The sequence below is a fragment of the Thalassotalea euphylliae genome (genome assembly GCF_003390335.1).
Lineage (GTDB): Bacteria > Pseudomonadota > Gammaproteobacteria > Enterobacterales > Alteromonadaceae > Thalassotalea_F > Thalassotalea_F euphylliae_B.
Genome location: NZ_QUOU01000001.1, coordinates 1786959 through 1902301, shown reverse-complemented (window position 1 = coordinate 1902301; position 115343 = coordinate 1786959). Strand labels below are relative to the sequence as shown.

86 protein-coding genes, 5 tRNA genes, 1 pseudogene and 3 CRISPR repeat arrays (1 of these 95 only partly in view) are annotated in these 115343 nt (G+C 44.5%); of the genes and pseudogenes, 43 read left to right on the top strand and 49 right to left on the bottom strand.

Annotation, left to right across the window (positions count from 1 at the left end):
* The 8 genes from cheD to DXX93_RS08315 all read right to left on the bottom strand — a co-directional run.
* Nucleotides 1–191: the 5' portion of a chemoreceptor glutamine deamidase CheD gene (cheD, locus tag DXX93_RS08350; protein ID WP_116007701.1), read on the bottom strand. 472 nt of this gene lie to the left of the window's left edge; the window shows 191 of its 663 coding nt (coding positions 1–191); it begins with the start codon at nt 189–191; the stop codon falls past the left edge of the window.
* Between the two features lie 37 nt (nt 192–228).
* Entirely contained in the window at nt 229–1074 is an 846-nt protein-coding gene (locus DXX93_RS08345; protein ID WP_116007700.1) for a CheR family methyltransferase, read from the bottom strand.
* 9 nt (nt 1075–1083) lie between these two features.
* Entirely contained in the window at nt 1084–3927 is a 2844-nt protein-coding gene (locus DXX93_RS08340) for a methyl-accepting chemotaxis protein (protein ID WP_116009886.1), read from the bottom strand.
* Nucleotides 3928–4039: 112 nt separating this feature from the next.
* Entirely contained in the window at nt 4040–4522 is a 483-nt protein-coding gene (locus DXX93_RS08335; RefSeq protein ID WP_116007699.1) for a chemotaxis protein CheW, read from the bottom strand.
* A 48-nt stretch (nt 4523–4570) separates the two neighbouring features.
* Nucleotides 4571–5095 carry a chemotaxis protein CheW gene (locus DXX93_RS08330; protein ID WP_116007698.1) on the bottom strand — a complete coding sequence of 175 codons (525 nt, stop codon included), beginning with the start codon at nt 5093–5095 and terminating at the stop codon, nt 4571–4573.
* Nucleotides 5095–7332 (bottom strand): chemotaxis protein CheA, encoded by a 2238-nt coding sequence (locus tag DXX93_RS08325; RefSeq protein WP_116007697.1) that lies wholly within the window; start codon nt 7330–7332, stop codon nt 5095–5097. The genes DXX93_RS08330 and DXX93_RS08325 overlap by 1 nt, the downstream gene beginning before the upstream one ends.
* Nucleotides 7333–7338: 6 nt before the next feature.
* On the bottom strand, nt 7339–7701 hold the full coding sequence (locus tag DXX93_RS08320; RefSeq protein WP_116007696.1) for a response regulator: 363 nt from the start codon (nt 7699–7701) through the stop codon (nt 7339–7341).
* A gap of 32 nt (nt 7702–7733) precedes the next feature.
* Nucleotides 7734–8009, bottom strand: coding sequence for an STAS domain-containing protein (locus DXX93_RS08315; protein ID WP_116007695.1), 276 nt, complete (start codon nt 8007–8009; stop codon nt 7734–7736).
* A 609-nt stretch (nt 8010–8618) separates the two neighbouring features.
* On the opposite strand from DXX93_RS08315, the gene DXX93_RS08310 reads away from it, so the two are divergent.
* The 4 genes from DXX93_RS08310 to DXX93_RS08295 all read left to right on the top strand — a co-directional run bounded on the left by DXX93_RS08310 (nt 8619) and on the right by DXX93_RS08295 (nt 11041).
* Nucleotides 8619–9524 carry a sel1 repeat family protein gene (locus tag DXX93_RS08310; protein WP_116007694.1) on the top strand — a complete coding sequence of 302 codons (906 nt, stop codon included), beginning with the start codon at nt 8619–8621 and terminating at the stop codon, nt 9522–9524.
* 164 nt (nt 9525–9688) lie between these two features.
* Nucleotides 9689–10249, top strand: coding sequence for a septation protein A (locus DXX93_RS08305; protein WP_116007693.1), 561 nt, complete (start codon nt 9689–9691; stop codon nt 10247–10249).
* A 55-nt stretch (nt 10250–10304) separates the two neighbouring features.
* Nucleotides 10305–10607, top strand: a complete 303-nt coding sequence (locus tag DXX93_RS08300; RefSeq protein ID WP_116007692.1) for a YciI family protein — start codon at nt 10305–10307, stop codon at nt 10605–10607.
* A gap of 35 nt (nt 10608–10642) precedes the next feature.
* Nucleotides 10643–11041 carry a lysozyme inhibitor LprI family protein gene (locus DXX93_RS08295; protein WP_116007691.1) on the top strand — a complete coding sequence of 133 codons (399 nt, stop codon included), beginning with the start codon at nt 10643–10645 and terminating at the stop codon, nt 11039–11041.
* A gap of 154 nt (nt 11042–11195) precedes the next feature.
* Here DXX93_RS08295 and DXX93_RS08290 read toward each other — a convergent pair whose 3' ends face one another.
* Nucleotides 11196–12254: an AI-2E family transporter gene (locus tag DXX93_RS08290; RefSeq protein ID WP_116007690.1), complete on the bottom strand. Its 1059-nt coding sequence runs from the start codon at nt 12252–12254 to the stop codon at nt 11196–11198.
* A 133-nt stretch (nt 12255–12387) separates the two neighbouring features.
* On the opposite strand from DXX93_RS08290, the gene DXX93_RS08285 reads away from it, so the two are divergent.
* Nucleotides 12388–13275, top strand: coding sequence for a TIGR01777 family oxidoreductase (locus DXX93_RS08285; protein WP_116007689.1), 888 nt, complete (start codon nt 12388–12390; stop codon nt 13273–13275).
* A 116-nt stretch (nt 13276–13391) separates the two neighbouring features.
* On the opposite strand, the gene DXX93_RS08280 is transcribed toward DXX93_RS08285, so the two are convergent.
* Together DXX93_RS08280 and DXX93_RS08275 are read right to left on the bottom strand one after the other, a co-directional pair.
* Nucleotides 13392–15896: an ABC transporter permease gene (locus DXX93_RS08280; protein ID WP_258872627.1), complete on the bottom strand. Its 2505-nt coding sequence runs from the start codon at nt 15894–15896 to the stop codon at nt 13392–13394.
* Nucleotides 15889–16677, bottom strand: coding sequence for an ABC transporter ATP-binding protein (locus tag DXX93_RS08275; RefSeq protein ID WP_116007688.1), 789 nt, complete (start codon nt 16675–16677; stop codon nt 15889–15891). Before DXX93_RS08275 ends, DXX93_RS08280 begins: the two co-directional genes overlap by 8 nt.
* On the opposite strand from DXX93_RS08275, the gene DXX93_RS08270 reads away from it, so the two are divergent.
* Both DXX93_RS08270 and DXX93_RS08265 read left to right on the top strand, forming a co-directional pair.
* A complete protein-coding gene (locus tag DXX93_RS08270) occupies nt 16676–17329 on the top strand; it encodes an arylesterase (protein WP_116009884.1) in 654 nt (217 codons plus the stop codon). The two genes, DXX93_RS08275 and DXX93_RS08270, sit on opposite strands and share 2 nt — an antisense overlap.
* A complete protein-coding gene (locus DXX93_RS08265) occupies nt 17329–18897 on the top strand; it encodes a cation:proton antiporter family protein (RefSeq protein ID WP_116007687.1) in 1569 nt (522 codons plus the stop codon). Before DXX93_RS08270 ends, DXX93_RS08265 begins: the two co-directional genes overlap by 1 nt.
* A gap of 122 nt (nt 18898–19019) precedes the next feature.
* Here DXX93_RS08265 and DXX93_RS08260 read toward each other — a convergent pair whose 3' ends face one another.
* From DXX93_RS08260 to DXX93_RS08230, 6 genes are all read right to left on the bottom strand, one after another.
* The gene (locus tag DXX93_RS08260; protein ID WP_116007686.1) at nt 19020–20189 is read right to left on the bottom strand and encodes a hydroxymethylglutaryl-CoA reductase; all 1170 of its coding nucleotides are present in this window, start codon (nt 20187–20189) and stop codon (nt 19020–19022) included.
* A 631-nt stretch (nt 20190–20820) separates the two neighbouring features.
* Nucleotides 20821–20896, bottom strand: a tRNA-Glu gene (locus DXX93_RS08250).
* A gap of 222 nt (nt 20897–21118) precedes the next feature.
* Nucleotides 21119–21194 (bottom strand) — tRNA-Glu (locus tag DXX93_RS08245).
* A gap of 222 nt (nt 21195–21416) precedes the next feature.
* A tRNA-Glu gene (locus tag DXX93_RS08240) sits at nt 21417–21492 on the bottom strand.
* A 222-nt stretch (nt 21493–21714) separates the two neighbouring features.
* A tRNA-Glu gene (locus DXX93_RS08235) sits at nt 21715–21790 on the bottom strand.
* 61 nt (nt 21791–21851) lie between these two features.
* Nucleotides 21852–21927: transfer RNA gene (locus DXX93_RS08230), tRNA-Ala, on the bottom strand.
* A 340-nt stretch (nt 21928–22267) separates the two neighbouring features.
* On the opposite strand from DXX93_RS08230, the gene DXX93_RS08225 reads away from it, so the two are divergent.
* Nucleotides 22268–23188, top strand: a complete 921-nt coding sequence (locus DXX93_RS08225) for a gluconeogenesis factor YvcK family protein (protein WP_116007684.1) — start codon at nt 22268–22270, stop codon at nt 23186–23188.
* Between the two features lie 36 nt (nt 23189–23224).
* On the opposite strand, the gene dcd is transcribed toward DXX93_RS08225, so the two are convergent.
* Both dcd and apbC read right to left on the bottom strand, forming a co-directional pair.
* On the bottom strand, nt 23225–23821 hold the full coding sequence (gene dcd, locus DXX93_RS08220; protein WP_116007683.1) for a dCTP deaminase: 597 nt from the start codon (nt 23819–23821) through the stop codon (nt 23225–23227).
* Nucleotides 23822–23938: 117 nt separating this feature from the next.
* The gene (gene apbC / locus DXX93_RS08215) at nt 23939–24985 is read right to left on the bottom strand and encodes an iron-sulfur cluster carrier protein ApbC (RefSeq protein WP_374188942.1); all 1047 of its coding nucleotides are present in this window, start codon (nt 24983–24985) and stop codon (nt 23939–23941) included.
* A 204-nt stretch (nt 24986–25189) separates the two neighbouring features.
* On the opposite strand from apbC, the gene metG reads away from it, so the two are divergent.
* The 12 genes and pseudogenes from metG (at nt 25190) to DXX93_RS08160 (ending at nt 40457) form a co-directional block, all read left to right on the top strand.
* Nucleotides 25190–27256, top strand: coding sequence for a methionine--tRNA ligase (metG, locus tag DXX93_RS08210; protein WP_116007682.1), 2067 nt, complete (start codon nt 25190–25192; stop codon nt 27254–27256).
* Nucleotides 27257–27409: 153 nt separating this feature from the next.
* The gene (locus DXX93_RS08205) at nt 27410–31150 is read left to right on the top strand and encodes a contractile injection system protein, VgrG/Pvc8 family (protein WP_116007681.1); all 3741 of its coding nucleotides are present in this window, start codon (nt 27410–27412) and stop codon (nt 31148–31150) included.
* A gap of 2 nt (nt 31151–31152) precedes the next feature.
* Nucleotides 31153–31611 carry an SMI1/KNR4 family protein gene (locus DXX93_RS08200; RefSeq protein ID WP_116007680.1) on the top strand — a complete coding sequence of 153 codons (459 nt, stop codon included), beginning with the start codon at nt 31153–31155 and terminating at the stop codon, nt 31609–31611.
* Between the two features lie 293 nt (nt 31612–31904).
* Nucleotides 31905–32309: a hypothetical protein gene (locus DXX93_RS08195; RefSeq protein WP_116007679.1), complete on the top strand. Its 405-nt coding sequence runs from the start codon at nt 31905–31907 to the stop codon at nt 32307–32309.
* Nucleotides 32310–32369: 60 nt separating this feature from the next.
* A protein-coding gene (locus DXX93_RS08190; RefSeq protein WP_116007678.1) for an IS3 family transposase occupies nt 32370–33526 on the top strand; the annotation gives its coding sequence in 2 pieces (ribosomal slippage) (nt 32370–32613 and nt 32613–33526; 1158 coding nt in all).
* 154 nt (nt 33527–33680) lie between these two features.
* Nucleotides 33681–33812 carry a hypothetical protein gene (locus DXX93_RS20970; protein WP_258872625.1) on the top strand — a complete coding sequence of 44 codons (132 nt, stop codon included), beginning with the start codon at nt 33681–33683 and terminating at the stop codon, nt 33810–33812.
* Nucleotides 33813–33925: 113 nt separating this feature from the next.
* Nucleotides 33926–34852, top strand: a complete 927-nt coding sequence (locus DXX93_RS08185) for an Mbeg1-like protein (RefSeq protein WP_220347563.1) — start codon at nt 33926–33928, stop codon at nt 34850–34852.
* The gene (locus DXX93_RS08180; RefSeq protein WP_147302659.1) at nt 34845–35651 is read left to right on the top strand and encodes an ankyrin repeat domain-containing protein; all 807 of its coding nucleotides are present in this window, start codon (nt 34845–34847) and stop codon (nt 35649–35651) included. The genes DXX93_RS08185 and DXX93_RS08180 overlap by 8 nt, the downstream gene beginning before the upstream one ends.
* Before the next feature lie 310 nt (nt 35652–35961).
* Nucleotides 35962–36309 (top strand): hypothetical protein, encoded by a 348-nt coding sequence (locus tag DXX93_RS08175; RefSeq protein ID WP_116007675.1) that lies wholly within the window; start codon nt 35962–35964, stop codon nt 36307–36309.
* Between the two features lie 46 nt (nt 36310–36355).
* Nucleotides 36356–38359 carry a hypothetical protein gene (locus DXX93_RS08170; protein ID WP_116007674.1) on the top strand — a complete coding sequence of 668 codons (2004 nt, stop codon included), beginning with the start codon at nt 36356–36358 and terminating at the stop codon, nt 38357–38359.
* A gap of 79 nt (nt 38360–38438) precedes the next feature.
* Nucleotides 38439–39554: pseudogene (locus tag DXX93_RS08165) on the top strand (IS256 family transposase); the annotation flags it as partial.
* Nucleotides 39555–39827: 273 nt separating this feature from the next.
* The gene (locus DXX93_RS08160) at nt 39828–40457 is read left to right on the top strand and encodes an HAD-IB family phosphatase (protein ID WP_116007673.1); all 630 of its coding nucleotides are present in this window, start codon (nt 39828–39830) and stop codon (nt 40455–40457) included.
* Between the two features lie 33 nt (nt 40458–40490).
* Here the strand turns inward: DXX93_RS08160 and DXX93_RS08155 are convergent, their stop codons facing one another.
* The gene (locus DXX93_RS08155) at nt 40491–41474 is read right to left on the bottom strand and encodes a GlxA family transcriptional regulator (protein WP_116007672.1); all 984 of its coding nucleotides are present in this window, start codon (nt 41472–41474) and stop codon (nt 40491–40493) included.
* Nucleotides 41475–41664: 190 nt separating this feature from the next.
* Here DXX93_RS08155 and DXX93_RS08150 point away from each other — a divergent pair, with 190 nt between their 5' ends.
* The 5 genes from DXX93_RS08150 to DXX93_RS08130 all read left to right on the top strand — a co-directional run bounded on the left by DXX93_RS08150 (nt 41665) and on the right by DXX93_RS08130 (nt 47853).
* On the top strand, nt 41665–43788 hold the full coding sequence (locus DXX93_RS08150) for a molybdopterin-dependent oxidoreductase (protein WP_116007671.1): 2124 nt from the start codon (nt 41665–41667) through the stop codon (nt 43786–43788).
* A gap of 38 nt (nt 43789–43826) precedes the next feature.
* Nucleotides 43827–44783 (top strand): DUF1295 domain-containing protein, encoded by a 957-nt coding sequence (locus DXX93_RS08145; RefSeq protein WP_116007670.1) that lies wholly within the window; start codon nt 43827–43829, stop codon nt 44781–44783.
* A 59-nt stretch (nt 44784–44842) separates the two neighbouring features.
* On the top strand, nt 44843–45223 hold the full coding sequence (locus DXX93_RS08140; RefSeq protein WP_116007669.1) for a VOC family protein: 381 nt from the start codon (nt 44843–44845) through the stop codon (nt 45221–45223).
* 317 nt (nt 45224–45540) lie between these two features.
* Complete coding sequence (gene trhO / locus DXX93_RS08135) at nt 45541–46566, top strand: oxygen-dependent tRNA uridine(34) hydroxylase TrhO (RefSeq protein ID WP_220347562.1); 1026 nt, start codon at nt 45541–45543, stop codon at nt 46564–46566.
* Nucleotides 46567–46917: 351 nt separating this feature from the next.
* On the top strand, nt 46918–47853 hold the full coding sequence (locus DXX93_RS08130; protein WP_116007667.1) for an alpha/beta fold hydrolase: 936 nt from the start codon (nt 46918–46920) through the stop codon (nt 47851–47853).
* A 223-nt stretch (nt 47854–48076) separates the two neighbouring features.
* A CRISPR array of direct repeats spans nt 48077–49544; the repeat unit is 28 nt; unit sequence TTTCTAAGCTGCCTGTGCGGCAGTGAAC.
* A gap of 175 nt (nt 49545–49719) precedes the next feature.
* On the opposite strand, the gene cas6f is transcribed toward DXX93_RS08130, so the two are convergent.
* The 5 genes from cas6f to cas1f form a co-directional block, all read right to left on the bottom strand.
* Complete coding sequence (gene cas6f, locus DXX93_RS08125; protein WP_116007666.1) at nt 49720–50277, bottom strand: type I-F CRISPR-associated endoribonuclease Cas6/Csy4; 558 nt, start codon at nt 50275–50277, stop codon at nt 49720–49722.
* Nucleotides 50277–51293, bottom strand: coding sequence for a type I-Fv CRISPR-associated protein Cas5fv (cas5fv, locus tag DXX93_RS08120; protein ID WP_116007665.1), 1017 nt, complete (start codon nt 51291–51293; stop codon nt 50277–50279). Before cas5fv ends, cas6f begins: the two co-directional genes overlap by 1 nt.
* A 9-nt stretch (nt 51294–51302) precedes the next feature.
* Entirely contained in the window at nt 51303–52250 is a 948-nt protein-coding gene (cas7fv, locus tag DXX93_RS08115) for a type I-Fv CRISPR-associated protein Cas7fv (RefSeq protein WP_116007664.1), read from the bottom strand.
* A gap of 22 nt (nt 52251–52272) precedes the next feature.
* Complete coding sequence (locus DXX93_RS08110; protein ID WP_116007663.1) at nt 52273–55206, bottom strand: CRISPR-associated endonuclease Cas3''; 2934 nt, start codon at nt 55204–55206, stop codon at nt 52273–52275.
* A gap of 325 nt (nt 55207–55531) precedes the next feature.
* A complete protein-coding gene (cas1f, locus tag DXX93_RS08105) occupies nt 55532–56488 on the bottom strand; it encodes a type I-F CRISPR-associated endonuclease Cas1f (protein WP_116007662.1) in 957 nt (318 codons plus the stop codon).
* Between the two features lie 360 nt (nt 56489–56848).
* On the opposite strand from cas1f, the gene DXX93_RS08100 reads away from it, so the two are divergent.
* From DXX93_RS08100 to DXX93_RS08065, 8 genes are all read left to right on the top strand, one after another.
* A protein-coding gene (locus tag DXX93_RS08100; RefSeq protein WP_116007661.1) for an IS3 family transposase occupies nt 56849–58005 on the top strand; the annotation gives its coding sequence in 2 pieces (ribosomal slippage) (nt 56849–57092 and nt 57092–58005; 1158 coding nt in all).
* Nucleotides 58006–58067: 62 nt separating this feature from the next.
* Nucleotides 58068–58337, top strand: a complete 270-nt coding sequence (locus DXX93_RS08095; protein ID WP_116009882.1) for a type II toxin-antitoxin system TacA family antitoxin — start codon at nt 58068–58070, stop codon at nt 58335–58337.
* Nucleotides 58334–58867, top strand: coding sequence for a GNAT family N-acetyltransferase (locus DXX93_RS08090; protein ID WP_116007660.1), 534 nt, complete (start codon nt 58334–58336; stop codon nt 58865–58867). The genes DXX93_RS08095 and DXX93_RS08090 overlap by 4 nt, the downstream gene beginning before the upstream one ends.
* Before the next feature lie 493 nt (nt 58868–59360).
* Nucleotides 59361–61550: direct repeats of the CRISPR family, unit length 28 nt; unit sequence TTTCTAAGCTGCCTGTGCGGCAGTGAAC.
* A gap of 140 nt (nt 61551–61690) precedes the next feature.
* A CRISPR array of direct repeats spans nt 61691–63881; the repeat unit is 28 nt; unit sequence TTTCTAAGCTGCCTGTGCGGCAGTGAAC.
* A gap of 278 nt (nt 63882–64159) precedes the next feature.
* Nucleotides 64160–64546 carry a hypothetical protein gene (locus tag DXX93_RS08085; protein WP_116007659.1) on the top strand — a complete coding sequence of 129 codons (387 nt, stop codon included), beginning with the start codon at nt 64160–64162 and terminating at the stop codon, nt 64544–64546.
* A 102-nt stretch (nt 64547–64648) separates the two neighbouring features.
* Entirely contained in the window at nt 64649–64900 is a 252-nt protein-coding gene (locus DXX93_RS08080) for a hypothetical protein (RefSeq protein WP_116007658.1), read from the top strand.
* A gap of 139 nt (nt 64901–65039) precedes the next feature.
* Nucleotides 65040–65462, top strand: coding sequence for an Rcs stress response system protein RcsF (gene rcsF, locus DXX93_RS08075; protein ID WP_116007657.1), 423 nt, complete (start codon nt 65040–65042; stop codon nt 65460–65462).
* Nucleotides 65463–65474: 12 nt separating this feature from the next.
* Nucleotides 65475–66221 (top strand): tRNA (N6-threonylcarbamoyladenosine(37)-N6)-methyltransferase TrmO, encoded by a 747-nt coding sequence (gene tsaA, locus DXX93_RS08070; RefSeq protein ID WP_116007656.1) that lies wholly within the window; start codon nt 65475–65477, stop codon nt 66219–66221.
* Between the two features lie 42 nt (nt 66222–66263).
* Complete coding sequence (locus tag DXX93_RS08065; protein ID WP_116007655.1) at nt 66264–67139, top strand: DMT family transporter; 876 nt, start codon at nt 66264–66266, stop codon at nt 67137–67139.
* A 78-nt stretch (nt 67140–67217) separates the two neighbouring features.
* Here DXX93_RS08065 and DXX93_RS08060 read toward each other — a convergent pair whose 3' ends face one another.
* The 3 genes from DXX93_RS08060 to DXX93_RS08050 form a co-directional block, all read right to left on the bottom strand.
* Complete coding sequence (locus DXX93_RS08060) at nt 67218–68381, bottom strand: GNAT family N-acetyltransferase (RefSeq protein WP_116007654.1); 1164 nt, start codon at nt 68379–68381, stop codon at nt 67218–67220.
* A 130-nt stretch (nt 68382–68511) separates the two neighbouring features.
* Complete coding sequence (locus DXX93_RS08055) at nt 68512–69843, bottom strand: metal-dependent hydrolase family protein (RefSeq protein ID WP_116007653.1); 1332 nt, start codon at nt 69841–69843, stop codon at nt 68512–68514.
* Nucleotides 69844–70094: 251 nt separating this feature from the next.
* Entirely contained in the window at nt 70095–71177 is a 1083-nt protein-coding gene (locus tag DXX93_RS08050; protein WP_116007652.1) for a sensor domain-containing diguanylate cyclase, read from the bottom strand.
* 232 nt (nt 71178–71409) lie between these two features.
* Here DXX93_RS08050 and DXX93_RS08045 point away from each other — a divergent pair, with 232 nt between their 5' ends.
* On the top strand, nt 71410–71667 hold the full coding sequence (locus tag DXX93_RS08045) for a TIGR03643 family protein (protein ID WP_116009881.1): 258 nt from the start codon (nt 71410–71412) through the stop codon (nt 71665–71667).
* A gap of 201 nt (nt 71668–71868) precedes the next feature.
* On the opposite strand, the gene DXX93_RS08040 is transcribed toward DXX93_RS08045, so the two are convergent.
* From DXX93_RS08040 to sbcD, 4 genes are all read right to left on the bottom strand, one after another.
* Nucleotides 71869–72351 (bottom strand): FKBP-type peptidyl-prolyl cis-trans isomerase, encoded by a 483-nt coding sequence (locus DXX93_RS08040; protein WP_116007651.1) that lies wholly within the window; start codon nt 72349–72351, stop codon nt 71869–71871.
* Nucleotides 72352–72512: 161 nt separating this feature from the next.
* Nucleotides 72513–73400 (bottom strand): DMT family transporter, encoded by an 888-nt coding sequence (locus tag DXX93_RS08035; RefSeq protein WP_116007650.1) that lies wholly within the window; start codon nt 73398–73400, stop codon nt 72513–72515.
* 148 nt (nt 73401–73548) lie between these two features.
* Entirely contained in the window at nt 73549–77250 is a 3702-nt protein-coding gene (locus DXX93_RS08030; RefSeq protein WP_116007649.1) for an AAA family ATPase, read from the bottom strand.
* Nucleotides 77250–78530 carry an exonuclease subunit SbcD gene (gene sbcD, locus DXX93_RS08025; RefSeq protein ID WP_116007648.1) on the bottom strand — a complete coding sequence of 427 codons (1281 nt, stop codon included), beginning with the start codon at nt 78528–78530 and terminating at the stop codon, nt 77250–77252. The genes DXX93_RS08030 and sbcD overlap by 1 nt, the downstream gene beginning before the upstream one ends.
* 275 nt (nt 78531–78805) lie before the next feature.
* On the opposite strand from sbcD, the gene DXX93_RS08015 reads away from it, so the two are divergent.
* Nucleotides 78806–79261 carry a methylglyoxal synthase gene (locus DXX93_RS08015; RefSeq protein ID WP_116007646.1) on the top strand — a complete coding sequence of 152 codons (456 nt, stop codon included), beginning with the start codon at nt 78806–78808 and terminating at the stop codon, nt 79259–79261.
* 471 nt (nt 79262–79732) lie between these two features.
* Here DXX93_RS08015 and DXX93_RS08010 read toward each other — a convergent pair whose 3' ends face one another.
* Nucleotides 79733–80494, bottom strand: a complete 762-nt coding sequence (locus DXX93_RS08010) for a LytR/AlgR family response regulator transcription factor (protein ID WP_116007645.1) — start codon at nt 80492–80494, stop codon at nt 79733–79735.
* A complete protein-coding gene (locus DXX93_RS08005) occupies nt 80487–81584 on the bottom strand; it encodes a sensor histidine kinase (protein ID WP_258872622.1) in 1098 nt (365 codons plus the stop codon). The genes DXX93_RS08010 and DXX93_RS08005 overlap by 8 nt, the downstream gene beginning before the upstream one ends.
* 598 nt (nt 81585–82182) lie before the next feature.
* On the opposite strand from DXX93_RS08005, the gene DXX93_RS08000 reads away from it, so the two are divergent.
* The 7 genes from DXX93_RS08000 to DXX93_RS07970 all read left to right on the top strand — a co-directional run bounded on the left by DXX93_RS08000 (nt 82183) and on the right by DXX93_RS07970 (nt 93566).
* Nucleotides 82183–85158 (top strand): TonB-dependent receptor domain-containing protein, encoded by a 2976-nt coding sequence (locus DXX93_RS08000; protein ID WP_116007644.1) that lies wholly within the window; start codon nt 82183–82185, stop codon nt 85156–85158.
* A 436-nt stretch (nt 85159–85594) separates the two neighbouring features.
* On the top strand, nt 85595–86728 hold the full coding sequence (locus tag DXX93_RS07995; protein ID WP_116007643.1) for a porin: 1134 nt from the start codon (nt 85595–85597) through the stop codon (nt 86726–86728).
* Between the two features lie 895 nt (nt 86729–87623).
* On the top strand, nt 87624–89141 hold the full coding sequence (locus tag DXX93_RS07990; RefSeq protein WP_181902172.1) for a methyl-accepting chemotaxis protein: 1518 nt from the start codon (nt 87624–87626) through the stop codon (nt 89139–89141).
* 315 nt (nt 89142–89456) lie between these two features.
* Nucleotides 89457–90593, top strand: a complete 1137-nt coding sequence (locus tag DXX93_RS07985) for a porin (RefSeq protein WP_116007641.1) — start codon at nt 89457–89459, stop codon at nt 90591–90593.
* 16 nt (nt 90594–90609) lie between these two features.
* Nucleotides 90610–91032, top strand: a complete 423-nt coding sequence (locus DXX93_RS07980) for a substrate-binding domain-containing protein (RefSeq protein ID WP_220347561.1) — start codon at nt 90610–90612, stop codon at nt 91030–91032.
* Nucleotides 91033–91712: 680 nt separating this feature from the next.
* The gene (locus tag DXX93_RS07975; protein ID WP_116007640.1) at nt 91713–92129 is read left to right on the top strand and encodes a phosphate ABC transporter substrate-binding protein; all 417 of its coding nucleotides are present in this window, start codon (nt 91713–91715) and stop codon (nt 92127–92129) included.
* Nucleotides 92130–92429: 300 nt separating this feature from the next.
* Nucleotides 92430–93566, top strand: coding sequence for a porin (locus tag DXX93_RS07970; protein WP_116007639.1), 1137 nt, complete (start codon nt 92430–92432; stop codon nt 93564–93566).
* 178 nt (nt 93567–93744) lie between these two features.
* On the opposite strand, the gene DXX93_RS07965 is transcribed toward DXX93_RS07970, so the two are convergent.
* The 15 genes from DXX93_RS07965 to DXX93_RS07895 form a co-directional block, all read right to left on the bottom strand.
* Nucleotides 93745–94245: a glycine zipper 2TM domain-containing protein gene (locus DXX93_RS07965; RefSeq protein WP_258872621.1), complete on the bottom strand. Its 501-nt coding sequence runs from the start codon at nt 94243–94245 to the stop codon at nt 93745–93747.
* 127 nt (nt 94246–94372) lie between these two features.
* Complete coding sequence (gene lpoB, locus DXX93_RS07960; protein ID WP_116007638.1) at nt 94373–94972, bottom strand: penicillin-binding protein activator LpoB; 600 nt, start codon at nt 94970–94972, stop codon at nt 94373–94375.
* 45 nt (nt 94973–95017) lie between these two features.
* Nucleotides 95018–96490, bottom strand: a complete 1473-nt coding sequence (locus tag DXX93_RS07955) for a COG3014 family protein (protein ID WP_116007637.1) — start codon at nt 96488–96490, stop codon at nt 95018–95020.
* A gap of 275 nt (nt 96491–96765) precedes the next feature.
* Entirely contained in the window at nt 96766–97980 is a 1215-nt protein-coding gene (locus tag DXX93_RS07950; RefSeq protein WP_116007636.1) for an ABC transporter permease, read from the bottom strand.
* Between the two features lie 24 nt (nt 97981–98004).
* Complete coding sequence (locus tag DXX93_RS07945) at nt 98005–99321, bottom strand: ABC transporter permease (RefSeq protein WP_116007635.1); 1317 nt, start codon at nt 99319–99321, stop codon at nt 98005–98007.
* A 51-nt stretch (nt 99322–99372) separates the two neighbouring features.
* Nucleotides 99373–100116 carry an ABC transporter ATP-binding protein gene (locus DXX93_RS07940; protein WP_116007634.1) on the bottom strand — a complete coding sequence of 248 codons (744 nt, stop codon included), beginning with the start codon at nt 100114–100116 and terminating at the stop codon, nt 99373–99375.
* A 119-nt stretch (nt 100117–100235) separates the two neighbouring features.
* Complete coding sequence (locus DXX93_RS07935; RefSeq protein ID WP_116007633.1) at nt 100236–101519, bottom strand: efflux RND transporter periplasmic adaptor subunit; 1284 nt, start codon at nt 101517–101519, stop codon at nt 100236–100238.
* A gap of 258 nt (nt 101520–101777) precedes the next feature.
* Nucleotides 101778–103382, bottom strand: a complete 1605-nt coding sequence (locus tag DXX93_RS07930; protein ID WP_116007632.1) for a methyl-accepting chemotaxis protein — start codon at nt 103380–103382, stop codon at nt 101778–101780.
* Between the two features lie 9 nt (nt 103383–103391).
* Complete coding sequence (locus tag DXX93_RS07925; protein ID WP_220347560.1) at nt 103392–104393, bottom strand: cytochrome-c peroxidase; 1002 nt, start codon at nt 104391–104393, stop codon at nt 103392–103394.
* Nucleotides 104394–104598: 205 nt separating this feature from the next.
* Nucleotides 104599–104838 carry a hypothetical protein gene (locus DXX93_RS07920; RefSeq protein ID WP_116007631.1) on the bottom strand — a complete coding sequence of 80 codons (240 nt, stop codon included), beginning with the start codon at nt 104836–104838 and terminating at the stop codon, nt 104599–104601.
* Nucleotides 104839–106512 carry a PepSY-associated TM helix domain-containing protein gene (locus DXX93_RS07915; RefSeq protein WP_116007630.1) on the bottom strand — a complete coding sequence of 558 codons (1674 nt, stop codon included), beginning with the start codon at nt 106510–106512 and terminating at the stop codon, nt 104839–104841.
* Nucleotides 106513–106536: 24 nt separating this feature from the next.
* Entirely contained in the window at nt 106537–106836 is a 300-nt protein-coding gene (locus DXX93_RS07910; RefSeq protein WP_258872620.1) for a hypothetical protein, read from the bottom strand.
* A 262-nt stretch (nt 106837–107098) separates the two neighbouring features.
* Nucleotides 107099–109441, bottom strand: a complete 2343-nt coding sequence (locus DXX93_RS07905; protein ID WP_116007629.1) for a TonB-dependent receptor — start codon at nt 109439–109441, stop codon at nt 107099–107101.
* A 448-nt stretch (nt 109442–109889) separates the two neighbouring features.
* The gene (locus DXX93_RS07900) at nt 109890–111095 is read right to left on the bottom strand and encodes a PepSY-associated TM helix domain-containing protein (RefSeq protein ID WP_116007628.1); all 1206 of its coding nucleotides are present in this window, start codon (nt 111093–111095) and stop codon (nt 109890–109892) included.
* Between the two features lie 210 nt (nt 111096–111305).
* Nucleotides 111306–113597, bottom strand: a complete 2292-nt coding sequence (locus tag DXX93_RS07895; RefSeq protein WP_116007627.1) for a TonB-dependent receptor — start codon at nt 113595–113597, stop codon at nt 111306–111308.
* A 434-nt stretch (nt 113598–114031) separates the two neighbouring features.
* Between DXX93_RS07895 and DXX93_RS07890 the strand changes: the two genes are divergently transcribed.
* Nucleotides 114032–115270, top strand: a complete 1239-nt coding sequence (locus tag DXX93_RS07890; RefSeq protein WP_116007626.1) for an ABC1 kinase family protein — start codon at nt 114032–114034, stop codon at nt 115268–115270.
* Nucleotides 115271–115343 lie beyond the last annotated feature (73 nt).

The following is a 115343-nucleotide window of genomic DNA, read 5'->3' as shown; positions in this document are numbered from 1 at the left end:
CAAGCCGAAATACATGACCCAAGTGTTGTTGAAATGAGGATCGGATCGGATGTCATATAAAACTCGCCCGGTAAAATCTTCGCGACAACCGTGTCGCGTTGCTTATCCCAATAGTGGTTAACATGCTTAAAGTCAGGTGCACAGCGCGCTAAGGCTGACTTTACTGCAATTTGTTCCTGCCTAGTTACCATTCCTGTTTTATTAACTCTCTATACACTAATCGCCAAGCTATACTGGCTTTCTAAAAATTGTGCGCCCAACATTTTCAAAATAACGCTGGTACTCACCAAGGTTTTCGCTGTGACCAAGCATCAATAAGCCACCTGGGGCGAGCATATCGTAATAGCGGGCAAACAAATCTTGCTGCGTTGCCTTATCAAAGTAAATAATCACGTTACGACAGAAAATAACGTCAAACGGCCCACTCATCGGCCACTCGTGTAACAAATTAAGCTGCTTAAACGTGACGAGCGAACGAATGTCGTCAGTGACTTTGACTTTACTCGCGTTTGCCCCCGTGCCTTTTTTAAAATATCGCTGCTGAATCGACTGAGTCAGCCCCTCAATGCGGTTAGTGGTATACACCCCTTGATCTGCTGTCGCGAGCACATTGCTGTCGATATCTGTCGCAAGAATCTTGACATCCCAACGGTTTAACACATGTGAAAAGCTCTGATGCGTTGTAATCGCCAGACTGTAGGGCTCTTCTCCAGTTGAACTCGCGCTCGACCACAACCTTATACGTTTAGTATCACGGCGCTCATCAAGCAGCTTGGGAAATTCATGCTCCGTTAAATAGTCAAAATGATGTTGCTCTCGGTAAAAGCTGGTCAAGTTGGTGGTGATTGCATTGATAAAGTAGGTTTTCTCCTGCTCTGGCTGCGATCTTAATAGGTCGCAATAAGCATCAAAGTCCGCTAGCTTGCGCTCACGAATAACTCGCGTTAAGCGCCGATAAACCATTTCTCGCTTAGCTTCACCGAGCACGATTCCCGCGGCGTTATAAACATACTCACAAATAAACTTAAAATTTTTGCTGCTTAGCTGGTAAGCAGCTTCCCGTACCTCACTCATGCGCGCGCCCTAAAACTCTTCCCATTCATCATCGGCAAGTGTTCTTGGCCGAGCTTGATTGCGTGGTTTCGGCACGACGGCTCTTGGTGTGCGTGTAGCAAATCCTGCGCTACTGGGCGCCACAGCTGGCATGGTTTGCTGCGCTTGGCCATCATCGAAAAATGCAACCTGCTCAAGCAGCATTTGTGATTGTTCTTCCATTGACTTACTTGAAGCGGCAGCTTCTTCCACTAACGCCGCATTTTGCTGGGTCATTTCATCCATCTGACTAACAGCAGCACTAACTTCACTAATGCCTGCCGATTGCTCTTTGCCTGCATTATCAATATCGCTCAGCATAGCACCGACTTCTTCAATCGCCTTAATCAGTTGCTCAAAGGTTTGCCCGGTTTCGTCAACAAGCTTAGTGCCTAATCCAACCGCATCGACACTGTCGTTAATCAACCCTTTGATTTCTTTGGCTGCGCCCGCTGAACGTTGTGCCAAGTTTCTCACCTCAGCAGCGACAACGGCAAAGCCGCGGCCTTGTTCTCCAGCGCGAGCTGCCTCAACCGCAGCATTAAGCGCGAGTAAGTTCGTTTGAAACGCTATTTCATCAATTACGCCAATAATATCGGCAATCTTTTTGCTGGATTTATTGATATCGCTCATCGCTGTAATGGCATTACTGACCACTTCGCCACCGCTTTTCGCTTTATCGACAACCGACGCCGAGAGCTTACTTGCATTGGTGGCATTGTCGGCATTTTGCTGAACCGTACTGGTTAACTGCTCCATCGCTGACGCCGTTTCTTCCAAGCTTGATGCTTGAGACTCCGTGCGATGGCTAAGCTCATTATTGCCTGTCGCAAGTTCTCTCGCCGAATCGAATACTGTCGTCGAGGCTAGGTGAATTTCTTTAACCATGCCAGATAAATTACCAATCGATTCATTCATGGCATTGGCTAACGCGAGAAATTCGCCATCGTAATCACCGTTCATCGATTTGGTTAAATTACCTCGTGCGAGTGCTTCGGCAACGTTAATCGCTTCCTTGATAGGCTCAATAATGGTATCCATTAAGCCGTTAATGCTATCGCCCAAATTGCGCATAAACCCTTGGTAGTTGCCAGTTTCAATGCGCGTTTCAAGTCGCCCTTGAATTGCCGCATTAATTAACCCTTCAACTTGCCCTTGTGCATCTTTTTGCTCGGTTAAATCGAGCCACTGCACCGCATTGCCCACGTGGTTACCATGCTCGTCTTTTAACGCAATGGCAATTAGCTCAAACACTAACCCTGCAACTGAGATTTCCGTGGTGTATGGCATGTTTGCCACGTTGCCTAACAAGTTCTGTTGGTGAGCTGGGTTTTTGTGAAAAATATCGAAATTAGTGCCGACAATATTGTCGATACTAAATGATGGAAACACTTGTCGTAGCTCTTGCTCACGGCGAGCCAGCATTTTGATCACAGACGGGTTAGCATAAACGATATTGCCTTCTAAATCCGCCATCATTAGATTAGTCGTCATCCCCTCTACCGCGGAGCTCAAGCGACCGACTTCAAGCGCCTTATCGCGGGCTTGAGTCACGTCATGCCATTCAAGTGCATTGCCAATGTAGTTTCCGCTTGCATCATTGATCGCAGTGACATTCAATTCAAAGGTTAAGTGCTCGATGTGAATATCTGTTTTCCATGGCAAATTCGACGGGTCTTGCAGCAATTGACGCTGATGTTCAGGGTTGACGTGAAAGCCATCAATACACGCACCAATTAATGCCGACTCGTCAGCGCTAAAGCCCGGCCATTTTTTGGCAAATGTTGCCTCATGACGCTTGAGCAGGTCTAACGTTGCTCGGTTGGCATAGGTAATGTTGAAGTCGCGATCAATAAACATACTTGGCGTACTAGATTGGTCAACCGCGCCCTGCAATTGCACGGCTTTGTTTTCTTGTGCACGGGCATCAGTCACATCTTGCCACTCTAGTGAGTTACCTATGTACTCGCCGCTTGCGTCATTGATGGCAGTGACATTCAGCTCTATGGTCAAGTGCTCAATGTGAATATCGGTTTTCCATGGCAGATTGTTGGGATCAGACAACAACGCTCTTTGATGCGCTGGATCAACATGAAATATATCAATGCAGCTACCGACAATCTGTGTTTTTTCCGCAACAAATTCCGGCCATTTCCGCTGAAATACTTGCTCGTGTTTTTGTAATAACAACATTGTTGCTTCGTTAACATAAGTTACAACAAAGTCGCGATCAATCATCATAAATGCCGTTGAAGACTGATCTAATGCCCCCTGCAAACGCACAGCTAAATCGTTGCTTTGTTTGATTGGCTTATCCATAGATGCCTCTTTTTGCCCGTTTTTGTTTTGCCCAGTAATTTTTGTCGCCGCGTTATTTCCCGATAAATCAGAGTTAACACTGCTATTCGCCTTTTTGTGTTGGCTTTGGCGATTTGCCACTAATAACGTTACTAAAGACTTTGCAACCGCTTGCCAAGCGCGTTTTGCCGCCACAGTAAATGACTTTGCCAAACACGCTTCAATGCTGGTTAATACCAGCTGAGACAGTTGCTGATAATCCTCTTCATCATCTAGGTGGTAGAGTGGTTGACGCTCACTGTTCATCAAGGCGGCGATATACGAGGCTGCAGCCTCTGGTACCGCTAACTCAATGATCAGCCGATCAAAATGAGTAATTAAGGTTTTACCTTCGGCACCTTTACAAAGTGGTACCAACTTTTTGAGATTAGAATTTTCTGCCAAAAGCGTCGCAAAAGTCTCAAGGCCAACCGTGTCGGCTTTTGGCCTTGCTTTTGCCCAACTTTCTTGAACGCTTGCTATCTGCTTTGGTGTCATCGCTTTGCCCAAGTTACACCGAATTTACTGACAACTCATAATGCAAGTTGTCCCGATATCAAGATGTTAATAACGACGCCTTCACGTTGTTTGAAGGCTTATGAACGTTTTACTATGTGAGTGCTTTTGTCGGAGCATCCTGCCCGTCGACACTGAATAGCTCGTCTTCGTTGAGTAACGTTGCCGTATCTAACAAGATAATGAGCTTTTCCTCAATTGCGGCTAGCCCTTTTAAAAAGCTATTATCGAGCTTATTGCCGAGTGCTGGGGGTTTGCGCACATTGGCCAAATCAAATTTGTACACTTCTGAGACGGCATCAACAATAATGCCGACGACCATCGGCTTGGCCGGATCACGACTGCGCAAAATAATCGTCACCGTTTTATCGTCGTAGTCCAAAGGCTCCAAACCAAAGCGTTGCCGCAAATCAACAATCGGGATGATGACACCGCGCAGATTAATGACCCCCTTGAGGTAATCTGGTTTATCAGGTAATTCAGTGACCGTTGATAATACTCTGATTTCCTGCACGCAAAGGATATCGACACCAAACTCTTCGCCACTGAGCACAAAAGTTAAATATTCTTGTTCCATTAACTTATTACCAACTTTTTCTTGCCAATTTTCTTGATTTCATAACATTTAACCAATGCGATGCGCTTCGATACGTTGTAATTCAGCAACTGATAGCAGTGTAATTACCCCCTCACCAACATTGACTAAACCATCAACATAGTGATGTGGAATAACGCCGCCGAGTGTCGGCGCTGCTTTAATTTCATTTTCTTCCGCGTTTAACACATCTGAAACAGCATCAACCACAAAGCCGATGGTTCGGCTGTGTTCAGCTGATTCGTAGCTCAGTACAATAACAACCGTGGTTTCGGTATAGACAGGGCGACCAATGCCAAATTTCAGGCGCAAATCAATGATCGGCACAATCACGCCGCGCATATTGATCACACCTTTCACGTAGTCAGGTGAATTTGGAATACGCGTTGGTTTTTCCCAGCTTCTGATTTCTTCAACGCAAAGTATGTCAACGGCATACTCTTCTTGCGCTAATTGGAAGGTTAAGTATTGTTCGCCACTGGTAATAAAGTCTATACCCTCAAGCGAGTATTCGCCTTCAACAGGAATATCTTTAGCAAGAGCTTGAATATCCATTAACTGATTGCTCCTTCAAGCCCTTGAGAATAACGTGCGATACGCTCAGCTTGTTTGTCTGCGGCAATTTTTTGCGCCATGGTGATGATGCCCGGGATGTCCAGAATCATGGCAACTGAGCCGTCACCTAATATCGTCGCACCAGAGATACCTGAAACGTCTTGGTAGTTGTCTTTTAAGCTTTTAATCACCACTTGCTGTTGAGCAAGTAAATCATCGACCATTAACCCTACTTTCTGGCCATCTGCCTCAACCACAACCATCAATGCATTCTCAACTGCTTGATGTGCTGCTGGTAAGTTAAATAGTTCAAAAATAGGAATCACAGGAACATTGTCCTCACGTAAGCGATAAAGCACCATATCACCCGAGACGCGATTAATTTGTTCCTGCTTTATTTGCAGCGATTCGACAATGGTGATCAATGGGATGACAAAAACCTCATCGCCCACTTTGACTAATTGCCCGTCTAATATCGCCAGTGTCAGCGGTAAATACACTTTGAATGTACTGCCTTCACCAGGCACCGAGTCCACTTGTATACGGCCACCGAGCGCTTGAATGTTCTTCTTAACAACATCCATACCCACGCCGCGTCCTGAAATATCGCTAACCGCTTTCGCTGTTGAGAAGCCCGGCTCGAAAATAAGGTCGAAAACTTGTTGATCGCTCAGCGATGCATTCGCGTCAATCAAACCTTTTTCAAGCGCTTTGTTAAATACGGCTTCGCGGTTAATGCCACCGCCGTTATCTTTGATTTCGATAACGATACTGCCACCTTGATGGTAGGCATCTAACCAAATCGTACCTTGCTCAGATTTTCCCGCCGCTAAACGCTTCTCTGCGGGTTCAATACCATGGTCAACCGCATTGCGAACTAAATGAACAAGTGGATCGCCAATTTGCTCCATCACCGTTTTGTCTAGTTCAGTGTTTTCCCCGTTGATGATGAGCTCAATATCCTTGCCGGTTTTTTTCGCTAAATCGTGAATTAAACGCGGGAAGCGGTTAAATGCAAAACTAATTGGCAGCATACGAATGCGCATCACACTTTCTTGCAGCTCTTTCGTGTTTTGCAATAACTGTTCAAGGCCAGCGGTGAGTTTTTCCACTTTTGAAAGGTCAAAGTCGTTGCCTAATTCCGAGAGCATACTTTGTGTGATGACTAACTCACCGACCAAGTTAATCAAGCTATCAACTTTATCAACGCCAACGCGAATAGAGCCGGCATCACCTTTACCCTTCGCCGCTGGTTTAGCTGTAGCTTTGCTTTCAGCAGCTTTTGCTGGTTTTTCGTTAACAGTGGCAGGAGCAACTGTTGGCGCCGTTACTGGCGCCGTTACTGGCGCTGAAGCTTGCTCGCTAGCGGCGTTTGCTTGGTCTAGCTCATTATTCGTTGCAGCTTCAGCTTGCTCAGGGCTGTTTGTTTGCTCAAGGCTGTCTAGTTGTTCAGGACTGTTAGCTTGTTCAGGGCTTTCTATCTGTTCAGGACTGTCAGCTTGCTCTGGAGGAGTGCTAGGTGTGTCATCCGATAACAGATGAATATCCAACTGACATTCATCCTCTACCCACTCGAATACTTCGCGGATATCAGCTTCTGTCGCATCTTCCGACATCAACGTTAGCTGCCAATGAATGTATAGCTCTTCAACATCTATTTCGGTAAGCGAAGGCAGTTGCTCTGTTTTGGCGAGTACGATTAACTCGCCCAAATCTTCCAAGGCATTAAATAGCAATAAAGGATCATTACCGGTTTGCACTAAGTGATGCTCTGGAATAAAAGTAATTTGCCAAATTTTACCCAGTAACATAGGTTCATTATCCAAGGCACTACCTTGGCCAGAACCGTCGCTACTGCTGGCGAGTAAAAATGAAAGTCGCTCTGACGTTTCCTCAATTGAAGTCGGATCGTAGTCATCGTCGTTTTGAATGGCTTCAATCATTAAGCGCATACAATCAACTGATGCGAGCAGTACTTCAACTTCTTCGTTGTTTATTTCCCGTCGACCATCGCGCATTTCATCCAACAAAGTTTCAACTAAGTGAGTAAAATCCGTTACGTGACCAAAGCCGAAAGTACCAGCACCTCCCTTGATAGAGTGCGCGGCACGAAAAATAGAATTGATGGTTTCATCATCGCCTTGCTCTAAATTGAGCAAGCTTGATTCCATTAACTCTAAACCTTCAAAACTTTCCTCAAGAAAAGTTGGGATAAATTGCGAGAGATCTAAGCTCATAATAATTTACCGAATAACGCGTTTAATCGTAGCTAACAACTTTTCAGGATTAAAAGGTTTGACTAACCACCCAGTTGCACCCGCAGCTTTACCGCGCTGTTTCATATCAACAGAGCTTTCCGTTGTTAACATTAAAATCGGTGTAAATTTGAAGCTTGGTAATTTTCGTAATTCTTGGCATAGCGTAATGCCATCCATAATCGGCATGTTGACGTCGGTAATTACTAAATCAATGTTGGTCGACTGCCCTTTGGTCAAGCCTTCTTGACCGTTCGCCGCTTCCACGGTTTCGTATCCCGCAGCCTTTAACGTGAAACTCACCATGTCACGAATTGAATTAGAATCATCAACTACAAGCACTTTGGCCATGTTCTTATTTCCTTTTTAATTTGATCGTTGCATCAAGCATTGACGTACTGCAAAAGAATTGAGTCTTTAATGCCCAATTTCTCAACGCCCTCTTTGATAATTGGCGTTGAACATTGCCAGTCAATACTCTTATGAATTGAAGTTAAGTAGGTCACCATAGATAGAATAAGCTGAACGCCAATGGTATCGATCTTTTCCACAGCAGAATCATCAATTTCGATACTGTCATGATTCTCAGCATAGTCCATTAGCAGTTGTTTAAATTCTTCTGCTTTGGCTATGGTTATTTCAGCAGGTAATTTGAACATGTGTTTCCTTGATTAAGTAAATACTACAACTAGCGTTTATTTATCTTTCGACCATAAACCTTGTTTACTTGGTTTGCACTAAGCAACACAAATATTCGCGCTGCGCATGTTATATGCTTTTCAACAATAAATCAGCAAAAACAAAGGTAAATCTGCATCAAGTAAGCCATTGTTAGTACTCGTCTGACCAACAATTCATCAGCTACTAAAAATTTCTCAGCTAGAACACGCATTAATAAAGCTAAACCAAGAACGAAGCCCTATCTGTAACTATTTGTTAACCCAACCGATATTGACATAGCAGTAAAGGTTTCGCCTTCTCGTTAACACTATAGGCGATGTTGCCAGACACGCAAGGACACCAACACCTAACCTCAATTTTTGCTAGACAATTGGCAACCAATTAGCAACAAAGAACGCTTAACAAATGGTGGCCTGGCTATTATCCCATCAAAACCCAAGCGCTATTGGCAGTTAATATGCGCGAGTCGCACATAACGATGTCCACAATAGATGATCAAATCGCGTTATTTTAAGTAGGGAAATTGATTTCAAAAATACAAATCATTAAGGTAGCTATAACATCAATACATAACACCGAAATCATTTATGTCATCTGACAATTTTAAAGCGCCAAGCCAAGTGTTTCGTTGGTTTGAAAAAATGAAAGCCAACTACGAAAATACGGTAAATGCGGTACTGGAAAAGTTTGAAGCGCAAAGCGAAAAACAACAAGAGCGAATCGATCAAAGTCATCAAGCGCACCTTGCTAACCTAAAAAGTGCACATCAAGCACAGCAAGCGCAAAGCCAAGCAACCATAGCGCAATTACAGGCTGATATTAGCTACTTCAAGCAACAAATTTCCCAGCAACAACACACAATTGATCAATTAAATGCCCGCTACGATGCGGTGATGACAACCTTTTTAGCGCAGAAGAAACGCGATATTGATATCAAAGCTGTCTTTGATGACGAAATAGACGAAGCGCCATTGGGAGTCTCTTCTGAATTAGACAGTCATCTTAGTAGTCAAGTGTCTGAGGTAAAATTTGCAAGTGAAGACACCCATCAAGAATTAGCGCATACTCCACTGGCAGCAGCGGCCGATGAATCGACGACAAGCAACAATAGCTATGCCGATACCGAACAGATCACGCCCGTGCCAGCAACGCCAACAGCTTCAATTGATTCAAATGAGCCAAATGAACAAGATGAAGAACTTGCACTTAGATTGTACGACGAGGCCGTAAGTAGCCGTGAAAATGGTGAGCCAGAGCAAGCGATTGCCTTGTTCAAAGAAGCGGCTAAACTGGGATGTGTTAAGTCTAGAGGCGCGCTTGGCCGTGCCTATTTCCTTGCCGAAGGTGTCGAAGAAGATGAAGCGTTAGGACTTGCTTGGCTGATCAGTGCCGCAGAATTAGGGCTGCCACAAGCAATCAAACGCGTTGAGTATTTTAAAGAATCTGATGACGCACTTTATCAGCAAGCACTGATACTGAAAGATGCGATATAACACTCACAACATACAAATGATATGTAAAATCAATAACTAATATTTGCTTATACCGAAATACTAACGCAATAAACGAAAAATGATATTCGCCAGCAGAGAATTCATTGGCTATGAAAAAGGCTTTCGGTAAAATAGCAAGCAAACTAGATTAAAACCCAATATTTATGCAAGCTCTGTTCGAATACGTACCTCTCGTTCTTTTCTTCGTCGTTTATAAGTTCTACGACATTTACATGGCCACAGGTGTACTGATTGTTGGCTCTTTACTACATATTCTGTACTTCGTTGTCACCAAACAAAAAGTACCAACAAAAAACTGGGTGATTTTCGGCCTCATCGCTGGCTTTGGTGGCCTGACAATATTTCTGCAAGACGATACTTTCTTGAAATGGAAAGTGACCATAGTTAACGGTATTTTTGCTGTCGCATTGTTAGTCAGCAACTATGTGTTCAAGAAAAATTTAATCAAGCAGCTAATGTCAGAAGCGCTAGAGCTACCAGAGAAAATTTGGGACAAGCTTAATTTAAGCTGGGCAGGCTTTTTTGCTTTTTGCGGTGCACTAAATATTTATATCGCATTTAACTTCAGTCAAGAAATTTGGGTTAACTTCAAAGTGTTTGGTCTCATGGGACTGACCTTTGCGTTTACCATTGGCACAATTGTTTCCGTGCACAAGCACTTACCTCAAGAAGAAGTCACACCTAACACCAAAAATAAAGATTAACCGCGACTAAAAAGAAACCTAATTAAAAAAATCTAAACAAAGAGAAATCAAGATGATGTACTACATGATTTACAGTGAAGATGTAGCCAATAGCCTGCCACTGAGAATGACCGTTCGCGCCGACCATTTAGCGCGCTTAAAAGCGTTGCAAGACGAAGGACGCCTGTTAGTTGCGGGTCCTTGCCCTGCCATTGACAGCGAAGATCCGGGCGAAGCAGGTTTTACGGGGTCGCTCGTTGTCGCTAAATTCAATAACTTGACCGAAGCACAAGCCTGGGCAGATGCAGACCCGTATATCGACGCCGGTGTTTATGCCAAAGTGGTCGTTAAGCCATACAAGAAAGTGTTACCGGCATAACAAAAAACAAAGTTTTAGGTAAATCGGTTAACGTTATGAAGCAAACTTATTTGGCTCTTTTACTGATGGCACTTACCACCGCGGCCATGGACGGGCAAGCAAAGTCACTAAACCAGTGTGACAATATTAGCGATGACATCGCCCATTCTCGCTGTTTAGACGGTGTCAAAGAAGCGGTAGATCGCGAATTGCAAACTTGGATCAACAACCAAGTCTTTGTACTAGAAGAAAGAGCGATGAAAACAGGGCGTAAATCGGCACTTAATATGTTTAAGCGCGCCAACAGCGATTTTATCAAATATCGAGAAAACAATTGTCGCTGGCAATATTTAGCGATATCGCCGGCAAGTAGTGCCAGTACAGCCTATAAAACGTGCTATATCAACCTAAGTAAATCGCGTATAACCGAGCTTAGTAAGTTAAATAGCGAGTAACTGATATTTCTTTGTCCCTTAAATAATTAAAAGCGCGAAATATAATAATATTTCGCGCTTTTTTGTTTAGGCTTAGTTTAGGCGGAGACTTTAGCCAGTGACACTCAACCGTATTTAGTACTCAGCCTTCAATCACAAATGTTAAGCACTTATTCTATTTTGCGGTATTGTGAAACCGCTCGACATCTTCATCGCTAGACAATAACACCGCAAACCAACGGCCTTCTTCGGAGCTTTCCAGTCCAATTTTAATAATCATAGTCAACGGAACCGACAACAACATGCCAACCGTGCCAAACAACCAGCCCCAAAATATCAAGGATAAGAAAACCACTAAGGTTGATAAGCCCAAGCCACGCCCCATGTAGCGCGGTTCAATGACATTCCCCATGATGGTATTAATAACCATGTAGCCCAAACCGATACCACCAGCCGCCGCAGGGCCTATTTGCAGCACAGCGAGCGACATCGCTGGCACTGCCGCGATGATAGAGCCAATATTGGGAATATAATTCAACAAAAATGCTAACACGCCCCAGAGTAAAAAGAAGTCCAAACCGATGATCCAAAGCATCAGCGAGACCAGCACACCAGTACCAATACTGACCACAGTCTTGATAGCGAGATAATGGTTTACCGATTGTAAAAAGCGATCAATTTGGCTCAAGCGCATTTCTGGGTCATCAAGCGCATAGTGCAATTTTTTCGGTAGCGACGACGCTTCAAACAACATAAATATCACAGTAATGATAATCAGGAATAAATTCGCCATCACACCGCCAAGGCCACTCAGCATATCGGCTGCTAACCCCATTGCGGCGCCTGGGTCAAAATATTCAATTAACACAGCTGATGAAATCGCAATGTTGTATTCAGCGAGTTTATTCGTTACCCACGTAAACTCTTCGTTTAACTGCGCGCGATATTGCGGTAACTGTTGCGACAATTCATTAAGAGAATTTCCCACTAAACCAGCAATGGACAGGGCTACCCCTAAGAAAAGTGCAATCACAAGCGTTACTGATATCCCTTTGGGCACTCGATATTCACTTGCCTTGGCAACTAGCGGATTGCAAATCACCGCAATAAACACGGATAACAAAAAAGGCACCAGTATATTGGTCGCAGTTTTTAAGCCTGCCAGCACAACAAATACCGCAGCAATAACCACTAGCCCTTTTAATATCCCTGTCGAAGTTTCACTCAATCCCATATCAGTCTCAGCAATCTATATTTACTGGCGAACATATTGAAAGTTAGCTAGATAAAAAGCAATGATTTTATTTGTTTAGCTAAACTCCATCAAAGCGGCTATCGTAATAAAACAAAAAGCAGAAAGAGCACACATGAAAATATTCCTTACCGGCGGAACGGGCCTGATTGGTCAAGCATTTATCAAGCAATTTGCTGATAAACATAGCTTTGTTGTGTTGACCCGCAACATCGAAAAAGCACCGGCATTCAAGAACGTTACCTATATTGATTCACTAAAAGGTGTGGATAACCTAGACGAGTTTGATGCTGTGATTAACCTGCAAGGTGAACCGATTTTCGGCAAACGCTGGAATGCTTATCAAAAACAAAAACTTATCCAAAGTCGTGTAACGGTAACCCAACAATTAGTGGTATTGATTAACAACAGCACTAACCCTCCTAGCGTTTTGCTCTCAGGTTCAGCTATTGGCTATTACGGCCGCCAAACCGATGAGCACATTGACGAGGAATTTTCATCACCCTACCAAGAGTTTAGCCATCAATTGTGCAAGGAGTGGGAAAACGCCGCACGTAAAGTAACCACAGACACTCGTGTCTGCTTACTGAGAACGGGTATCGTATTAAGTGATAAAGGCGGCGCGCTCGCACAAATGGCACCGCCGTTTAAGTTCGGATTAGGAGCAGTTATCGCTGGAGGACAGCAGCAAATGTCTTGGATACACATTGATGATATGACGTCAGCGATGGATTTCCTGTTAACGACTGAGCAAATAAAAGGCGTCGTTAACTTTACCGCGCCAAATCCAGTGACTAACCGGGTCTTTAGTGATGCACTCGCAAAGGCTTATCGCAAACCAAGGCTAATGTGCATGCCAGCGTTTGTCGTCAATGCAATGTTTGGTGAAGTCGCCGAATTGCTGGTCTATGGTCAGCATGTTGTACCAGCGAGATTACTTAACGCAGGCTACCAATTTCACTACTCAGAGCTGCAGCCAGCACTAAAAAACTTGATTCCTTAGTACAGTACAGCATGCGACTCAATGAGGTTTAAGCTAGCGAAAAGAAGCTGTAGACTTCGCGGTAACTGGCTCGCTCTTACTTGATTTGTACAATCAAAAAAGAGCGAGCCTTGTCGCTACATCGTTCGGCGGATCAAGGTGACACTCGACATATTGAGTAATCGCCAGCAGCTAAGCATACCGACAGTGCCAACAAACGCAGCACCAGCAGCAATACCAACGCCCCAGTAACTAAAATGAAAGCTAGGTGACATATCAAATACTTGGGTTTGGATGACAAATACCGCCGCCTCCATGGCGATACCAGCCATTAGCCCCGCCACGATACCTAAGCAAACAAATTCTAAGAGTACGCTGTTGCGCAATAAACTACCTTTAGCACCTAAGGTTCTTAATATGGCGATTTCACGCTCTCGCTCTTCCATACTCGCTTGTACTTGGGCAATTAATACCAAAGAGCCTGCAATAACCACCATCACCAGAATAAACTCAACGGCAATGGATACTTGGTCTATCACCGTACGCAGCTGCTTGATCAAGGCACCGACATCAATCATTGAAATGGTCGGATAATCTGCCAAGAAGCGATTAAATATTTGCTCTTTTTCTGGCTCAACATAGTGCGACGAAATATAAGTCGCTGGGAAATCTTGCAACACATATTGGTTAAAGATCATAAAGAAGTTCGGCTGTAACGATTGCCAATCAACTTCGCGCACACTCGTCACCTTCGCTTTAAAGTCTTCGCTACCGAGCTGGAAAGTCAGCGTATCGCCGACTTTGACGTCGAGTCGCTCGGCAACACCTTGCTCAATCGACACTTGAGGGTTTTGATCGTCAGCGCTAAACCATTCACCATCAATTAACACATTGCTCGGTGGTAATTCATTGCGCCAAGTCAGGTTAAGCTCTCGGCCAACGCCGCGACGTTGTTGCTCTGCATCTGGGTCTTCTTCTTTAGTCACTTGCTTGGTGACCGAATCTTCATTGATGGCAATTAAACGACCGCGCACAACAGGATATAATCCACTGCCGGGGATTTGTTGCTCATCCATAAACTGATTAACGCGATCAACTTGTGTTTGGCTAATGTTAACCAAAAAGCGATTAGCGGTATCTTTCGGTAGCTGTGCTTGCCACTCATTGATTAGATCAGTGCGTACCACCACGATCAGCAATAACAGCTTAATAGCGATGGTAAAACTGACGAGCTGTACGCTATTCTCTTTCGCTCGGCGTTTAAGGTTAGCAAACGCCAAGTGCAGTGCTTTACCAGATTTACTGCCAGCACTGCGCCCTAAACTGACAAAGACTTGCCCCAGTACCAGTAGAATAATCGACACCAGCACCCCACCCGCAAGCAACACAATACTCATCAATGCGTTTTGGCTGAATAAATAAAGCAATAAGTACAAGGCAACAACAGCCGGAATGAGTTGCAGCCAATGGAAAGTATCATGTTTAAAGCCGCGAATAACCGCCAGTGGTTTCACGGAAACCAGCTGCATCAGCGGCGCAATGGCAAACGCAATGGCACAAAGTAAGCCTGTCGCTATCGCGATCAACAAAGGGCGCGCCATTGACACGGCAACTTCCACTTCCAAGTAGCCCTTCATGGCATTTAGGCCGATTTGCTGTAAACCATAGCCAATAACCAAACCTACGCCAATCGATAGCGCGCTTAATAACCCCCAATGCAGGCAATATAGCTTAGTAATGTGGCTTTGACTTGCTCCCATCGCCTTAAACACGGCGACCATAGGCTGATGACGTTGGCCATAGCGACGACTAGCAACCGCGACAGCAACTGCGGCGAGTACAATGCCTAACATACTCGCCAGCGATAAATATTGTTCAGCTCGGGTCAATGATGAGGCCAACGCAGATCTGCTCGATTTAATGCCATACCAGCGCATGGTTTCATTAACTTGCGGCTCAATCCACTCTTCGAAATCGTCGATTTGTGAGGGTGTACCAGCGAACAGTACCTTGTAAGTTAAGCGGCTGCCTGGCTGAATTAACTCAGTTTTTGCCATATCCGCAACGTTCATCAGCACGACCGGGCCTGAGGTAAAGACACTAAAAGATGCATCGGGTATTTGCGTGGCAACGCCAGCAATAATCAGCTCTGCCAAGCCAACTTCAATCGTATCGCCAATGCTCACACCGAGTACATTCAGCAACTTTTGCTCGGCCCATACTTCGCCTACCGCAGGCCCTTGCTGGGCAGTCACATGACCTTGCGCGTCTCTGACCAACAGCTCACCCTTTAGTGGGTAGGCTTCGCCAACGGCTTCTAATTGCGCTAATTGTAAGGTGTCATTGGCAAACACCATTGACCCCATTTCAAGCTTGAGTGCCGAGCGCAACCCAATCTCATTACTCTTTACAAAGACTTCTTCCGCAATCGGCCTTGGTGAGTCAAGCACGCGGTCAGCCGCAATAAAGGTGGAGCTTTTACTAAGAATGGCGGCCTGAATTTGGTGAGAAAACCCCGACAGTGAAAAGACCGTGGCAACAGCTAATACGATGGCTAAAAAAATGATGCTCAGTTCGCCACGTCTTAACTCGTGTTTAAGCAAACGCAGCGATTGGTTAATCCACATATTAGTGCTACTCATTAACGGTTCTCTTAATGGTATTTTCATCACTGCTGTTATTTGCCTGAGTCGTTAAATTATCGACGCTGGCAATCGCATCTTGTGCCGACTCGGTAGGCTTATCTGCAATAATACGGCCGCTATCAACGATCACCTTGCGGTGACAACGCTCAGCAAGCTTTTCATCGTGAGTGACGAGAATCAATGTCGTCCCGTTTTGTTTATTGAGATCAAAGAGTAGCTCAGTGATGTGTAAGCCCGTTTTACTGTCAAGATTACCAGTCGGTTCATCCGCGAACAAAATATCCGGCTGGGTAATAAAAGCACGAGCAATAGCGACACGTTGCTGTTCACCGCCTGACATTTGTGATGGAAAGTGATTGACGCGCTCCGCTAAGTCCACTTGTGCCAAGAGCGTTTTTGCGCGCTGCTCAGCATTGGGCATATTGGCAAGCTCGGCGGGTAGCATCACGTTTTCAAGCGCCGTTAGGCTATTCACCAATAAAAATTGTTGGAAAATAAAGCCTACATGTTTAGCTCTTACCGCACTGCGCGCCTCTTCGTCCATAGTGTGTAGGGTGTTACCCATTAGCTCAATACGGCCACTTGAAGGCAGGTCTAAACCTGCCAGTAAAGACAACAGCGTTGTTTTACCAGAGCCAGACGCACCAACAATGGCTAAGGTTTCCCCTGCGCTAACCGCTAGATTTATGTCGGATAATAAGTCTAAAATATGATTTTCCAATGTCACCGACTTAGCTAAGTCGCTGACCTTTAAAATAATGTCGGATTCTAACTTCATGTTTAAAAGCGCTTTTAAAGTATTAATGGTGTCACTGTTACTATCGCAAAGTTTCAGTGTGCTTGCTAATTCTCGTATTTTATTACTCGGTGATAGCCTCAGCGCAAGTTACGGAATGAAACAAGACGAAGGCTGGGTTTACCTGCTGAATCAACAACTAAAAACGAATAATGCAGGTTACCAGATCATCAATGCTAGCATAAGCGGTGAGACCACAGCAGGCGGTTTATCTCGTCTACCGGGAATTCTATCGAAAGAAAGTGTCGATTATTTACTGATCGAATTGGGCGGAAACGACGGCTTACGCGGCTTCCCTCCCAAGTTAATTAAGAATAATTTGTTACAAATTATCGACCTAGCCAAGCAAAAGAACATCAAGGTTTTTCTTATGAACGTGAGAATTCCGCCCAATTACGGCCCTCGCTACAACAAAATGTTTGGTCAAGTGTTTACTGACGTCTCAGCAAAAGCAGAAGTTGAACTACTGCCCTTTTTTCTGAATACCATCGCCATTCACCCAGAATTAATGCAAAACGATGGCATTCACCCCAATATTGAAGCGCAACCTAAAATTGTTGAAGTGATGGCAAAACAACTGGCCACTATTATCAAACCAGAATCAAACCTTAATCAAACCAAAGTGAGTAACTAATGGAATTTATCTGGGTATTATTTGCATTTTTCTGTGGCCTTGGCGCTAAATTAATCTCGCTCCCCCCTTCTATCGGCTACTTGGTGGCTGGCTTTGTCCTTCACTTTATGGGCTTTGAAGCTGATAGTTATTTAGAAACACTGGCAGATCTGGGTATTACCTTGATGCTGTTCACCATTGGCTTAAAACTCAACGTGAAGGATTTGATCAAGCCAGAAGTATGGGGCGGCGCAATGTCTCATACCGCGTTGTGGTTGGTTAGCACGGTTGTGATGATCAAACTCATTGCCCTTGCTGGTCTGTCTTATTTTGCTGTGCTAGAGCTTGAAGTTGCACTACTTATCGCCTTCGCGCTTAGCTTTAGCAGTACCGTGTGTATTGTCAAGTTACTGGAAGAACAGGGGGAAATGCGTACCCGCCACGGTAAACTGGCCGTTGGTATTCTAGTCATGCAAGACGTAGTAGCGGTCGCTTTTCTGGTGGTCGCAACAGGTAAAATGCCGAGTATTTGGGCGCTAGGCTTATTAGCGCTATTTATCATCAAGCCACTCGTTAACAAAATCATCACCTCTGTCGGCCATGGGGAATTAATTCCCTTAACCGGCTTCTTCCTCGCGTTAGGTAGTTATGAGTTATTTGAAGCCGTGAGCATTAAGGGTGATTTAGGCGCGTTAATTGTTGGTATGTTGTTGGCGAGTCACCCGAAAGCCAGTGAAATCAACAAAGCATTATTGAACTTTAAAGACTTATTCCTGATTGGCTTTTTCTTGCTTATCGGTTTTACCGCCCTGCCAACGTGGGAAATGCTGGGTATTGCCTTGCTGATCTGTTTAATGCTGCCAATTAAGTTTGGCCTGTTTTACGCGTTATTGAGCCTGTTAAAACTCAAAGCAAGACCCGCGTTTTTATCCGCTATGCTGCTCACTAATTTCAGTGAATTTGGTTTGATCGTTGCCGCACTGAGTGTTGAAAATTCATGGTTAGATAAGGAATGGCTGGTTATTCTCGCGCTCGCGGTTTCGCTGTCATTCGTACTAACGAATGTGGTCTATCGCTTCTCTGAACGACTATTCGCCAGATACAAGCCGACGTTAACTCAGTTAGAGCGAAGTCAACGTTTACCACAAGATATTTTTGACCAACCATGTGACTCGCCCGTCGTTGTCGTCGGTTTAGGTCGAGTTGGCATGGGTGCATACCAAGCGCTTGAGCAGCAAGTCGGCAATAAAGTTTGGGGGCTAGACGCCGATCAAAGTAAAGTTGCTTGGTTAAAATCGACAGGTGCACAAGCGTTTTACGGTGACGCCGAGTCTCGCGATTTTTGGGAAACATTAGATCTTGAGCGACTCAAACTTGTTATGATCGCTGTGCCTTCTGTGCAAGACGTTATTAACATTACAACACAGTTAAAAGCGGTAAATTACGCTGGACAAATTGCCGCGATAGCACGTTTTGACGATGAACGAGAGCAACTGCAAGCGTTGGGTATTGATAAAGTCTTTAACTTTTATAATGAAGCCGGTGTTGGTTTCGCCGAAGAAAGTTTAGCTATGCTGCAACCTGCCTAGAGGCTTAGGCTAGTAAAAAATAGATTACAAAACAGTAGTCACAAAAAAGCAGATAGTCGTTCACGCGGCTATCTGCTTTTTTAACGCTAATCAAAAGCTACAAGGTGTGTCACTATATCTGACTAACGGTTACGTCCTAACTGATCATGGCTACTTACCCAGTGACCCGAAATAACCGCTGATTTCAATGAAATGTCACCCGCTAATACAGTTGCTGCGACAATTTCAGCAAACTTGTTGGCTTTGTCTTTACCAACACAACCCAACATTTGCAGGCATTCGTTTTGAGTTGGTAACCCCGTACCACCACCAAACGTTGCGACGATCAATGAAGGCAGTGTGACTGAGAGGTATAGATCACCATTGTCTAACAACTGATGAGACAATAGACCTGCATGCGATTCAACAACGTTAGCCTCATCTTGGCCTGTGGCGATAAACAAAGAGGCAATACCATTGGCAGAATGTGGACCGTTATACGCGGCATTTGCCATCATAGCCCCCGTATTTGCCATCACACAGCCATCTGCAAATTGCTTAGTACTGACTTTCATCAACTTTTTTAGCACTTCGTCTTTAATTACAATCTCAGCAATAACACGTCGGCCACGTGAATGAAGCATATTTAAATGCGAGTGCTTTTTATCAGTATCCATATTACCTGATAACAAGTAGCGACACTCGAAAGGCGCATTGGCAATAATCCACTCACACGCTGCTAATGTCGCTTTACCTACCATGTTTTGGCCGGCGGCATCCCCTGTTGTAAAGTTAAAGCGCAAGTAGCGGAATCTTGAAATTGACCACTGTTGAATCTTCTCCAACTTACCAACAGAAGTCGTTGTTTCCGCCACTTCCTTAATGGTTTCGAAGTTTTCGTCAACCCACTCACCAAAAGCTCTGGCTTCACGCGCACTGTCAAAAATAAACGCTGGGGCGCGCTGCATAAAGCCTTCAACCACCGTAGTTTTGACACCGCCGCACTCATTTAACAAACGCATACCACGGCTATAACTTGCGACTAACGTACCCTCTGTTGTTGCTAACGGTATGTAAAACTCACCTTGCGCATATTCGCCATCTATTTGAACAGGCCCTGCGACACCGACAGGCATTTGTACAACACCGATAAAGTTCTCAATATTGCCTGGTAGCACATCTGTACCGATACTGTAATTGCCAGTATGCTCCAAAGTAGCACCGGTTTGCTGATGTATAAAATCGCGACGAACTTGTGCCATTTCATCTGTGTAATCATTTTCTGAACTACGAGGAATTTTCTTATCTACCATGTTACCTTCCGTTGCTTTACGTGTTGATTAACAGCATTAGGTTGCTGTGATTTTCTCCTCCATAGAGCCGCACTTATGCACTTCCTCTACGAAGCAAAATAGCCAGTGCCGAACAAGCACTTGAGTAAATACTCTATTCATTACCTTAGCGAGCTAAAATAACTCGTACAAGTGATTTTTTTTCGGCCAAAGTTATTCACTTGTTTGTTTACCCTACCAAAGATATAGAATAAAGTAAGTGAATTTTGTGACACCTATATGACCGTCTCAAATCGCTTAACCACTAGTGACTTTACTCGTCAACCAGTTAGATTTTGATAAATAAGGCTTTTATTGTCAGTAGGTAGATCTTGCAAGTGCTTTTTAAGACTGACCAATCTTCATTATAGATAAAGTAAATATAAGGGTTGTAATTGTCTTTACTGATAAGCATGTCATTATCAGCGCCTGAGCCTAAAAGAGAGATTTGATTGCACAGACAGAGGCCAATGGCTAGCAGGCGATGGTTTGCGAATAATAGATAGCGCACAATATCAGGTAGATATTGAGCAAAGAGAGCGACAACACTCGTTGAAGCCAAACGTAAATGGCAGACATAAAAAAACCGACTTGCGTCGGTTTTTTTAATTAGTGGCATCCCGTAGGGGATTCGAACCCCTGTTACCGCCGTGAAAGGGCGGTGTCCTAGGCCTCTAGACGAACGGGACACTGAAATCGCTTAACAAGTTGTGCTGATACACTTTGTTAATTCAGCGCTTGTTACTATTTACCTTTCAAGAAAAATAACCTTCTCTTTTAATAGCAACCGCTTAGAAATTTTTTAGTTAACACTACGCTAATTATCATTAGCCTAATGCTCACTTGGTCAACTGCCTGACCTAGAAGGCAGCCCCCTTTTCCCCTTGTCTTGAAACAAGCAGGAAAAAATGTGGCATCCCGTAGGGGATTCGAACCCCTGTTACCGCCGTGAAAGGGCGGTGTCCTAGGCCTCTAGACGAACGGGACACTGAAATCGTTTAACAAATTGTGCTAACACACTTTGTTAATTCAGCGCTTGTTACTATTTACCTTTCAAGAAAAGTACCCTTCTCTTTTAATAGCAACCGCTTAGAAACTTTTTAGTTAACACTACGCTAATTATCATTAGCCTAATGCTCACTTGGTCAACTGCCTGACCTAGAAGGCAGCTCCCTTTTCCCCTCGTCTTAAAACAAGCAGGAAATAATGTGGCATCCCGTAGGGGATTCGAACCCCTGTTACCGCCGTGAAAGGGCGGTGTCCTAGGCCTCTAGACGAACGGGACACTGAAATCGTTTAACAAATTGTGCTGATACATTTTGTTAATTCAGCGCTTGTTACTATTTACCTTTCAAGAAAAGTAACCTTCTCTTTTAATAGCAACCGCTTAGAAACTTTTTAGTTAACATTAAACCGATTTTCACTAGCCTAATGCTCACTTGGTCAACTGCCTGACCTAGAAGGCAGCTCCCTTTTCCCCTTATCTTAAAACAAGCAGGAAAGAATGTGGCATCCCGTAGGGGATTCGAACCCCTGTTACCGCCGTGAAAGGGCGGTGTCCTAGGCCTCTAGACGAACGGGACACTGTTCATGCTCGTAACCTTTATCTTAAAAGACACCTTTAGTTACCAACACTCTAGAAAATGGTGGAGCTATGCGGGTTCGAACCGCAGACCTCTTCGCTGCCAGCGAAGCGCTCTCCCAGCTGAGCTATAGCCCCAGTTTTAGCTAGGTGGTTAAACCTTACTTAAACCAGCCTTTAGACAAGCGACCTAGTACTCGTCGAAAGCGAGGCGCATTTTAGGCATGCCCCTGTTGAGTGTCAACACTTAATTTTAAAAAAACACGAAAATATCGTGACTTTTTGCTTAACCGTTCACAATAACAGCTAATTGTATATTTTTTGTTTATTCAAGCAGTTAGCTCAGCCTGTTTTCCTGTCATTTTGCTTAATTGTGCTAGTATTCGCGCCCTCTTTCGAAACGCTAAAGTGCCAAAACTTTATTTTTAAAGGCTTTAACGTTAAGGTTTAACTAATTGGTTAAGATATATACATACCTATGCAACTAAAAAAACTAAATATTGTTGCCATTGGTGGCGGGCACGGCTTAGGTCGTGTGCTTTCAACACTTTCATTTATGCAAGATCAGCTCACCGGCATTGTTACTACCACTGACAATGGCGGCTCAACGGGTCGACTAAGAAAAAGAAGCTCTTCTATTGCTTGGGGCGATTTACGTAACTGTTTAACCCAGCTAGTGGATGAAAATACCGTCGGTAGCCAGCTGTTCGATTTTCGCTTCGACGGTGAAGACGAGCTTGGTGGTCACAACTTAGGTAACCTAATTCTTTACGGTTTAGGCCAGATTCAATCAAGCCCGATTGACTCGATTAAGCTCGTGCGACGTTTATTGCGCGTTAAAACTCAAGTATTACCTATGTCTGAGTCCCCTACTGATTTAATGGCTTTTTATCCCGAAGGTCGTTGCCGAGTAGGCGAGCTGTCGGTTGATGATATGCCCATCATGCCCAAGAATTTGATGTTGGCACCTTTAGTGAAGTCGCCACAACAATGTGTTACGGCAATTAATAATGCAGATTTGATTATCTTAGGCCCGGGCAGCTTTCTAACCAGTGTCGTACCGCCATTATTGGTACGTGATATTACCAATGCGCTGCAACAGAGAAAGGGTCACTGCGTATTTGTCGAAAACATTGTTGCTGAAAATAGCCCAGCGGCAGCATTGAGCTTAGACGAAAAGCTCAACTGGATAGAAGAGAACATTGGTTGCTTGCCAATCGACAGCGCCATTTGCCATCACGATGACGTGGCTTCAACCAAAGTCAAAGTGATAAAACACGATATGGCGAGTGATGATATAAGACACCATCATGACAAAGCGAAGCTAATTGAAGCACTCAATAAGTGCATCGAAGATATTGAGCCAATCACGCCATTAAAAATAGCCAATGCTAACTAGCATTGGCTATTTTCTTTTATAACATCTAAATGTTTTTTAAACTTCAGAAGCATCATCTTCACTGATACGACTCGCTACCGCACCCGTTTGGCCTTTGTATTTTGCATCCACACGTTTGTTGTAGGGGCGATCAGCCTCGCCTGACATAGTTTCAAAGTTTAATGCCGCAATTTTCATGCCTGGGCGCAATGCCAATGGCAGCTTGCCACTATTATAGAATTCTAAAACAATCTGACCTGACCAACCTGGGTCAATACGGTGTGCCGTTACGTGCACCATTAACCCCAAGCGCGCTAAAGATGAACGGCCATCAAGCCAGCCGACAATATCCGCAGGTAGGGTTACCGACTCATACGTTACCGCAAGCGCAAGCTCACCCGGATGTAAAAAGAAGGCTTCACCGTCGGGTATAACAATCTCCTCACTCATTACCGCGTTCATTTGCGCTTGTACTTCTTCGCGTGGGCCACTTAAATCAATAAAAGGCGCAGTATTGTTTTTAAATACGCGAAACTCATTACCCAAACGAATATCAACACTAACACCAGAGATCATCGAGGCATCTGGCTGTGGCTCAATCACAATTTTGCCGTCAGCAATGCAGCGTTCAATATCTTTATCACATAATCTCATGGTGTTTCTTCTTATCTAATTTGTGTTGCTATAAAGGAAAAAGTGTTTTGGTTATTACCTACTCGCAGCCTCTTTAGCGACTCTCAACCAATCGCTAGTCAATAACTAGTTGAGTATCTACGAGTCGGTAAATTCTACGCTAGGCGTTGCAGGACTGCGCATATCCAGTAAATGGAACACTTTACTTGCTAAGTTACTGGCTATTCTACGGTATTGATCACAGATGTCACTAGCGCTCTCACTATTAAATAGGCTTTCCCCTAGATCAGCTTCTTGCCTGACTTGAATATTGAGCGGCAACTGGCCAAGTAAATCAACCTTGTTAATTTCAGCAATATCTTTGCCACCGTCAAGGCCGAATAAATGCGAATGATGACCGCAGTTTTCACAAATGTGATAACTCATGTTCTCGACTACACCAAGCACAGGGACTTTGACTTTATCAAACATGGCAATGCCCTTTTGCGCATCCGCTAACGCGATATCTTGCGGCGTGGTGACGATCACTGCGCCAGCCACGGGTACTTTTTGGGAAAGCGTGAGTTGAATGTCACCTGTCCCCGGCGGCATATCAATGAGCAAATAATCTAGCGCTGGCCACTGCGTTTCATTTAATAGCTGGCTAAACGCCGTGCTCGCCATGGGGCCCCGCCATACCGCAGCATCACTGTCTGGCACTAAATAGCCGATCGACATTGAATAAATACCATCAGCATCAATGGGGATCATAGTTTTACCATCAACTGAGCTCGGTTTATCGTCTTGACAACCCAGCATCGTCGGAATTGACGGGCCATAAATATCAGCATCTAAAATACCGACTCGCGCCCCTTGTTTTTGCAAGGCACGGGCGATATTAACGGTGGTTGTTGATTTTCCAACGCCACCTTTGCCAGAGGCAATAGCAATAATGTTTTTTACGCCTGCTATATTGTGTTGGCGAACCGCCTCAATATGGCTTGAGGTTGTAAACTCAACCGTTTTACTGAGTTCATCAGAAAGTGAGTGCGCAATACTTGTTAACTCATCGCCTGCACAAAAAGGCAGGTCTATTGCAATCAGCAGCTTGTCTTTTTGCTGCTCACTGGCTAACTCGTTGGCAACAGCTAATACACCATGTGGAAACGCATCAGAGCGATAGGCGTCAAGCACTGACTCAATCAGTGAAAGATCTTCGGGATTAATAGGTTTCTTCTTACTAAAAAATTGACTAAAGCGACTCAAATGGACACCTGTATAAATAACAGTAACTAGGGCGAGTTAATTGAAAATAGCCCTGAATTGTTAATGAAAATAGCTGCTAAATTCTGTACCATTGCGCCATTGATTTCCACCTTAAAGTGCTTAGCACGCTAGTATCTAAAGAAAATGTCAGAATCTACACCTCAAGCTAACGCGCAAACTGCTGCTGCAGACAAGCGTAAAATCTTAGTGACCTGTGCCCTACCTTACGCCAATGGCTCTATTCATTTAGGCCATTTACTAGAACATATCCAAACCGATATTTGGGTGCGTTTCCAACGTATGCGCGGCAATGAAACCTATTTTGTTTGTGCCGACGACGCCCACGGCACGCCGATTATGCTAAAAGCGCAAGAGCTTGGCATTACGCCAGAGCAAATGATTGATGGTGTGCGCGAAGAGCACATGGCAGATTTCAACGATTTCTTGATCAGCTTTGACAATTATCACTCAACCCACAGTGATGAAAACCGTGAGTTTGCCAGTGAGATTTACAACAAGCTAAACGCTGCGGGTCACATCAAAACACGCACTATTTCACAGCTTTACGATGAAGAAAAAGGCATGTTCTTGCCAGATCGTTTCGTCAAAGGCACTTGCCCTAAGTGTAAGAGTGAAGACGAAAACGGCGACAGCTGTGATAACTGTGGCGCAACATACTCGCCAACAGAAGTGATTAACCCGCGCTCAGTCGTATCAGGTTCAACGCCTGTACTACGAGATTCAGAGCACTACTTCTTTGACCTGCCAGCATTTGAACAAATGCTAAAAGACTGGACGACTGGTGGTTCATTACAAGAAGAAATGGCCAACAAGCTAAATGAATGGTTTGAATCTGGCCTACAACAGTGGGATATCAGCCGTGACGCGCCATACTTTGGTTTTGAAATCCCAGGTGCACCGGGCAAGTTCTTCTATGTATGGCTAGACGCACCAATCGGTTATATGGGCAGTTTCAAAAACCTATGTGATCGCGAAAACATTGATTTTGACAGCTACTGGAACGAGAACTCAGATGCCGAGCTTTACCACTTTATCGGTAAAGACATTATCTACTTCCACAGCTTATTCTGGCCTGCCATGTTAGAAGGCGCAGGTTACCGTAAGCCAACTTCTGTTTACGCGCACGGTTTTGTGACCGTCAATGGCGCGAAAATGTCTAAGTCAAAAGGTACCTTTATTAAAGGCCGTACTTACTTAGATCACCTAAATCCTGAGTACTTGCGTTATTACTATGCGGCGAAATTAACGAACCGAATCGACGATTTAGACTTAAATCTAGAAGACTTTGCGCAACGCGTAAACTCCGATCTAGTCGGTAAAGTTGTTAACATCGCCTCACGCTGTGCTAGCTTTATCACTAAGCGCTTTGACGGCATGTTATCAAGCAATGTTGAAAACCAAACATTGGCAGATGAAGTAACGGCCGCTGGCGACAAGCTAGCCGAGCTATACGAAGGCCGTGAGTTTGGTAAAGCGATGCGTGAAATCATGGCATTGGCTGACAAAGTGAACGAGTACATTGCCGTTAAAGAGCCATGGCAGCTGGTGAAAGACGAAACCAAGCAGCAAGAAGTGCAAGATATTTGTTCATTAGGCATTAACCTATTCCGTATCTTGATGATTTACTTAAAACCAGTGCTTCCTGCCCTAGCAGAGAAAACGCAAGGTTTCTTAAACGACGAATTAGTATGGGACGGTCACAAGGCCCTGCTTAAAGATCACCAAATCAACAAATTCAAAGCGTTAATGCAACGTATTGAAATGGATAAAGTAAACGACATGATTGAAGCCTCTAAAGAATCATTAGCAACGGAAAAAGCAGCACCTGCGCCAACTGGCCCATTAGCTGATGACCCGATTTCACCAGAAATTCAGTTTGACGATTTCGCAAAAATTGACCTACGCGTAGCGAAAATTGTAAAAGCGGAGCACGTTGAAAAAGCAGACAAACTGCTACGCCTTGAATTAGACCTAGGCGGCGAAACACGCCAAGTATTTGCTGGTATTAAATCAGCGTACCAGCCAGAAGACTTAGAAGGTAAGTTAACGGTTATGGTGGCTAACCTAGCGCCGCGCAAAATGCGTTTTGGTATGTCTGAAGGCATGGTGTTAGCTGCTGGCCCTGGCGGCAAAGACTTATGGATCCTTAATCCAGAAGAAGGCGCTCAGCCGGGTATGCGCGTTAAATAAACGCTAGCCCTGCATAAAAATATATAAGCCCATCACGTCGATGGGCTTTTTTATGGTTCTTACGTATTGCTTCCAGAAAATGCTTGCAAGCATCACAATATTCGTTAACAATCTGACACCACGAGGAATCGAATTTTCGTTAAGGACAACGACGTGGTACCTGCTCGCCCCGACACTCATCACAGCACCTCAAAAGCGCGCTTAATCATCACCTGTAACAGCGCCAACTACCTCGCCATTGGTTTAACTGGCACCGATAACCTCAGCGACGATGCGCGCTACACGGTAACCGTTGACACGTTCGACATTGAGCCGCTCAACCAGGGGTTAGGCCAGCCCGTTACCCTTGAATTTATCGCCGAAGACGGCTTTAGTCACACGGTATGTCATACCCTGCTTGCCATTGAAGACAAAGGCATAATGACGGCCAATCCCGAACAAGCTGCCCAGCAAGCGGCGCTGCTGACCAACGCCAAACGCCGTTATGAACTGACCGTTGGCAGCCGTTTATCCTTGCTGGATAACACCCAGCACTCACGGGTGTTTGTTGATACCTCGTTAGACGAAATCATCACCCACATTCTCGCAGGGGCTGGCTATCACCACGGGCAAATTCAGTTTTCGCTGGCCACGCCACTGCCGCAAGTATCGCAATGCGTGCAAGCGATGGAAAACAATCGCGCCTTTTTTAATCGCTTGCTCAGTCAATACGGCTTGTTTTACTTTTTCGATACCCGTGACAACCAATCCACTATAGTGATTACCGATACTAACCAAACCAGCCCATACCTTGGCCGTGGTTTGGTTCAGGTGCATGCGGGTGAAGGCTTTAATCGTCAAATAACGGATATTTATGCGCCTGCTGGGGAATCAGCGTTTGTCGGCTTTAGTGGCTGTCAGGTTGACCATCAAATGGCCACTGGGCTTGCCAGTATAATGAGCCATGATATGGTAACGGATGCTAGCGACAACCAAGCCGAACACCTTGCCGAGAACAATTTTGCACAGCCTGTAGCGAGCAATCACGGGCTAGCCAGCCACTTTGCCCAGCAGCAAAGCTTGGCGCTGAATAGCCTCAATCAGGTCATAACACTGGTGGGTAATGTGCCCGATATGTTTGCGGGTTGCTCGTTTTCACTGAGTGACAACAGTGGCTTAAATACAAGCGGTGATTATCTCTGTATTAGTGTTGAACATCATTGCCAGCAGCCCAGTGATGAAAGTACCCAAGATGGGCTTAGCCAATATGTTTGTGTGGTGAAAGCTATTCCCCGAGCAACACCCTTTAAGCTGCCATTAGCTGAGCCTGCACCGCTCCCCATGGTGTTTTCTGCTAAGGTAGAAGCCTTAGGTGGCGTGCCTACCCTGACCGAGCAAGGCGATTACTACACTAAGTTTGATGTTGATAAAACCGCGCAAGCCCCTCTTGGTAGCACACAGCCGCTACGTAAGCTGGTCAATTATGCTTGTGCCAATCAGCCACACGCCACTGGCTGGCATTTTCCGCTCACTCAAGATGCGCAAGTGTTACTGGGTTGTTTTAACAACGACCCCACCCAAGCGTACTTGATGGGTTTTGCCAGCAATGATGAACAGCCAAGCATCGTCAACAGTTTCAATCACACCCACAACAGAATGCTCAGCCGCGCAGGTCATGAGCTACGGTTTGATGATGACGGCAATGTCCCGACCGTGATACTGCAAACCTTAGGCGGTGAGCACTACCTAGAGCTCAACGCCAAGGCAGGCAATAATTACATTGAGTGGGCATCACGTCTGGGCAGTTTAAGCTTAGTGGCAGGTGACGATATTTTATTTACCTCAGATGAGCAAAGCATCAACCTTAATGCCAAGGCCAATCAGCAATTTGATATTAAAGGCGTGGCCAACCTCACCGCCGAGAAACAAAACGTGGCGATGCAAAGCGCCCTCGCCCATCAGCAAACCGCAAACAATATCACCTTTGAGGCTGAGCAAGACGCGACACTACTGACGGGGCGCAGTGTTAACGTGCGGGCCGATAGCGAGATTGCGTTACAAACCGAGCAAGGCAGCCTCACCGTTAACGTGCCCGAAGGCTCCACTATCATCAATGCTGAGGGGGATATTCGCATTGAAGGCACCGGCAGTGGTGATATCACCCTGTACAACCAAGGCGGTATGATAAAGCTCGATAGCGGCGGTAATGTGGAACTTATCGGCAGTGATGTACTAACCCTCAACGGCCAAATGATTACCTTTGATGGCGATGTCACCTACGAGATTACCTCGCCCAAGACGGCCAGTGAGCCAAGTGCAAACGCTGCGCCGAGTATTGCCCGCATCGCGGATATTAATAACGATGCGGCTACTGAGCAGGACATTGCCCCGCAAACCATTGATTTGGCTTACCACTACCAAGATGGTGAGCCTGTTAAGAACGCGCCTTACACACTTAAACTCGCCGATGGCACTGAAATTAAGGGTGCGCTCGATGATAGCGGCCAAGCCACGCTCGACAACATGCCCACGGGGCAATTTAGTGTGCAATACGGTGAAGATAGCCGCGACTATGCACCAGAGGATACCACCACCCCCAATCCCCTGTATGGCAAAATCACCCCAGCCAACGCAGTAGCGATGGTTGAATCTGGTGATACTTCACTACTTGATGAAGCAGGCAGCCTAGCGGCAAGCGCTGGCGATTGGCTGTGGGGCACCTTACAAGGGGATTTCAATGAAAACCCCTCAACCTCACAAGTTGTTGTTGGCTCGATTATTTCCATGATACCAGTCATTGACCAAATCATGGATTGCAGAGACGTTTGCGCCAATGTGATGGTACTGACCGATGACGATAAGGCCAACGACACTAACGGTTGGATTGCCTTAACCTTAACTGGCATTGGTTTTATCCCCGTTATCGGCTCAGCGGTAAAAGGGGTCGGTAAAGTCATTGTGAAAAACGCTGATAGTGCCATGTCCGTCGCTGCCGCCACCCTCAGAAAACTCGGCAAAGGCGACCCCATCGCTTATATCAAAAATATCGACTGGCAAGATTTGGGTAAGCAAGCCGCAGCGTTGATTAAAGAAAAAGTCCAAGCACTGCGCGAGGCGCTAACGGCCATTACCGCCAGCTACAAACTCAAGTGGCTGCTACCAGATGACATGCTCGCTAACCTTAAGCAAGTCAATGAAAGCCTCGCTACCATCATCCCTACAATTGAGCAAGGTATTGCCAGTGCAACGAACCTGATTGAGACCAAAGCCAAGCAAGCGATTAAGGCGTATGAGGGGGAATTGCCGCATAGGGGGCGCACGGGTGAGGTTAAGAAGGTTAAGACGGATGAGGTAAAAGCGCCGCTTGATAATGACTTAAAAGGAGTAGTCAAACCAAAAAGCGAAAACTTTATTGACCCAAGTAGCCTTAGTAAAATTGGAGATATTTCAAGAAAACCTAAACTCACAAATGATGGCAAAGTTATACCATTCGGAGGCCAACCATCAGATGCTATAACTATACGAAATAAAAAGAATTTAGATGAAAATGGATACTTGCATAGAAAAGGAAAAAAACTAAAATATGATTCTGATGGTTTCCCTATATTCGATAGTAAATTTGATACCCATATCGACGACATTCACGTCAACTCGGGAAAACCATTAGACCATTTTCGCCAAGCTAACCAGAACCTTGCAAAACAATTAAAAAACAACCCTAATTTAGCTAAAAAATTAGGCCTAACTGATGAACAAGTCGCTCACATTCTAAAAGTTCCGCCATCAAGTGATCCTGCTAAAGGATTAACTTGGCATCACCATCAAGATGTCGGAAGGATGCAACTTATAGATAGAGCTACACACGATACATTTAGGCACACTGGTGGTATGTCTATCTGGGGTGGAGGATATTAACGATGAAAATGTGCGAACCGTACCTCTGGGAACAAAACAAGCCTACATTCAATAGCGCTTACTTAGAACTATTAGAAACAGAGCACTCAATAAATTTTCCTATTCAGTTTATTGAATTTTTTGAAGAGAACTTTGGAGACAAGCCTCAAGCTAACATATTTAAATTTAGTGAAAAGCAAAATTCAATAGCTCATTTTTTGCACTGTCAACGTATAGTAGAGCAAGAACTGGAAATATATAGTATTTCAGAGCAAAAAGAGGATTTAGATGAATTTGTTTCTCCAAGATTAGTGCCTTTTGCAATAACCTTTGATTCTAACCTTCTCGTTTTAGACTTTAGAGAGAGTTCTTCAAACCCCAGTATTAGTTTTGTCATATCATCCCAAATTGAAGACGGCGATCTTGCTTTGAGACATGTTAGTTATAGCTTTCAAGAGTTTATTGAAAACCTTGAGTGCTAGCACGACTTCCTGCTTATCACGCAAAGCTAATGGGAAAAGTTTGTGATGACTAATAGGAAGAAAAGTCCTTGCTCATACGCTAGGGATTCTCGCGAATACAGAGCAAGGAAAAGGAGCTAATGAATGGCTCCGACTAAATGAGGTTATCACTCATTAAAGTCGAGCATCGCGTCAAACTAATGAGTAAGGTATCGAAAAGGTAAATACAGAATTTTGGAATAAAAAATTTCAAGAAGAACTTACCCTAGCGTATATTTAATGTCTCAATTTAGGGTCAAGGGAGCAAAAAAATAGTGAAAAATGATCTGTTAAATTTTTTAAATGATTATGTGGAAGATCCTAAAATAATACCTTACTTCGAATTAAATCCCTCTGATAAAGACAAGCTTCCTAAGAGGTGGTTGCAAATCCTCGAAAATGAAGATGAAAAAATACAGCGAGCACTCGAAGAATGGGCTGAGTTTAAAGAGGAACTAAAGTTAGTTTATGAGTATTTGGTTGAGAATTTAGTCTCATTGGATTTGGCTTACTTCAATGAAAATTACCATCTAATATATGGATTAAGATCGGGTAATGGAAAAGAGATACTTTACTACCAAAGTTCTAATCCAAAAGGTGTAGAGAAGCAAGAACGTTATAGAAATCTCACTACTCGATTTCAGAGTTTCTACCGTTTTCAAAATGGATGGTATTATTGAACTGGTTTAATTGAGCCGGACACTTTAATAAAGGACAATGTTCCAATATTGAGGTGTTAAATGACAAAACGAAAAAACAAAACCTATACAACCGAATTTAAACAAGAAGCTGTAGCCTTAGTGACTGAGCAAGGCTATACGGTCTCACAAGCCGCAGCTTCTTTGGGGATCACCACTAAACTCATTTATAACTGGAAAGCGAAACTTGAACAACAACAAGCTGGTAATGCGTTAAGTGAAGATGAACGAGCAGAGCTAAAACGGCTCAGAAAAGAAAATAAAGAACTCAAAATGGAGAAAGAGATCTTAAAAAAGGCAAGCGCCTTCTTTGCGAAAGAAATGAAGTAAAGTATGGGTTCGTCAAGGCCAATAGTCAGGCTCATGACGTCCGCAAGATGTGTGCTGTGATGCAAGTCAGTCGCTCTGCTTACTATGCATGGCTTAAACGACCAGCCAAGTTAATTACGGCAGAAGAGCTTCATTTATATCGGCGAGCTAAAGCACTGTTTAAACGTAGCCGCGAGAGCTTGGGCTATCGCGAACTACGTAAGAATTTACGCAAAGAAGGCTTTGAAATTGGTAAGCACAGAACTCGAAAGCTCATGGAAGCGTTAAACCTAAAAGTAAAGCAGCGAGTTGCCTACAAGGTAACAACGAAGCGTAAGCATGCTGATGCAGTTGCAGATAATTTGCTTAATCAGAACTTTAATCCGTTGGGGCCAAATCAGATTTGGGCTGGTGATGTGACTTATTTAAAAACAGGCGAAGGTTGGATGTATCTTGCTGTTGTGATGGATTTATATTCTCGACGCATTGTTGGTTGGCATATAGATAAACGTATGACGACTGACTTAGTGATGAAAGCCATGATTAGGGCTTATAACCTGAGAAAACCAGCTAAAGGCTTAATATTCCACTCTGACCGAGGCTCTCAATACACCAGTAAGCGTTACCGTCAGCTGCTCGAACAATTTGGTATTCGAGCGAGTATGGGTGATGTGGGAGCCTGTTGGGATAACGCAGTAGTGGAGAGGTTCTTTGGCAGTTTGAAACATGATTGGTTACTTAAAGTGGCTCAACCTACGCGTGAGCATATGAAAAATGATGTTGTCGATTATATGAAGTATTACAACTTAGAAAGACTGCATTCAGCTAATAGTGATCTGTCACCAGTAGAGTATGAAAATTCTTTTAGAAAAGTGTCCGGCTGGAGTTGACCAGAACATTTCTACTCGGTTCGGTATCACAAAACTTTAGAAAGTATAAATCTCGCTCTTTCACAATTTGAAATGGAATTCATGATTGCTCGCTTTAAACGTTAAGCGAGCAATCCTTACGAAAAGTTCACACACCTATGTTGTGGCTTTAACAATGATTCATACCAAACAATTTTTCGTCGATTTGATGGCATCAGTACGGATGCTGGCGCTGTCATTTCGGCACCCTCTTCTTGATGATGGCGATGTCACTTACGAGATTACCTCGCCGCTATCAACCTTATAAAGGCCAGTGAGCCAAGTGCGAATTCAGCACCGAGTATTGCTCGCATCGCGGATATTAGTAACGATGAAGATTACACATCGAAGTCGAATGAAAATGACCGAGCACTATCGACAGTGTCAGAAAAAGAAAGTCGCTATCAAGAAAATCAGCGTCTCATAGAAAACACGGCTGGTATTGAAGCGTTAAATGAACCAAGAGAACGCTTGGCACTAAATAACGATAGTCTTTTGCGCGCAGAAGCCGCAGAATATGTCTATAAGGTTGATGAGTTTAATCGTGGTCATATAAGTAAGCTACCTGCGGCTCCAGAGGGCATAGACGTGATTGACCCCTCAACAATTCCTGGCTTAGAAAATGCTGTGTTTACCGATAAAGAAACGGGCTTTGGTGCTGCTCTAATGAAATCGTCTATCAGTGGCGAAACCATGCTAGTTTTTCGAGGTACCAACAATGGTGTTACCGGAAAAAAAGACTGGGCAACCAATGGTAAGCAGGGAATTGGAAAAGAAACTAAGCAATACAGCCAGGCGATGAAGCTAGCTGACGATGTATTAGAGTATGTTGGAGAAGAAACGATTATCGTTGGCCACTCATTGGGTGGCGGTTTAGCATCCGCCGCCGTTGCAGTAACAGGGTTGCAAGGGCAAACATATAATGCCGCAGGTTTGCACCCGAACACAGCTGAGCGCTTAGGTGGATTAAGTAATGAGGATGCAAGTAAACTGATAGTCTCTCAACACGTAGATGGAGAGGTTTTGACTGGGGTGCAAAAGCATGGTGATACCGCCGTATCGGGTGCCGCAGGTGGGCTGGGCTTTTTGTTGGGTGGACCAATTGGTGCTGTATTAGGTATTGGTATACAAAAGTTAACGACAGACGACGTACCTCAGGCCGTAGGCCAGATGAGAGAACTTCCCAGTGTTGAAGGTGGTAACCCCATAACACGACACGGTATGGGGCAAGTGATTGATGGTATTGAATACCAAATTGCTCAAGACAGTGAACAACTAAAACAATATATACGAGATTATAATGAGTAAGCTACAACGTATATTTTCAAAAACTCAATGGATAACCCGTATTTTATCAACAATGATGGTCGGTTTATTAACGGCCTGTAATTCAGGAAGCAATATGAAAGCCGAAGACTTTTTTAATCCCGACATGACCACTTTGTTAAAGAACATACAGCGAGGTGACAGATTTGCTGCCGAGCAACAGTTAAACAATGGGCTTGATTTAAATGTCCATGGTGATGAGGGTATTACGCCCCTATTTTTGCTGTTACTAAAGCAAGATTCTACCGCTGTAAAATTAGCTTTAGAGCTTGGCGCTGACCCGAACTTTACAGCCACTGACGGCGCACACCCAGTACCGATGATGACAGGGAATGACACCATTGAGCTGTTGAAATTACTACTAGAGTATGGCGGCGATGCCAATGCCGTAGATAGAAATGGCGACCCTGCAATTTTCGACGCTATAGGTATGGGAGCTTGGGATGAAATTGAACTATTAGTAAATTATGAAGCCGATTTAAATAAGGTTAACTTAGCAGGGAAAAACTCTGCTCTTGATGCAGCATCGCTAAATAAGTTTGAGACTGTTTTCAGATTAATTAATCTTGGAGCTAACTATCACCAACCGAGCAAAGGTGGAGCAACTCTTGCTAATGTTCTGAATAGAAAGCTCGAATCAGATCTAATCAATAAAAATGGAACTTCATACAAGTGGGCACTAAAACTTAAAGAGCTACTAATAGAAAAAGGAATAAACTTCCCCCCCCTTTCACCTCCTGAAGTCAGAGAGCGTTTAGCTAAAGAGTTGCCAATTAATTAACTAGTCAACACTGACTCTTGGTTGTAAATAAAATTTAGAACGCAAAACATTCGCTCTTTCACAACTTGAAACGGAATTTATGATTGCTCGCTTTAAACGTTAAGCGAGTAATCCTTACTAAAAGTTCACACTCTTGTGTTGTAGCTTTGAAAAGGATTCATACCAAACAATTTTTCGTCGATTTGATGGCATCAGTACGGATGCTGGCGCTGTCATTTCGGCACCCTAATTTCATCATTAATTTATTCATCCGTACAAAACAAAATCACACGACAATCATTTCCCCTAATACATATCATAAGGAGTCTATATGTTAGGAAAACTAAAAGCTGCCGCCGGTGATGCAGCGACCAACAAAGCAGCAAGCATGCTTGCCCCGCACATCAACCCTGTTATTGAAAAAATGCAGCAACTTTCCCCAAAAGCCATCGCTCATGACGCTAGCTATACGGAAAAAATCATTGAGCCTGCGATGACGACCATTACGGCTGCCGCAGGTGGGTTAACCAAGCTACTGCCTAATTTTGATGAGAAATTTAATGCTTGCATGTTCCACTTACGCAACGAGTTGTTAGATTTATCTGGCGAAACCGTTGGACTCACCCCCAATTTTACCGAGCGCTTACCTCAGGTACTAGCTGAGGGACTTAAACAATAGCATCGCTACTCAATTCGAGCTGCTTGTAAAAACAAGTAGCTCCCTAATGGGTTTTGCCAGCAATGATGAACAGCCAAGCATCGTCAACAGTTTCAATCACACCCACAACAGAATGCTCAGCCGCGCAGGTCATGAGCTACGGTTTGATGATGACGGCAATGTCCCGACCGTGATACTGCAAACCTTAGGCGGTGAGCACTACCTTGAGCTCAATGCCAAGGCAGGGCGTCATTATATTGAATGGGCATCACGTCTGGGCAGTCTGAGCTTAGTCGCTGGTGACGATATTTTATTTACCTCAGATGAGCAAAGCATCAACCTTAATGCCAAGGCCAATCAGCAATTTGATATTAAAGGCGCGGCAAGTTTCAATGCCGAGAAGCAAAACGTGGCGATGCAAAGCGCCCTCGCCCATCAGCAAACCGCAAACAATATCACCTTTGAAGCTGAGCAAGACGCGACATTACTGACGGGGCGCAGTGTTAACGTGCGTGCCGATAGCGAGATTGCGTTACACACCGAGCAAGGCAGCCTCACCGTTAACGTGCCCGAAGGCTCCACTATCATCAATGCTGAGGGGGATATTCGCATTGAAGGCACCGGCAGTGGTGATATCACCCTGTACAACCAAGGCGGCATGATTAAACTCGATAGCGGCGGCAATGTCGAACTTATCGGCAGTGATGTACTGACCCTCAACGGCCAAATGATTACCTTTGATGGCGATGTCACCTACGAGATTACCTCACCGAAAAAGGCCAGCGAACCAAGTACTAATGCTGCGCCCAGTATTGCCAGAATCGCGGATATCAATAGCGATGATGATGCAGAATTTGAGATTTCGCCACAAACCATTAATTTAGCATATCACTACCAAGATGGTGAGCCTGTTAAAAACGCGCCATACACACTCAAACTCGCAGACGGTACTGAAATTAAGGGTGCGCTAGATGATAGCGGCCAGGCCGAGCTGGAAAATATGCCTACCGGGCAATTTACCGTGCAATACGGTGAAGATACCCGAGAATATGCCCCCGTTGATAACACCCAACCCAACCCGCTCTATGGCAAAATTTCACCAGCCAACGCGGTGGCGATGGTGGAAGCAGGTGATACGTCACTGCTTGACGAAGCAGGCAGCCTCGCAGCTAGCGCAGGCGATTGGTTATGGGGAACTCTGCAAGGGGATTTCAATGAAAATCCCACCACCTCACAAATTGTTGTTGGCTCAGTAATTTCCATGATTCCTGTGATTGACCAAATCATGGATTGCAGAGACGTTTGCGCGAATGTGATGGTATTGACCGATGATGATAAGGCCAACGACACTAACGGTTGGATTGCCTTAACCCTAACCGGTATTGGTTTTATTCCCGTGCTCGGCTCTGCGGTTAAAGGCGTCGGTAAAGTGATTGTGAAAAACGCTGAAGGTGCCATTTCACTGGCTGCTGCCACCCTGAGAAAAATCGGTAAAGGCGACCCTATCGCTTACGTCAAAAATATCGACTGGCAAGACTTGGGCAAACAAGCCGCCGCCCTGATTAAAGAAAAAGTCACCGCCATCCGCGATGCCCTGCATAGCATTAGCGATAGTTGGATACTCAGAAAGACGCTGAGCGACGAAGCCCTAGCCAGTATTAAACAAAATGCCGACCGATTAGACGAAGTACTGCCGAAAATCGACGAAGGCATTGCCAGTGCAACGAACCTGATTGAAGCCAAGGCCAATAAAGCAATAAAAGCCTATGAAGGTGAATTGCCGCATACTGGGCGTACAGGTGAAGCTAAAAAAGTTAAGACGGATGAGCTTGTAACTTCAAATAAAAACGAGTTCACATCAACTAATAGAAACAATAGTTTCACAGGTAGTTATAAAGGCAAAGATGTAGTACTACAAAACATAACCTATAGAAAAATTAATTATCTAAAAAGAGATCGAGCAGAATACCAAGCCCTTCGCAAAGCGTTCAATCAAGGAATCCGAAAAGACTTTTTGATTAGCTTATCTAATGATCCTAATGTTATAAGCACACTGAACTGGTTTAATTGAGCCGGACACTTTAATAAAGGACAATGTTCCAATATTGAGGTGTTAAATGACAAAACGAAAAAACAAAACCTATACAACCGAATTTAAACAATTAACAGAAGCTGCACTCAAAGCCGAGCTAGAGCAACACCTAGACTCAGAGCAACAACCTAACCGTAAGAACGGTACAAGCAAGAAAACGGTTAAATCCTCCGTAGGCCAGTTTGAGCTTGAAACCCCAAGAGACCGTACTGGCTCATTTGAACCTCAACTCGTTAAGAAAAATCAAACTAAGCTAACCGCTGAGATTGACCATAAAATCCTATCCATGTTTGCGTTAGGCATGAGCTATCGTGATATTCGCAGCCATGTTCAGGAAATGTACGGCATTGAAATCTCAGAAGCCACGATAACAGGCGTTACAGACCAGCTCATACCAGAGCTAAAAGCGTGGCAATCACGTAGCCTTGATACGCTGTACCCGTTTATCTGGCTTGATGCTATTCACTATAAAATCAAGGAAAGTGGCCGTTATGTTAGCAAAGCTGTTTACACCGTACTCGGCATAAATATCGAAGGTCGCAAAGAGTTACTTGGCTTATACGTCTCAGAAAGCGAAGGCGCTAACTACTGGCTATCAGTGCTCACCGATTTACACAATCGCGGCGTATCCGATATTTTAATTGCTTGTGTTGATGGACTTAAAGGCTTTCCTGAGGCCATTGGTACTATCTATCCTGAAACAGAGGTTCAACAGTGCGTTATTCATCAAATTCGTAACTCGATGAAGTATGTTGCTTCAAAGCACCAGAAAGCATTTATGGCGGACTTAAAGCCTGTTTACCGTGCAACGACCAAAGATGCCGCAGAAGCAGCCTTAGACGAATTAGATGCTAAATGGGGCAAGCTATATCCCATCGTGATTGAGTCTTGGCGCAGAAAATGGGCTAACTTGTCGGTTTACTTCAAGTATCCAGACTACGTGCGCAAAGCTATTTACACCACCAATGCTATCGAGGCAGTGCACCGCCAGTTTAGGAAATTGACCAAAACGAAAGGCGCTTTCCCGAACGAAAATAGCTTGATGAAATTATTGTATGCGGGCATATTGAACGCTTCGAAGAAATGGACAATGCCAATCCACAGTTGGAACCTGACATTGTCGCAATTAGCCATCCACTTCGAGGGGCGATTAGATGGCGTGCTAGATATTTAGCAATTTAGGCTGACACAGAATTCTGAACGCCCTCTCATATTGCATTCCAACTAACCGACTTAGCTCGATTACTGGCAAAGCTCGATGAGTTAGGAATCAGCTACCGCACTGACTCGCTGCCTGATATCGGCATGACGCAAGTGTTTTTCCATTCACCTGCGGGTATTGGCTTAGAAGCGAATTTTCTAAATGAAACGATCTCACCCTAGCGCCTATCTGATCAGTAAAAATTAAGTTGGTAAAGACAAAGTCCTAAGAAGTTAAGTCCGACAAATGAAAGCAGTAAACAACCCGAACCTTGGCCTCGCGCTATTCGATTTTGATGGCACCATTACCACGGCAGATACCTATACTAAGTTTCTCCTCAATACCACGCCACTCTATCGCATTGTAATTGGCGCACTTGTGCTGTCCCCCTTTATTTTATGGCATAAGCTTGGCCGCTACCCGACCGCTAAACTGAGACCTAAGCTCACCTTTTTTGCTTTTTGGCGCAGAAAAGTCGCAAGCACTAAACGACAAGCCAATAACTTTTCCGCCCAGTTTATGGATTCCGTTATTTTCGACAGAGCACTTACCGAAATTCGTTGGCATCAAACACAAGGCCATGAAATTGCGGTGGTCTCTGCCAACGTAAATATCTACTTAGCCGCTTGGTGTCACCGCCATCAGGTGAACTTGATTAGCAGCGAACTCGCCGTTCAAAAACGACGGAAAAACCAGCGTTACACGGGCAAGTACCGTAATGGTGATTGCAGCAATGAAAAGAAAGCACTAGCGATCAAATCGCACTATAAGTTAGCCAACTACTCACATATTTATGCCTACGGCGACACGCAAGAAGATATGCCAATGCTCGCCCTAGCCAATAAGAAGTACTTCCAATGGCAAGAGATAGCCTGATTCATAAAAAACGGGCTCATAAAGAAAGAATTGTCAAAGCAGATTAGCTTTATAGCGGGCGCGGTAATTACTGGGCGACAGCCCCGTTTTGCGCTTAAACAACTTGGTAAATGAGCTAATGTCGCTGTACCCGACTGCGTGAGTAATTTCATCAATATGCTTGTTTGATTGCACCAATAGCTTACTCGCGGCGTCAATGCGAATCGCTTGTAAATATTCGGAAGGCGTTATTTGCGCAGCCTCTTTAAAACGTCTGATCAAAGTACGGTTAGACACACCAAATTGCTGGCTTACCTCACCAATCGCAATGGTTTGACTGTAGTGGCTCTCTAGCCATTCTTGCACTGCTTTCACGGTTTTGTCGTTATGGTACTTTTTAGCAATTAACGGTGAATAAGTAAGCTGCGTTGTTCGGCCAGTCTCAAGCACAAACGAGCGCGCTGTGCCTTGTGCCGTTTCATGATCACAAAACAGCTCAATCAAATACAGACCCAAATCAAACCACGCCATACCGCCGCTATCACAAAGAATATTGCCGTCATGAGTAATATGCTGCTCGCTATTTAACGAAATATTGGCATAACGCTGACTAAATTGCTCAGCTGCTGCCCAATGGGTGGTGGCACTTTTGCCATCAAGTAAGCCTGCCTCGGCCAAAAAGAACGACCCTGTAGAATTACTGCCAATCATCGCGTCACTGGCTTTCAATTGACGCAAAAATTCAATGAGTTCATAGTTTTGCGCTAACGTTTTTTCAATATCGCCCGCAATACTCGGCACCAGAAAAATATCGCTATCCGTGGTGTCACTAATTGCGCAATGTGGGCTAATAATGACATCGTTCATGGTATAAATCGGCTTTTTCTGCCAACTGGCAATTTGCACCTGAAAACGCTTATCAACGGGTAGTTGGTGATACTTATTCCAAGAAACACCGGCCAAATTAAATAAGTCATTAATCCCTGTTAGTGCGCTGGCAAGTACATAGTCAAACGCCAGTATCGTTACTTTAATCATACTTTGCTTTGACACCTTAAACAGTTAAAAAATGGCTAATACCACCCAATATATGTCAATTATTACCGTTAGTCTTGACCTATTTTGCTGTCACACTAAATCTACTATCGAAAATACATAGTCAAAAAAATAACAATAAAAATTACATGCAGGCGCTAACTCATCCAGCGCAGCAACGAGGGCACAAACCATGAGCGACATTAAAACCCACTATCGCAACTGTAATATTTGCGAAGCCATGTGCGGTATTGAGATTCAGTACAAAGCCGAAAGCAAAGAAATTATCTCTATCAAAGGCGATAAAAACGACCCCTTTAGCAAAGGCCATATGTGCCCTAAAGCGCTTGCACTACAAGACTTTTACGAAGATAAAGATCGCTTAAAAAGCCCGATAAAACGCACGGCTGATGGTTGGCAGGAAATAAGCTGGCAACAGGCGTTTAGCGAAATTGGTGAGAAATTTAACGCCATTCAAAGTGCTTACGGTAAAAATGCACTCGGTATTTACCTTGGTAACCCCAATGCCCATAATTTTGGCAATTCATTGGTGCTCAAACCGTTCTCGAAAGCCTTAGGTACATTAAATCGCTTTAGCTCGGCATCAACCGACCAAATGCCACACCACGTTGCCGCTAATTACATGCTCGGCAATGGTATGCTGATCCCCGTTCCAGACATTGACCGCACCGACTTTATGCTGATTATCGGTGCTAACCCTGTGGTTTCCAACGGCAGTATGATGACCGCGCCCGGCGTGCTAAACCGCTTAACCGCGATCCAAAAACGCGGCGGTAAAGTCGTTGTTGTTGACCCACAGCGCACTAAAACCGCGAAAATGGCAGATCAACACCTGTTTATTCGCCCAGAAAAAGACGCCTTGCTATTGCTGTCACTGATTCACTGTATTTTTGCCAATCACCAAGTCCGCTTGGGGCATTTAAGCGACTATATAAATGGCTTAGCTGATATAGAGCAAGTGGCAAAAGATTATGCGCCAGAAGTTGTCGCAGAACATATAGGCATTAGTGTTGATGACATTAAAACCTTAGCTACTGAAATGTCTGGGGCTGAATCTGCCATTTGCTACAGCCGGATGGGCGCTTCCACACAAAGTTTCGGCGGTCTCTGCCAATGGTTAACCATCGTCCTTAATGTGCTCACAGGTAACTTCGACCGCGAAGGCGGTGCCATGTTCCCGCTACCTGCCTTTAATTTGCTGAGAGGTAAAACCGCTGGTCACCCAACCAATTTTGGCAAATACCAATCACGAGTACAGAAAATGCCATTTTTTAATGGCGAATTCCCAACCGCCACCTTAGCCGATGAAATTCTGACGCAAGGTGACGGCCAAATTAAAGCCATGATCACCATCGCCGGTAACCCTGTGCTGTCTGCCCCTGATGGGCAAAAGCTTGGTCAAGCGTTTCAATCGCTAGAATTTATGGTCGCGGTTGATATCTACCTGAATGAAACGACGAAACATGCCGACATTATTTTGCCAGCAACCACTGGGCTAGAAAATTCTCATTACGATATTTTCTTCCACAGCTTTGCAGTGCGCAATACAGCTAAGTACTCAGCGCCATTATTTGAAAAAACTGCACACCAGCTTGCAGATTGGGAGATCCTTAACGGTATCGCCGAAGCCGTTACCGGTAAACCTGCCCTGCCTTATGCGCCAGAAATGATTTTAGATATGGAGCTAAAAGCAGGGCCTTACGGCAAGGAAAGTAATAGCGAGCAAGCACTAGATCTCGACAAGCTTAAAGCCAACCCACACGGTATTGATTTAGGACCACTGCAGCCAAGCCTGCCAGAGCGACTGTTAACTGCTAGTGGTAAAATAGAGCTTGCGCCTAGCTTGTTTATCAATGACTTACCTCGGTTAAACAAGTTAGTTCAATCACCTGCCGTTGATCCGCACTACCCATTTGAGCTGATCAGCCGCCGCCTAGTAAAAAGCCATAATACGTGGACACAAAACTCTGCCCGCTTAGTTAAAGGCAAAAACCCAGTGACCTTGGAAATTCACCCCACAGATGCGGATAAATTAGGTATTTGCCAAGGCCAGCTGGTGGTGGTGTCATCGCCGGTTGGTGAAGTTACCTTGCCCGCCAGCGTCACCGACGATGTGCTCGCTGGTGTTGTGTCGATGCCGCAAGGCTGGGGGCATAATCAAGCAGATACGCAAATGACCATTGCCGCCACACAAGCGGGCGTCAGTATTAATGATGTGACCGCAGCAGATCGCGTTGACGTGCTTACGGGTAATGCCGCGTTTAATGGCACACCTGTCGCCATTCGCGCCGCTTAAACGCAAACAATAGCGCATAAAAAATTAGGGGAAATCGAATGAAGTACTTCACGCCACTCTTACCTTTTTTCGCCGGTTGGATGCTGCTGATGAACACTATCAGCTTTAGCCAAATAGCGTTAATCAATGGCGCCCTGCAAATGCTGTTGTTTGCCTTGGTGGTTTGCATTCCAGCATGGAAAACAGGCCGCATGTCGTATGTTGATATTGGCTGGCCTTGGGGCTTAACGGTTATTGGTGTGCTCACTTGGCTATTTAGCGAAGGAGACCCTGTACGCGTTGCCGCAGTGAGTATCGCCTATATTTTCGCTGGCAGCCGTATGGGGCTTGGGGCGATAAAACTCTTAACTTCCGGTCATTTAAATACTGAACTGCCGCGTTATGAATTTCAAAAGCGTCGCTGGCAAAAACACGGGAAAACCAATACTAAGCTCGCCATGCAGGTGGAAGCGATTTTACAAGGTGTCGCCAATGCTGGCTTCCTCGCCTTACCTGCGTTTATTATTGCCTCGAACACCTCACCACAAATATCGCCATTTGAAATTATTGCCATCATCCTTTGGCTCGCGGCATTTGCCATGGAGTCAATCGCTGATACGCAGAAACTCGCATTTTTGAAAAAGATGAAAGCCCAAGGGGAAAAAAACCAAGTATGTAATGTCGGGCTATGGCGCTATAGCCGTCACCCTAATTACTTTGCCGAGTGGATGGTGTGGAATGCCCTGATTATTGCCGCCATTCCCGCCTGGCTGGCCTTGTTTAACCAAGAGTTACTGATTGTCAATTTACTGTTAGGCATGGGTTTATTGTTCGTTTCAAGAGTCATGTATACCACGCTAGTCACCTACACTGGCGCGGTGCCAGCTGAATACTATTCAGTACAAAAACGCCCAGCTTATCGCCAATATCAGGCCGAAACCAACATGTTTTTTCCGGGGCCAAGCAAACTAAATATCACCCACAACAGTACTAACTCTTTAAAAACAAACGATTAGTCACAAAATTAAAGTAAATAACCACATACACAACTAACGAAAATAATAAGAGAGAAGCTATGTTTAGTCACATTATGATCGGCGCGAATGATATTCAAGAATCAAAAAAGTTTTACGATGCCGTGCTAGGCGCGATGGGTCACAAAGAAGGCGTTATTGACCCGCTAGGCCGTTGTTTCTATTACACCGACAAAGGGATTTTTGCCTTATCAAAACCGATTGACGGCGAGCCTGCCTGTCATGGCAATGGCTCTACCGTCGGCTTTTTCGCCAAATCACCTGAAGTCGCCGATGCGTGGCATGCCGCAGGTATCGCCAATGGCGGCACCACGTGTGAAGAGCCTCCGGGTGTTCGCGAGGGCTTTGATGTAAAACTCTACCTTGCCTACTTGCGTGACCCAGCGGGCAACAAAATCTGCGCACTGCACCGTTTTAAATAACTGATTCGTTATCGCGAGACTATTTATCACCAACAAACGGTTATTAAAAAAGTGGCGTAATGCTGCTTTTTTAATACCGAATTTGAGCACTCCCCTGCCCTTCATCCGATATTTCGAGCAGATACAGCTAAGCCAATACCAGCAACATTTCCCTAACTGTAATACTTTGTTCACTCGCTTTCATTTCTTGATCTAGATCAATATAATGTTGCCCGAATTCTTAGCAAGTACAGCGCTTGCCTGATTCAAGAGTTATCGAAGTACTGACCGCGAATGACTAGCTAGTTCAGCTATCAGCCGGATATCAGTACAGTATTATGAAACGCACGGGATTTACGCTCCCGCCAGCCGAGGTAAATATGCAATACGTTGTTTGCGCAATGTACAAATTTGTTGCGCTTGAAGATTTTGAAACTATCCGTCCTAAATTGTTAAAAACAATGGAAGACAACCAAGTTTGCGGTACGTTATTACTGGCGAAAGAAGGTATTAACGGTACAGTCGCAGGCTCTCGCGAAGGCATTGACGCCCTGCTTGCATGGCTAAAAAGTGACGAACGCTTAACCGACATTTCTTACAAAGAATCGTTTACCCAAGAAAAACCGTTTAAACGCACCAAAGTAAAACTGAAAAAAGAAATTGTTACCATGGGCGTTGAAGGTATTGATCCGCGCCACGTAGTGGGTACTTACGTAAAACCAAAAGATTGGAACGCGCTAATTTCTGACCCAGAAGTGTTCGTGGTTGATACCCGTAACGATTACGAAGTGCAAATTGGTACGTTTGAAAACGCAGTTGACCCAGACACTAAAACCTTCCGTGAATTCCCCGCTTGGGCAAAAGACAACATGGACCCGGCCAAGCACAAAAAAGTGGCGATGTTCTGTACTGGCGGTATTCGCTGCGAAAAATCTACCGCTTACATGAAAGAGCAAGGTTTTGAAGAGGTTTATCACTTAGAAGGTGGTATTTTACAATACCTTGAAGACGTGCCAGCCGAAGACACCATGTGGCAAGGCGAGTGTTTTGTCTTTGACGATCGCGTTACCGTAGATCACAGCCTAGAAGCCGGTAAATACGACCAATGTCACGCTTGCCGTATGCCAATTCTAGCAGAAGACAAAGAAAAGCCTGAGTACGAAAAAGGCGTTAGCTGTCACCACTGCTTTAGCTCAACAACCGAGGCGCAACGCGCTCGTTACGCTGAACGCGAACGCCAAATGCAATTGGCAAAAGAACGCGGCGAAACGCACGTAGGCTCAGACGCGGCAAAAATTTTGGAACAGCGTAAAGCTGAGAAAAAAGCACGCATCGCCGCGCAACAAGAAGCTGCTAAAAGTTAATAAACGCTAATCTAGGGCTGTCATGCTCAACTAGAAACGAGCACATAACTTATCAAGGCGCATAGCACTGGCTAAGCGCCTTTTTTAATCGCTAGTAACGTTATCATCTACCGTCACCACCTACCATCAAATCGCCAACCGCTAAGCCAAACCACCAAAGTATCCGTAATGCCTCTTAGAACCAATAGCGTCTGTGTTGGCCGTTGTGATTCGTAACACTTATTTGCAACATTTATTCGTAAAAATTTATTAACCAATTGATAAATTAAAGCTTTACCAGTAGGTTAATATTTACACACCCCAGTGTCATGACACTAGATAACAAAAATATAACAACAATAAGGTAACACCATGAAGGTATTAGGCTGGCTACTGCTTGTCATTCTCGTGACTAGCATCATTTTAATTGCGGTTTACTGGCAAGCAGACAAATCGCTTGAAGAACTCAAACCCAAATGGGCGCCAGCACCTTCGCAATTTGTGAATGTTCAGGGAATGCAAGTACACCTGCGTGATGAAGGGCCGCGCGACGACCCAAACCCCATCGTGCTTATTCACGGCACCTCGTCATCGCTGCACACTTGGGATGGTTGGACAGACGAATTAAAATCAACACGCCGTGTGGTGCGCTTCGATATTCCAGCTTTTGGCTTAACCGGGCCATCGCCCGATAATAATTACACCATCGAAAGCTACGCCAGCTTTATCGTTGCGATGCTCGATCACCTAAATATCGAACAAGGCGTATTAGCAGGCAATTCACTCGGTGGTTACGTGGCTTGGGCAACAGCGGTTATCTACCCTGATCGCGTAAGCCAACTGGCACTTGTTGACACCAGTGGCTACCCATTTACCCCTAAATCCACCCCCATTGGCTTTATCGTTGCCAATACGCCGATATTAAACAAGCTGATGGAAAAGGTACTGCCGCGCAGCATGATCGAAAGCAGTATTATCAACTTATATGGCGACCCAAGTATCATTACCCCAGAGCTGGTTGATCGCTATTTTGATCTGACCGTTCGAGCTGGCAACCGCCAAGCGCTAGCACAACGTTTTCGTCAAACCAAACCCGGTACCTACGCTGATAAAATCAGCACCATTACTCAACCTACGTTAATTATTTGGGGCGGCCAAGACCGCTTAATACCACCAGAACTTGGTGATCATTTCCACCGCGAAATACCTGACAGCGAACTGGTGATGTTTGACGAATTGGGACACCTGCCCCACGAAGAAGCACCACTAGAAACCGTGGCAGTATTTAAACGTTTTATTGCAAAGTAAAGCTGCTTGTGCGGCAGTGAACAAGAATGACAGTTAGAAATTGGTGGCCTGAATTTTCTAAGCTGCCTGTGCGGCAGTGAACAAATGGCTGCTGGTTTTTCGTTAGCGTTTGCATTTCTAAGCTGCCTCGGCTTTGGCATCCATGCGTCGCCCTACCTCCTCCTTCCATGGAGTCGTGTGCGGCAGCGAACCGTCTGCTTCAACTGGTGTCTCGTTGGTTTGATTTCTAAGCTGCCTGTGCGGCAGCGAACGCAATAAGCAATTAATCATGTCGGCATAAGGTTTTCTAAGCTGCCTGTGCGGCAGCGAACACAGCTTTTAGAAAGATTTTCAAAATCTTTGGTTTCTAAGCTGCCTGTGCGGCAGCGAACCTCAGTTGCCAGCGTGGGCATGGGTGTTAATTTTTCTAAGCGGCCTGTGCGGCAGCGAACAAAAATCGAAGTCATTCGCTAAACGTGTATATTTTCTAAGCTGCCTGTGCGGCAGCGAACTAATAGCCTTACCTGCTCTTATCGGTTTCCATTTTCTAAGCTGCCTGTGCGGCAGCGAACGGGGTGCGCTGTTTATTGATTTCTGTCATTAGTTTCTAAGCTGCCTGTGCGGCAGCGAACAACATTCTTACAGTATTCAAGCGCTCTGGTGCTTTCTAAGCTGCCTGTGCGGCAGCGAACGAAAGCCGCCGAGCAGCCAAGCGAGTTGCTAATTTCTAAGCTGCCTGTGCGGCAGCGAACTTATCACCCGACGATAACATCGTCATTTTATCTTTCTAAGCTGCCTGTGCGGCAGCGAACGCTTCTTCAAATGCTTGTTGTCCAAATTTTGCTTTCTAAGCTGCCTGTGCGGCAGCGAACCTAATTCGCATGCACATTGCTCTAGCATTTCTTTTCTAAGCTGCCTGTGCGGCAGCGAACTTGTATTTGGCGTATTCATAGACATAATGACGTTTCTAAGCTGCCTGTGCGGCAGTGAACTTGCCATGCGTTTATTTTGCAGATCGGCTAGGTTTCTAAGCTGCCTGTGCGGCAGTGAACATGTTAGATGCTCACCCGTTTGGGACAAAGATTTTCTAAGCTGCCTGTGCGGCAGTGAACTCAAAATAGCCAATCAACTTAAAGTCAATATATTTCTAAGCTGCCTGTGCGGCAGTGAACCAAAAACAGTAGACCAGCCGGAATCAGATAAATTTCTAAGCTGCCTGTGCGGCAGTGAACTGAATTAAATGAAGTTTTTCCTAGTACAGCTATTTCTAAGCTGCCTGTGCGGCAGTGAACTGACGCGTACATAAATCTAAACGGCGACGATATTTCTAAGCTGCCTGTGCGGCAGTGAACTTGGTGGCACAAGCAACGTTAACATCGCGGCATTTCTAAGCTGCCTGTGCGGCAGTGAACTCGTTACACCGCACCAAAGAACTTCGAGCTTTTTTCTAAGCTGCCTGTGCGGCAGTGAACAGTCATGTGCCTGTTCGCTTGCTTTCGTCTTCTTTCTAAGCTGCCTGTGCGGCAGTGAACAGACTTGTCAAAACCATAGTAGTACATTGTGATTTCTAAGCTGCCTGTGCGGCAGTGAACGTGGTCCGGAATTGCTCGTCGTCTGGCTCAAATTTCTAAGCTGCCTGTGCGGCAGTGAACCAACTAATCGCTGAATCATTGCCTGTGTCATTTTTCTAAGCTGCCTGTGCGGCAGTGAACAATAGAATGTTAACAAAAAAATAAGCAACAACAAGGGCTACAAGGTTATTTATCTTTTTTACCCAAATTTTTCACCTACTTTTATGTTATTGATAATATTACTAATTTTTAAAGATCAAAAATAAAGGGTAAAATGATTACCCTTTAAATATAAGTAAACACTATTAACTAAGTATTAAAACCAAGGAATAGTGGCAAGTTTACTTAAACCAAAATGATCAAATTTACCTGCTATTGGCTGATCAGTTAATTCACCAAATTGAATAAAGCGTCTGTGCTTATGCCCATTAGAGCCACTTTCAAGCTCTAAATATGGGTTATCTATGCCTTGGGTAAACATTTTAGCGATATAGGCTTTTTCTTCTGCTGCCGAGGAAATTGAGCCTCTTGCTTTTAATCGTCTTAATTTGGCTTGAGACATGGTAGTTTGCTTACGCGATACGGTTCTGTGCTTAGCATCAATCGGTACTGGCAAAATTGATGATACTTTACAGTAACCTCTGCCTAAGCCTCCTAACCAATCAGTACCTTGTAAATCATTTAATATCGCAAGATCACCATGAAGTCTAAGTAACTTACCTAGTTTGATACGGTACTCTGGAAAGCTGACGCCAATGTTATCAGCGTTAAAATCAAAAAGTACCTTATGTAGCTTGGTATAAACTTTGTTCATAAGTACGTTTTCAGGCATTTCAGCATCTGGCATTAGCTTGATATCAATATAATGATCCATTAAAGCTCCTCCCTTGTTTTTATGTCTTTAACGTAAGCAAGCCCCTTTTTACCCAAGTAAAAACTAGATACGCCTGCATTTTCAATGAGTGACTTAATTTCTTTGGCTTTATCGCGACTTACATTTAAAACAATCTCTAACTTACCACTCGCTTTGGTCATCAGTTGCTTGTTTTTTCCTTCGCCTTTAACATACTCTTCAAAGATATAAGGGTTACCCCAGATCTTTTTCTTGTCGCCCGAGGTATATCGACTCATAAAGTCTTTTTTAGTAAAGCCATTATTAGATATACCACTAATGCCTCCTGCTTTAGTTTTAGCCGAACTCATATCATATTTACGCGATAGTAGTTCAAGCTGCAAATAAAGTGCTGAGCAGTAGAGCGATATAGGTAAAACTAGACCTTTGTTATTCACCCCTTTAAATTTTTCAAACTTAGTTTGTAAAATGTTAAAAGCGGATTGAACATTATCCTTACTCTCTATGGGCTTTAGTTTATTTAACTCTTCAAGTTTACCAATAATATTTAAAGGGTCAGCCGTTGTAGTGGCCGTGACTTCTGTTTGCTGAATAATAAACTGGCAAAGTTGCTCTATATCTAAGGCAAGAACTCCCCAAAATTCACGGCTATAATCCGATAGAAAAATAGGATCTTTTACCTTTATCATCCCAGTATATGAATTTTGATCTGTACTACCTGTGATATTGCGAATATAGGTCATCTCATTGTTAACAACCTTAACATCATCATTAAAAGTCACTAACGGCTCTATCTCTCTAAAAAAATAGTCAGTAGCATTTCTTGCTTGATATAACTTTCGTTGATCGCCAATTAAACGATTTAACACGCCCATCACGGTATCTATTGAAATATCGCGTTTTTTAAAGTTTTCAGGCTTTTTCAAATTCGTCATTGAAGCGATGAATTTTCGGCCTGCTTTAGGCAAAGGTTCGTTATTACTGCCATCTAAAAATGAGTTTCGCCATGATGACTCATATTCAATCATGATTCTCATGTACGACTCCTACTTAGCATAAAAGTAGCTGGCAAAGTTAGATTCTGGCACTTCTGAAATGCTGGCTTCATCGCGTTTAATGCGCATCATTTTATGGCTGTCGTTGTAGTCAACAATAACGCTATCAACATACATATAAGATTTTGCCTGACGAATAGACAGCTCAGAGATTAAGCTAAGCGTATAACCAACGAGTGCTTTTATTGCATCATCATTGAGTAAAATCCCCACTTCGCCCTCTTCAAAAATAGTGCCGCTACGAACATAGTTTTTATGGAAAGTTGCTTTAGGCGTTAGTTCTGGATTTAATGAGTGAATAAATGCCTGAATCTCTTGTGCTATCTCTTCGCCTTGGCCTTCCTTAATTTCCATAGCTTCACGATCAAACTTTTTATCGAGCGAGATAAACTGCAATTGCTCAATACTGATCGAACCGTAAGAAATATATTGAGTATCGCCAAAGGTCGTTTTCGAAAAGAAAGACGAATTGTCTCTCTCCCCCGCTTGACCAAATTGCTCAAAATTACCATTACCCAATTGATCAACAAAGTCTTCAATTAATAACGGGCTTGTGCGTTTGTTTTGTGTCGCTGGCACGACATAGCCACGAACTAAACCAGTAATTGAAGCAAGTACTTGTTGTAAATTTGTTTTTTTCGCATAATGCAAATCAAACGACTGCGATTTAAACAGGTGATGGCGAATACAGTTTTGGCTGATATAGAGAGGGTTATCTTTAAAATCTATATCCGTTGCTTCTTTTTTGTATTTGTAACCTGTCTCTTCTTTAATTTTTCCTGTGAGATTGGTATAGCCTCTTAGCTTAGGCAACGTATGGTTATCAACCGTTTGACCGCCATTACCTGTTAATGTCGTAGGCCCGTTCCAATTAACAACGCCATGACCAAGTGCAATAACTTTAAAATCGACACTTTTAATGCCTGTTACCTTTTCCATGATTTTTCCTTACTGAGGTTACTTATTCAGTTTCCATAAACTGATTGATTGAAAGTTTGCCAATTGCTTGCTTGTCACAAATGGCATAATAAATAGCTTCTTGATGAGCAACAGACTCGCCTATTTTCTCAAGATCTGACTTGATGTAGCTTAAATAAATGGCATTTTCTGGGCTGGTTGCTGCACCTTCGATTAGCATTTTACGTTTGTTAATTTGATTCGCTTTAATGCCTTTCACTAAGGTATTTTCATTAATTCGGCTGTCTTTTTGTGCGACATAATCAATTAACCCTGTATTTCGAATGAGATCGAGTGATTCAGTTAAGCCACCTTGTTCGCTAGTGGTATTAACATATTCGTCTAATATTTTGGGTTGCTTGCTATCTGTCAGGTCACACAGCACCATATTGACAAAGCGATTGTCTCCGCGCAGTGAACTTGTTTTAATGGCTTGCTTTTTATCGGCAACCTTTCTTTTAGGAGCTGATAGAGGGTCGTGCACTTTGGCATCAATAATCTGTGTACTTTTCTTTAGTGCGGCAAGAAAGTCTTCTTCTACAGCTTGAAGTCCTCGGCTTGATTTGTAGAAGTTAGTGTAAAGCGCATAAATATCAGTAATTGTTTGTACTTTTCCCTCTACTTCTTGCTCAAGTAAAAACTGATACCATGCTTTAGCTGACTGGAAGCTAAATAAACGACCTAAAAATCGTGCACACGCACCGTTGCCTTTACCCGAATGTATTGACTCTGGAACCGCAATCATAAGCTGATTTACCTCTTTGTTTTCACCAAAGCGATCCAAACGACCAAGTCGTTGTAAGCTGTTTTCAGCATTGGTAAATTCCGTTGTCATTGCATCACAGCTAATATTCAGTGATGCCTGTACAATTGGGCCACTTCGTAGCACATCATATTCGCCACTACCCTGTTGTTTAAACGCGTCAAATACACGCGTAAACAACGACAACTTATCTGCTTTTTTAAATTTTGAATGCAGTAATACAGCGTTTTCGTTCTGCTGATGCTCAATAAAGGCAAGTTGAGCTGTTGTTGCAACATTACTGATAACAAAGGTCTTCTTATCGCTTGGCTGTAGTTGATACAGTGGGTGAGTATCATCGCAAAATGCTTCGTAATACCGCTGGAATTGAATTTGATACTTGCTTTGATTAAAGCTTGGCATATTCACAATGTCATCAATATCCAAGAATTCTCGAATAAAATAGTGATTGGGCGTTGCTGACACCAACAGCGTATTTGCTTGGCTCCCCTGCCACTTTTTCGCCTGAATTAACTCGGCATAGAGCAAATTAAAAGCTGGCATATTGATATATTCGTGGAATTCATCAAATACAATATGGGCATTCATAAACTCGACAAGGTTAGTTACGTTGCGGTGGGTTGTGATCGCATTAATCACTTGGTCTATAGTCGTCAGTACAACATCACCAGAGAATTCTTGACCAACTGGTGTCTCACACTTATCGCTATTGATAAATTTGAATTCACCGGTATTAATTTCGACTTGTGCGCTGGGAAGATACGCTTGACTGGTTAAGTCTTTGAACAGCCCTTGACACACTTGCACTCGCGGGCATACCCAAATGATTTTCTTAGCATGAGTATTTAATGCCCACTCAAGCGCGATTTTTGTTTTGCCACAGCCAGCGGGGCCATTTAACACCTTTACGTGGCTATCATCGTCTACCTCAGCTAATTGAGCAGCAACTTCTTGCTGTGCTTTATTTCGCTCACTATCGGGATAATTTTTCTCAAATTCAGCTAAACAAGCTTTGATATGTGTTGTTAACCCCCTGTCTTTTAACAAAGCGCTATCAAGCAGATGGTTAAGAGTTTGTTCTTCAATATGATACTCTAGCTGCTCACCACTTAGCTGAGAGACTAACCGATCTGCACTGATTACAGCCGCGCGAATTAAGTTATTTCTGGCATTCACAACCACATCACTTAAATACTCGTCAACATCCTCGTGGATACGGGAATATTTTTTATAATCAGGCAACTTTATCGTGGAAATATCTTCAAACTTATCTCTATCGAGTGTTTTTAACAGCCCTTCTACTTCAAGATCGACACCGTAATCCTTGCTTAGTTGGTTGGTTTGTTCAATTAAAGAAAGTGTTGCCTGATAGAAATCTTTAAACTTGATGTTACCTAAACTTTTAGCGAGCTTTTTGTATATGTATTCTAAGTTTGGTAAGTCTTCTTTTCTAAAGCGCTTGGCATGATGCCAATAAATAACGTGTTTAATCGAATTTTTGCTTTTAGCGTTAATTACCTTGTTCGATTCATCATTGATTAGGTGATACATCAACAGAGAAATTTCGTTATGGCTGGCATGTTTTTCCCATGAGAACTTACCCTTTTCAATATGCACACCGTCAGCCGTTTCCTCCGCATGCTTGTTTTTTTCTAACAAGCCATTTAGCCAAGATTGAAATTCAGGATCCAGCTTGCCAATATCGTGCAAACAACCAGCAACAAATGCCAGCTTTTCAAAATATTTCACATCATCAGATTTAATCATTCGCTTGATCAACTGAGATGCAACAAAACCAACCGCAAACAAGTGATGAGTTAATAACTGTTTATTCGTGTTAGCGTAGGCAACTGTATTCATAATTTTAGTTTCGTCCATTTTAATATCTACAACTTGGGTACTATTCACTGGCACCATACCTTCATTATTAAACTTTCGTTTATTGCCTACTACCCATAAAAATTGGCTGCGTGAACGTGATCGTATCCAATGGCAGCTTACTGCCGTGCTTTTGGTGGCGGTTTGGCGCAGCATTTTTTTAACAGTCAGTAGGCTGTCCTCGGTAATAAGCGTCTGCCAAGTGTTATCGCCAATGCGGTTAGCAAAGGCGTCGAGTACACGGCGGGTTTTCTTGAGCGCATTTTTCTCGCATTGCGAGACAAAGGTGACCATCATATTTTTTAACAAATCCTTTTCGAGTCAGGGTAAAGCTGCTATTGCACAAGTAAAATAGCAGCCCCCTTGATGACTACGGCATATACCAAATGTCGCATCCAAGGGCTAAGAATCAGTGCCAGTGAATACATACGCTGGTTATATTCCGCCCTATTAAAAAGACTATATGTGTTCTTTTAAAAATCAAGTTCCGATAAATACAATACTAAAATATTTGAGCCTATATTTTTCAAATAAAATTGCTACACTAAAAGTACTACAGCAAATGTAGCTTAGAATGATAATTACAAACCTTAGGTATTCACTGCCGCACAGGCAGCTGTTTTTACTGCTCTTTACTATTGTAGAGAGCTACGCCTTTCACCGTATCAAACATAAAATCTAAGGCTTTATGATCAGTAAAGGCTTGCAGTACTTGTTGGCGAAATTCTTGTTCGGTAGCGTTTTCTTTGGCGCAAACGAAGGCCCATGGCAGCACGATGGCGTCTTTAATCAAGTCGGCAATATCAAAAACTAGCGCGCCGCGCCGTGTTTTACCATGCATTACAGCAAAGCCATGAGGAATGCCCAGTACCCATAAACAACTGGCTGCTAAACCATAAGCTAAATAATTACCATGGTTTAAAAAGTCGTTAGCTTTGTCGGTACTGTTGTGCTGACGCTTAAAGCCTTGGGTATTGGTTGAGTTCGCAGCGAATTTATAAAGCACTTTGGTCAGTTGTGCTTCAGTTAGCAATAATTCCTGTGGCTTTGTTGCTTGGTCTGTGCGCTGATTAAAGGTGCCAAGTGCGTTTTGCACATTGATGTTATTGAAATCAAAGCCTTCTGTTTTTAATTCGCGATCGCGACGCCACACTTTTTCAAGATACGCGATACGGGCTTGTTGGAATTGTTTCGCAGCGGCTAAGCGCTTTTCATCATCAAACCAGAATTGGAGCCAAGCTTGAAGGTATTCTGTGGGTCGATATTCACTCTGTGGTGTGAACCACTCAACTTCACAAGCCATGTGCAGTGGCGTACCACCGCCGCCAGTAAAGCCAACCAGCACTCCTGCTTGAGCTAGCATACGCATGGCCGCTTGCGTAATAGAAGTACCGTTGCCGAGCAGTAACACCGTGGTGTTGGCGATAGGAATATTGAAATATTGGTTTTCTTTGTCGGCCTCTGTGAGGTAGAGCACCCTGCCATCTTTTTGCATCACGCGGCAGTATTCAAGGTAGAACATATTCGCGCGCTTGGAATGCAGAATTGACTTCATATCGCTAGGCGAAAAATCATCCATAATTTAATTCCTGTTTTTCAGTCGCTTTGATGCTATCAAAATCAAAAGGAAAAAAAATAGTGAATTACAAACCGTAACGTTATTGTCTATTTTCCAGTCAAAGCGTTGACATACTAGCCTATATTTCAAGCATTTTGTGCACTTTGAATTTCCTCGGCTGCGTATTCGGCAGTGAACGCACAACTATCAAGTTTGTTAAGATGAAAAACTAAACAGGTGCATAATCTCATCCTCCATCATCCGTCACGTATCCGTACAAATTGTAAGTTTCGCTGAGCTGTTTTATAATCCACCAATTGAACTGGTTTAATTGAGCCGGACACTTTAATAAAGGACAATGTTCCAATATTGAGGTGTTAAATGACAAAACGAAAAAACAAAACCTATACAACCGAATTTAAACAAGAAGCTGTAGCTTTAGTGACTGAGCAAGGCTATACGGTCTCACAAGCCGCAGCCTCTTTGGGAATTACAACTAAACTCATTTATAACTGGAAAGCTAAACTTGAACAACAACAAGCTGGCAATGCGTTAAGTGAAGGTGAACGAGCAGAGCTAAAACGACTGAGAAAAGAAGTTAAAGAACTCAAAGTGGAGAAAGAGATCTTAAAAAAGGCAAGCGCCTTCTTTGCGAAAGAAATGAAGTAAAGTACGAGTTCGTCAAAGCCAATAGTCAGGCTCATGACGTCCGCAAGATGTGTGCTGTGATGCAAGTCAGTCGCTCTGCTTACTATGCATGGCTCAAACGGCCAGCCAAGTTAATTACGGCAGAAGAGCTTCATTTATATCGGCGAGCTAAAGCGCTGTTTAAACGCAGTCGTGAAAGCTTGGGCTATCGCGAGCTACATAAAAACTTACGCAAAGAAGGCTTTGAAATTGGTAAGCACAGAACTCGAAAGCTCATGGAAGCGTTGAACCTGAAAGTAAAGCAGCGAGTTGCCTACAAGGTAACAACGAAGCGTAAGCATGCTGATGCAGTTGCAGATAATTTGCTTAATCAGAACTTTAATCCGTTGGGGCCAAATCAGATTTGGGCTGGTGATGTGACTTATTTAAAAACAGGCGAAGGTTGGATGTATCTTGCTGTTGTGATGGATTTATATTCTCGACGCATTGTTGGTTGGCATATAGATAAACGTATGACGACTGACTTAGTGATGAAAGCCATGATTAGGGCTTATAACCTGAGAAAACCAGCTAAAGGCTTAGTATTCCACTCTGACCGAGGCTCTCAATACACCAGTAAGCGTTACCGTCAGCTGCTCGAACAATTTGGTATTCGAGCGAGTATGGGTGATGTGGGAGCCTGTTGGGATAACGCAGTAGTGGAGAGGTTCTTTGGCAGTTTGAAACATGATTGGTTACTTAAAGTGGCTCAACCTACGCGTGAGCATATGAAAAATGATGTTGTCGATTATATGAAGTATTACAACTTAGAAAGACTGCATTCAGCTAATGGTGATCTGTCACCAGTAGAGTATGAAAATTCTTTTAGAAAAGTGTCCGGCTGGAGTTGACCAGAACAAATGTTTGCGGAATAGATTTACGGAATGGCTCCGTACACTAGGAGTGTATGATTATGGCAACTGCTCGTTTAGATATTCGCCTTGATGAAGAGATCAAAGCGAAAGCCGAAAAAGCGTCGGCATTACTGGGGCTTAAAAGTCTAACCGAATATGTGGTTAGGCTAATGGATGAAGACGCCACTCATGTTATTAAAGAGCATGAAAGTATGACGGTAAGTGCCAGTGTTTTTGACGAGTTCATGTCGGCATGCGAGCAAGCTCAAGCACCCAATCAGGCGTTGTTAGCAGCAGCAAAATTCACCGATAAGAGCAAGATTAAGTGAGTTGGGCTACCGAATTTGTTGAGCTAAGTAAAACAAAGCATGATCGCAATGTATTTGACTGTGGAGAGCAAGCGCTAAACACGTTTATTAGAACTCAAGCGGCTAAGCATATGCAGGCTGGCATTAGTCGAATAATGGTGCTGCCAAGTGCGCAACCATTGTTAAATCAAAAGTTTGCTATTTGCGCTTTTTACAGCGTAGCGCCCACCTCAATTCGTCGCGACACATTACCTAGCCCGCTCGCCAAAAAATTACCTCGATATCCAGTCCCTGTTTTTTTGCTGGCACAGTTAGCGGTACACAAAGCGTTTCACGGTTCGGGATTAGGCAAAATCAGCTTAATTCGCGCATTAAAGTATTTGTGGGAGGTTAATCAGCATATGCCGGCGTATGCTATTGTGGTTGATTGCCTGACAAACTCAGCACATTCTTTTTATACAAAATTTGGGTTTCAGGTTTTGTGTGAGCACAATGGCTGTATTCGTATGTTTCTCCCGATGAAAACCGTGGAGCAGCTGTTTCCTTCATAGCTTGTGTGGCAACAATTATATTCCTTTGGCTTTGGCTGCCATGGAGACTTGGGCAGCAATGAACTGGCCTGAGCGTCAATCATTTCATTACCGTCATTTCTAAGCTGCCTGTGCGGCAGTGAACATAGCTGAGGCGTTTAGCTTGCATCGTGACACTTTCTAAGCTGCCTGTGCGGCAGTGAACTCATATTATGGCGCATTTAGCCAACGTGAGAATTTCTAAGCTGCCTCGGCTTTGGCATCCATGCGTCGCCCTACCTCCTCCTTCCATGGAGTCGTGTGCGGCAGTGAACGAGGTAAACGCGTTCTTTGTTTTGGTGATCGGTTTCTAAGCTGCCTGTGCGGCAGTGAACCTTCTTTTGTGCGATAGAGCATGTCAGCCAGCTTTCTAAGCTGCCTCGGCTTTGGCATCCATGCGTCGCCCTACCTCCTCCTTCCATGGAGTCGTGTGCGGCAGTGAACTTTCATAAGCTTAAATGTTTTATTTACCGATTTTTCTAAGCTGCCTGTGCGGCAGTGAACAAGGTTACGCCAAGATAATCTCTTACTTGCTCTTTCTAAGCTGCCTGTGCGGCAGTGAACAATTGTTTCCCTATCCTTAACGTTTCCCTTATGTTTCTAAGCTGCCTGTGCGGCAGTGAACTTTGTTAGAAGAGTTCTATAGCAAATTGGGATTTTCTAAGCTGCCTGTGCGGCAGTGAACGAGTGATAGGCACCGAACCTGCAACTGTCTTCTTTCTAAGCTGCCTGTGCGGCAGTGAACCCAAAAAGTGCATGTTTAAGCTTTTGATAGCTTTTCTAAGCTGCCTGTGCGGCAGTGAACATAAATCAGCAAGTAGTGCCTAAAGTACTATCTTTCTAAGCTGCCTGTGCGGCAGTGAACTCCCAGTAGTTTATCTTTGTATCATCTTCTATTTTCTAAGCTGCCTGTGCGGCAGTGAACCAAGCGAGCTAGCGGAACAATTTATGATTTATTTTCTAAGCTGCCTGTGCGGCAGTGAACTCATTTGATACGCTAGAAAGTTATTTGCAGATTTTCTAAGCTGCCTGTGCGGCAGTGAACAATTAGTATTTTCCTACGTGTTCAACCAGCTATTTCTAAGCTGCCTGTGCGGCAGTGAACGAAAACCAAATTCAAAGTTATTTTATGCCGATTTTCTAAGCTGCCTGTGCGGCAGTGAACGTTTCACCGATGCGAAAGCCAAAGCACAACATTTTCTAAGCTGCCTGTGCGGCAGTGAACGTGGTGCGCTCATTTAAACATGGTCGTCAACTTTTCTAAGCTGCCTGTGCGGCAGTGAACTACACCACTGATTCATTATCAGTGCGGTATATTTTCTAAGCTGCCTGTGCGGCAGTGAACGTTACCAAGCATCTAAAACCTATCTTTGGCAATTTCTAAGCTGCCTGTGCGGCAGTGAACCTATTTTGAGCAAATGACTTTTGATGATAAATTTTCTAAGCTGCCTGTGCGGCAGTGAACCGCGTTTCATTCAACGGCCGAATTGCTCGACTTTTCTAAGCTGCCTGTGCGGCAGTGAACTTCAACTAGCATTGATTTTACTTTTGGATAAATTTCTAAGCTGCCTGTGCGGCAGTGAACATTTTTAGCCGTATGCAGTACATGCCCTTTGATTTCTAAGCTGCCTGTGCGGCAGTGAACAGCGCTACTGCGCTCCGTTCGCCGTGAAGTGTTTTCTAAGCTGCCTGTGCGGCAGTGAACTCGAGCTCAACCACCTCAACGCCTGACATTTTTTTCTAAGCTGCCTGTGCGGCAGTGAACTCCGGTTTAAAGCTTGAAGATTTACTCAAGCATTTCTAAGCTGCCTGTGCGGCAGTGAACATTCTTGGTGAACTTCACCAGCGTAAGTTAATTTTCTAAGCTGCCTGTGCGGCAGTGAACGCGATTGCTGCGGTCATGCCTTCTTGCTTAAATTTCTAAGCTGCCTGTGCGGCAGTGAACCTGGCGTTACTTGTTCTTGTGTTATGTACATATTTCTAAGCTGCCTGTGCGGCAGTGAACAGCTAGATATCTTAGGCCGTTTCTGTTGGTCTTTTCTAAGCTGCCTGTGCGGCAGTGAACTTAGTGGCTCTAGGCATTACATACCTACTGGTTTTCTAAGCTGCCTGTGCGGCAGTGAACTTAACGACGGTTAGCTTGGTAAACCTCTTGCCTTTCTAAGCTGCCTGTGCGGCAGTGAACGTATTGCTAAGCTCGGTCCAGTGTTTTCCTCCTTTCTAAGCTGCCTGTGCGGCAGTGAACAGCTGACGTCGTTCAAACGCTTTTTTTCGCCATTTCTAAGCTGCCTGTGCGGCAGTGAACATTTGAAACAATTCCAGAATGGTGTTTTTTTATTTCTAAGCTGCCTGTGCGGCAGTGAACATTTACAAACCAACTCAAAAAAAGAGGTCAGGTTTCTAAGCTGCCTGTGCGGCAGTGAACCCCGCAGCACTTACAAGTGCAACAGCAATTAATTTCTAAGCTGCCTGTGCGGCAGTGAACCCCCGCCGGACACGCAGACGGTGCGTGATCTATTTCTAAGCTGCCTGTGCGGCAGTGAACGTTTGAAGCACAAATGTAAAAAATTTCACACATTTCTAAGCTGCCTGTGCGGCAGTGAACCACGGCTAGCGGCCGTTGTGTCAGGGTAAGCATTTCTAAGCTGCCTGTGCGGCAGTGAACCATTATATGGTGACAGAACAATTAAGTTTTGATTTCTAAGCTGCCTCGGCTTTGGCATCCATGCGTCGCCCTACCTCCTCCTTCCATGGAGTCGTGTGCGGCAGTGAACGCTGGGTTTATTACAAGTGCCTTTTCGTAGATTTTCTAAGCTGCCTGTGCGGCAGTGAACAAACAAATACTTTAAAAGTCGTAGCTAATGAATTTCTAAGCTGCCTGTGCGGCAGTGAACCAGTGAGACAAATGGCTGATGAATATTTTAAATTTCTAAGCTGCCTGTGCGGCAGTGAACATAACCACCATTTGGCTTTTAGCGCCTCGCTCTTTCTAAGCTGCCTGTGCGGCAGTGAACTTTATTTAGTATTAAAATATCAACAAGCTTAGTTTCTAAGCTGCCTGTGCGGCAGTGAACCGTATCGAAGAGGCGATACAGGTAGATGCACATTTCTAAGCTGCCTGTGCGGCAGTGAACCCAAAAAGTGCATGTTTAAGCTTTTGATAGCTTTTCTAAGCTGCCTGTGCGGCAGTGAACGATTATCTCTACGCTATCGGTCTTTACTATGCTTTCTAAGCTGCCTGTGCGGCAGTGAACAGATAGATTATCGACGTGTCACCCAGACCTTCATTTCTAAGCTGCCTGTGCGGCAGTGAACATTCTTGCTGCTTGTGCATTGGCATCGTTATTTTTCTAAGCTGCCTGTGCGGCAGTGAACAAGTTGAAAAATATTTATCAGTAGCTTCACAATTTCTAAGCTGCCTGTGCGGCAGTGAACAAAAAGGGATAGCTTATGCCAAGGCGACCAATATTTCTAAGCTGCCTGTGCGGCAGTGAACGATCACAGGATGGTTTAAGCCAAAGGTTGAGGTTTCTAAGCTGCCTGTGCGGCAGTGAACCGCTTATCAATGCTTAACGCAGGTTCGTTGTCTTTCTAAGCTGCCTGTGCGGCAGTGAACGTTTCACCGATGCGAAAGCCAAAGCACAACATTTTCTAAGCTGCCTGTGCGGCAGTGAACGTGGTGCGCTCATTTAAACATGGTCGTCAACTTTTCTAAGCTGCCTGTGCGGCAGTGAACAAGCCGAAGCGCTGGTACGGTTAGAGGAGCACTTTCTAAGCTGCCTGTGCGGCAGTGAACTACACCACTGATTCATTATCAGTGCGGTATATTTTCTAAGCTGCCTGTGCGGCAGTGAACGTTACCAAGCATCTAAAACCTATCTTTGGCAATTTCTAAGCTGCCTGTGCGGCAGTGAACCTATTTTGAGCAAATGACTTTTGATGATAAATTTTCTAAGCTGCCTGTGCGGCAGTGAACCGCGTTTCATTCAACGGCCGAATTGCTCGACTTTTCTAAGCTGCCTGTGCGGCAGTGAACTTCAACTAGCATTGATTTTACTTTTGGATAAATTTCTAAGCTGCCTGTGCGGCAGTGAACTGCCAATGGTCGATATTTTACAGGCCATTCGCTTTCTAAGCTGCCTGTGCGGCAGTGAACACTGGGGATAACCCCATTTTATCTGCGATATATTTCTAAGCTGCCTGTGCGGCAGTGAACTGGCTGAAATTCAATTTTCATCCATGGTCAAATTTCTAAGCTGCCTGTGCGGCAGTGAACGAAACGGACCTGGCATTTTTACATCGTATAGCTTTCTAAGCTGCCTGTGCGGCAGTGAACGTCGCGGCAGTATCACCCGCCGACCCTTTAGTTTTCTAAGCTGCCTGTGCGGCAGTGAACGCACACAGTCACCTAAAGGTTTAAATCACGATTTTCTAAGCTGCCTGTGCGGCAGTGAACCCTCGGCGGAGATTATCAACGCATTGCAGCAATTTCTAAGCTGCCTGTGCGGCAGTGAACTTGTGCGTTCTATTTTTAAGTTTTGCCTGAGCTTTCTAAGCTGCCTGTGCGGCAGTGAACTTTATTGAGACTTCCAATGCCATTTACTCAAGTTTCTAAGCTGCCTGTGCGGCAGTGAACTTTTTGATGAAATAGCTATTGAAAATTTTGGTTTTCTAAGCTGCCTGTGCGGCAGTGAACATTGTCATCACATGGCCCAGTTTTACCCTCTGTTTCTAAGCTGCCTGTGCGGCAGTGAACAAAATCTCCATTATCTAAACGCATCACCTCACTTTCTAAGCTGCCTGTGCGGCAGTGAACGTATGAGCAACGTTTTAAGGATTCCTTATGGTTTTCTAAGCTGCCTGTGCGGCAGTGAACAACATCTGACCAAAAAGTTTTCAGATGTCCTCTTTCTAAGCTGCCTGTGCGGCAGTGAACGAAATGCTCGCCAATGGCTTGGCACCCGGCGATTTCTAAGCTGCCTGTGCGGCAGTGAACAATAGTTTATCGCGAGAATAATCATTAATACCAATCAATTAACTGGCATTAGGCTTTTTTACCCAAATTTTCAGTTGATTTTTAACCAATTGAAATTATTAGTGTTTTTTAAAGAGCAAAAATAAAGGGTAAATTTGCTTCCCCTCGAAGTCCTAGTTATCTGTTATTTCAGCGAACAATTCAAGCGCTTGTGAAGTACGGCGCTAATATTGTAAAGTTTGAGGTAACTCTCTGTAAGTAATCACTTATTCAACTAATACTTAGCTAATGCTCAACTCATGCGAAATGTACTAGCCATATTAAACAAACGTTTAGTGATTTTTTCTGCGCTGTTTATCGCGGGCTTAATCCTTGCGTATCAAGCCTACTTTTTCTTGCAGCCAAGCGTTACGCTAGTCAATAAATCACATTACCTGATTGAAAAAGCCAGTGTTACCCTGCCCAATAGCCACTTGAATTTTGGTGATATTGCCCCGAATAACATCAATACCATTTACTATGCCCTTGCTCAGCAAGATGGGGAATATCACTATCGTATTGAGCTTGGCGAATCGGTAAACACTGAGGTTAGCGGCGCTTGTGGTTATGTCACCCATAGTGAGTATCACAAGCGAGTTGACATTGTGTTCACCGCTGATTTAGCGGTGCAGTGTTATTTTCGTTAATGCGATGGCCTATTTGTTATTTGACCAACAATTACTAAAGCCATCATTGGCGCGACCATCATTAACATTGTGAGCACGATAATTTTACTATCAAGGAATAAGATGAGCAGGTTACAATTCGCTACCCGTTGGGGGCTACTCGGCATTGTTTTGGGGTTAATCGCCTTTTTGTTTAATTACCATATGGTGCCAGTTTCACTGCCCGGCTATGAAGTCATTGCCGCACCTGCCATGTGGGCATTAAGCTTTTTTAGCGAAGAAACGCCTTTTTGGCCGAAAATGGTAATTTTTATGTCGGGGCAGTATATGGCTTATAGTAGCGTATTTTGGCTTGTCGCAACGGCGCGAAAATAAGACGCATGAAAACAGGGCACACGAAAGCAAGCCATGAAAGCAAACCACGAAAACAAACATAGTCGCCTTGTGTCTTGTGTTTAATTGAGCAAGCCTATTAGCAATTTTTTAATCAACTATTTTCGATGAACCATTTTTGATGAGTATTAAACACTTAACCGCTAACCAAGTACTTGCCTATTTAGGTATGACAAGTTGCGCATTGTTGCTAAGCAGCTGCGCCAAAATCAGTACAGTGCATACCAATTTAGATCGCGAAAATTTCAGCCATTATTTTTCGCCGGGCGAAGTCACCATTTTTGATAATGAGCAAGCGTTTCCCGGCAAGTACCAAATGATCGGTATGGTTGAGGGCGAACACTGTCAAGCTAAAGCACATTTAGCACCACCCGATAAAATTGAAGCGCGCACGCAAGCGCGCCGCAACGCTTATCAACTCGGTGCTAATGCCATTGTATTTTCCGGTTGTGCCGAAGTTACCCATCAACAAATTGAAAGCCGCCAATGCCATGCCAGCATTGTTTGTTATGGCAAGGCGTACCAAGTTGAAAACATTCAGTAATCCTTTGCCTCAATGAGTACTTCAACCAATAACTACAGTGTTTCGGCGATTGGTACGGTAAGTTCGCCGTACAAAGAAAAGTTTGCGATCCCTAGGCAGCCGGGTCTAGTCACCGCCGCCAAAGGTTATATCGAGCTTACCTCAAACTTAGACAGCGAAGCCATGGTGGCTGGGCTAGAGGGCTACAGCCACATTTGGGTATTATTTATGTTTCACCAAAACCTTGCCCATGGTTGGAAAGCAAAAGTAAAACCCCCTCGCCTTGGCGGCAATAAGAAAATCGGAGTGTTGGCAACACGCTCTACTTTTCGCCCCAATGGCATTGGGATGTCGGTGCTGCCCATTGATAAAGTTGAAACTATAAGGCTCAGCCATCATCAGGCGCAAACCCGTATTTATGTGTCGGGATTAGACCTGCTCGACGGCACGCCGGTGATTGATATTAAACCTTACATTCCCTATTCCGACAGCTTAACTGATGCGAGTGCGGGCTTTGCTGAAAAAGCGCCCCAAGCTAAACTTGCGGTGTCGTTTTCTGAGTCTGCCCAACAAGTGTTGGCAAGCACAACGCCAGCGCTAAAAACCTTGATCGAGCAAGTATTGGCACAAGATCCCCGTCCGGCTTATCGGCAAAACAAGCCAGACGAGCACATCTACGGTATGCACTTACACGATTTCAACATCACTTGGCAATGTCACTCGTTACATAAAGTACAAGTGCTGGCAATAAGTCCGTACGAATCAAACGACACTCAATAGTGTCACTCCTCACTTCCATAACTTGGGAAAGCATCAGCTGATATGCCAATTAACGCGTTTTTAGAACTCCTCTTTTTAGCCTCACTGTGGGGCGCTTCGTTTTTATTTATGCGTATTGGCTCGCCTGAATTTGGCCCATTTTTGCTGGTTGCCCTGCGCACACTAACCGCCAGTTTGTTTTTGCTGCCAATTTTAATGGCTAAGCGTCAGCATCAGCAGCTCAGTGGTCGGTGGCCGCAAATTTTTATCATGGGCGCATTTAACACGGCCATCCCCTTTGCATTGTTTGGCTATGCGTTATTGTCACTTTCCGCTGGTGTTGGCTCGGTTCTAAACGCTACGGCGCCGATTTTTGCGGCCATTGTCGCTTTTATTTGGCTAAAAGATAGGATCTCAATCGCGGGCATTATGGGGTTATTGTTAGGCTTTTTTGGCGTCTATATGTTGATGTCGGGCAAAATAAGTAGCGATGGAGAAACGCTGTTACTGCCGACATTGGCTGCGCTTAGCGCAACCTTGTGCTACGCCATTGCCACCAACTACACCAAGCAATACCTGCACGATTTAAAGCCGCTAGCACTCGCCGCAGGTAGCCAAATTAGCTCGACCTTGATGTTATTGCCTTTTGCCTTGTGGTTTTTACCGAGCGAAATGCCAAGTCACAGCGCGTTTTATTCAGTCGCCGCCCTTGGCGTTTTCTGCACTGGCATTGCCTATATTTTGTTTTTCCGCCTGATTGCCAGTGTTGGCCCAACGAAGGCGATTTCGGTGACTTATTTAATCCCAGTATTTGGCTTATTGTGGGGCTACTTGTTTTTGGCTGAGCCAATAACCCTGAGCACATTGGCAGGCAGTGGCTGTATTTTGTTGGGTGTTGGGCTAACCACTGGCTTATTTTCTCGCCGCTTCGCGAAATAAGGGAACAATAAGCGAATAATAAGGCAGCGTTTTGCGTAGCAGACGTTGGTTGCATGGCAACAAGTGACAATTCGCACTCTAGCCACTGAGTTTATAAGGTAATTCAGTTTGAGCTTGCGCCACGTATTGGGTGAGTTGCGCTTCTTCACGCTCAATAAAATCGGCTATTGCATCGGCAAATATTGGCTGATAAATGCGATAACTGCCGTGAATATACACGGGCTCAAAGCCGCGTTTTAGCTTGTGCTGCCCTTGTGCTCCGGCATTAAAACGCGAGAGCCCCAGCTTAATGCACAGTTCGATACCTTGGTAATAACACAATTCAAAATGCAGGTTGTTGAACACTTGCTCTGCCCCCCAATAGCGTCCATACAATTGGTCGTCGTCATAGAAAAATAACGCTGCGGCAATTGTGCGCCCCTCTCGATAGGCAAACACCAGCGCGCTGCGCTGGGCGATACCAAGCGCGGGATTGGCAAGCGCATCAAAGAATGCTGAGGATAAATAGCCATCGTGACCAGAGCGCTTCATATAGGTTGCTTGGTAAAAGCGATAAAACGTTTGCCAATGCTCGTCGGTAAGCTGCTCGGCAAGATAAGTTTTTACCGTAATGCCTTGTTTGACTATCGCTTGGCGCTCTTTATTGATTGATTTTCGCTTGCGCGCATTGAGCGCCAGCAGAAAGTCTGAAAAGTCTTGATAGTTTCGATTAAACCAGTGGTATTGCACGTCACAACGCTTTAACCAGCCGTTTAATTGCAGTGCCTCAGCGTACGGCTCAGGTAAGAACAAACATTGCACCATAGAGGCATCAATTTGTTTCGCCAAGGCATTAATCGCCTGCGTTGCTTGACTTAAAATGTAGGCTTTATCTGCTAAAAACTCGTCGGCAATGCCAAACCTTTGCCCTGTCACTGGCGTAAATGGCACCGCAGAGACAATTTTGGGATAGTAAGCAATGCCGTGTTGTTGAAACGCATCAGCCCAGCTCCAATCAAATAAGTACTCGCCGTAAGAGTGTGATTTGATGTAGAGGATCACAATGGCAACAACTTGCTGATGATCGTTCGCCAGCACCAAATGACAAGGCTGCCAGCCCGTTTGTTGGGTAACGCAGCCGGTTGTTTCGAGTGTGTTGATAAAGTGGTAGTGAGTGAACGGTTGCTCGCTGGCAAAACAGCGCTGCCAGTCATACTCATCGATTGATTGGCAACTGGTGACAAATTTGGAGTGTAACTTCATCGGATACTTGTTGATAACTGAAAATATGAAGCCAAGCAAGGCAAGGCTTCAACTCCTATCGCCGCTTATCGCGGTATTCCTTTCTTTATTGTAAAGCAGCCACGTGTGTGGCGTTACTACTTACCAATATTTATTGTTTGTAAACTTTGCCGCCTTTCATCACAAAGTCAACATCCATTAACGCTTCGATATTCGCTAACGGGCTGGCATCTAGTGCGATGATATCAGCGAGTTTCCCGGCCTCTAGCGTCCCTAAGCTACTGCTCATGCCAGCAAGATCTGCGGCATTGACCGTTGCTGCTTGCAAAATATCTTGCGTGGTCATGCCAGCGCGATACATTAACACGGCTTCTTTGGCGTTAGTGCCGTGTTTAGACACGCCACTGTCGGTGCCATAAGCGATTTTTACACCGGCTTTGTATGCGCGCGTAAAGTTTTTCAGCATGTCGGCGCCAACGCGAATAGCTTTTTCCTTAATGGGCGGCGACATAAAGTTTGATGTTTTGGCCATCGTTACTACCGTATCGCCAGCTAACAACGTTGGCACTAAGTACGCGCCCGTTTCTTTGAACAGTTTAATACTTTCTTCGTTGGCATAGCTGCCGTGTTCAACGCTATCAACACCAGCGCGCAAGGCTGCGTTAATACCTTCTGCGGCATGGGCATGACTCGTCACTTTACGACCAAGTACGTGCGCGGCCTCGACAATGGCTTTCATTTCATCATCCGCCATTTGCTGACCTGTACCTGTGTTTGTGTCGGATAGCACGCCGCCAGTCGAGGCGATTTTAATTACGTCTGCACCGTACTTAATGGCATGGCGAACGGCTTTACGGCACTCGTAAGGACCATCGCACAGGGTTTCTGGGGTTTTCAATTCAAGTATATCGGGTGACATGCCATCTACGTCTAAATGCCCACCGGTAACAGATACCCCTGTGCCAGCAATAATGCGAGGGCCATCCACCCAGCCTTTATTGATGGCATCGCGCAGCGCGTGAATTTGCTCTGGCTGATTGAGTAAATCTCGAACCGTAGTAAATCCGGCCATCAAGGTTTTGTTGGCAAAATAGACGCTTTTCATCGCGATATCTGCATCCGACATTTGCACCGTTTCTTTGTGATTGTTTGGGCCAAGCTCGCCGTGCAAGTGAACATGCATATCCATTAGTCCCGGCATCACAAACGACGAAGATAAGTCAATTAACTGCGCGTCTTCGCCGTATGTGCGGGTGTTAACAAAGCCTTTTTTCAGTGCGGAAATTTTGCCATCCGTGATCACTAAGCTGTATTTTTTTAGGGGTTTTTCGCCGGGCACGGCCAGTAGCTCACCAGCGTGAATCACTTTAGTATCGGCAAAGGCGGGGGTTGAAATGGCCGTCGCTAAAGCCAATGCTGCCCCTGTTAAACCTTGGCTTGTAAAGTAACGACGTAGCAGATGGCGTTTTGAAAAAATGCCCATAGATAAGTTCCTATTTAAGATTGGCAGACGTTATACCCTGCCTTGTTATTATTGCTATATACCTTAGCATTAAATTTCATGGCCACCATTGCCGTTAATCTTAAATTTCCGGCAGTTTGCCACTCACGCGGTTGACACTCGCCGCAGGGGCGATTGGGCGCTGGCAGAGCAGCGCTCTTAGCTTAATGCACTAAGTCGTTTACTTGCTAACTATTTATTTCCTAACTATTTATTTTCTAACTATTTACTCTCTAACTCGGTTGCTCAGCGGTCGAATAGAAGTCGACCACTTCAACACAATTGCGGCCATTCGCTTTAGCCTTATACAAGCCAGAGTCTGCGCAGGCAATAATATTTTCCATCGATGCATTATTGCCTTCACTTGCTATTGAAACCACACCAAAGCTGGACGAAACGGATAAAGCCTGTCCGTCGAACTCAAAAAGGTGTTGATCAATATCCTGACGAATACGCTCTGCAATGCTGGCACCATAATCAGAGTCAGCATTAGGGAGTACGATAACAAACTCTTCCCCCCCAAATCGCGCAATCCAGTCAACATCTTCTCGAACGCTAGTGGCGGCAATATTGACAAACTCGATCAACACTTTGTCACCAATTTGATGGCCATAGGTGTCATTAATTTGCTTGAAATGATCTAAATCAGCAAAAATGACGGTTAATGGGTAGTTTAATCGTTGGCTGCGATGTATCTCTTTCGTCAGGTTAGCATCGAGGTAGTGGCGGTTATAGGCCTTAGTTAAGCCATCAATAATCGATAAACTTTGCACCTCTTTATTGAGTGCGATCATGCGTCGCGTTAAGTAGTAACTTAAGATGGCAAAGGTACAAAAATAAATCAGGATAAAAATACTGATCATAATTTGAACCGCCCAACTGGCTTCGACAAAGCCAGCAAATGGCCATAAATAGCCCATACCTAACGCCAATGCGATGGCATAAACGAAAATACAGGTTACCAACATTCTAAATGCGCCGATATATAGTGCATTAACACACAAAATAATGCCCATGGTGGACAGCATATAGTAATCCGGTTGGATGCTCACCAGAATGCCCGATATAAATGCATCAACATGAATATTAATGTGCTCTTGGCGCTTGCCATTTTGACTATGCTTGGCCAAAAAATAGGTCACATGTGGGTAACATACCCCCAATATAAACAACCACAAATATTGCAACTCCAACAGACTCTCGCCGAGTTTTAAGCCGCAAATACTCAACAAAAACACCGTTGCATAACAGCGCGGTAAGTAATTTGTTTTAATGATTGGGTGTTGTTTTGGTTGTTGTTTCGCTTGTTCTGTCACTGCTCACTCCCCTAATTAGCGTCCATGCGCTAGCTCATGACTATATCAACTAAGATCTTCAAAGACTATACCACTAGCTAATGCGTGGTTATTTTTTCCTATAAAAATCAAGTATTAGCCTATCAAATGAATAGTCATTCACCACTTGCATAATCTTTTGTGCACCCGTTCGCTATGCGTTACGTAGTTGCTAATGCGTTTAGTAAAATTTAGTAAAGTCGACTTAGAGAAGATGCTCGTGAATTTATCAGATGATGACACATCAAGAATTATTGAAATGGCATGGGAGGACCGAACACCTTTTGAAGCCATTAACGTACAATTTGGTTTGCAAGAAGCGGCGGTTATCAAGCTGATGCGCCGCTCCCTTAAACGCAAAAGTTTTGATCTTTGGCGAGCAAGGGTGTCGGGGCGGTCAACTAAGCACCTGAAACTGAGGCCAGCAGAGGTCAGCCGAGGATATTGCCCAACCCAGTACAAACATCGCTAGCTAAACCGCAAGCCCAAAAAACAAATACCAAAAAAGCCAGCCAATAGGATCAGTATTGGCTGGCTTGGTATTCTTGACTTGGTCTAGCTTGGCATTTTTGACTTGGCATAGTTGACTCGGTTTTTACTGACGCTAAGTGCTTACATGAGGCAAAGCAAAACCTAACATCGAGTTCAACGCCTTGTGCTTAACACCCAGTGATTAGTGCTGATGACCACCTACGCCGTGCGCATGGCCGTGTTCGATTTCTTCGTCAGACGCATCGCGGACATCCACCACTTCTAAATCGAACGTTAGTGTTTTGCCCGCTAGCGGCGGGTTAAGATCACAAGTGACCATAAAGCGCCCTACTTTTAATACCGTGACTTGGCGCTGGCCTTGCTCAGTGTGAACAACCGCTACCATGCCCGGTTTCCACACTTTTGCACCTTGTAGGTGTTTTGTTGGAATGCGCTGTACAGCATCTTCTTGGCGCTCACCGTAGGCGTCTTCAGGGGCAACGGTTACTGAGAAGCTATCGCCTGCCGACTTGTCTGCCAGTGCGTTTTCAACACCCACAATCATGTTGTTATGGCCGTGAAGGTAAGCCATTGGATCGCCGCCAGTGGAGCTTTCAACTGTTTCGCCTGATTCGTCTTTCATTGTGTAGTGAAACTGCACTACTTTGTCTTTGGTAATTTGCATAGTGTTTGTCGTATTTGATTCGTGTGAAAAATGCGACGCGAGTGTAGCAGATTATTCGCTCTGGCAGGAGTGCTTTATCCCAACGCTACTGCAAGATACGTGATTTAAGCGCTGTTACAGCACTAAGCTAAAAAACTAGGCTATGAAACTGAGCGATAAAACTAAGCCAACAACAAGAGCACTACCACACTGATAATAATCAGTAGCATGCCAATAATTTCAACGAGCGTGGTTTTCTCTTTAAAGATGCGATACGTCAGAATCAGGGTAATAAAAAACTCTACCTGCCCAAGTGCTTTAACATAGGCCGCCGTTTGATAGCTAACCGCAGTGAACCAGCCAATTGAGCCTAACAAGCTGGTTATGCCAACGAATAACGCTAACCGCCAATGGCGGATCATGTTGCGAAATTGTCCCGCATCGCGAGCCAACAAATACAGCGCCGACAGCAAAGATTGCGCGCTGATTAAAAAGACGAGGGTCACCGCCGCGCTGACCATTGGATGACTGCCAAGTGCCAGATTGGATTCGCGAATCAGCAAGGTGGTTATCGCCAAGCCAAGGCCAGAGGCCAATCCATAGCCCGCACCGGGGTTCATGAGCACATCTTTGACACTAAATTTCACTTTTGACAGCAAAATCACGCCGACCACACCTAAAATTACTGACAGCCACCCGTAACCTGACAAAGGCGCAGCAAATAACAAAGCGCCAATCACGGCGACTTGAATCGCTTCGGTTTTAGCTAAACTGGTGGCTACGGCAAAGTTGCGATATTGAAACGCAACCACTAGGCAAGCGGTACCTATCAGCTGAGCGAAGCTGGCAATTATCGCGTATTGCAGGAATTCATCGTTAAGTTCAGGCATTGCCACTTGATAGTACTCAAGCGCCCACCACAAATAGAGCCACGCGAATGGCAAGGCAAAAATATAACGCACACCTGCCGTTGCTATTGAGGATAACTGCGCCGACAGTTGTTTTTGTCCTGCCGTGCGCACGGCTTGCATAAACGCAGCGAGTAAAGTGAATGCGATCCAAGTTTCCATTTAACAACTGTCTCTTGTGGGGGAATGTTTGTGCTAGTGCGTATTCATATTAGTGAGCATTTATAGTAGTGCTTAGGCTGTCAGGCAACCAATAACCAAGGGTTATCATGACTATTAGTCACCTGCCGGTACTGCGATTGCGGCGATGCTATTGCGGCAAATAAGCAAATTCAGGTGCAAGTTTACTCACCCCTAAACCACTTATTTTTTCCACTTTAATTTGTGTCGCAATACGCTCTTTTAGCGTATCAATATGGCTGATAACACCAATCATTTTGCCTGCGGCATTAAGGTTATCAAGCGCGTCAAGCGCCACCTCAAGCGTATCGTTATCCAGTGTGCCAAAGCCTTCATCTAAAAACAGCGAGTCTATTTGTGTTTTGGCACTGACCAAGTCCGATAACGCCAACGCTAGTGCAAGCGAGACAAGAAAGCTTTCACCGCCCGACAGGGTTTTCGTATCGCGCGTTAAATCCGCCTGCCAGGTATCAACCACTTCCAGCGCAAGTGATTCGTTTGCTTGGCGGGATAATTGATAACGACCATGTAATCGCATTAGCTGTTTATTGGCTAAATGCACTAAATATTCCAGCGTTAAGCTTTGCGCAAACCGCCTAAACTTGGCGCCATCTGCTGAGCCAATTAAGCCATTAAGGTGGCTAATATCATTGAGCGCCAGTTGTTGGCGTTCAATATCTGCCATTAACGATGTCTGCTCTTGTCGGCGCTTGGCATCTTGTGTCAGCTCAAAAGCCAGTTGCGCAAGCTCGATTTGCATCGCTTTTAAAGCACTTTCTTGGGAAGCCAATCCTGCTTGCAGCTCAGCCAGCGATATGTTGCTGTCGCTCAGCGTAGGTAAAGCCGCCAGCTGCGTTTGATATTCCTTGGCAAGGGCTGCCTGCTGCTGTGCTTGCGCTTTGAAATCATCGGCTAACGCACTGATTCGCGCAAAATCCTCCGCAGGCATATTGGCGGCGATAAAGGCCGCTTCATCGGAAAATTCACTATCGGCCAAAGCACTCTGCCATTGTTCAATCGCTTGAGTGAACTGCGTTTGCACATCCTGTTGCTGTTGGATGAGCAATTGGTGCTGCCCTTGCACATGTTGCTGTGCGTTGGCAGCTTGGTTGTAGGCACTTTCTACAGTTTGTTGGCGCGCTGTGAGTTCTGCCTCGGCACGGGCAATACTGTGCTGTTCTTGCTCTACCGTGTTATCACCAAGCAGCGTGATTAACTGCGCTTGCAGCTGCGAAACTTGCTGCGCTAACGCAGTAGTTTCTTGGCTAAGCTCAGTTAATTGTTGGTTTTCAGCGAGTTGCTGTTGCTGCGCACTGATCAACGACTTTTCCAGTGATTGAATATCTGCTTGTGCTTGCTCACTCGCTTTTGCTTGTTGCTGATACTCGTTAATTTGCTGCTCTAGCTGGACTAACCAATTGGCAAACTGCGCAACCTCAGGCGCGCTAAGTTGCAGCTCTGCCGCTTGCGCTGTGATTTGTTGCCACAATGCTTGTGCTTGCTTGCTCGCACTTGCTAACTGCTTGAGTAATTTTTCATGTTCAGCCTGTTGATGCGCTGCTTGCTCATTAGCCACGGCTTGTTGCTGCGTTAGCTGGGCAATGTGCTGCTCAACGTCTGCCAATTGCTTTTGCTGAGCGCTCTCCTGCTCTGTCATTTCCATCAGCGCGGTTTGACATTGCATTACTTGTGAGATCTGCTGCTGAATATTCGCCTGCTCAGCATCTATTTGGGCAATTGGCCAGATCTCTTGGGCATTGATAGTTAGTGGTTGGCAAGCGCCTTGCCACTGTTGATTCAACGATGCTATTTGTTGCTCAAACGCCACCAGCTGGTGCTCAATTTCGGTCAGCAAACTTTGTTGGTGATTACACTGTTCATTCAGCTCTATCCCCTGTTTGGTTAATTGCTCAACCAAAGGTTTTTGCGTGGCTAACTGCGCTTCTTCACTTGACACAGTGAGCGCCTGATACTCGGCAATAGCCGGATGCTCAGTGGCGCCGCACAGTGGGCAAGCATTGCCGGGTTGTAACTCGGCGCGATAGTCGGCAAGTTGCTTAATGGTTTGCTGCTGACTGACCACTTTTTCGAGCAAATTCAGCGTGTGCTTGGCTTGTTTAAACTCCGCTCGCTTTTCACCCAACAAGGTTTCCTGGTGTTTTAACGTTTGCTTTAGCTCTGTTTGTGCCTGTTGTTTTTCCAACAGTTGCTGATGTGTTTGCGCAAATTGTTGGGCGATTAGGCCAAGTTCATTTAGCCCTTGTTGATGTTGCTGTAATTGCAGCAGGTGTGTTTGCAAGTCAGCTTCACTAGCAAGGCAGCCGCCAGCGATTTGAATTACTTGTAGCTGGCGTGCTCGCTGCTGCTGAATTTCCAGCTGTGCTTTTTCTAACGCTTGTTTGGTGATGGCGTGTTCAGCTAAAGCCTGCTCACAGTGTTGCTGTTCGGTTTGCGAACTTGCTTGCTGTGCTGCTAGTACTTTGATGGCTTGCTCTGCTGCTAGCTTGTCGTTATTAAGCGCTTGCCAGTGGCTAAAATCACTCTGCCATTTGCCCACATAACTTGGCAGCGCTTGCACGTATTGATTGTTTGCCAAGTAATCGACAATCGTTTGATAAGCCTGCTGCTGGCCTGCTAATTCAGATTGCTGGTTAGCAATGGCGTTCGCGATATTATTCAGGCTCGCTTGTTTGTGCTCGGCGATGGCTTGTTTTTCACCGAATAGTGTTTGGCTGTGCTGCAAACTTTGTCGCGCTGGCAGAATTTGCTCGTTTAACTTGGTGTTGCGCGCCTTTAGGTCTGCTTGCTGTTGGCCAGCTTGCGCCTGCCACTGATTAAGTGCCGTGGTTTGTTCACTCAGCTCCTGATCAGCGGCTGTTAACTGCGCTGTGGTCGCGGCTAGTTGCTGCTCAAGGCTTTCGGACTGCTGCTGAATTTGCTGCTTGGCCGCATATTTTTCCTGAATAGCAATTGCTGGTTTTGCATTATCGAGCGCATCAAGTTCGTTTTGGTGAGTTTGTTGCCGCTCTGCCAGCGCGGCTTGATTAGCAGATAATGCTTGCTGCTTGTCAAGTAATGTCGCACGCTGTGTTGCTATTTGAATATCTTTTTGAAGCGTTTCCACTTGCTTAGCATGGCCGCTCTCTTGCTCAACTAACGTTTGCTGCTTGGCTTGCAGCGCTTGCACTTGTTCATCGCTGAGTAGCTCAACACCGTCAAGTTTGGCTTTGAGTAATGCCAGACTTTGCTCACTGGCTTTCGCTTCTTGGAACACAGCTTTAGAAATATCGCCGTAAATGTCACTGCCAGTTAGCTCTTCTAAGAGCTCAGCGCGATCATTAGCTGATGCATTTAAAAACGCCGCAAACTGCCCTTGTGACAACATCATCGACTTGGTAAAGCGGCCAAAATCTAAGCCCGTCAGTTGGGCGACTTGTTGCCTGACCGCTTGCAGTTTTTCGGCGAGAATGTCACCGCCTAACGTCGCTAACTCTGCTTTTGCCGGCTGCAATTTACCATCAGGCGAATTTTTTGCCCGGCGCTGACTCCAAAACGCACGGTAGCCTTGACCTTTGACCTCAAATTCAACTTCCGCTAAACAGCTCGCCGTGTGACGCGTCATCAGCTGGTTGTTCTTATCAGAGATATTCAAGCGTGGCGTTTGATGATAAAGGGCTAAACAAATCGCATCTAAAATGGTGGTTTTACCCGCCCCTGTCGGTCCAGTAATGGCAAATAAGCCATTGCCAGCAAATGGCTCTTCGCTAAAGTCAATAAACCAGTGACCTTTAAGCGAGTTTAAGTTCTCAAAGCGCAGTGACAAAATTCTCATTATTTCGCGCCCTCCCCGCTGGCCTTGCTTGCGTGGTTGGCTTGATCTGCTTTGTCACTTTGCTCAAGTACTTGTTGGTGCACTTGCTTAAACAAGCTGGTGAGCCGTGTTCTTTGTTGCACTTGCGCTTCACTTTGCCAAACTTCTTGCTCAAGACGCGCAGTAAACACATCGTCAACCGAGAGCTCTTCGAGTGTTACCGTGCGCTGGCTGCTCATTGCCTGTTGCCGCGCTTGTTTGCTGCGACGAATGAGTAACACCTCAATAGGGAGATCGCGGGTTAACTCTTGAACACGAGCGGAGAGATCTGCCAAATACCCTTGTGCACTGATCTCAATGTCTAACCAAAGTGGTCGTTCGCCTTTATGCTGAGCGGCGAGCGCCTCTAACTCTGACGCCAGCTCGTCAACACTGGTTTTGAGCATTGCCATAGGTTGAAAGCGCGGTATGGTGATAGGAGTGACGTCAACGTTGGCATTGGCACTGCTTTCACCTCTACTAATACTCACTAAATTAACGGTTTTGTCATGAGCGGCTTCGTCAAAACTCAATGGAATTGGTGAGCCGCAATAACGAATAACCTCGCTATCCGCGACTTTTTGTGGTCGATGAATATGCCCCAGCGCGATGTAGTCGGCGGCAGGAAAAGCGCCCGCAGGAAAGGCTTCTAATGTACCAATATAAATTTCACGCACCGAATCAGAGCTTTTGCTTCCCACTGTGGTTAAATGCCCGGTCATAATCACTGGCAATTGATATTGAGCAGCAGCTTCGTAAAGCGCCTGATAATGCTCGGTAATCGCGGTTTGTAATTGTCGCTGTTTATCACTGGCACTCTGCCCTGCTTGGCTAGTCACCAAATCACGGGGTCTGAGAAATGGAATGCCACACACAATACCTATCGCTTCACCGTTGTTATTTTTTATCTCGACCAACTGATCTTCAATATTAGTTGCAGCAGTTGTTATCACTTGCGTGTTTAACCCTGCTAACAACTGCTTTGATTCACCGAGCATGGCGACTGAGTCGTGGTTGCCTGCCAAGGCAATCAACTGGCAACCTAGCTGATGTAACTGGTTGATAAAATTAAAATAAAGCTCGCGCGCATAACTTGGCGGCGTGCCGGTATCAAAAATATCACCCGCTAAAACTATGGCATCTACATTGTGTTGTGTGACTTGCTCTAGCAGCCAGTCGAGAAATTGTTGGTGCTCGTCAGCGCGGCTTTTGCCATAGAAATGCTGACCCAAATGCCAGTCGGATGTATGCAGGATGTTCATGAATAGCGATGATTATTATTGTGCACGAAAGCGGTAATTTTACCTTATCAAGGATTTTTAAACACTGGAAATTTCTCATCTTGAGGTGTTTCAACAGTCACCTAAAAAATGGCCTCAGCAATAACATCAACCATATTGAAACCGAGAGCGAAAACAAGGCCAAAGCGCTAAAACCGATCGTGAAATATTTTATCAAGTATTTCTTGCACCGCGTCTGACGAAAAAGCGATATAGTGACTTGAGATGATGAAACACAGTAAAGGCGGTTGCACAAAATGGACTACAAAAGTATTCAAACAAAAGCACAAAAATCCATCGCTTTGGTTGCTCACGATAATATGAAAGCCAGTTTGATTGACTGGTGCCATACCTATTTAGAGACACTGAATAACCACCAGCTTTTTGCCACTGGCACCACGGGCGCACTTATTGCCAAGCAAACGGGTTTGAATATAACCCCCCTGATCAGTGGCCCTCTCGGTGGCGACCAGCAAATTGGCGCCCTTATCACTGAGCAGAAAATTGATGTGTTGATTTTTTTCTGGGATCCGCTCGAAGCCCAGCCACACGATCCTGACGTAAAAGCGCTATTGCGCCTCGCAGCGGTGTGGAATATTCCTGTTGCTTGTAACATGGCGAGCGCTGATTTACTGATCACATCAAGGCTATTTGAGCAAGCGTTTGAGCGTAAAATTCCGGATTACCATGGTTATATGGCAAAGCGTACGTGATAAATTTTCGGGTCGAAGTGTTCAGTGATAACACCAGATGACATCATGGCAACCAGCCGTGCGATAGTTTGGCAAGTGGTTGTAATATCAATAAAATTATCAAAATCAATGTAATATAAAATCAGTAACAACCTGTTTTCCAACCGTTGGTGCCACTTGTCCCAAATATCAATCACTTTATCCCAGCGTCATTGTCGGGTGCCAAGCCGCTTTGTCATACTGATATCGTTAAAGTTAATATGAAATTCAACTACTCTCTGGATACATATTTTCGATGACATTGAGGCATGTAGTTTTGTGTTTACGATCTGTCAATTTTAAACACAATGATGACTTTGCAGGGGGCGAGATTTTGCCCCCTTTTTTTACGCGAAGGTTTTCTGAGTTTTTTCTAAGCCTTTTATAAGCATAGTTTCGCACGAGCAATTTCAAGCGCCGTCACACCGCTGTTCGTTAGTGGTTAATACCGAGCTATTGTTCGCCAATCAAAGCTTCTAGCTTGCCTTTGTTCCTTCTTGACAGTGTTAACAGCTCACCTGATTTTAATATCACACTATAATCGCCATTTTCATTTGGCCTTAGCTCAATGACACTAGAGCGCCTGACGATAGTCGAGCGATGAATGCGTACAAAGACATTCGGATCGAGCTGTTTTTCTAAACTCGTTAACGTTTCGCGATGCAGCACAGGTTTGTCGTCAAACAAATGCACCTCGGCGTAATTGCCTGCGCCGGAAATATAGTTAATTTGATCAACATCCACCAACCTAATTCTGCCGGGGTCTTTAACCACTAAACGGGTTTTATAAGCGCGATCTTGTTCATCCACCATGTGCTGAATAAGCTGGCCGACCTTTTTGAAATTAGTGGGAGATTTAGTCGCAACTTGCTGACGCGCGCGATCAAGGGCAGCATAGAACTTGTCATCGTCAAACGGCTTGAGTAAATAACCTATCGCATTAAGTTCAAATGCGGTAATGGCAAATTGATCGTAAGCGGTCGCAAAAATAATAACGGTATCATCAGGCAGCTGCTCAGCAAGTTCAATACCAGTCTTACCCGGCATTTGTATGTCCAAAAATACGATGTCTGGGTGATGTTCACTAAAGACATCGAGCACTTGATTACCGTCTTGCGCCTCGTAAACATTACCGACATCCGTTTGTGTCGCCAGCAGTAATTTAATGGTTTCGCGCGCTAACGGCTCGTCGTCAGCAACTAATATATTAAGCATCCAATACTCCAATCGGCATACAAAGATAAGTTTCAAAATAACCATTTGTCATCGGTGTCAGGGTTAACTGAAAATCCAAATGGAAGAGCTTTTCCAAGCGTTTTCGACAATTACTCAGGCCGATGCCGAAGCCTTTATGTTCGTCTTTTTCGGGAATCTTATTAATCAGCTTTACGTGTAAATAGTCGTCTTGACAATACACAGATAATTTTAGTTCATTCTTGTCGCTTTCCAGCTGTGATCCATGCTGCACCGCATTTTCGACCAAAGGTTGCAGTAACATAAATGGCACGTCTAACGGCAAGCATCGCTCGTCTACTTCAACAGATGTTTGCAGCTTATGGGCAAAACGCATTTGCTGTATGGTTAAGTAACTTTGAATAAATTCGACTTCTTGCTCAAGTGATATCAGTTGGTGTCGCTGATTTTCCAACACCTTACGCAACATAAAACTGAGCTCACTCAGCGCTTTAATCGCGTGGTTTTGGTCATTTAAACGAATCAGGCTGGCAATGGTGTTAAGGGTATTGAACAAGAAATGGGGGTTGAGCTGCGATTTCAATGATTGCAATTCAACTTGCAGTAATTGCTCACTAAGCTCTTGATTGCGGCGCGCTTGAATACGCGAATGCTTGTAATACGTGTACGAATAGCCGGAGCACAGCACAGCTAAGTATACTAATAAGTCCATGTGCAGTGGGCTTAGTAACAACTGGGCGAACGATTCAGCCAATACCGCTTGATTAAGGTAGCCATTGTTGATCAGAGCAACTTCGACAATGGTAAGCCCCCAATACAGACAGAAAAACAGCAACATCACCGCGCAGGTTTTACCAACAAAGCTGGTTAGGCGCTCAGCGTCAAAGCTGATCATTTGTGTGCTGGCAATAATTAACGGCGCCAGCAAGGCCCAATTGCCCCACCACGGCAAGTACTCTAGCCAAACATCAAGCCACTCAACCGGTCGATTAAAGTGCAAACTCATGCGGTAGCTATTGGTTGCAGCCATCGAATTGAGCAACAGCCAAAACAGCGCGTTGGCAAGCCAAAAATATTTCGATGGTAAATTGTCGATAAAGGTTTTAAACATAATATGTAATGTGAAGGATTTCCTTAACCGATTTGCCTAATCAACTTTTTTGAATTTAAGCACCGAGATTCACTGAGCCGGATTCAACAACGATGGCTCGGTGACAAAAACTCGTCAGGCCAATCAGTCCTTATCTGATGCGTAAAAGCACAGGCACAAAAGCCTAGTCACAAAAGCTCAGGCGCAAAGTCAGGCCTAATGGTCATCCCTAAAAGTTAGGTTCAATAACATAGGCTTAAAATACGCTTGAGCATTTTTCAACTTTCTGCTTGCCTTGACACGACTTTGGCGACGAATTTGCGCCAACGCTCCATAACCTTGTCGCTCTTAATACCCTTTAGGGTTTTAAAACTACATTAAAAATCATCAAGTTACTACTAACAAAAAAGTAATTTTCACAGCTTTGGTGCAGTGCACTAACCGTTTAACTCGACTTTGATGCCAATAATCACATCATTTAGGCCACTGATGTATTCCTTAATGTCGCGGCTTATCGACAGGAGTAATTTGACTCTGTTAATTCGTACTATTGGCTTCGTAAGCGGTGCTGCCAAGGCTACGTCTAGACAAAGATTATAAAAAAATCAGGGAGAATATTATGTTTACAAAAACAAGCGTAGCGAAGTCAGTTCGCTTTGCGCTGATGTTTGGTGCAACCTCAAGCGCTCTCCTCCTTCCGCAAACTACTTTTGCCCAACAAGCTGAACAAAATGCTGAAGATGAGATCGAACGAATTGCCGTAACTGGTAGCCGGATCAGGCGACCAGGTGCGGTTTCTGCGAGTCCAATCGTATCGGTTGGCGCTCAAGAAATTGAGATGATACAAACGCCACAAATAGAAGAAGTATTGCGTAATTTACCTGCGACAATTCCCGGCGATGGCGGCAGTGTAAACAATGGTACCGCAGGTGCGGCAACCGTTAACCTTAGGGCCTTGGGTACAGAGCGTACCTTAGTATTAATGAATGGCCGCCGAATGATCCCATTCAATTTCAACGGGATTGTTGATACCGCATCGGTGCCGGTTTCACTGATTGAAAGTGTTGATGTTGTCACCGGTGGTGCGTCAGCCGTTTACGGTTCAGATGCAATTGCTGGTGCTGTTAACTTCGTGATGAAGAACAATTTTGAAGGGGTTGAACTGTTAATCAACCACTCTGAAACTGGCGATGGCGATGGTGATACTGACAGCATTGCCTTGACTCTTGGTTCTTCATTAAGCGATGGCCGCGGTAATGTGGCACTGTCAATGAACTGGACAGATAGAAAACCAACGTTTTTAGGCGACCGTCCACTCGGTTTACTCGGTATTGCGACCGCATCAGGCGGTGGTTACCAAGCATTTTTAGATGGTCAAGGCCCGATTCCGCCGCTTGATAACTGTGGTGGCCCGAATGTCACTACCTTTGAAAGTGGTGGTGGCTCAACAACATCAATTCCGACCCGCTTTGCCATTGTTGGTGCAGGTGTTTCCGGCCAATTTAGAGAAGATCGCACGTTAGCTGACGATTGTAGTCGTTTTAACTTCAACCCGTTTAACTTCTACCAAACACCGCAAGAGCGCTACGGTGCAACAGCTATCGCACATTACGATGTTGCTGAAGAGCACACCGTTTATACCTCAGCAACGTTTACCAACACACAGGTTAGACAGCAAGTTGCTCCTTCGGGCACTTTTGGTTCAACCTTTAACCTGCCTATCGCGAACCCATTTATTGGCGATCAGGCTCGCTCGTGGATCATAGATAACGCCAATCAAGCGCGCTTAGACGGCTTGCTTAATGGCGGTGGCGTGACCAATTGGCAAGATATCAACAATAATGGTGTGGTTGATAATGACGATTATCTTTTAGTACAGCTTCGTCGTCGCACATTAGAGCTTGGGCCGCGTACAACTAACTTTGAAACTCAGTTGTTCCAGTTAGTGGCAGGTGTTGAAGGTGTGCTTTACGAAGATTGGGAATACGACGTGTCTTTCCAATACGGTGAATCAAACCGAACCAACATTAGTGCGGGTTACACCAATGTCAGCAATATTCAAAACGCATTAGACAGCACAGATGGCGTCACTTGTAATAATGGCGACTCAACTTGTGTACCAATTGATTTGTTCGGTGGTTTTGGCACCATTACCCCTGAAATGGCAGCCTATTCATCTGCTACTGCATTAACGAAGCAAGAATACTCACAAGAAGTCTTTAACGCCAATGTAAGCGGCCCAGTTGATGCCATTGAGCTACCTTGGGCTGGTGCGCCATTATCACTTAGCTTTGGTTATGAGCATCGCCGTGAAACCGGTGAGACTATTCCCGACGAATGTTTAAAAGAAGCACCGACTAGCTGTTTAGGTGGCGCGGGTGGTAATGTCTTGCCTATCAAAGGTGGCTTTAAAGTTGAAGAATTCTTCATCGAAGGTGTATTACCTATTGTTGAAGGTGAAAGCTTTGCTGAGTCGCTGGATATGGAATTTGCATTCCGTAGCGCTGATTATGACTCAGTAGGTAACAATGAAACGTGGAAGTTAGGTTTTAGCTGGCGCCCGGTTGATAGCCTGCTAGTACGCGTTATGCAACAAGAAGCAACACGTGCGCCAAACGTTGGTGAAATTGCTTCGCCGTCGGTAACGGGGTTAGACAATGCGCTAATCGATCCTTGTTCAGTAGCCAATGCCGCCAACATTGACAGTACATTGCGTCAGCTTTGTATTTCAACCGGTATGACTGATGCACAAGTCGGTCGTGTACAAGATGTTATTTCTGGTCAAGTTAATGCCTTCCAAGGTACTAACCCAAGCCAACTGCCAGATGCGGAAGAAGCTGAAACGTTTACTGCTGGTTTTGTTTACACCAATGAAGAACTTTGGGATCTGGAAGTTTCTGTTGACTACTACGACATTGAAGTCGATAACAGTATTGGTGAATTTACGGCCCAACAAACCTTAGATGCTTGTTACCAATTTGGTATCGCCAGCGAATGTGCCAAAATTGTTCGTATTGGTGGTGATTTGACCATTGCTGGTTCTGGTATTCAAACCTTTACCACAAACTTGAGCTATCGCTTAGCAGAAGGTGTGGAAGTAGGTATTAACTTCGCTATCGGTCTTGAAGATTGGGGTGAATTACGTTTTAACACCGATATTAACCATTATATCGCGAATGAACGCCAATCTTCAGAAGTACTACCTGTGATTGATTGTTTGGGTGCTTACGGCAACAACTGTTCGCCAACGCCTGAAACAACCTGGAATCAGCGTATTACTTGGGATTTGGAAGACTTTACAGTGTCAATGTTGTGGCGTCACCTAAGTGGTATCGATATGGAACCAGCACAAGCGGCAGGTTCATTTGAAGCCTTTAGATCAATTGATGCTTACGACTACATTGACCTATTTGCCAGCTACCACATAAATGAGCACATCAAGTTAACCTTAGGTGTGGATAACGTAACGGATGAAGATCCACCCGTTGTCGGCGGTGAAGCAGGTTCAACGACCTTTAACTCAGGTAACACGTTCCCAAGTACATACAGTGCACTAGGTCGTATTTACAAGGCTGGGGTAAAGTTCACTTTCTAAGGCATTTGCTAAACTCTTAGCAAAATGAAACTTGGAAGTAATGTCTATGGCAAATGCTGGTTAGTTAGCGCTAAACGCTGATTGACCGGCATTTTTATTAACACTATCGGTATTGGCCTTAACTTGAAGTCTTAATAATACTTGACGTTATGCGCTGGGCCTTAAACAAATGTCTCCCTCTATTATTGTCATTTCACCAAACCGTAACCTTATAGTTACATCTTGTTACATCCCCTGCGCTTAATTCAATTAGAATTCTTGCCGCTTTGAGCGCATAGCATATTCTGATCTAGTTCATTCATAAAGATTATAAAACGTAACAAGTCATCAGTTCATTGCGCAGATGTATGTCTGTTTTTGAGACACGTCATCGACTAAAGCTCGAACATCAGTTTGCATTTTCAACACAACAACAAGATAAGTAGTAAGGTAGTACATGAAAAAGACGCTTGTTACGCTCGCTCTAGCAGCAGCACTTCCACTTTCCGCTCACGCAGAATTAAACTTCAACGGTTTTGCCAATGTCGTCGCAGGTAAAGCGTCAAGTGGTGACGAACAATGGGGCTACGATGACGATGTTGATTTCAAACGAGATTCGTTATTTGGCTTACAAGCAACAGCTGACTTGGGTGAAGGTCTAAGTGCTACCGTTCAGTTAATTTCTCGCGGTGAAGATGACTGGGAAACGGATTTTGAATGGGCTTATTTAGCGTATGATATCAGTGAGGAAACCCGAGTAATTCTTGGTCGTCAACGTGCCAACTTATATATTTACTCTGGCTACCTTGATGTCTCTTACGCCTACCCTTGGATTACACCACCAGAGGGCGTTTATAGCTTGCAGTTTACTTCTTTTGATGGCGCTAGCATTAGCCACTCATTCAGCCTAGGCGAATTCGACACGAACGTACAAGCGATTTACGGCTCAGAAAGCCGTGATGTACACGTATTAGACAGCGACATTTACTCAACTTTTGATAATATTCACGGCTTTAATGCGACGTTTAACCGCGATTGGTTAACATTGCGTGCCGCCTATCTTGCAACTGACATTTCAATGCCAACACCAATTGGCACTGCAATTGTTGAAGCGTGGAACCAAGTACCAGGCTTTGAGTACGTTGGCACTGAATTAATGCTTGAAGAAGACCAAGCGCAGTTCTTTGAAGCTGGCTTACAAATTGACTACAACAACTGGCTTGTTATTAGTGAATACACCCACACCGACTTTGATGAGTCAGCATCTGACACCGAAGAGTCTTTATACGTGACTTTCGGTTACCGTTTTGACGATGTGCTGGTGCACGCAACTTACGGTCGAGATAAAAATGATGCCAACCCAACGGTTAACGAATTACCTTACGGTATTAACGCGCAACTTGACCAGCTATCTACTGCGACGGCTCGTGTATTTAATGCACGTACTGAAGATTCAAAAACCTACAGCTTAGGTGCACGTTGGGACTTCCACGAGTCAGCAGCATTGAAAATTGAGTACAGCCGTTTAGAAAATGACTTAACAAGCGATGACACTAACTTAGTGCGCACAGCACTGGTAACGGTGTTCTAAGGTCGGTTAACACTCCGGCTAATTTTGGCTGTATTGTCGATGTAACTGACTATTCATAACGGTGTTTACATCCTTCAATACAGCCTCAACAATTTGCAATCGGGTAAATGCGACAATAAAACGCTTATTCGCAGTTAAGCATAAGGAGCCAGCATTTTCTCATCTACTCAGCTTTAAGCTCGTTATAAAAAGCTCCCCTCTGCAACCTCAAATTTCCAACCGCTCTAGCTTGTTGATTCCTTTTTAAACAATACAACTTGTTTAGCGTTGCCGCACTGAAAAACGATGTTAATCATCACGTGCCAATGTACCGACCATTTACCAGTAATGTCATATCGCTCTCGATAATGGCTGCAGATTAAGTAATAATACCAATTGAATTAATTAATTGATCAATTCAGAGCGCTGTCAGCGGTGGGAGAACAAGCCAAATTTTTGTTGATATAGTTATTCTACATCTCATCAATTTGGCGCAGTTATCGCGACGCTGACACGCTCCCAAGGGGCGAGTTTAAAAGGCTTATATGCTGCGTTATTGATTTTGACAAGGGAATAACCATTCTCCGCAATCAATGCCTTGCCTCTAAGCCTTTTAATTCTCGCTGAATGATTAAGTAGTTATTTCAATTGGTATAAGGATAAGCACTTACGCTAAACCTGCACTTGGCACTTTATTTCATCAATAGTTCGCCTAACTACACTTTGTTACGTAATTACTCTAATTATTTGATTATTATTTAACTTCAACTAACTTCTTCAAAATTAAACACAATAGCAAGGCCGTACAAAAAATATGATTTCAATTAAATCAATTTCTATAAGAACAAAAGTCTTACTTATCCCATTAGTGGGTATGATTGGGTTTTGCCTGTATTTAGCGATCAGCATATTGTCGATGAATAGTACTGTTGATCAATTGGAACAAGCCTACAAAGTTGATTATCAACTGCTCCAAGGTGCGGATCGCAGCCTAGTAAAATTAGATAAGATCACAGAAAATCTGGGTAACGCGGTGACTTTAGGTGAAGAAGAACTACTTGATACAGCTGCTAGCCTTGCTGACGAATTCAGAGCAGGTATCAATGACGGGAAAAGCATTGCCCCGCAATCTGCACAGCAACTAAGCGATATTCTTGATGACTTTAATGCTTATTTCACCACTGGTCACAAGCTCTCAAGCCAGTTGGTTGATGGTAGCGCTGATTTTGAAAAGATTGGCGAAGTATCAAAGCAAATGACCGCACAACTTGATACCGTTCACGCTAAATTAGAGAAATTTCAAAGCGAACGCTACGACAGCTTTAGCAATGCTTTTGATAGTGCAGCTAACAGCGCTAGCACGACAAGTACCTTGGGTTTAATTGTCGGTGCCATTACGATTTTTGCCCTCTTCCTCGTCGCTGTCCCTATTGCTAATGCGATTTACCGCAACTTACACAGCATCATTGAATCAATGCAGGATATTGCCAAGGAAAACGGCGACCTAACCGTACGTTTATCCACCAGCAGTAAAGACGAAATTGGTGATTTAGTATTTTGGTTTAATAGCTTTATCGAGAAACTACAAACCGTCATTAAAGACGTGGTGGATACGGCAACACCTGTCGCGCAAACGTCTAGCCAAATTCAAGGTTTATCAGACCAGTCATTACAGGCGTTTTCTCGCCAAACAGAGAGTGTTATTCAGTCTCGTCAATCGGTAGAAGAGATGAGCCAGAGCATCGCTAGCATTAGTCACAATGCCGCCGACGCTGCCGAAGCTGCGCGTTTAGCAAGTGACGAAGCAGAAAATGGTCGCAAGGTGGTTGAATTAACCGTTAAGCAAATTCAAACGCTGGCCACAGATATTGAAGGCTCAGCTGTCACTATCAATCAATTACAACAAGACGCTGAACGTGTCAACGTCGTACTGGATGTAATTAAGGGGATAGCCGAGCAAACCAACCTACTTGCACTTAACGCGGCAATTGAGGCTGCTCGCGCTGGCGAACAAGGTCGAGGTTTCGCGGTAGTCGCTGACGAGGTTCGCAGCTTAGCATCACGTACGCAAGAATCGACGGAAGAAATCAACCAAATGCTAGCACAATTGCAATCCGCTGCTGGTGAAGCGGTGGTTAAAATGGAAAGCTCTTGTGCAAGTGTACATACCAGTGTTGATTCTGCACATCAAGCAGGCGAAAGCCTAATCGCGATAAACGACAAAGTGAATATTATTAATGATATGAACGGCGCAATCGCAACCGCAACCGAGCAACAACATCAAGTGTCTAGCCTGATGATCAGTCATGTTGAAGATATTCAAAGCTGTGCGGACGAAGCCACACAAGTATCGAACGATGTCGCTCAAGTAAGTGATAAACTTGCCGATTTAGCTGGCGAGCTAGAGGGCGTCACTAAACAATTTAAGGTGTAATCGTTAGATCAGATTGAAACTTCTGTAGGTTAGCATTGTTACTACTGCTGATTAAATTTTAATAACAAATATTAATGATATATAACAATTTGTTTACACTTTAGCTTGCATTATAAATCATATTATTTGATGATCGCCCCCTGCACATAGAGTGCAAGGGGCGATTTTTTTTTGAAAGTTTTTCTTTAAATTACAGCTCTTTTAGGCTGCTAAAGTCCATTCTTTAATAATCACACGTTTAACTTCAAGTTAAACGAAACATTCGAACACTCGATTTACAAATTCAATACAACTCTTAATAACAAAAAGGTACTCATGAAAAAAGCACTTTTAAGCAGTGTGCTATGCACCCTTTTATCTGCCAATGCGGCGCAAGCGGAAGTTAGTTTTAATGGTTTTGCCAATATTGTCGCTGGTCAAGCATCAAGTGGTGACACGCTATGGGGCTATGACGATGACGTTGATTTTAAACAAGGTTCATTATTCGCGCTGCAAGCAAGCTCAGACCTTGGTGAAGGCCTGTCCGCGACGGCTCAAATTATTGCCCGTGGTGAAGATAACTGGGAAGCTGATTTTGAGTGGGCTTACTTAGCCTACAGCATCAATGACAATACCCGCATTCTTGCAGGTCGCCAACGTACACCTATCTACATGGTGTCTGATTACTTAGACGTGTCATACGCGTATCCATGGATTTCTCCACCTAACGGTGTTTATGATTTTGAAATCACGCGTTTTGACGGTATTAGTGCGATTCATTCGTTTACAGTAGGCGAATTTGATTCGAGCATTCACGCTATTTACGGATCTAACTCAGAAGATTTATTAGTGAGTGGTGTTGAAGTGACAGATACCCAAATCGACAATATTTACGGTGCTGCCTTAACGTTTAACAACGACTGGTTGACCTTACGTGGTGGATATTTTACCGCTAATCTGTCGTTCTCACTGCCTGTCTTAGATCCACTGCGCAACTTATGGACAAACGCCGGTTTTGAGCAAGTTGTTGCTGATCTGACCTTAGATGACGATACAGGTGAATTCTTAGAATTTGGTGTTCAAATTGACTACAACAATTGGCTATTCATTGCTGAGTACGTTGATAACACCTACGAAGGTACGCCGCTAGGTGATGAAGAATCAATGTTCGCGACGATTGGCTATCGCTTTGATGATGTACTTGTGCACCTAACTTACGGCAAAGATGAAGAAACACCAGCAACGGCTACCAACGGCATACCTTTAGGGGTTACTCCTGAACTTGATCAATTGGTTGGCTTAACGGATCAAGTACTTGCCGCGCAGCGCGAAGACTCTTCATCCTATACACTAGGTACACGCTGGGATTTTCACGACTCAGCAGCTCTGAAAGTTGAATTCACGCGTTTTGACAACGAGTTATTAAACCAAGATACCAGCTTAGTGCGCACTGCCCTTGTCACTGTATTTTAAATAGGACGTTAATTCGATGATGAAATTTATCAAATCGCTTTCTATCGCGGCGCTGCTCGCTGTAAGCACGACTACTTTTGCCGATGTTGCCGTCATTGTGAACCCAACGAACGCAAATGGGATGTCAGATAGTGATATCGCGCGCGCATTTTTAGGCAAGCTAAAAAACTTTGCTGATGGCCAAACCATTAAAGCCGTTAACGGTAAAGCGAATAGTAACTCACGCGTGGAGTTTGAAAAGAAAGTCTTAAAGAAGTCGCCAGCACAAGTCAAAGCATACTGGTCTAAGCGTTTATTCACAGGTAAAGGCAAACCGCTTCAAGAGTTAGACGCTGATGCGCAAGTGCTGTCGCTGGTTGCCTCAACACCGAATGCCATCGGTTATGTTGATGCAAGTTCGGTTAACGGCTCAGTCAAAGTTCTTAAAACGTTTAAGTAACCTCAGCGCGGGATAATCAAACAGCAACAATATAAGTCTAAGGGCATAAACTACGATTGGTTTATGCCCTGTTCCCTATACAGCCAGTAACAATACCAGGCATTGCATATTCACTTACAATAACACCGACTGCTGTGACTTGATTGACGAGTTCAGCATCGCCAAAAGCCCCCCTTAGCCTATTTAAACTCTTGCTTTAAAGATTAAAGCTTTTCTACATGATGCAATAACAATTGCCACTCTAGCGATGTTAACAATAATCATTTACAGATGTGAAACACTGCCTTTACAAGCCCCTCTCAAATGATTAACAAAAATTTAACAAGCCTTTGATTTTATTAGCTTTAAATAAAAAACTGAACGTTTCAGCCCTATTTTTAGAAAACGTTTTCAGTATAATTCACCCCCGATAAAGTCAGGGGAACACAATTAACCTTTGGTTTCTCTAACCCATTTAGTTTTGCAATTGGTGACCCGCTTTATTGGTGAATTTGTTATTGCAGACAAATAAATAGCAATAGCTAGCTTATAAAAAGTTTATGTATGTTATCAGTGGTACCGTTTCGACAACCTGCATGCACATTTAATTTGCGGTCAAGACAAAAACAAAGTGAACAATGCCACTAACCAATGGTCATTTGATTCGCCCTGCTTTAGTCACTGTGTTTTAAGGAAGTATTATGAAGTTATTAAAAACCCTATCGTTATCACTTTTGTTAACTGTGAGTACCGCTGCTTCTGCCCAAGTAGCCGTTATCGTCAATTCAGCCAATGGCAATAGCTTGTCGGATAGCGATATTTCTCGTGCCTTCCTTGGTAAATTAAAAACCTTTACTGATGGCCAAACCATTAACGCCGTGAATAGTAAATCTGGCAACCAAGCACGCAGTGAGTTTGAAAAGCTAGTCTTGAAAAAATCGTCAGCGCAAGTCAAAGCTTACTGGTCTAAACGCCTATTTACTGGCAAAGGCAAACCGCTTAAAGAGCTTGCCTCTGATGCTGACATTATCAGCTTTGTCGCGTCCACACCGAATGCTATTGGTTATGTTGATGCTGGCAGTGTTGATGGCTCAGTAAAAGTGCTTAAAAAATTCTAAAAAAACTTATCAAAAATAACCATGTGCTAGCGAAATCAATCAATAGGCGATAGCTCTAGTTCAAAAAGAAGCTCCGCGAAGTTAACGATATAAGTAATGGCGACATCGCTTAACCACATAGAAAATAAAAAATATTGAAAACAAAATTATCAACAGCAAGCGACACAAAACGTGAACAAATTTTTGTCAGCTAACCGCCGGCAATACGTCGTAATTTTATTAGCCAATTTTATCGCTCAATTCCCAAAAACAGCCATTTAAATAGCTAGTGAGTCGATAAATTAAATTCAAAGGAATATCATGAAAAAGTCTCTTGTTACACTTGCTTTAGCAGCAACTCTTCCTCTATCTTCAGCGCATGCAGAGCTAACCTTTAACGGTTTTGCCAATATTGTTGCAGGCAAAGCATCAAGTGGTGATACACAATGGGGTTATGACGATAACACTGACTTCAAACAAGACTCATTATTCGCCCTTCAAACATCTGCCGATTTAGGCGATGGCCTTAGCATGACGGCTCAAATTATTGCCCGTGGTGAGAGTGACTGGGAAACGGACTTTGAGTGGGCCTATTTAAGCTACCGCTTGAATGAGCAAACAACAGTGATGGTGGGTCGTCAACGTGCACCACTGTTTATGTACTCTGAGTACTTAGATGTATCTTATGCGATGCCTTGGATCACCGTACCAGAAGGCCTTTATGCTACGGAATTCTCAAGATTTGACGGTGTTAGTGTCAGCCACGACTTCTCATTAGGGGAATTTGAGTCAAGTATCCAAGTCATTGGTGGCGCTGAAACAACAGAAATGAATATTGCTGGTGACAACATTGATGTTGACTTTAACAATATGTACGGTGCCAACCTGAGCTTAACTCGCGATTGGTTAACCTTACATACGGCATTTTTATCTGCGAAAGTAACTGTGCCTAACTCTCGTGCAGACGGTTTAGGCAATGCATGGCTTGCCACCCCAGGATTCGAATTTGTTGCCGATCAAATTACCGTTCAAGACGATACGATGGACTTCGCTGAGGTAGGCATTCAAATTGACTACAACAACTGGTTAGTTATCGCTGAATACTCACGTCAAAACTACGAAACCATGACTATCGATAACGAAGAAGCTATGTATGCAACCATTGGCTATCGTTTTGACGACGTTTTGGTACACGCCACGTATGGCATGGTTGAAAACGAAGTGAACCCCGTTATCAACCGCTTACCAATTAATGCTGTTGAGCCTTTAGCTTCGCAAGTTAGTCTGACACGCGAATTTTTAAACTTCCGTAAACAAGACAACACTTACTACACCATAGGTGCTCGTTGGGACTTCCACGAATCTGCTGCATTTAAAGTAGAATTTAGTGCTCAAGACAACGAGCTAACCAATAAAGATACGAGCTTAGTGCGCACGGCCTTAATCACGGTATTCTAATCTCGCTAGAAAACCGTATTTTGCATCCCTGCAATAATAACGCGTAAAACAAAAAACCAGACTAAACACTTAGTCTGGTTTTTTATTCTCCACTTTTAATTCACCACTTGTTATTACAATAAAAGTCCAAGCTTTAGGCTAAATCCTTGTAGGTTTTGTCCAACTCACAAAATTACGACTATAACTGCTTATCAATTCTCACGCTGCCGTTGGCCAAGTAGATCATTCTTATCGCATCACCAGCGCTAAACACCATGCGGCGATCAAAATCCTGGATCACCATGTATTCACTACCATCGTCGATGCGAATATTAAGCTCAACCAAATGTAGCACGCGTTCTTGCTGGCGCGAATGATTGCTATCCGCCGCCGCAGCACCCAACACAGATCCTAAAATTGTGGCTATTGCCTGCCCTGAGCCATCACCAAATTGATAGCCAATGGCACCACCGATCAAGGCACCACCGAAAACTTGCCAGCCGTTGGCTTGGTCTTCGCGAATTTCACGTTCGGTAATGCGCCGACTCGAAAGCACTTTACCAAACAGCACTTGTTGCACAGGGACGGCTTGGTTGCGCTGATATTCACTTGCCGTTGATGTTGGTGTTGAAAGTGTCGCACTTACCAGCAACGACCAAAGTACGGTAATCACAACAGGAATAAGGTTAACTTTCATCATTGGCTCCTTAAACATTACCAATTTAATGGTGGTGTCTGTTTTCATCGTTATCTAGCAACTATCGTTATCCAGAAAGTATAGGCAGCTTGCTATCGCTATTTACCCGTTCTTTTTACCGGACAGCAACTTACCAACCTAGGGTAGCATTCTCGCGCGTCTTACGAATTTCAGTTTCATCCGCCCATTCAATAATACCGCTTTTTAAGTCCATCAGACGCATTGTAAACTTGTAGTATACGTCTTTCTTGTCTTCATTGGTTTTTACGATGCTTGCCAAGTTACCGTATAGCATGTACTCCGCCCCCACTTGCTGACCAAACTGAATCGCCTTGCTTGGGTCAACTAAACCGCCAGTTTGCTGGAAATCTAGCTGCTTGCGCACGGCATCCACGCGGCTCATATCAACAAAACGGAATTTGCCTGAGCGCAGTACTTTAGTTGAAATAGAATCCGTAATTGACTCCGTATCAATGTGCTCACTGGTTTTGTTCTTTAAGCGCTCAACAAACACTACAGGACGTTTGTTTTGTGTTAGCGAACCGATAATCGGCGAGGCAATTAGTGAGTCAGTCATCTCGTTTGCCACGGTTTGTAAGTCGGTTGAGCCGAAATTGATATCGGTGGTTTCAACCGCCGTGGCGTCACCATAGCTGACCACCTGTTTACTTGAACAACCCGCTAACACCATGGCTGATAGTGCCGATGCGATAAATAATGCTTTTTTCATCGTTAATTCCTTTCCAATTATCATGAACTGTTACGGTAAAACTGTTTAAAGCTCTACCTGTTTAACTTGCCAAAGTTGGCCGACCTCAGAAATAACGACCAAGGTCATTTTGTCTGCGGAAATATTCACTGTTATAGGCTGTCGTCGCTGACTGTGTTGATTTATCGCTAGGCGATGATCACCAAGGGGTATATCAGCCCGAATTATTTGTACATCACCCGGCAGCGTCAGCCAGCTACGAGTATCAGCGCGCTCCGAGGCCAAGTTGTATAGTCCTGCGAGAATGTTGCCAACATCGCCGCCTTCTTTGCTTAATTTCTTTCTCACTTGTTCTTTGGCGACCAAACGTAACACCTGACGGCTAACAATGGCAGGTAAGCGCTCTGCCAGTTGTTTGGCCACTAATGCTTGCAGATTAACAATAGTGGCTGCTGTTAACTCACGCTCACCAACGGTTACTGTCAGGCTTTCTGGTAAACGAGCTTTATTCGAACGTTGATTATGGTCATAGCTTGGTACCGAAACACTGTAAAACCTTGGGTCGCCGCCACTTGTCCAAATAGGCAATTGCACTGCTTGTTCGTGTTTCGCAGCAATCAGTGCTTGCTCATAGACGATAACTAATTGGCCAGTTTGCGCTGCGTTCGCCCCTCGCCCCTTTTCTATACTTTTTAGCACTTGCCCGACGTTATCTTTGCCCAATTGCTCGCGATAAACATCAAGGTCATTATTCATCCCTAAAACTGAACCAAGCCTTAATACATCACGCTGTAAATAGCGGTTTTCAGGGAAGATTTCGAATGCTCTTTTATAATCAATATACGCGTCGTTAAGCTGACCAGCCGCTTCATACAAAATACCCGACAAGTAAAAGGTATACGCATTTTGAAAGCCATTTTTTAACTGGCCGGCTTTGCTTGTTAGCGCCGACATGGTGTTATCGAGATAGTTAAGATCAATGCCTTCAATAGCTTGTGCTTGCTCGGCATTTAACAATTCACGTTCGTGCTGAGCAAGCGCAGCTTCTTGAATGTAGTTAGCACGACGAACTTCCACTAAGGCACCTTCTAAATCATGTGCAAAGGCATAATTGAGCGCTTGGTAGCCATGCATCATGCTCTGCTCGTATGCGGGCAATTGATAGGCAATAGCGTTATCGTTCGTCACTAAGGTATTCACTTGTTCTACGCTGCGCCCTACGGTGAGTTTTGCTCGCGCTCTTTCTTGCTCAAGTGCTTGATAGCTTTGTTCAAACCACCACTTGCTTTGTTTTATATCACCTTGTAAAAAGGCGATCCGCCCTTGTTCAACCAGTGAAAGCTGATAGTTAGTGTCACCGGCATAGGCTTTTTTAATGTTCGACTGAGCGCTTTCAATATCTCCCTGTACAAGTGCTGTGCGCACTGGCTGAAATTGTGACGCATAGTCTTGAAACAAGTTGTTGAGCTGTAAGGTTGCACATCCCGACATCGCGACGACAGCACAAACCACAAAAAGTCGCTTTGCAAGCACAAGCATAGAAAAAACAAATCCTTACCGAAAAGATATTAACCACTCTAGCGAGTGGTTAATGAATCCTAAATGAACGAGGCTCAATATAAATAAAATGATCAAAGAAAATAAGCACTAGCGTGTAAAATTTCGTAAAAATGGAGGGGCAGATGTCAAAAAGTATATCGAGAAAATAAAGCGAGCACTCGCTAAGCACGAGCACTCACTTTTACTTTGTCTGATAAAAAAGTGAACAAAAGCGCGAATATAAAGAACTAATGACACGCTTTTACCAGGTAGCATTAAACCGTTCGAGTAGCTGTAGCAGGTGCAATACTCGTTGCCTTTCGCGCTGGACCAAAAACCGCCACTTGCCCGACGACACATAGTGCCAACATACCGACAGGAATATAAAACCAGCTCATTGGGGTTAACGACAGCGCATTGACCAAGATCATGTTTAACCCTATGGTAAGCGCCGCACCAAGTAGCACGCCAAAGCCACTAATGATCATATTCTCCGTCATAAAGTAGCGCAGAATATCGGCCTTAGTCGCCCCTAACGCGCGGCGAATGCCTATCTGTTTCTTACGGCGATTAACGCTAAAGCTGGCAAGGCCAACAATACCTAAGCTAGTGACAATGGTCAGGGTAATAATAACGGTGGTCAGGATTTTGATCATCGCCGTATGACCGCGATAGCTGCGCTCCCTGACATAATCAACACTGCGCATGTTTTGGATAACACGGGATTTATTCTTCGCTAGCAGCTCTTCTACCTGCTTCATCATGGCGTCTCGTTGGCCATCTTCCGTGCGAATGAAGTAACTGCTTGAGTCACGCGCTAAATACTCGGGTGATAAGAAAGAATGTTCTACGTTGTTCCAGCCGACCCAAGGGGCTTGCAGTTTATCAATCACACCGGTGATGATCATTGGCTCAGTATCATTGATGTAAACGGTTTTACCTATGCTTTGTGCGTAATCTAAGTCGGGAAATAGGCGCGTTGCCATCGCTTGCGTGACGATAATTTTATCAGGCCAGTCGCTGGCGCCCTTGCCTCGCCAACGGATATCAGTTGCCGTAAAATTTTCCCCCGCTAACAATTGCACATCAAGCGCATTAATGCCGCGCTCATCCACCATGTAAACTGCCGTGCCTATACCATCGTGCTCTGCGCCCGGTTCAGTTTGCAAGCCCATTGACCACCCGCTACCGCTCACGGGAATCGCATTAATTTGAATCGCATCAACCACGCCAGATAACGCGCGAATATTCGCTAAATCTTCTTCAATCGTAGCTTTCGCGCTGAAATTTTCAGTAAAGCCGCTGCTGGTGACAAAAAATGAGTTGGCTTCATCAATACCGCTTGGGCGTTTGGTCTCTTGGCTACGCTCGTAAATAATAAACACTGAATTAACGATAACGGCCATGGTGAAGGCGATCTGAATCGCGATCAGCAGTGCGCCAACTTTGTTGCGCAACAATGCGCGAAATATGGGTCCTAGTGCTAACATTTTATTGCTCCTTATGCTGTTTTGTTATTGGCTACTTAGCTGGGTTGCAGGCGCGACATTACACGCACGCCACGTGGGGTATAAACCCGCTAAAATACTGGCAACAATCGCAATCACAATGCCCGTTAATGCCATCACCCAATCAAGCGACACTAAGTTACTGACAAAATCACCGTACAAGGTTTCAATGCCAACCAAGCCAAAGAGCGCAAGCCCTAAGCCCAACAAACCGCCTAGCAAACCAATCGTGGCCGACTCAATAATATGCTGAATAAAGATGTCGCGTTTAGATGCGCCAATCGCTCTGCGCAGTCCTATTTCTGACGACTTCCCCATAAACTTGGCGAGTAAAAGCCCGATGGTGTTAAGCAAGCACACCACAAGGAACATAAACGACATCCACATCATCATTTTGGCATCGTCTTCAACCACCTCTTGGTTTGCCATCCAGCCCATCACATCAAGCAATTGGTTGTTCATTGGCCGTGGAAAACGTCCTAACGCCTTTTGCTCACTCACATAGTTATTTAAAAACGCTAAGTAATCAGACTGTTCTTGCTCGCTATTAAGTTGTACCCACATTTGGTAATTGATACATTCAGACTGCAAGAATGCTTTAAAACCCTCGCCTTCTGGACTTTTCCAGCAATTGGTATTGCCCCAATTAGGCAACTCATAAGTTTCTTTTAAGAAAAACGGAATAAAGACTTCTTCGCTTTCATCAAAAGCACCGTTGTTAACGTCGTAAAACTTAGGCATTGGCTGCCACGCATCGAGTACACCAACGACTTTGTAGTTTTGCCCAGCAAGCAGCACAGTGCGGCCAATCGAGTTTTCACCACCAAAAAGCTTGTCGTTAATACGCTTAGTTAACACAATCACTTGTGCACGTTGTTGATCACTTGCCAATTGCCAGCCACTACCGAATAAAAACGGCGTGTTGAACATGGCGAAGAAATCCCCTGTGGTTAGGCGAATGACCGCTTCAAATGGGTTGATGTCTTGGTTTTCCGGCACAATAATGCCACCCGATTTAGCCATCACCACTTGTTTACTCGCTTGTTGCGCATTGAATAAGTTGTTGGCTTCGGTCCAAGTAATTTGGTTTGGTGGCTCGCCGTTGCTGTCGTTAAAGGCGTTGTGCGGGTCCCAACTGTCGACTTGCACATAAAACAGCTGCTCACTTTTCTCAGGGATCGGATTAGCCGACATCAAATAATTAACCGTAACCGTGGTCATACTGGCACCTATGCCCAGTGCGATGGCCAGCACCATTAGCGTACTCAGTAGTGGATTCTTTTTTATGCTTTTCGCGGCAAGCTTTAGGTAGTAACTAAACATATTGCCTCCTTTGCTTTTCTCGTTGGAATTCTTGTTTTTTGTTTGCTACTGCTATGCTTGCGCCGCAGGGATTTCAACGACCTTTGCATGTTCGCTTGCAGCTTGGCCATTGCTGATCACCTGATCTTGGCTGATATCACTGACTTGACCATCTTTGACAAAAATATTGCGCGTGGCTTGGGTAGCCAGTTGCGGATCGTGGGTTACCATAACGATGGTAGTGCCAGCTTTATTAATGTTTTTTAGCAATTCCATCACACTTTGTGCCATTGACGAGTCCAAGTTACCGGTTGGCTCATCAGCAAGTAAAAACCTCGGCTTACCTGCGAGCGCTCGTGCTATAGCGACCCGTTGCTGTTGACCACCTGAGAGCTGCGACGGTAAGTGCTTCATGCGACTGGCGAGGCCAACAATTTCCAAGCTCTCTTCGATGCGTGTTTTGCGCTCTTTAGCGTTAAAGCCTCGATAGCGCAATGGCACATCGACATTGTCGAATAGGTTTAAATCAGGGATAAGGTTGTAGCTTTGAAAAATAAAACCAATTTTCTCGTTACGCAGTTTACTGCGCTGATTATCGTTTAGATGACTTACGTCTTCGCCATCGAGCAGATAACTGCCGCTGTTAAAGGTTTCCAGCATGCCAGCAATATTTAAAAACGTGGTTTTCCCTGAGCCTGACGGGCCTGTTACAGCAACAAATTCGCCTTCGTCCACTTGCAGGTTAAAGTCGCGTAGGGCATGAGTTTCCACCACCTCAGTGCGAAATACCTTCTTGATGTTCGTCATGGTTAACATGGTGTGCTTCCTTCTGATATGAATCTTGTTATCTTGGTTATTGTGTTATTTATTTTGCGACCAGTTGTTTGGCTGCCACTTTTGGGTGGGCAGCTTTTTATTCGTTTTCTAATTAGCTCTTAATTAGTTAAGAGCACTTTACTGGCATCATTAAATTGGTCAGTGCTGGAGACAATAATTTGATCGCCAACTGCTAAACCGCTGCTAATTTCCACCATCGACAAGCTGCGCGCACCAGTATTAATCGCCACTTTTTCAGCACTATCACCCGTGACTTTAAAGGCAAAACGGCCACTGGAGCTTTCTAAGAATTGACCTCTGCGCACTATCAGCACATCAGTTTTTCGCTCCATCAAAACGCGAGTGGTTAGGCGCTGGTTTTGGCGAAGCCCAGGGGGCTGTGCAGTATCGGAGGCGGCAAAACGCACGCGGCCAGTCACTTGATTGTTCTCGATTTCGGGCGAGATAGTGACTAGGTTAGCCGCATACGTTTCGCCATTAACGGTGACTTCTGCTGGCATGCCAATCGCTAAATCATCGGCATAGCTTTCGGGGATAAATACTTCGAGTTCGAATTCAGACAAGTCAACCACACTCAAAATAGGTTGGTCGCGGCTCACTTGGTTTTTTTGTTTAACTGCCAGGTTGCCGACAATACCGCTTACTGGTGAGCGCATCACAAGCTCGTCTACTTTGCGTTGTAACTCCTTGACCAATAAGGCTTGGCGATCAACTTGCAATTGGCTGGTTTTAATTTCAAACGCTAAGCTTTCTGCGTTTAATGCCGCATCTTGCTCGGCGTGTTGGAAGACAAATTTGGCGTTTTGTAAGTCGTCTTGTGCTTTTTCAAAGTCAATTTGGCTAATCGATTTAAAGGCATATGCTTTGTCGGCGCGGCGTTTTTCGCGATCAGCGGCAACTAAGGTGACTTTAGCCATATCTACGGCTTTTTGATCTTCCAACGCTTGTTTACGCGCTTGAATTTTTTGACGCTCCAATTCCAGTTTTTGTTGCTGCAAACTGGCCTGCTCTTGTTTCAATTCGTTGGTAAGCGCAGGGCTGTCGATACTCGCCAGTACTTGACCTTTCGCTACTTGATCGCCAGCATCGACTGAAAAGGTGATGGTGCCTTGTCCGGTGGCATATAATCTTGGGCTGACCGCCGCGACCACTCTGCCCTGCACTGACAAATCTCGAACAAGGTCGCCGCGCTCAACAGTGGCAATGCGCAATCTATCGCGTGCAATACTAGCTTCGCCGGATGACCAACTGCTAATCGCAGGTGCGGCTAAGAAAATTAAAACTATGATAGTCGTCAGTGATAAACCACTCACTAACCACGCTTTTTTATTGGATTTGGGCGTCAGGACGACATCCTGTCCGCTGGTGTCTGCTATTTTCACAACGCTTTTCCCGAAATTGAATATCAAATGAACAATCACAAGGTAAGTCGCGCAGCAAATCGAAAAGGTTTAAAAACTTGTGTAAATAATCTGCATTTTTTGTAAATTGGCGCTTAAAAACGACGGTTGTAATTTGCTACTAGACGATTTTTGGCGAAATGAGTTTTGATGAACTGAGATATCTACGAATTATTTGACTTGTTAAGTAGCTCAACCCAGCGTCGCAAGCTGGGTTGACTAGTAGTGAAGGGTTATAAATTACGCCAGCTTGAAAGTCGACACATTCGCATTCACATGCTCGATTGCGCTCAGTACTTCAACACTGTTGTCTTTCAAGCTCAAACTGTCTTTCGCCGTTTCATTGGCGATATGCGTAATACGGAATAAGAATTCGTTTACTTCTTTGACGGCTAGCTCTTGCTCATGCGTAAATCGGCCAACTTCACCATTAACCTGCTGAATTTCAGTCAGTTTATCAAGCACCTGCTGCAATGAGTCGGTCAGTGATAGGTTAACCTCTCGGCACGAGTGAACTTGTTCACGCCCCACTTCCATAAGCGATTTCGCTTCGTTGGCCATTGCTTGTACTTTGGTGATCGTCTGCTGAATAGAGCTGGTTGATTCCTGCGTTTTAAGCGCCAGCGCTCTTACTTCTTCAGCAACAACCGCAAAACCTCGACCCGCCTCGCCTGCACGTGCCGCTTCAATTGCCGCATTAAGAGCCAACAAGTTGGTTTGGTCGGCAATCACCTGAATCACTTCAATGACAGAATTGATTTCGCCGCTTGAATTACTCAGCGAGAAGATAACATCACTCGCGGCCTCAACTTTTTCAGTGAGCAGAGACATACGTTCATTACTTTGCTCGGTAAGTTCAACACCTTGTTTAGTGTAATCAACAATTTCATTGGATTGTCGCTGCGCTGACTCACTTGATTCTGTGACTTGTGAACCTAAGGTCAACACTTGGCTGATCGATTCGTTAACGCGCTCAATTTCCACTTTTTGCTGCTCAGTGCCTTGCTGTGTGCTGTCTGAAATACGTGAAAACTCAGCCACCTTATCATGTGTGTGGCTTACTGAGCCGGCAATTTCACTGACAATGTGCTGCACTTTATCAATAAACGAGTTGAACTCTTTACTCAGGGCATCAATTTCATCTTTATCGCGATTCACTAAGCGACGCGTTAAATCACCATCACCACGCGACAGTGCGATGGCTGCCGCTTTTAACTGGCTGATCGGTTTTAACAAACTGTTAGTTAAATAAAACGAGATAAACAATGCAACGAGCGTGAAGATCAACAGTGTAATGCCCGCTAATTGCAGTTGCTGATCGGTATTAGCGGTCACTTGTTTGGCAATATGTTCAGCATCAGCCTCGGTATTTTTTGCAAACTCAGACAATAATGCAGAGACCTTGAGCTGCTGCTTTTTCAGCAATCGCATGTCGTGCAGCTGATGCTGGCTTACTGCTGATAAGTACTGCTCTTTTTCGGCAAACCACTGTGACGACACCGCATTTACCGACTCACCCAGTTCTTTCGTCGCTTGAGTCAGCGCATTTTCCTGGGCAATCGCCATTGATTGATTGAAGGCTTGCTGCAACTCTTGAAATTGCGTCATTACGCTATCATTCTCGCTTGGCGTGGTCATGATAAGTACTGACTGAGCCAAGTCGACGGCCTGGCCAAACTGCTCTGCCGCGTGCTGGCTATTCACCACCGCTTGCATCGGCTGGTTAAACGCATAAACCGTTTGTTGCCCTTGTTGAAAGAGCAAATACACCAGATAGACAGCCAAAGTGCCAAAGGCCAGAATAATCGCAATAAAACTGTAAAGTAACTTAGATTTGATGGTCATGCTGGCCCCCTAATACGGTAAAATAGGTAAACTTACGGCGCTATCATCACCAGTAAGGGTTAACATAAATTGCTCTAAATCAGCAATGTCAGTCGCATTTAACGCTATTGGCTGCATTTTTTTAGAAAGACTTGCGCGCTTCAAACCACCAGGTATGTAGTGGCCGATTACCGCAGTTAAGTTTTCGAATCGTCCGTCATGCATATACGGCGCTCTTTGGCCGATGTTACGCAAGCTTGGCGTTTTAAATGCAAACTTTTCTTGCGATTTACCCGTCAGCTTGCCACGGCCTTGATCTTCGCCAGCTAAGCCGATGTCGTGGAATTCCTGATCAGTAAAATTCCAGCCACTGTGACAATCCGCACATTGGGCTTTGCCCACAAACAAATCAAAACCGCGCTTAGCAGATTCGTTGATCGCACTGTCATCCCCGTTAACCCAGCGGTCAAAAGGCGCTTCACCAGAGACAACGGTACGCTCATAAGTGGCGATTGCTTTAGCAATATTATCGGCGGTGATACCTTCATTGCCAAACGCGCGGGCAAACCAAGTGCGGTATTGCGGCACCTGTTTTAACCGATTAACCGCTTCGCCAATCGGTAAGTTCATTTCGACGGCACTCTCAATCGGGCCTTTGGCTTGCTCTTCTAGCGTAGTTGCACGGCCATCCCAAAAAAAGCTTTTGCCCCAAGCAACATTGATAATACTCGGCGAGTGTCGATCTAATTTGGTATTTTGATCCCCCACTGAAAGCTGGGTAGCATCTTCCCAGCCAAAACTAGGATTATGACAAGTGGCACAAGTCATATTGCGATTGTTACTCAAGCGCGGATCGAAAAAGAGCATTTTACCCAGTGCTGCTTTTTGCACTGAATAAGGGTTATGGGCAGGAAAAGGAATGGTTTCAGGTCTTTTAAACTGAGATTTTAATGCTGGATTAGCACTTGCTCCCCCAGACATTAGTACACTCAAGGCAATAGCGCCTATCGACAACACACGATAAAACAACAAAGCAACCCCTCTAGATTGTTACGGCTAGCACACTGGAGCTGCGGAATTTACATTTTTATTTACAATTTCAACAACAACATTACATCATACACTCATGCACTAAGGCTATACGTTTAATGTTTTCTCAGCCAAAATAACGAATTAAAAAAAGCCAGTACCTTTAAGCTACTGGCTGGTTAATAGTTTTAGTTGACATTAGTGACGCTTAATTAGCTCTTACATCGGGTCGAGCACGCACCAAGGTATATAAAGCGCCTATTGCCCCTGCAATGCCGAGAAATACAAAAACGCCCCGTAATGTACCGTAATCACATGCCACTAACACTAAAGCTAGCGTCAGAGCAAAAGTAGCCGCTAACCTTTTCAGCACATTAGCCGTCAAACTACCGTTATCATCTGCGAGCAACACACCTAAGATAGTTGCGAGTATTGCCATAAAGGTCATTTACGCTCCCTCCCTAATCATCGGCTGCTTTATTGATGCTGTTTCTGGCACCTGCTGCTTTTTCGCAAATACTTTAACCACATGAATAAGATATAAACCTAAGCTCAAGCAAACGATATCAATTGCGGTGCTCATATAATGCCCGTTGAGAATTTCATCTATTTTTTGTGTGCCTGTCACCGCAAGGTCGATTGGCAACACTGTGATTAAAAGGAATGCGGTTAGGTAAGCGAGTTGCTTGGCAAAGTGCTTTTCACACTTCACCACAAACGCCAATAAAAGAATAAGTAGCCAGCTACCGAAAAAAGGCCAGCCGATAACGCTGCCGACATCGTCAACATCCATCAAGTATTTAAGAAACATCTGCGTAGGAAATAGCAACACTGTGGCAACCACTATGCCGCCGCAACCGCCGACTGTAAGACGATTAAAACGCTGGTATGTTTGCATTGAGTAACGAGGATTAGCAGCATTGACACCACGCTCAATCCAGAGCATAAGTCCAGTGAGTGGCAACAAGGCAGTACCTAAACCTAGTCCTGCCCATATCAGTTTAACGAACACTCCGCCAAAATTACCAAAATGGAGCGGGAACATAATATCTAATATATCGCCAGTAACCCCTTCAATGCGCCCAAAGTTGCTGTAACGCTCGATAAACTCTCCATCAGCGTGATAAACAGCAGTTTGTGATGCAACGCTTTCACCACCAGCAATACCAACGTACATTTTGGCACTTCCATCACCATAGCCCATCACTGTCATTGATCGCACGATAACCTCATCATGAAGCTCAAACGCCTGATCAAATGCCGCACCAATCGCTGTTGGTTGTTCAATATGTTGAATAACGGGCTCGGGAATCGCGGTAAACGTTTCTACTAGCTTGTCTTGATCACCGCCAAACGAGACAAAAGCCGCCGCTGGCACAAGCACCACCACAGCAAGCCCAAGAAATGCCCCGGTAAAAGCGATCACCGAGTTAAACAGCAAGCCCCAAACGCCAATCGCTTTGTGACCATCGTTTAGCATCAAGCTATAGTTCTTTCTTGGCCTGAAGGTAAATAATTGCGCCAGTATTTTTCGATGAACAAAAATACCAGTAACAATGGATAACATCATGGTTAAGCCAAGTACACCAGTCGTTAATAGACCAATGGGTCTACCCAAATGTAGATCTGCGTGGAAATCGACGATAAAGTCAGCCATGTCCGACTCGTACGTCTCAAAAATTTCTGACATCAACCCCGACTTTTCTTGCACTAACTCATAGCTACGAGGATCAAATTCAAATGAAGTACCCACTGGTGGACTGTGTTTTGGCTCGCCCTGATCACTATTAGCGCTATCTTCATCTGCCGCAGCAAGCTCGCCGTGATGCGATCCAAAAATAATCGCCAAGTGTTTGTTACCACCCACTCTTGGCAGAAATATCAGTATTTCTTCTTTGTAATGTTCTGGCACGCGCGGAGCATATTGTGCGACTAATCGCTCCACCTTAGCGGTGTCGATAGGTGCTAATGCGCGAATTTCTGGGTTTGCCCAAATTTTAATTTCAGGTCGGCCAAATACTGACACGGCACCAGTAAAGGCAATAACAAACAGGAGTACGCCTGTGATAATGCCAACCCAGCTATGCAAGGTGTAGAGTTTTTTAATTGATTTACTTTTCATTTTCCAAGCTTCCTAACTCTGTGCTTATCCGGTCAGCGCCAAATAAGACAATACGCCATGGCTCACAGACAAAGAGATCATTAGCGCCCAAGGGTGCCATGCTTTTTCAGCCATATAGCTGTATAAACACAAGCCAGTCCAAATAAATGGAAACAATAAGATAGGCACGCCAATTTGGTCGGCGGCACCAAAAGGTAGGTAGGTTGTCATTCCCGGGACTAAGACAATACAAGTAAGAAAAGCCATCAGTACACCAGCGACATTACGACTTTTTATTGCCGTAAAGACACTCTTGCGGGTTGACTCGATAAGTTCAGCATCCATTTTTAGAATTGATTATGCTTTTAACAAATTAGCAAGAAATAATAACTTCGCAACAACACAAACATAAATAACAATTATTGTTATTTATTTGTTCTATAAATAAATAACGTTATAAAAATATAGGGGGGCAGAGCTATCAATAAAACAAAGCGAATGTTGTTGCATTGAGAGTTTATTGCCTTGTATCAGTGAAGGTAAGAAAGGTAACGTGGGAAAGCAGCACTCTTCCCCACGCGTCATATTGAGTATGACTGAGTAAAATTTAGAAATCCGCTAAGAATGTTAAACTGACTTGGCGAGAACGACCGGGTATATGTTGGCCAAAGCTTTGGCTATTTCCTGCGTTATCAGCGTCCGTAAAGTGTGTCGAAATATAGTCCTTATCCAGTAAATTACTCACATCTAGCCTTATCGTGTAGTTGTCCCACTCATAGCTAGTATTTACATTGACTAAGGTACGCGCATCATTCGTTGGGTCCGCATTAAGTGCTAACTTTTGTGACGATAGTGAGACTGCAGGATTTAAGTAAGCCGGGCTTTCATTACGGTAGTTAGCATTAACACCAGCGCTAAACCCTTCGCCAAAATCATAGTGAATGGCAATGTTAGCCGTCCACTCTGGAGCATCGGCAAATGAACGTTCAGAAAGATCTACAACTTCGCCCGTAGCTGGCAGTGTGTATTCAAATTCGGTAAATTCTGACTTAGCGTAGCCTAACCCCGCCGTAATGGTTAGCTGTTCACTTGGGTAATAATAGACCTCGGTTTCAAAGCCTTTGACATTTGACTCACCTGAGTTAATGGTTTCATTGTCAAAGGTATTTGTCGATAACTGAATACTGATTTGTTGATCTGTCCAATCAGTGTAGAATAAGTTGGTATTCCACATTAAGTTCCCACCTAGCCATACTGAGCGAATCGATAGCTCGTAGTTGTCAGTATATTCAGGATCATAGGTGAACAAGCGCGTACGCGCAGTATTGGTGCCAACACCACCAGAGCGATAACCGCGTTGATACACTAAACTTGCGGTAACATCTTCACTGGCGTGGTAACTCACACCAATTTTTGGTAACCAAGCATCAAAATCTGCCGAAGATAGCGGCTCTACACCTGACGCACCAGCAGCGATGCCATTTAAGTTAGCATTAATACCTGCCACGACTTGATTTAAAGGTGCAGGCAGCACAGCGGGATCTGGTAATGTATTATTAATTTGAACAACAGCTCTTGACGAATTGCTTTGTTCTTCTTCGTCGTAACGAAGGCCAGCTAGCAAGTCAAATTGATCCGTAATATGCCATGTAATATCAGCATAAATCGCCATGGTTTCAACTTCTTGATCGAAGCCGTCAACTAAACCCAAGCGAACAGGATCAATATCAGGATAGAGCGGTAACACTGCGCCGATTAATTCAGCAGGTAAGCCAAAGCCACCTAGTGCCGGCGGAGCACCTAATAACACAGCCAATGGTGGTAAGCCAATGGTACTAAATGAAATCAATCGCTCGCCTACCGAGGCAGCATCGACCTCTAGCTTCGAATAGTAAACCCCAAATAACGCCTGAATATCATCAGTTTGGTAGGTAATCCTTAGGTCTTGGCTGATCGTTTCATCATTGCGGATATAGGTTTGGTCAGCGACTAATTGTTCGGCACTAAGATCACCATCCCAACGGAAACTGTATTCGGAATCATTATAGGTAGTGACTGAGTACAAGGATAGTTCATCCGTTAACTCCCACGTTAACTCGAGATTGTATAAATCAGCATCCGTTTTTTGCCAAATAGGAGAATTGAAAAAGCTCTTGCGATCAAACGCTGAATCACCATAGTTGAACTGTGCCCACTGCGCCCCGTACTCGATTTCCATACTCGATAGCGTGAGTAGTGCTGTGATAGCTTCCGTTGGCTGAAACAGCAGTTTGCCGCGCAAGCTTTCCGTATTCTCAAAAGTTTGATCTTTCTTTTGAGTCGTATTGTAAATATCACCATCGTATTGGTTATCTTCATAACTCAAGCGAAATGCCAAGATATCATCAACCAAGGCACCACCACCGGCAAAGGCAACTTCTTGTTTACCATATTCCCCTATCGCGAGTTTGCCTTTACCTGTCCATTCATAAGTTGGATCTTGGGTACGCATAATAATTGCGCCAGCTAATGCATTACGACCTTGCAGTGTTGATTGAGGGCCACGAAACACTTCAACTTGCGCTAAGTCCCAGACCGATGTACCACCAGCTCTTGCCACGCGTTCAGGTAAAGGAGCACCATCTAAATAAATGCTGGTTAAATAGCTATTACCACCGCCTGAAACGTTAAAGCCATCAATGCCGCGAATACTAAAACCTTGGCCAAAATCACCCGAGATATTTGGCACAATATTGTAGATATCATCAACGGTTTTGATGTTGAGTTTTTCAAATTCTTTTGCCGTGACAACAGCGACACTGTTGACTGTTTCTTTGAGTGAGCGATCTATTTTTTGACCTGTTACGACAATCGTCTCGATACTATCGTCTAATATTTCATCGGCAAGTATTGTTTGAGAGAACGCGCCGCATGCAAGCATTAAAGCAGTGGCAACTTTGTTATATTTCATTGGGTTTACTTCTGTTGTATCAATAAATAAAGCTGCGCATTAACTCACGGCAGCAACGAAAAGAGCCAAAAGGGAAAGTGAGAGGCTTCCTTATCATGGCATTGAGGGGTGGCCTCATAAAACAGCTTTTAAGTGTCTACCTTTGAATATTTTTCAAACACTTAGATAGCGCCTGTTCAACTCAAAAAATACCAGTAGACATCAAAAGCGAAGCAATGATAATGATTTGCATTTTCATTGTAAAAAGTTCGTTAATTATCAAATGAAATAATATTAATTAGCCAAGATTATTCGGTTAAAGAAGAGTAATCGTACATCCTAAGACATACACAGAAAGTGAAAAACAAGGGGCAGCTGCAGCCTAAAACTATTCGCCCTAAGTTGAAGAGTTTGCGACTGCAGTTATCTTGGCAAAGCTTTAAGCTGCTAATAATGCTGATTTAAGCTGCTATTGAGTAATAAACCCACCAAACAGCAATACGGTGATGACAAGGCAAACAACAATAGCCACAATAGAAAACCACTTGCCCCAGGTCATTGTTTTAGTCGCTGCTCGCCAAAATTGCGCACGTGAAACTGGCTGTGATTTAGGCACTCGGGCAATGCGCATGCCGTAAATATAAGTGCCAGAGATTGCCAAGGTGCTAAGCACTACGCCGAAAATAAAGTAGAGTACCTTGGAAGGAAAACCGGCAAAGGTGCCAAAGTGAAGCGGGTCCGCAGCTTCGGAAAGACGCGCGTGAATGGATAAGTTCACCCCTTGGTTTTTGACTAAAAGTTCTCCTGAGATGGGATCAAAGCTCAGCATATTGGCGCGAGGTCTAACCAATATGGCATCAGCTTGTCCTTGAAATACAACCCCGTCGCCATTGCGTTGTGGGAAGAAGACTCGGGTTACCGTTAGTTCAGGATACGCCTTTTCGACCTGCGCTAACATCTTGGCAAATACCGTTAATGAGGGCAGAACTTTAGCATCGACAGCCTGCTCAGAATGGGCTTTGCCGCGATCTGGGTAATCGGCTCTCAGTCCCCAAACTTCAACAAAGTACCATATCCCTGTGACAGCAATAATGGCGATAAACCACAAACTCCACACCCCAGCTAGACGGTGCACGTCAGCCCAGAATAACTTGCGATGACTTCGTCTTGGCATGCGGAAAAACCCTGTCCACCATTTGCGATAAACCACTAAGCTCGTGACTAACGACACAAACAGCAAGAAGCCTAACGCGCCGACTATGGTCACCCCGATTTTAGTGGGTACCATGAGATGGCGATGGCTCATCCGAAAAAATCGCTGCCAGTTATACCAACGCCCGTCGCCCAGATACTCTCCCGTTGAGGGATGAAAAAAGTTGCGATGATTGGTATCTTCGGTGTCAAAGTAAGCCACTTCAGCGGCGAACCAAGGATCGAGAGGGGCGCTAAGGTATAAGAAATGTTTATTGGGTTGCTGTGCTTTGGCACTCTTGTATATGGCTAACCAATCGAGTTTATCAACTGAGCTGGCCTCAACACGCATTGCCGAATTGGTTAACCAATCCAGCTCGTGAGAAAGCACCGCCAGTGTGCCTGTTACTAAGGTAAACGATAATAGTATCGACAGTTTAAAGCCCACCCAGCTATGGACTTTAAACCACTTTGCTCTATTCAAAAAATTGCCCTCTCTAGTGTCTTGATACAGGTGCACTTGTACAAAAACTCTTTCGCAATCATGCTCCGACCTGAAAAGCGATATTGCTGATTTATCAGCAATACACTACAGCCAAACACGATTGCGAAAAAACAAACGAAGCCCTTAACTCAGCGCCGAACTAAATAACTTAATTAAGTTGCTGAATTAAGGGCTTTAATTAACTATCTATTATTCAAAGTTGTAAGTCACCGCGAGCCCAAATTGACGCGGTACACCAGCTCGTGCAATGCGTGCGTCTGGCGAGCCAAGCCCTTCACCATTGATTTCAAGGTAATTTTTGTCGGTTAAGTTAGTCACATAAGCATCAACAACAAACTCACCAATTTCATAACCCGCTTTAAGGTTAATAAGCACACGTGAATCTAACTTGAACTCGTCATTATTGAAGATATCTGACTCCATATCTGACTGATAGTTGATGTTACCGCTGATGTAGAATTCGTCAGTAACATAAACTCGACTGCCGAATGCAGCCGTCATCTCAGGCGAGCGGGCAAAGGTATTACCACTTAAATCAATCGGATTGGCATTGTTGTCAAACGCTGTATAGTCTTTAAACTCGGTATCAGACAAACCTAAACTACCAAAGAAAGTTACATCGTCTGAGTACGCATAGCGGAATTCAGCTTCTAAACCGGATATTTCAGATTCACCCGCATTAACGGTGACACAGCTTAACAAACCATTTGGGCATTCTTGTACTTGCTGATCTGTCCAGTCACCAAAATACGCATTCGCATTCAATATCAAGTCGCCATCAAGCCATACTGAGCGATAAGCAAGTTCGTAGTTATCCAGATATTCTGGGTCATATTCAACGGGTGCAGCACCGGTAATAGCGTTGTCAACGCCACCTACGCGATAGCCTTTTTTATAGAACGCACTTATCGACTGATTTTCATCTAACTCATAGGTGATACCCACTTGCGGTAGAAACGCATTGTAGTCGGTGTCACGCGCGTCAGGACCTGAAGGAGCTAATCGCGAAAGCAGGACGCCATTGACCTGAGCAATACCCGCTTGCACAACAGGGCCTAAACCTGCGCCGGGGAACATTAATTCGGCTAACTGCGCCGATTGCACAGGATCAGGTAATGTGCTGCCTGCCGCTAACGTATTCGCAGCAGAACTTACAGAGTCTTGCTCTTCAACATCGTAGCGGAACCCTGCATTTAAGGTTAATTGATCGGTAAGTTTGTAGTCCCACTCGGTAAAGAAGGCATAGTTTTTCGTATCTTGCTCAAACGGGCGTAAAGCATCAACTTCAATCGTCTCAGGGTAGAACGGAATAAGCTGCCCTGCCCCCGGCACACTGGCGAGTAATAAATGCAAGCCTATGTTTGATAACGCACTGGTGTTATTCACTAACTCTACATCAATGTAGTATGCGCCAAATACACCCGTTAGCTGGTCAGAGTCGTAGTTGAAACGAATTTCTTGCGACCAGTTTTTATCTTGAGCTTCGCGGCCGCGAAATGCGTTACCACCACCAGGGCCTTCATCGTCATCGTCTTTTCTAAAGTAATCGCCATCAATAAACGAGGTTACTGCCTGCATGCTCCACGCATCGTTGAAAGTGTAATCGATGTGAATCGCACCGGTTGTCGCTTCATAGTCTTCATCGGCAGCAATATTCGCTGAGCTATTGAAGCTGTCTTGTAGCTGTAAGTCAGAGCGGAAAATATCTTGGCCACGTTTAGTTTTTGCATAACCTAAACGCAAGTTAGCTGTAAAATCTTCACTAAACTCAATAAGGTACTGAGCGCGAATATTAGTATTCTCGCGGGCATCAAACTCATCATCATTTAAGGTAACATTGGTGATGTAGCCGTCAGATTTTGAGTACTGCCCAGTTAAGCGCAGCGCTGAGTTGTCGGTCACGGCAAAATTGGCAACACCGCTGGTCGTTTGTAAACCGTAATTACCAAGCTCTAACTTTACGCTACCGTAATTTTCATCAAGCTCTGGGCGCTTGGTTTTAACCACTAACGCACCGATAAGCGCATTACGGCCAACGTTTGTTGATTGTGGACCACGCAAAATTTCGACTTGCTCTACATCCCATAAATCTTTTGGATTAAAGCGCGTTGAAAAGCCTGTGTAAGCAACGCCATCCACATATAAACTTGCTAGTTCACCGCTGCCACCACCTGTTGAATTCTGATTTTGCGTAATACCACGCAAGCCAAAATTTTCACCATTGGCAAAAGAAAATGCGTTCGGGGTAATGTCGAGTAAATCTTCATAATCGAGTACTGGCATTTCTGCAATCACATCAGCAGTAATCACCGAGACACTTTCTTTGGTGTCTTGCAGAGAACGTTCAATTTTTTGGCCAGTAACGGTAATGGTTTCATAGCTCTCTGCGTCAGCGGCGTTTGCTGTGTTAGCACTGACGTGAGTAGACATGGCGGCGAGTAAAGTCGCCGCGGCAACTTTGGATAAGGTGAATGACTTCATTGTTATTCGAGACTCTTTAGTGTTATTAGAACTTTTTGCTTCGCCAAAAAGTGATTTACGCTTTCATCACGACACCAAAGATGGAAAAACGGTGTGTAAATGAATGAAAGTGTGGCGGCATTCTACCCACACAAATTATTGTTATCAATAATGATTTCTATTTGTGTTTTTGTATTTATAATTATATAACTTCTCATCAATATCAGTGGGCTTCAGTGGGCTTCAGTGGGCTTCAGTGGGCTTGTAGTAAAAAAGATCAAAGCCGCTGGCATTAACGTAAACCTGTATAGACATTCTTTTATCGGTAGCCATTAACCTTGTCACATCACGACGACACACATAAAAACACACATAAAGACAAAGCACATAAAGATAATGCCCCCCAAAAAATACCCACCTCCCGTTTCTCTCGATTAACCAGCATCGGGGGTTTAATGGCAAAAGTTGCCACCAACGCCATGGTGAACGGCGCAAAACAACTCGCGCAGGGTGAATCGCCGACGGTAAAGAACTTGGTGCTGCAGCCTCACAATATCCGCTTGTTAGCGGATAAATTGGCGCAAATGCGTGGCGCAGCAATGAAGCTGGGTCAGTTACTTTCGATGGACGCTGGTGATTTACTGCCCCCTGAACTCAGTCAGTTACTCGAAAAACTGAGGGCTGATGCCAAGCCCATGCCTCACAAACAGCTCATTACCGTGTTAAAAGCGCAATGGGGGGACAATTGGCTTGATAATTTTAGTTATTTTGAGCTGCAACCCTTTGCCTCGGCCTCCATTGGGCAAGTGCACTTGGCCCATTTAGAAACAGGTGAAAAGCTAGCCGTTAAAGTGCAATACCCCGGTGTCGCCACCGCGATAGCAAGCGATGTTGACAATGTAGCCGCTCTACTCAAATTATCAGGCCTGTTGCCCAAGCATTTACAAATAGACGATTTAATCAGTGAAGCAAAGAAACAGCTACTCGTTGAAGCCAGTTATCAAGCCGAGGCTAGCTTTATGAATCGCTACACAAAGCTGATTAACAACGATGGTTTTTGCCTGCCAACGGTTGTTAAGCCGCTAAGTAATGACGCGATTTTAACCATGAACTTTATTGACGGTATGCCTATCGAGAACTTGCGAATGGCACCACAAGCAACGAGAAATAAGGTTGTTGAACAATTAATTGCGCTGTTTTTTCGTGAGCTGTTTGATTTTAAGCTGATGCAAACAGATCCGAACTTCGCTAATTTTTTGTACCAAGAGGAAGCGCAAAAAATTGTCTTGTTGGACTTTGGGGCGACACGAGCGATTCCCGGCCACATTAGCACAGGCTATTTAGCGCTTATCAATGCCGCCATGTGTGAAGATGAGCAACAAATGATCGCCTCTGCAAAACAGTTGGGATTCTTTACTAAAGACATTAGTGACGATTACCTCGCGCAGATCTTGGCAATTTTCAAATTAGCCAGTGAGCCGCTAGTAGCTAACGATTATGATTTTGCGACAAGCAACTTAGCACAGCGTATCAAGAACCAAGGCATGAATATTCAACGCCAAAAAGATCAGTGGCATACGCCACCTGTTGATGCCATTTTTATTCACCGTAAGCTCGCAGGTATTTATCTTTTAGCCACTAAATTAGCAGCAAAGGTCAATGTAAAAGCCTTATTTATACCTCATTTAGAATGATGCTGCTCTGCTGACCAAAGGCGGGAAAAAGCAGTGACTCATTAGCGTGTGCATTGAAAACCACCATAGCTGA

What these genes read in the sequence shown, in the direction of transcription:
- DXX93_RS08315 (WP_116007695.1), bottom strand. Translation starts at nt 8,009, where the DNA reads ATGTTCAAATTACCTGCTGAAATAACCATAGCCAAAGCAGAAGAATTT.
- DXX93_RS08110 (WP_116007663.1), bottom strand. Translation starts at nt 55,206, where the DNA reads ATGATGGTCACCTTTGTCTCGCAATGCGAGAAAAATGCGCTCAAGAAA.
- DXX93_RS08325 (WP_116007697.1), bottom strand. Translation starts at nt 7,332, where the DNA reads ATGAGCTTAGATCTCTCGCAATTTATCCCAACTTTTCTTGAGGAAAGT.
- DXX93_RS08005 (WP_258872622.1), bottom strand. Translation starts at nt 81,584, where the DNA reads ATGTTTAAAACCTTTATCGACAATTTACCATCGAAATATTTTTGGCTT.
- DXX93_RS08160 (WP_116007673.1), top strand. Translation starts at nt 39,828, where the DNA reads ATGAAAGCAGTAAACAACCCGAACCTTGGCCTCGCGCTATTCGATTTT.
- DXX93_RS07910 (WP_258872620.1), bottom strand. Translation starts at nt 106,836, where the DNA reads ATGGATGCTGAACTTATCGAGTCAACCCGCAAGAGTGTCTTTACGGCA.
- DXX93_RS08030 (WP_116007649.1), bottom strand. Translation starts at nt 77,250, where the DNA reads ATGAGAATTTTGTCACTGCGCTTTGAGAACTTAAACTCGCTTAAAGGT.
- DXX93_RS08045 (WP_116009881.1), top strand. Translation starts at nt 71,410, where the DNA reads ATGCTCGTGAATTTATCAGATGATGACACATCAAGAATTATTGAAATG.
- metG (WP_116007682.1), top strand. Translation starts at nt 25,190, where the DNA reads ATGTCAGAATCTACACCTCAAGCTAACGCGCAAACTGCTGCTGCAGAC.
- DXX93_RS07895 (WP_116007627.1), bottom strand. Translation starts at nt 113,597, where the DNA reads ATGAAGTCATTCACCTTATCCAAAGTTGCCGCGGCGACTTTACTCGCC.
- DXX93_RS08060 (WP_116007654.1), bottom strand. Translation starts at nt 68,381, where the DNA reads ATGAAGTTACACTCCAAATTTGTCACCAGTTGCCAATCAATCGATGAG.
- DXX93_RS20970 (WP_258872625.1), top strand. Translation starts at nt 33,681, where the DNA reads ATGATTCATACCAAACAATTTTTCGTCGATTTGATGGCATCAGTACGG.
- DXX93_RS08170 (WP_116007674.1), top strand. Translation starts at nt 36,356, where the DNA reads ATGGGTTTTGCCAGCAATGATGAACAGCCAAGCATCGTCAACAGTTTC.
- DXX93_RS07990 (WP_181902172.1), top strand. Translation starts at nt 87,624, where the DNA reads ATGAATAGTACTGTTGATCAATTGGAACAAGCCTACAAAGTTGATTAT.
- DXX93_RS07920 (WP_116007631.1), bottom strand. Translation starts at nt 104,838, where the DNA reads ATGACCTTTATGGCAATACTCGCAACTATCTTAGGTGTGTTGCTCGCA.
- DXX93_RS07965 (WP_258872621.1), bottom strand. Translation starts at nt 94,245, where the DNA reads ATGATGAAAGTTAACCTTATTCCTGTTGTGATTACCGTACTTTGGTCG.
- DXX93_RS08080 (WP_116007658.1), top strand. Translation starts at nt 64,649, where the DNA reads ATGAGCAGGTTACAATTCGCTACCCGTTGGGGGCTACTCGGCATTGTT.
- DXX93_RS08280 (WP_258872627.1), bottom strand. Translation starts at nt 15,896, where the DNA reads ATGAGTAGCACTAATATGTGGATTAACCAATCGCTGCGTTTGCTTAAA.
- DXX93_RS08335 (WP_116007699.1), bottom strand. Translation starts at nt 4,522, where the DNA reads ATGGAACAAGAATATTTAACTTTTGTGCTCAGTGGCGAAGAGTTTGGT.
- DXX93_RS08015 (WP_116007646.1), top strand. Translation starts at nt 78,806, where the DNA reads ATGGACTACAAAAGTATTCAAACAAAAGCACAAAAATCCATCGCTTTG.
- DXX93_RS08000 (WP_116007644.1), top strand. Translation starts at nt 82,183, where the DNA reads ATGTTTACAAAAACAAGCGTAGCGAAGTCAGTTCGCTTTGCGCTGATG.
- lpoB (WP_116007638.1), bottom strand. Translation starts at nt 94,972, where the DNA reads ATGAAAAAAGCATTATTTATCGCATCGGCACTATCAGCCATGGTGTTA.
- tsaA (WP_116007656.1), top strand. Translation starts at nt 65,475, where the DNA reads ATGAGTACTTCAACCAATAACTACAGTGTTTCGGCGATTGGTACGGTA.
- DXX93_RS07890 (WP_116007626.1), top strand. Translation starts at nt 114,032, where the DNA reads ATGGCAAAAGTTGCCACCAACGCCATGGTGAACGGCGCAAAACAACTC.
- DXX93_RS08290 (WP_116007690.1), bottom strand. Translation starts at nt 12,254, where the DNA reads ATGGGATTGAGTGAAACTTCGACAGGGATATTAAAAGGGCTAGTGGTT.
- DXX93_RS07985 (WP_116007641.1), top strand. Translation starts at nt 89,457, where the DNA reads ATGAAAAAAGCACTTTTAAGCAGTGTGCTATGCACCCTTTTATCTGCC.
- DXX93_RS08010 (WP_116007645.1), bottom strand. Translation starts at nt 80,494, where the DNA reads ATGCTTAATATATTAGTTGCTGACGACGAGCCGTTAGCGCGCGAAACC.
- DXX93_RS07995 (WP_116007643.1), top strand. Translation starts at nt 85,595, where the DNA reads ATGAAAAAGACGCTTGTTACGCTCGCTCTAGCAGCAGCACTTCCACTT.
- DXX93_RS08275 (WP_116007688.1), bottom strand. Translation starts at nt 16,677, where the DNA reads ATGAAGTTAGAATCCGACATTATTTTAAAGGTCAGCGACTTAGCTAAG.
- cas1f (WP_116007662.1), bottom strand. Translation starts at nt 56,488, where the DNA reads ATGGATGATTTTTCGCCTAGCGATATGAAGTCAATTCTGCATTCCAAG.
- DXX93_RS07980 (WP_220347561.1), top strand. Translation starts at nt 90,610, where the DNA reads ATGATGAAATTTATCAAATCGCTTTCTATCGCGGCGCTGCTCGCTGTA.
- DXX93_RS08145 (WP_116007670.1), top strand. Translation starts at nt 43,827, where the DNA reads ATGAAGTACTTCACGCCACTCTTACCTTTTTTCGCCGGTTGGATGCTG.
- cas7fv (WP_116007664.1), bottom strand. Translation starts at nt 52,250, where the DNA reads ATGGAAAAGGTAACAGGCATTAAAAGTGTCGATTTTAAAGTTATTGCA.
- DXX93_RS07955 (WP_116007637.1), bottom strand. Translation starts at nt 96,490, where the DNA reads ATGCTTGTGCTTGCAAAGCGACTTTTTGTGGTTTGTGCTGTCGTCGCG.
- DXX93_RS08330 (WP_116007698.1), bottom strand. Translation starts at nt 5,095, where the DNA reads ATGGATATTCAAGCTCTTGCTAAAGATATTCCTGTTGAAGGCGAATAC.
- DXX93_RS08320 (WP_116007696.1), bottom strand. Translation starts at nt 7,701, where the DNA reads ATGGCCAAAGTGCTTGTAGTTGATGATTCTAATTCAATTCGTGACATG.
- DXX93_RS08140 (WP_116007669.1), top strand. Translation starts at nt 44,843, where the DNA reads ATGTTTAGTCACATTATGATCGGCGCGAATGATATTCAAGAATCAAAA.
- DXX93_RS08295 (WP_116007691.1), top strand. Translation starts at nt 10,643, where the DNA reads ATGAAGCAAACTTATTTGGCTCTTTTACTGATGGCACTTACCACCGCG.
- DXX93_RS07950 (WP_116007636.1), bottom strand. Translation starts at nt 97,980, where the DNA reads ATGTTAGCACTAGGACCCATATTTCGCGCATTGTTGCGCAACAAAGTT.
- DXX93_RS07975 (WP_116007640.1), top strand. Translation starts at nt 91,713, where the DNA reads ATGAAGTTATTAAAAACCCTATCGTTATCACTTTTGTTAACTGTGAGT.
- DXX93_RS08095 (WP_116009882.1), top strand. Translation starts at nt 58,068, where the DNA reads ATGGCAACTGCTCGTTTAGATATTCGCCTTGATGAAGAGATCAAAGCG.
- DXX93_RS08175 (WP_116007675.1), top strand. Translation starts at nt 35,962, where the DNA reads ATGTTAGGAAAACTAAAAGCTGCCGCCGGTGATGCAGCGACCAACAAA.
- DXX93_RS08260 (WP_116007686.1), bottom strand. Translation starts at nt 20,189, where the DNA reads ATGGTAGATAAGAAAATTCCTCGTAGTTCAGAAAATGATTACACAGAT.
- DXX93_RS07915 (WP_116007630.1), bottom strand. Translation starts at nt 106,512, where the DNA reads ATGAAAAGTAAATCAATTAAAAAACTCTACACCTTGCATAGCTGGGTT.
- trhO (WP_220347562.1), top strand. Translation starts at nt 45,541, where the DNA reads ATGAAACGCACGGGATTTACGCTCCCGCCAGCCGAGGTAAATATGCAA.
- DXX93_RS08040 (WP_116007651.1), bottom strand. Translation starts at nt 72,351, where the DNA reads ATGCAAATTACCAAAGACAAAGTAGTGCAGTTTCACTACACAATGAAA.
- DXX93_RS07945 (WP_116007635.1), bottom strand. Translation starts at nt 99,321, where the DNA reads ATGTTTAGTTACTACCTAAAGCTTGCCGCGAAAAGCATAAAAAAGAAT.
- DXX93_RS08310 (WP_116007694.1), top strand. Translation starts at nt 8,619, where the DNA reads ATGTCATCTGACAATTTTAAAGCGCCAAGCCAAGTGTTTCGTTGGTTT.
- DXX93_RS08345 (WP_116007700.1), bottom strand. Translation starts at nt 1,074, where the DNA reads ATGAGTGAGGTACGGGAAGCTGCTTACCAGCTAAGCAGCAAAAATTTT.
- DXX93_RS08305 (WP_116007693.1), top strand. Translation starts at nt 9,689, where the DNA reads ATGCAAGCTCTGTTCGAATACGTACCTCTCGTTCTTTTCTTCGTCGTT.
- DXX93_RS08055 (WP_116007653.1), bottom strand. Translation starts at nt 69,843, where the DNA reads ATGGGCATTTTTTCAAAACGCCATCTGCTACGTCGTTACTTTACAAGC.
- DXX93_RS08340 (WP_116009886.1), bottom strand. Translation starts at nt 3,927, where the DNA reads ATGACACCAAAGCAGATAGCAAGCGTTCAAGAAAGTTGGGCAAAAGCA.
- DXX93_RS08285 (WP_116007689.1), top strand. Translation starts at nt 12,388, where the DNA reads ATGAAAATATTCCTTACCGGCGGAACGGGCCTGATTGGTCAAGCATTT.
- DXX93_RS08270 (WP_116009884.1), top strand. Translation starts at nt 16,676, where the DNA reads ATGTTTAAAAGCGCTTTTAAAGTATTAATGGTGTCACTGTTACTATCG.
- DXX93_RS07970 (WP_116007639.1), top strand. Translation starts at nt 92,430, where the DNA reads ATGAAAAAGTCTCTTGTTACACTTGCTTTAGCAGCAACTCTTCCTCTA.
- cas5fv (WP_116007665.1), bottom strand. Translation starts at nt 51,293, where the DNA reads ATGAGAATCATGATTGAATATGAGTCATCATGGCGAAACTCATTTTTA.
- DXX93_RS08200 (WP_116007680.1), top strand. Translation starts at nt 31,153, where the DNA reads ATGAAAATGTGCGAACCGTACCTCTGGGAACAAAACAAGCCTACATTC.
- DXX93_RS08225 (WP_116007684.1), top strand. Translation starts at nt 22,268, where the DNA reads ATGCAACTAAAAAAACTAAATATTGTTGCCATTGGTGGCGGGCACGGC.
- DXX93_RS08130 (WP_116007667.1), top strand. Translation starts at nt 46,918, where the DNA reads ATGAAGGTATTAGGCTGGCTACTGCTTGTCATTCTCGTGACTAGCATC.
- cas6f (WP_116007666.1), bottom strand. Translation starts at nt 50,277, where the DNA reads ATGGATCATTATATTGATATCAAGCTAATGCCAGATGCTGAAATGCCT.
- DXX93_RS08065 (WP_116007655.1), top strand. Translation starts at nt 66,264, where the DNA reads ATGCCAATTAACGCGTTTTTAGAACTCCTCTTTTTAGCCTCACTGTGG.
- DXX93_RS08180 (WP_147302659.1), top strand. Translation starts at nt 34,845, where the DNA reads ATGAGTAAGCTACAACGTATATTTTCAAAAACTCAATGGATAACCCGT.
- DXX93_RS08150 (WP_116007671.1), top strand. Translation starts at nt 41,665, where the DNA reads ATGAGCGACATTAAAACCCACTATCGCAACTGTAATATTTGCGAAGCC.
- DXX93_RS08265 (WP_116007687.1), top strand. Translation starts at nt 17,329, where the DNA reads ATGGAATTTATCTGGGTATTATTTGCATTTTTCTGTGGCCTTGGCGCT.
- sbcD (WP_116007648.1), bottom strand. Translation starts at nt 78,530, where the DNA reads ATGAACATCCTGCATACATCCGACTGGCATTTGGGTCAGCATTTCTAT.
- DXX93_RS08155 (WP_116007672.1), bottom strand. Translation starts at nt 41,474, where the DNA reads ATGATTAAAGTAACGATACTGGCGTTTGACTATGTACTTGCCAGCGCA.
- dcd (WP_116007683.1), bottom strand. Translation starts at nt 23,821, where the DNA reads ATGAGATTATGTGATAAAGATATTGAACGCTGCATTGCTGACGGCAAA.
- DXX93_RS08085 (WP_116007659.1), top strand. Translation starts at nt 64,160, where the DNA reads ATGCGAAATGTACTAGCCATATTAAACAAACGTTTAGTGATTTTTTCT.
- DXX93_RS08035 (WP_116007650.1), bottom strand. Translation starts at nt 73,400, where the DNA reads ATGGAAACTTGGATCGCATTCACTTTACTCGCTGCGTTTATGCAAGCC.
- DXX93_RS07930 (WP_116007632.1), bottom strand. Translation starts at nt 103,382, where the DNA reads ATGACCATCAAATCTAAGTTACTTTACAGTTTTATTGCGATTATTCTG.
- DXX93_RS07905 (WP_116007629.1), bottom strand. Translation starts at nt 109,441, where the DNA reads ATGAAATATAACAAAGTTGCCACTGCTTTAATGCTTGCATGCGGCGCG.
- DXX93_RS07940 (WP_116007634.1), bottom strand. Translation starts at nt 100,116, where the DNA reads ATGTTAACCATGACGAACATCAAGAAGGTATTTCGCACTGAGGTGGTG.
- rcsF (WP_116007657.1), top strand. Translation starts at nt 65,040, where the DNA reads ATGAGTATTAAACACTTAACCGCTAACCAAGTACTTGCCTATTTAGGT.
- DXX93_RS08300 (WP_116007692.1), top strand. Translation starts at nt 10,305, where the DNA reads ATGTACTACATGATTTACAGTGAAGATGTAGCCAATAGCCTGCCACTG.